The sequence below is a fragment of the Bacillus cereus group sp. Bc061 genome, from assembly GCF_027715825.1.
Taxonomy (GTDB): domain Bacteria; phylum Bacillota; class Bacilli; order Bacillales; family Bacillaceae_G; genus Bacillus_A; species Bacillus_A paranthracis.
On record NZ_JAQFTZ010000002.1, the window covers coordinates 807,402 to 922,744 of the forward strand.

Sequence of the window (115,343 nt, forward strand, 5' to 3'; positions counted from 1 at the left end):
AGTAACTTGAAACCGTTAATGCAACAATACCTCGCGGCGCAATCCAGCCAACTAGCGCCCGTTCTGCTTTTGTTAACTCTGTGCCGATTGTCGATATCCAAATCGATAAAGGGCGTACAACAAATAGCATCATAAGTACGAAGCTTATAATAGGCCAGCTGAAAATCTCCATAATCGTTGTTCTTGGAAGGGATGCTGTTAATATGATAAAAACAGTCGACGTTAGTAGCACAGAAATATTTTCGTTAAAATGACGAATATCACCGATAGAAGAAATATATTTTTTCATCCGCGCAAGCGTAATCCCCATTACTGTCACAGCTAGCATACCTGTTTCATGCATCACTTCATCCGCAATGCCAAAACATAACAGTACCGTAACTAGCAAAATTGGGGCTTTTAAATATTCTGGTACTTTTCCCTTTAAAATCATATAGCTCATAAAAATACTAAATACATAACCGAGTACCATTGCAAATAATGAACCTGCAAAGAAGTACAGCAACGTATGTAATTGTACATTTTCTTTCGTTAAGAAATTTACAATTTGAAAGGCGAATACAGCAAGCAAAGCGCCAAATGGATCAACGATAATCCCTTCCCATTTTAAAATTGCAGCTGTTCTTGGTTTTAATCGCGCTTGGCGTAACAACGGAATAATTACCGTTGGACCTGTCACAATAAAAAGTCCTCCAATAATAAATGCAACCGCCCAATCTAATCCAGCGACGTAATGAGCTGCAAGTGAGCCAGCAATCCACGCGATAAACGCACCAAACGTAACGATACGAAATACTGGTTTTGATAGCCCCCTCAGTTCACGTACATCTAAACTTAAACTACCCTCAAACAATATAATCGCAACAGAGAGTGATACGAGTGGACTAAAAACATTCCCAAGCACCTCTTTGGGATTAATAATACCGAAAACCGGACCAATTAATAATCCAGCAACTGCCATAACAACAATCGCAGGAAGCTGGAAGCGCCATGCAGTCCATTGTGAAGCAATACCTAATGTAATAATAATAACGATACTAAGTAAAAGTGATTCAACCATAATGCCCTCCTTGTTCATAGTATTGCGACAGCAAAGTATAAACCATACTTTACTTCTATATATTTTCGATTGATTCTATTTACACAATATATAACCAAGTTAAATATATAGTCAACAGGAGGATATTATACTACATAAAGTGAAACTTTAATCAGCCCGCCCTCCACCTAACTTCTTCGCTTTCGCTAAATTTTGAGGTGGGGGTCTTACTGCCCAACAAATAGCGGGATTAGAAATATTATCATAATTTAAGATTACCATTGACAATGATAATGATTTTCATTATCATTTAATGTATATGAATTCTCGAAAATAAAGGCTACAACTTATAGGAGGAATAAACATGATTATTGTTACAAATACAGCTAAAATTACAAAGGGAAATGGACATAAATTAATTGATCGTTTTAATAAAGTAGGTCAAGTCGAAACAATGCCAGGATTTTTAGGATTAGAAGTTCTTCTAACGCAAAATACAGTTGATTATGACGAGGTAACAATTAGCACGCGCTGGAATGCAAAAGAAGATTTCCAAGGTTGGACAAAGAGCCCAGCATTTAAAGCTGCTCACTCCCATCAAGGCGGAATGCCAGATTATATTCTTGATAATAAAATCTCTTACTATGATGTAAAAGTTGTACGTATGCCAATGGCTGCAGCACAGTAAAAACTGTTTTTTTAAAGTATAGAATATGAGAAGCGTTACCACTTCTCATATTCTATACTTTTTTATTTACTGTCTTTTTACTAGTTTTGCATGTACGACTAATCTTCCTGCTTCTGGATCAAGTGCATAGTCACATGTAGAAAGTGTTATAATTTCATCATTAGCCGTCAATTTCGTATCCGTTTTGTAAAGGGATTTATCTTGAATTTGCTTTAAGAATGCTGTATACGCTGCATCGCTTTCAAAATCCGTTTCAATGTAATAAAAGTCCGTCGTTGTCGTATATACTGAAAAAACTTCAACGTCGTATCCTTCAAATAATGTATCGTAATACAATTTACGATGGGACATGAAGAAATCTTCATCCAACATCTTTTTTAAACTTCCAAACATAGAACCGTCCTTCATACGATGACCATATAAAATAGTATTTCGGTTTTGAGATTTCACATCATTACGATAATCCATAAAAATACTTCCCGCTCTCATATCCTCGCCTTTATAATTACGAAATAAATAGTAATCATTATCCTTCGCTTGAACGATTGGATAATTGATTTGTGTATCATCCATCGTAATCCATCCCACTATTTCTGGATTAATTTTTTGGAGAGCTTGAAACTGTTTACGTACTTCCCCATCTTCTGATTTTTCTTCCATTGGACTTCTCTTATAAATATGTTGCGCTTCAGCCATTACTTTACGATTTTCATAATAATCCATGAAAATCCCACCCAATTCATACATTGAATAGAAAAAGATTCCTAAAAATACAATTGTAAGTATTCGTTGAAAAAAAGAATTCTTTTTCCGTTCTTTCTTACTATTCAAATTATCACCTCAAAACGGATTATGCCCAGCCTTTAAATTCCCATTGGTACCATGTATAACCCTGTATCTTCGTCTTGTTTTACAACGACATCTACACCATATATTGCTTTAACCATTTCTTCTGTTATTACCTCATTAGGATTACCTTTCGTAACAATTTCCCCATCTTTCATAACGATAATATGATCACTATAACGAATGGCTTGATTAATATCATGTAGTACCATCACAATCGTTAATCCATACACTTCATTTAACTCTTTCACTAACTCTAATATTTCTAGCTGATAATAAATATCTAAATATGTTGTCGGTTCATCTAAGAAAAGCATTGGTGTACTTTGAGCTAATGTCATCGCGATCCAAACTCGCTGTCTCTCTCCGCCCGATAAAGCATGAATTGGCTTTTCACGCTTACTTTGCAAATTTGTACATGTTAGTGCACGCTCAATTGCTTCTCTATCTTCACCAGTTTGCGAAGAAAAAACATTTTTATATGGCATACGCCCAAAGCTTATTAGTTTTTCCACTGTAATATCTGCTGGCGCCTCATTTTGTTGATGGACAACAGCTAACTTTCTAGCAAACTCTTTCGGTTTATACTCACTAATCGTTTTTCCATCAAGTATTACTTCCCCACTATTAGGAGCATGATTTCTAGACATAACACCAAGTAATGTTGATTTTCCGCAACCATTCGGACCAATGATTGTTGTAATTTTCCCAATCTCTATTTCACTACTAACAGACTTTAAACGATTTGTTACATTATCGTATGAAAAGGTTACATTTTTAATTTCCATGAACTTTATCACTCTTTCTAAGCAAGAATATTAAGAATGGTCCACCAATAACTGCCATAATCGTCGCCGCTGGAATTTCGTTAGGTGGTACAATTAACCTTCCAATCGTATCCGCCGTCAAAATTAATAACGCTCCTGCAAGAGCAGAAAATGGAATTAATACTTTATGATCTGAACCGACTAATTGCCTTGAAATGTGCGGAACGAGTAATCCTACAAAAGCAATAACACCTGCAATCGCTGTTGATACTGCAGCTAAGAGTACTGCAATAGCAGAAATAATAAGACGAACTCTCGTCACGTGCAAACCTAAGTTTTTCGCAGTCTTATCTTGTAGCGATAATAAATTACACCAAGCTCCTACAAACAGTGCAAGAACCAAACCAATTGTTCCATACGTAACCATTATTTCTACATCGCCCCACGTCTTCATCGTTATATTAGAAGTCGTCGTTTGCTTAATACTCTTAATGAAATATCCACAAATCGTAATGAAAGATTCATTTAATCCAGTAAACATCGCATTAATAGCTATACCAACTAAAATAATACGAAGTGGACTTAACCCTGACTTCCATGAAAAGGCATAAACGAGATAACACGCAAACGCACCACCTAAAAAGGCGAATACTGGTGTCCAGAAAAAGAATTGCGGGAATAACGTAATAATAACAAGTGTCATAAAACTTGCTCCTGAAGATATACCGATTACCCCAGCATCGGCAAGTGGATTTTTCATTACAGCTTGAAAAAGAACACCAGAAACAGCAAGAGCCGCCCCAGTGAACAGTGCAATAATAATGCGCGGGAAACGTAAATCTTTAATGACTTCAACATCTTCATTTGCCCCTGTAAATATCCCTTGTACAAGGTCAACGATACCAACCTCTAAACTCCCTTTCATCGCTGACAATGACGTCATAACAATAAGCAATACAGTAACAATGAAGAAACTCCAAGTTTTTTTATTCATTTCACTCTTCCTTTATATGAAAATGCATCACGGATACATCATTTTCTTCAATTCATCTAAAGCTTCGATTGCTGCTAAATTTCCTGTCGTTCCAAATAAACGCTCTTCTAAATCGTAAACACGATTATTTTTAACTGCAGCGAAGTGTTTCCAAATATCATTTGTTTTAAATTCTTTATCAAACATTTTTACAACTTCATCAGGCATACCATGAGCTGCTCGTAAAATAATATCCGGATCAGCTTTCTTTAAATACTCTGTATTAGAAGCTAAATATTCTACTTGTTCACCTTGTACAATATTTTTACCACCTAGTTGTTTCACTAAATCACCAATATAGGAATGCTCAGTTGCTACTAAATAGCTCCCCGGTACACCTAATAAAATAAGCACTGTCGGTTCTTTCTTTCCTTTTACTTCTTTTTGAATGCTAGCAACCTTTTTATCTAACTTCGTTACAACTGCTTCAGCCTGCTTTTCGCGTCCATATTGCTTACCTAAATTACTAATGGAATTTTGCATATTTTTTAAACTAGTTAAGTCCACAAAATTTGCTTTCATACCTACACCGTCAAACACTGGCTTTAATTCATATTCAAGTGTTGTCACGGATAATACTTCTGACGGCTTTAACGACTTTACTTTTTCCATATCAGGACTCATCGGATTCCCGACTTCAGGTAAACCTTTATATCGCCTCGGTAAGGTTTTAGAACTAGTTGGAACACCAACTAAATCTACTTCTAACACATCCATAATTTCAGTAACAGCGACTGTCGTTGCAACAATTCGCTCTTTACTTTCACTCTTTACTTGCTTCGCAGTTTCTTTTTTAGGTGATGAGCACCCAGCTATACTCACTAATAAAATGATAGCCATTAGTACACTTGCAATTTTCCTCACTCTCAATCACCACTCCTTTCCAAACAATATGAAACAAGTCTTGATGCACGCGAACATGCATCAAGACTCCAAAAATTACAATCTACCTGCTCTATATTTACGAACTAGTAAAGCAAGTGAACCTAGCAGTAACATCATGTATAAACCAAGTTGTGCTGTATCTGCAGTTTTTGAGTTTTTCTCTTTTTTCGAATCATTATTTGTAGCTTCGTTTTTCTTTTTACCATCTGCATTTCGGTTAAAATCAGGAGTTCCTACTGTTTTTACATTATCTACTTTTGGTGTAGTTACTGGGTTTTTCGGTTCATTCTTTGGCTCTTCTTTTACCGTTCCTACAGCGCCAATCTTCGTCGTATCAAATTGAATTTGTACGTCGTAGAAATGATGGTAATTCATTGAATCGATATCTACTTTTACTTTTGCATTTAATTTTGCAAATAAATCATTAGCTTCAAATTCTACGACTCTTGTATTGGCAGCCTTATCTTCACTTACTACTTTTGCATCTGCAAATCCACCATTATTTTCTGTTTGGAATTTCGTAATCCAGTCACTATTTTTCAGTGTCATTGCAACATACTTCTTACCATCTTTCACTGTTAATCTTGCTGGACTTACAACATATTGATTCATCATTGAAATTTCTTCAGTCTTATCTTTTAACACTTTAAAAGCAATATCGTACTGACCATCTTTTAAATTTTTCGGATCAACTGTTGGGTTTTCATTTAGATTATTCGTTCCATCTTGGTTGTCGTTTCCGCCTTGGTTGTCGCTTCCGATTTGATTACCATTACCATCTTGGTTAGTATCTCCACCTTGGTTACCTAAAGCTTTAATACTTCCTTTATCGAATGCAAATTGAATATCATAGAAATGATGATAATTCATTGCATCGATATCTACCTTCACTTTTGCATTTAACTTTTTCGATAAATCATCTACTTCCACTTCTACTACTCTTGTATCTTTCTCTTTATTTGTACCTAATACTTGCGCATCGACGAACGCACCATTCTTTTCAAACTCAAACTTCGTAATCCATGAGCTATTTGTTAATGTGAAGGATACATATTTCTTTCCATCTTTCACTTTTAATACACCTGGATTCTTCGTATATGTGTTCATCATTGAAATTTCTTCTGTTTTATCTTTTAACACTTTAAAACCGATACTGTATTCACCGTCTTTAAGAGCGTTTGGATCAATTGCTGTGTTATCGTCTTGGTTGTTATTTCCGCCTTGGTTGTCATTTTCGCCTTGATTGTTGTTTCCACCTTGGTTGTTGTTTCCACCTTGGTTGTCATTTTCGCCTTGGTTGTTGTTTCCACCTTGGTTGTTGTTTCCACCTTGGTTGTCATTTTCGCCTTGGTTATCGTTTCCATCTTGGTCGTTACTTCCGCCTTGATTGTTGTTTCCACCTTGGTTGTCTAACGGTTGAATACTATCGTTATCAAATGCAAATTGAATATCATAGAAATGGTGATAATTCATTGAATCAATATCTACTTTCACTTTTGCATTTAGTTTCTTAGATAAATCAGCTACTTCCACTTCTACTACACGTGTATCAGCTTTCTTATCTTCACTTAATACACTTGCATCAACAAATGAATTATTCTTTTCAAATTCGAACTTTGTAATCCATGAGCTATTCGTTAATGTGAAGGATACATATTTCTTTCCATCTTTCACTTTTAATACTCCTGGACTCTTCGTGTACGTATTCATCATTGAAATTTCTTCTGTTTTATCTTTCAATACTTTAAAACCAATATTGTATTCACCATCTTTAATGGTATCTCCGTCTGGTTGTTTGTCTCCGTCTGGTTTACCTCCGTCTGGTTGTTTGTCTTCACTTTTAATAGCTTCCAATTTGTCTTGTTCAAATACAAGTTGTACGTCATGCGTTTGTTTATAATTTCTTGATGCCATCTCAATAAATACTTTTGTATTAAGTTTTTTCGATAAATCAGCTACTTCAAACTCTACTACTCTTGTATCTTTTTCTTTATCTTCACTCACTACTTTTGCATCAACAAATGCACCATCTTTTTCCGTTTGGAAATTTTTAATTAATGAGCTACTTTTTAACGTTACAACCGCTTTTTTCTTACCATTTTCTACTTTCAATACTCCTGGATTTTCCATGTAACTATTCATTTTAGATTCTTCATCTGTTTGATCTTTTAACACTTTGAAAGGAATGCTGTACGCACCATCTTCAATTGTGTTAGAATTTGGTTGTTGATCTGGGTCAGGCTTTTGGTCGGGCTTCTGACCTGGATCCGTAGTTTCATTTGGATCTGGCTTATTAGCTGGGTCCTCTTTTTCATCTGGTTTTTCTACATGAATTGGTGTAATGCTATTTTGATCAAATGCAATACGAACATCATATTCATGATGATAGTTCAGAAAATCAATATCTACTTTTACTTTCGCATTTAATATCTTCTCTACATCTTCCACATCGAATTCTACTACTCTTGTATCTTTTTCTTTATCTTCACTAATTACATTTGTCTCAACAAGTTGACCTGCTTTGTCTGTTTCAAATTTCGTAATCCATGAACTATTTTTTAATGTAAAGGACACTTTCTTTTTCCCATCCTTCACTTTTAAAGTTCCTGGACTTACAGAGTATTCATTCATCATGGATACTTCATCCGATGCGTCTTTAAGAACTTTAAAACCGATTGAGTATTCACCGTCAGCTAATTGAGTAGCTGCTTGAACTGCAAGTGGTTGTAGTGTTGATACGAATGTAAATATCATTAAAAACATAGCAACAACAATCTTAAGATACCTGTTCAATGAAATAACGCTCCTTTTTATTTATTTACTAAACTTCACGTTACGAATTAAGAAAACACCTGAAATAAGAATTAACACCGCAAATAATCCGATACGTGCTTCATCGCCTGTTTTAGGATTATCTGTTTTTTCAGCTTTACCATTTTCATTTTTTGTATCTTTATTTGTTTCTTTGTTCGCTTCTTTTGTTGTTTCTTTATTCTCCACTTTTGTTTTCTCTTCTTTAACTTGTGTACCTGTTTTCGTTTGATCATTGTTTTTTGTTGTAGTAGCCGCGCCGTTATCTCCACCTACAGCTTTTACATTTGCATCAAAAGCAAAACGAATTGTGTAGTGGTGGTCATAGTTTGCACTTGGTACGACAACATGAATTTTTACTCCTAATGGTTTTGATAAATCATCAATTTTAAATTCAACCGTTCTTTTATCAGCAGCCTCGTCCTTGCTAACTACTTTTGCATCAACAAAATCCCCGTTTTCAGGTGCTTTAAATTCTGTAATCCAAGCACTATGATTCATCGGGATTTGCACTCTCATCTCACCATTTTTCACAATTAGCTTAGCTGGTTTTTCAAAATAATCATTTGCCATTGAAGCTGAATCATTTTCCGCTTTTTGAATGACATAGTTAATATCATACGTACCGTCAGCTAGTTGTGCTGAAACTTTCCCATATGGCATGATAAGAAAAGCTAGCATACATACGAACGTTATAATAAAAGCGGGTAATACAGAAATCTTTCTCATTTGGTTTACTTCCTCCTTGTTTATCTTTCATCCATACTTTTTTGAAAATGATAATTATTCTCATTATATTAGAAAAAAATAATAATCTTCTATCCTTATTTAATTGTAATTTGTTTATGTAATACAGATATAATTGATTATCATTCTCAATTCATGTTAAAAATAATATCCCTCTCTATTCTTTATAAAGAGCGATTCTTATTTTAACATAAGTCTCTATTTATTTTGTTGATTATCATTCTCAATGAATCTCAAAAAAAATAAAACTATCCATCTTCCTACTTGATCACCTCTATCTACAAAAATAATATTGTTATAGAAAACCTTATACCTTTCACTCCTCACTTTCCTTCCAATATTTCCACAACTAAGTCAATCTTAGCCTACTCATAATTTTTTTGTCAACTATATTACGTATAAAACTTTAAATATCTGAATTTCCTTATATGTGGCTTTTCCTACAAAAAAAGAGGCCTTCTTTCATAGAAAGCCTCTTTTCTCTATTTTTCTACAGCAACTTCTTGCTTTTGAAACAATGAAATGACATATCCAATTACAATACCTACTAGAGCAGGAACGAACCAACCAATCCCAACACTATATAATGGAATTTTATTTAAAATTGGTGTTAATGCTGCAATCTCAAGATTTGCATTGTGTAATCCATCAAAGAAGCTAATCATGAATGCTCCTACGATACCACCTACATACATGACTAAAGGAAGACGAATATAGTTTTCAACAAGTGATAATATAATTAGCACGATACCAATTGGGTAAATTGCGATTAAGATTGGTAATGCTAATGCATTTAACTGAGTTAAACCAAGATTCGCTACCATAAATGCTAATACACAGAAAATGAAAACAACTTTTTGATAAGAAAGCTTCGGTAATAAAGAGGAGAAATATTCTCCGCAAGCTGCGACAATCCCTACTGAAGTTGTTAAACATGCTGCTGAAATTGCGATTCCTAATAATAAAGTTCCGTAACTACCGAATAAATGATTTACAACGTTTGTTAAAATAATTCCTCCGTTTGCTCCCATTCCAAGAGAGACACTAGAAGCTCCAAGATAAGCAAGCGCTAAGTAAACGAGTAGTAAACCAATTGCTGCAATAAATCCTGCAAAAATTGTTACTTTTGCAATGCTATTTTTATTTGTAATACCTTTTCCTTTTAAAGCATGAATAACAACATTTCCGAAAACAAGTGCTGCAAGTCCATCTAAAGTTAAATATCCGTCAATAAAACCTTTAAAGAGCGGAGCACTATATGCTTCTGTCGGTGCACCAAATTCTCCAATCGGTGTAATAAGTGCTTTCACTACAATAATTGCAATAACAGCTAATAAAATCGGAGTTAATACTTTACCGATGCGGCCCACTAATTTTGATGGGTTTAAAGCTAAATAAAAAGTTACAGCAAAGAAAATAAATGTAAAGATAACAAGCGGGTACGATTGACCAGCTATCTCACTTGGTAAGAACGGTGCAACACTCATTTCATAGGCAACTGTTCCTGTACGCGGCACGCTTACGAATACACCTAAGCATAAATAAATTGCAGTAATAAAAACTAGTGCGAATATAGGGTGTACACGCCCTGCTAACTCATTAATATCTCCCTTAAGAGCTATAACGATAACTCCTAATAAAGGCAATCCAACTCCTGTTACGATAAAGCCAAACAACGCAATCCATACATCTGTTCCAGCGCCTTGTCCTAATGCTGGTGGAAAAATCATATTACCTGCACCGAAAAATAGTGCAAATAACATTAAACTTATTGCAAACATCTCAGAAAACTTTAAAGATGATTTCATTTCTACTAACCTCCTAAAAAAATTAACAAAATATTCTGAATCGAAATCCGTCACATATCCTCTTTCAAGCATACTTCCCCGTAAAAGAACGCAAAAAACACCCGTCCCTAACAAAGGGACGAGTGTTGAAATCGTGGTTCCACCCTTATTCTAATAAAATGAATTTATAACGAAATAAGCTCATTTTATAGCTCGTGTAAATTGATAACGGTTTTATCCGCCAAGAATTACAATGCATCATGCAGTTCACTCTTGAAGTTTAGAGGTGGTAAGTCTGTTTTTTCGTATTAGGAAGCTCACAGCCTAAGGCTTCCCTCTCTGAGAATCGTAGAAAACAACTCATGTCCTCATCATTACTTTTATAAAATATCTTGTCGAAACTTGTTGTTTTTTATTATATGGTCTATTTTTTAAAAAATCAATAGTTTTATTTTTTCTGACAAAAAATATAGGGAGAAAATTTTTCCTCCCTATAACTGCCCTATTAATATTTCTAATTCCTCAGCTGTAACGCTCCGCCATTTTCCCACTTCTAGATCATCTAGCTCTATATTCATAATGCGAACTCGCTTTAGCTTTATTACAGTAAACCCGAAAGCACGGCTCATTCTACGAATTTGTCTGTTCATTCCTTGCGTTAAAACGATGCGAAATGTAGATTGATCCACTCTCGTCACTTTACATGGCTTCGTCATTCCATCTTTAATCTTTACACCGCTGGACATCTCATCAATAAACCAATCTGTAAAAGGTTTATCAACCGTAACGATATATTCTTTCTCATGCTCATGATCACCATGTAAAATTTGATTCGCAATCGCACCGTCATTCGTTAATAAAATAAGTCCTTCTGATGCTTTATCTAATCGTCCAACAGGAAAGATACGCTCTGGATAATTAATATAATCAATAATATTATCTTCAATATGATCGGCTGCTGTACAAGTAATGCCAACTGGTTTATGAAAGGCTATATACACCTTTTCTTTCTCTTCCTTTACAATAACCTGTCCATCAATCGTTACTACATCATCATCACTTACAATTGCACCGTGCGTACATATTTCGCCGTTAATAGCCACGCGTCCAGCTTTAATAAGGCGGTCTGTTTCACGTCTTGAGCATGATTTTGCTTCGCTTATGTATTGGTTGATTTTCATGATATATCACCCTATTCCATACTCTATCAATTTTAAAAAGATCATACTCTTAATACATTATTGATTTGCAATAATGTACAAATTCTTTCTAGCCTCAATTGCTTCCTCATAGTCTGGATTAATTTCAATTGCTTTTATATAATCTTTTTCTGCTTTTGGATCATCCTTTAATTTTTCAAATGCATAACCGCGATTATAATATACCACTTCAATTTTATCTGGGTTTAACTCAATCGCTTTATTACAATCCTCAACTGCCTCTTCATACTTCTCTAACTGGTTATATGCATAACTACGATTACTGTAGGCATTTCCTTTTATACGTTTGCTATGAACATTTACTTTACTTTCAACTAATTCAATCGCTTTACTACAATCTTCAATTGCCTCTTCATATTTTCCTAGCTGATTATATGCATAACCACGATTATTATAGAAACTCGCCTTATTTCTATCTAATTCAATCGCTTTATTACAATCCTCAATTGCCTCTTCATATTTCCCTAACTGATTATATGCATAACTACGACTACTATAGGCAACTGCCTTATTTCCATCTAATTCAATCGCTTTATTACAATCCTCAATTGCTTCTTTATATTTTCCTAACTTATTATAAATATACGCGGCACGATGATTATAGAAAGTCGCCTTATTTCCATCTAATTCAATCGCCTTATTACAATCCTCAATCGCCTCCTCATACTTTTCTAATTTACTATATACGTATGCGCGATTAACATAGAAAACAGCCTTACTTCCAGCTAAATCAATCGCTTTATTGCAATCCTCAATCGCCTCTTCATATTTCCCTAACTGACTATATGCATGACCACGATGATTATAGAAAGTCGCCTTATTTTCATCTAATTCAATCGCTTTGGTATAATCCAATATCGCGTTTTCATATTCTTCTTGCCGCCTATTTATATGTCCTCGATTAATATAAGCACTCACATAATTACTATCCAGCTCAACGGCTTTAGTATACATTTCAATAGCTTTTTTAAAGTTATTATTATCAATCTTGTCATATATATATCCTTCAAAAAAATATATCCTTGCAGTTCTATTAGCTATTTGAATTTGTTGTATTAACTCTAAAGCTTGTTTAAATTTCTTTTTATTAATCAATTCCATCAACTGGTTAACTAGATTATTTATCTTCTCTTCCATCTCTTCAAAATCTGGTATTATATCTACCATTCCATCTTCAGATATAACTATAATTACACAATTATCTTTTAAATCCTCTTTATTTGCATACCTAATTGCAGAATTATAGCGAGCTCCTCTCGATGAATCCCCTTGATTTTTTTTAGTAATGCCATCTAAAATAACACCTATTGCGTAGCAATTACCCTTTATATCAAAATAGACTGCACCGTCTATACAAGTAATTCTTTCGATTATATTTTTTAACTCAGACTCATTTTTATTTAATAAATTAGTCTTATTTATCCTAATAGCCTCACTTTCTAATTTATCTATCTCTTTTTCAGCAACCTCAGAAGTTGTTAATACAACTGTAGTACCACTTTTTTGCTTCACCGCATATTTTACAATATCAACTAGTCTATCCTTTTCTTTTTCCTCTATTTCATTTTCAAATACTTTTTCAAGCTTATTTTTTAATTTAATATCAGAAAACTCATTTTCTTTAAGGTTAGGTGTTCCATATCTAATAAATAAAATTGGATGCTCATTTAAACACCATTTAACATTCTCAACATTTCCATTTTCTACATTAGTAATCACATTACGACTCATTGATATAATGCTAATTTTATATTCAAATTTCCCTATAAAGTCAATTACAAATATGGTTTTATCCTTTAGAAATTCATAATCTCTCAGCGTACCTAATCCGTAAATTTTTTCATGATCTCCAATTAAGAAAGTTTTTTTATCAGATGTCTCTAATAATTTCCTTATCCTTCTATGCTGATTAAAGCTAATCGGCTCCTCTAATCTAATATAAAAATTCACATGTTTATCTATTTCATTTTTACTAACCATTAATAATTTAGCTGAAACAGTTCCTCCCTCATAATTTAAAGTTGAAATGTAATTGAATTCATCAAATAAATCATTACGATAGACTCCTTTCATTGATGTAGGTACTGCTAATCCTGAGACATAATTCAGCAGATTCCTCATGTATTCTCTACCTTTAGATGCTATATAGTCCCCTCTATTATTTTCTTGTAATTGTTCATACTTCCCATCTCTTAAGCACTCGAATATTTTGTTCATCATAAACCTTAAAAATGAATATTTGAGAGTTTCTTTTATAAATGGATGTGCATTTTCCTTAAACAAAGATACGACACTTCGCTCAAAACCACTAAATCTTATAAAACATAAATGCTCCCCTTTACTCAGAAAATTAAAATAGTTCAATAGGTTCTCTTCATCAAAACTTTCATTATCACTTTCATCACCATGCTTTTCACTAGTAAATTCCTTATTTAATATCCTATTAATGTTATCAATATCTATCTCTTCGTATTTATCAGAAAAATCAAACTTATTGATGTGATTTTCTAAAACCTCTTGTACTCTAGGGTCTAATTCATCACTCCCCTTCATACTTGAGTCATATATTTCAACATGCGTAGATACAGTTAAATTTAATTCCTTAATATAATCGCTAATTAATGATTCTAACTGTTTTTTAAGCTCAACTACATTATTTACTGCTAATTCTGCCATGTCTCTTCTCCTAAATATTAATTTTAAATTTTTACACATATAAAACAGCAGCAACCTTAAAGATCGCTGCTGCCACTTACTTCGCAAAAACAACTAAATAAATAACCCCAATCACCAAAAATATTCCGCAACAAGCTAACAATACTTTTGCAAGTTTGTCCATAAACATATAATGGTTTCCCCTTTGTTTCGTTGTTTTCTATTTTAATTCGACAACTGTTACGCCTAGGCCTCCCTCGCCCATGTCACCGTAACGGAATGTTTTCACACCACGATGCTTCTTCAAGTAATCTTGAACACCTTGGCGAAGTGCTCCTGTTCCTTTACCGTGAATGATTGATACACGAGGATAGCTTGCAAGCTGGGCATCGTCTAAATATTTCTCGACGCGCGCCATTGCATTTTCAAATCGTTCACCACGAAGGTCAAGTTCTAATGAAACGTGATAATCTCTACCTTTTACTGTTGCAACTGCTTTTTTCTCTGTTTGTTTCGGTGTATTAATGTATTCCATATTAGATTCTTTTACTTTCATCTTCAGAATACCAATTTGTACGCTCCACTCTGTATCGCTTACTTTTTCAAGCAATTGACCTTTTTGACCGAACGTTAATACTTTTACTTCATCACCTGCGCGTAACTGTTGTTTCGGCGCAGTATTTTTCACGTTTACTTTTTGTTTCTTCACAAGCTCTGGTGCTGCGCCTTCTAGACGGCTCTTCGCTTCAATTAACTCGTGATCTTTCACGTTTGCAAGCTGTGCTTTACGCAATTGACGAAGTTCTTGAATAATGCCTTCTGCTTCTTTCTTTGCAGCTTCGACTTTTTCTTCCCCTTCTTTTTGCGCTTTTAATAATCGTTCATCACGCTCTTCGTTAAATTCAATAATTTGACGTTGTAATTCACGATGCAGTTTTTCAGATTGCTTACGAAGTGCTTCTGCTTCGTTCCAGTCACGCTCTGCATTCTTTTGACTTTCTTCTAACTTCGCAATCATATTTTCAATTTTGTTTGTATCTGTACTAATGTGATTGCGTGCTTGCTCAATGACGCGATCAGATAATCCAAGGCGTTTCGAAATTTCAAAGGCATTACTACGTCCTGGTACACCGATTAATAATTTATACGTTGGACTTAATGTATTTACATCAAACTCAACGCTCGCATTGATAACTTGCTCACGATTATATCCGTATGCTTTTAATTCTGGGTAATGCGTCGTAGCAACAACACGAGCACCGCGATTACATACTTCATCTAAAATTGAAATGGCAAGTGCAGCCCCTTCTTGCGGGTCTGTTCCAGCACCTAATTCATCGAATAAAACTAAGCTTTCAAAATCAGCTTTTTCTAAAATATCAACAATGTTCACCATATGTGAGGAGAACGTACTTAAACTTTGTTCAATCGATTGCTCATCACCGATATCAGCAAATATATTTTTAAACACACAAATCTCTGACTCATCCATTACTGGAATGTGAAGACCAGATTGTGCCATTAATACGCAAATACCAACTGTTTTCAGCGTAACTGTTTTACCACCTGTATTCGGTCCTGTAATAACAATTGTCGTAAAATCTTTCCCTAACATAATGTTATTTGGCACAATAACTTCTGGATCGATAAGCGGATGACGTGCTTGTTTTAAATCCATGTAACGCTCGTTATTTACGATTGGTTTCGTTGCTTTAATTCGCTTCGCATAGAAAGCTTTCGCAAAAATGAAGTCAAGATTTGCAACTACTTCTACGTTTGATAAAACGATATCGGCTTCTACTGCCACTTCTTCTGTTAACATTAATAAGATGCGTTCGATTTCTTGTTTTTCTTTCACACGTGCTTCTTGGAGCGCGTTATTTAACTCTACAATGACTTGCGGTTCAATAAATAACGTTTGTCCCGAAGCTGATTGATCATGAACAATACCGCCATATACGCCGCGGTATTCTTGTTTTACTGGGATTACGTAACGTTCATTACGAATCGTTACAATTGAGTCAGACAGCATCTTTTGCGCGTTTGAAGAACGCGTCATATTTTCTAACTTTTCACGAATACGGCTTTCCGCAGTACGAATTTGAGTACGAATACCACGCAGTTTATCACTTGCGCTATCGACTACTTCACCGCCATCACCGATACAATTTGTAATTTTCTTTTCTAAATCATATAAAGATACAATTTGAGCGACATGAGTTTCTAAAATCGGAAGCTCGACACCATTATCAACCATATCTTCAATGAAACGTTTCATATTGCGACTACCATACATCGTATTTGCAATATCAAGTAATTCATTTGGACTTAACATACTTCCAATTTTTGCACGCTTCACATTGGAGCGAATATCCGTAATACCACCTAATGGTGCACTGCCTTTTAAACGAATGACTTTCGCTGCTTCATCCGTTGTATCTTGCATCTCTACAATTTCTTCAAAATCAGTGCTCGGCACTAAGTTCTTCACTTTGTCACGACCAAGTGAAGATGCTGTATGTTCAAGTAATTGTTCTTTTACTTTATTATATTCTAATACACGCAACGTTCTTTCTAACATGTTGCAGGTCCCCCTTGTGTTACTTATTACGTTTAATATAGTCTAATAAACGTTCAATATCCCACGTGTTAATCACGTTATCTTTTTGAATCCAACCTTTACGTGCTGCCGCTACACCTGTTTCCATATCTTCTAACATTTCAAGTGTATGAGCATCCGTGTTAATCGCTACTTTTACACCGGCATCTTGTGCTTGTTTTAATAATTTCGCGCTTAAATCTAGACGGTTTGGATTCGCATTTAATTCTAAAACTGTATTTGTTTCTTTTGCGAGTTCGATTAATAAGTCTGTATCTACATCATAACCTTCACGGCGTCCAAGGAGACGTCCTGTCGGATGGGCAATCATTGTGACATGCTTATTCTCTAGTGCAGCACGAAGACGTTTCATAATCGTTTCACGGTCTTGTGAGAAGCTAGAGTGAATTGCTCCAATGACATAATCTAGTTCTGCTAATACTTCATCATCAAAATCAAGCGAGGCATCCGGTAAAATGTCCATTTCAATTCCGCGTAAAATTGTAATGTCTGGATACTTTTCGTTCATACGTTCAATTTCTTTCGCTTGTTCACGAAGGCGCTCTTTCGTTAAACCGTTCGCTACTTTCAAGTATTGTGAGTGATCAGTAATTGCCATAAACTTATATCCACGAGCACGGCACGCTTGTACCATCTCTTCAATAGAAAAAGCACCGTCACTCCATGTTGTATGCATATGTAAATCACCTTGTATGTCAGAGAACTGAATTAAGTTTGGATACTCTTTAATTAATTCAATTTCTTTTCCATCTTCACGAACTTCTGGCGGGATAAATGGAAGACCGAAATGAGCAAAGAATTCTTCTTCAGTCTCAAATGTTTTCACTTCCCCTGTTTCCAAGTTCTCTACACCGTACTCACTAATTTTCTCGCCTTTATCTTTTGCGATTTGACGCATTTTTACGTTATGGTCTTTGGATCCTGTGAAATGGTGAAGAGTTGTAATAAACTCTTCTGGTTTCACTAAGCGAAAATCAATTGAAATATCATATTCATATTGAAGACGAACAGAAACTTTCGTATCCCCGCTCGCAATTACTTCAATCATATTATCAAATTGTAGTAAATGCTCACGTACTGCAGCTGGTTCTGTCGTTGCAATAATAAAGTCTAAATCTTTTACTGTTTCACGAACACGGCGCAAACTACCAGCGCGAGAGAAACGAATTACCTCAGCAATATTCGACAATTTCTCCTCTATTTCCCCGGCAATAGGCAATACCATCGCGATTGGTAAACGCTCTGGACGAGATCCTACTTGATCGATTGCTTCTAATATTTTCTCTTCTGTTTTTTTGCCGAAACCAGCTAAAGCTTGTACTTTATTTTCCTCACAAACCGCTTTTAGCGATTCCATATCAACAACACCAAGTTCTTTATATAACTTAGCTACCTTTTTACCACCAAGGCCTGGCAATTTTAATAACGGTAATAAGCTACTTGGCACTTCTTGTTCAAGCTCTTGTAATACTTCAGATGTTCCCGACTCTATATATTCTTGAATAACTGCCGCTGTTCCTTTTCCAATGCCCGGAATCTTCGTGAAATCTTCAATCTCAGAAAGACTACGATCATCACTTTCTAATGCTGCTGCCGCTTTACGAAATGCAGATATTTTAAATGGATTCGCACCCTTTAGTTCCATAAAAAGCCCGATTGTCTCTAATAATTTGATAACTTGTTTTTTATTTACTTTCATCATTACCCCGCCTTTCTTTCATAGAAAAAAACTTCTCTTTCCGAAAAAAGAGAAGTTATACTCTGCTACCTGTCTGCCATAGTTCCTTCACCTTTTCAGAGAGAATCGGTGTATCGTCTACAATTATTTTGCTAATTGATGATTGTTGTAATGGTGTTTGTAATTGTTCAATCGGAAGAATGTTTCCAATGATAATTAAGACAAACAAAATAATATATACTTCTAAAAATCCGAGGAGTGCCCCCGCAAACGCATTTACTTGCTTTAAAACCGGTATTTCTGCAAACATATTTAACAAATTACCAAGTAATGAAAGTGCAATTTTTGTGATAATAAACAATATGATAAACGCAAGCGCTTGATAAAATACTGTCTCAATATTATTTGCATCAATCCATTCTGGAACAGATACATTTTTATCAAATGGATACGGAATAAATTTCGCAAGTGCTGGCGCTAAATCTTTACAGTACCAGTATGCAACAAGGTATGCGATAATAAAGCTTGTTAACTTTACAAGTTGCAGAATAAACCCTCTGCGTAAGCCGAGGAAAAATCCCATAACAAGCAGTAAAATGATAATAATATCAATCATGTTATTCCATTCCTTTTTTTGTCATACTTTCTTTCAATTTCTCATGTTCTTCTTTTAATTTTATGTAATCGTGTATGACGTTTACCGCCGTCAATACCGCTAGTCTACTCGTGTCAAGCGAAGGATTCTTGGCATTGAGTTCGCGCATTTTATCATCCACAATCGCTGCTACCATGCGGATATGACTTGTACTTTCATCGCCAACAACTGAATATTGCTGACCATAGATTTCTACATTAATTCGACTTTTCTTTCCCTTTTGTTGTGACAACTCACCGGCCTCCAATCACGTACAGAATCCTAAAGTTTATCATACCATGAACCTTCATAATATGGAAACAGAAAGAACAATCCGATATGATAAAAATAACAATATAAAAAAAGGGGTGACCATTATGTCAAATTCTATCGTAATTCAAACAAATTCTACAGTAATTGAAGACATGAAACAACAATATAAACATTCGCTTAGCCCGAAAACTCCACAAGGCGGAATCTTCATGGCAAAAGTGCCATCTTGCACAATCACAGCGTATAAATCTGGAAAAGTAATGTTCCAAGGTGGACGTGCTGAAGCAGAAGCTTCTCGTTGGCAAACTGTCTCTCAAACACCGAAAACAGCTGTAAAAAGATCTGTTGATTCACACCGTTATGCACCGCCTGCTTCCATCGGTACAATGTCGATCGTAGGGTCAGATGAAGTGGGGACTGGTGATTTCTTCGGACCGATGACAGTCGTTGCTGTATATGTGGATGCGAAGCAAATTCCACTACTAAAAGAACTTGGTGTAAAAGACTCTAAAAACTTAAATGACGAACAAATTACTGCCATTGCAAAACAACTTCTACACGTTGTTCCTTACAGCTCTCTCGTTCTTCATAACGAAAAATATAACGAGCTATTTGATAAAGGAAACAACCAAGGTAAACTAAAAGCTTTGCTACATAATAAAGCTATTACAAACTTATTAGCTAAAATGGCACCTATAAAACCTGAAGGCGTCTTAATCGACCAATTCACACAGCCTGATACATACTACAAATATTTAGCAAAACAAAAACAGGTACAACGTGAAAATGTTTACTTCGCAACGAAAGGCGAAAGCGTCCATTTAGCAGTAGCCGCCGCCTCCATTTTAGCTCGTTACTCATTCGTAAAACAATTTAACGAACTAAGCAAAAAAGCTGGTATGCCCCTTCCAAAAGGTGCTGGTAAACAAGTTGATATCGCCGCCGCTAAATTAATTCAAAAGCTTGGTAAAGAACGATTACCTGAGTTTGTGAAACTGCATTTTGCTAATACGGAAAAGGCGTTTCGCTTATTGAAAAAATAACTACTTTTTAGTATCGACATGATTTTCATGAACTAAACAAGGCGAAAAGAATTGGATTCTTTTCGCCTTGTTTCCTCTTAAATAAGTACAAATTAATTCTATTTCCCTTTCAAAAATAATACATAAATTACTACACCAAAACTATCTATTCCTTATATTCTTAAAAAGACATCTGTATTTAGAAATGCATGTAAATACAACTCTACAAATTGTTATTCTAACGTTTAAAGAAGAGCTAAAAAATCACTCTTCTGCCCATTTTTCTAACTTTCTTGTATTATCTCTTCAATAATTTCAAATATAGGTTGAAAATTATCAAAATTCACTGTATCGAACGGTTTAACCCCCTGTAATATATTCTCCGCAAATTGATTCTTGGATAATGCTATATTCTCATCCTCTTTCTCACCTACAAATACATCACAATCTCTATCTATAATACTAATTGAACTGCCACCAACTTTATTTTTAGCCTGGCAAAACTTATCTTTTTCTAAAATATGTTGCCCAGATTTACGACTAAATTCATTTCCCAAATACATTCTTTTTCCCGTTTCATCCATAAGTGTTATCTCGCTATCAAAATAATAATGTTCGATGCATATACCTGGCGTTTCTTCCCTATGCTTAGGAACCGGTAATAACAATGAATATACATTATTCCCCCATGATTTATAATCCGCTCCCTGCGAAGCAACTTCTCTATTAACATTGGATACATCTCTATCAAAAATGCAAACGATTTTATACTCATTTTGAATCTTGCTAACTTGTTTACAAAGAGCTAACAATTCCCCATGTCCCATTTGCGTTCCTTCGTAGTCTAAAAATTCAAAATCAACATCAACAAATAATTCATTTTCTTGTAGTTTTAATAAAGCTCTTTTCAGATGCTTCCAATCAGTTTTGCCCTCCGTAATAATTAGATTTTTCCTTTTCTCTCTAACTTCATCGATAGTGCTATTTATATTAAATGCTTCTTTTACTACTTGTTCTGACGTCCAAGAGAAGAACTTCCCTTCAGCGGGTAGGTATACATCTCCATTTTCATCTTTTTTTAAAATGACAATTTTATCGTCTATTCTATCATTATTATGAATAATAAAAGGAGAATGTGTTACAAAAAAGAGTTGAGAAGTCTGTTCTCCATCTTCATTTATAAAAAGCCTCTTGAAATAGTTAACTATTTTCATTTGCCAATCAGGATGTAAACTAAGCTCTGGTTCATCTATTAAAGCGATAATGCCTTGGCTACTTTTTTGATCCTTTAATAAAAAACTACCTCTAAAGACAATTTGTTTCTCACCAGAACTTAGTTTCTCAATCGGCATTTCTTTATCATATTCCTTAAAGTAAACTTTCTTATTCCCATTTTCGTTCCTAACACCAGAATATCTCTTTGCAGGAAAAATATAATTAAAAGCATTCATAAATCTTTTCATTCTAACTTGCTTTACTTCGTCTATCGGTACTGCATTGGGGTGCTCAACCACCCAATCACTCAGTTCAGAATCATCTAAAGTCTTGATATCAACTAGTAACTGGGTTATTTCAGTAGCAATATTACTAGTCGATTTTATACTCCCTTTAGCCTCCAAATCAATATCCCCTGCTGTAACTGCATTAATACTCTCTGGGGTATAATTCACCTCAGTTGTTGAATATATACCTTTAAGAACCTGTCCCAACTCATCATTTCGATAGTAATAACTGCCCCTTAACGATTGTTCTGAAGCATCATCCTCTTCATCCTTATAGAACCAGAATTCATTGTTATTAAAATTATAATAATCTATAGTAATCCTAACTTCGTTATTTTTTATACCATTCTGCAGTGATGATTCGTATAGAGGTACACTCTGCAAAAAAGCAACCTCTGCATCTGTCAACTCTATAGTAAATTGACGAATTTCCTTATTATGATCTATTTCTAAAGCGCAAAAATCATAAATAATTTCTAGCAAAGTTGTTTTCCCTGTACCATTTTCTCCAGCGATAATAACATTATTAATTATTCTCCCTGATTCATCAGTAAATTCCAGTTCAATATCCCCCAGAATTGGGTTATTTTCCAATTTTATTTTCTTAATTTTCATATTTCCCCCACCTTTTATCCAATATGTGCCTTATATATACACGATCTACTCAAGCAAAAAATAAACTCTTAAAATATAAAAACAGAACCTGCGAATATACTAAATATCAAAGGTATATCATATCGAAATCACTTTATAAAAATCCAATAATATATTTTTATAAAAAAGCGAGAGCAGTTGCTCTCGCTTTTTTCATATTTTAGAATTCAGAAGAACCTGGAGTTCTTGGGAATGGAATTACGTCACGGATGTTAGCCATGCCAGTGATGTACATTAGGAAGCGCTCGAAACCTAGACCGAATCCAGCGTGTTTTGTACCGCCGTATTTTCTAAGTTCTAAGTACCACCAGTAGTCCTCTTCTTTCATGCCTAATTCTTTAATTCTGTCTACTAAAACGTCCATTCTTTCTTCACGTTGACTTCCGCCGATTAATTCACCGATGCCAGGAACTAGAAGGTCAGTAGCAGCTACTGTTTTACCGTCATCATTTAAGCGCATGTAGAATGCTTTAATGTCTTTCGGATAGTCAGTTACGAATACAGGGCGTTTGAAGATTTCTTCTGATAAGTATCTTTCATGCTCTGTTTGTAAGTCAATACCCCATTCTACTGGGTATTTGAAGTCAGCACCTGATTCTTGAAGTACTTTAATTGCTTCTGTATAAGTGATGCGACCGAAGTCAGAGTTAATTACGTTGTTCATACGCTCTAGAACTGTTTTATCAACGAAGCTGTTGAAGAATTCCATTTCTTCTGGTGCATGCTCTAATACGTATTTCATTGCATATTTCAGCATATCTTCTGTAAGGTTCATTACGTCACCTAGTTCAGCGAATGCAATCTCAGGCTCAACCATCCAGAACTCAGCAGCGTGGCGAGTTGTGTTTGAGTTTTCTGCACGGAATGTAGGTCCGAATGTGTATACATCACGGAATGCTAATGCATAAGCTTCAGCGTTCAGCTGTCCACTTACTGTTAAGTTTGTTTCTTTGCCGAAGAAGTCTTTTGATTCATCAACTTGTCCGTCTTCGCCTTTTGGTACGTTGTTTAAATCTTGCGTTGTTACGCGGAACATTTCGCCCGCACCTTCTGTATCACTACCAGTAATGATTGGTGTGTGAACATGTACGAATCCACGCTCTTGGAAGAATTGGTGAATCGCAAATGCTGCGATAGAACGTACGCGGAACGTTGCAGAGAATGCATTTGTTCTTGGACGTAAGTGAGCAATTGTACGTAAGTATTCAAACGTATGACGTTTCTTTTGAAGTGGGTAATCAGAATCTGATAAGCCCTCAATATCAATTTTTTCTGCTTTAATTTCAAATGGTTGTTTCGCTCCAGGCGTTACAATTACTTTACCTTCTACTTTAACTGAAGAGCTAAGTGGAAGCTTTGCAATTTCTTTGAAGTTATCTAATTCTGTATCGAAAACGATTTGAACGCTTTTGAAAAAGCTACCGTCGTTTAATTCGATGAAACCAAATGCTTTTGAATCACGTAAGTTACGAATCCACCCTGATACTTGTACTGTTTGACCTGCGTATTTATCTGTGTCTCTATACAGACTTTTTACTAATGTGTTTTCCATAGTGAAATTCTCCTTTGCTGATATATTTAAATACAAAAAAACCTTTCATCCATAAAGGGACGAAAGGTTAAACTTCGCGGTACCACCCAATTTGTCATAAAGACCAACTTTAACTCGTATGTAATACATACTTCCCGGTTTGTAACAGGCCGGATTCCCGTCTAAGTCTACTCTTGAATACAAGATTCAATTTCGGTTAGCAACTCCAAGGTGTTCTTCACATATACCGCCTCATCAGGCTCTCACCGTCCCTGACTCGCTTTGGATTATAGTATATACTACTTTTCCTTATCATCGTCTTTCATTTTGTTAAACTAAAATTAATGTACTACATTCGAGAGAAAGATGCAAGATGTCGGAAAATATATCAGCGATTTTTGTAATATATCGATCGTAACTCCAAATATATCAGCGATTTTTATAATATATCGATCGTAACTCCAAATATATCGGCGATTTTTGTAATATATCGACCGTAACTCCAAATATATCGGCGATTTTTGTAATATATCGACTTACCGACATTTTCCGACAACCAATCCACTAAAAAAATTGCCGGAATAAATCCGGCAATTTCTTATTATTTACGTAACTCCGCACCAAATTTCTCTTCTACCGCTGTTAACACGCGGTTATGTGCTTCTGTTACTTCTTCGTCTGTTAACGTACGCTCTGCATCGAAGTAGTTCATAGAGAATGCAAGTGATTTCTTGCCTTCTTCCATTTTTTCACCTTCGTATAAGTCAAATAGTGTTACGTCTTTCAGAAGTTCTCCACCAGCTTCAGCAATAACTTGCTTCATTTCGCCAGCTTTTGTTTCTTTCGTTACGACAACAGCCATGTCACGTGTCATAGATGGGAAACGTGGAATTGCTGAGTAGTAAGTTTCTTCAGTGTCTGCACCGAATACTTTTACAAGAGATAGTTCGAATACGAATGTATTTTTCACATCTAATTGTTTTTCTGCTTCTGGGTGCAATTGACCGATGAAACCAATTACTTCGCCTTCTAATACGATGTCAGCTGTACGACCTGGGTGCATACCTTCACGTTTTGCTGGTGCATATGTGATTTGGTTTGAAACGCCAAGTACGTCAAATAGACCTTCTAGTACACCTTTCACAACGAAGAAGTCTACTACTTTTTTCTCACCTTGCCATGCATGGTGAAGAGCAAGCCCTGTCATAACACCTGCAAGATGTTGTTCTTCTTTCGGAAGTTCTCCTTCTTCTGTCGGTAAGAAGATAGAACCTACTTCGTATAAAGCAACGCTATCGTTTTTACGAGCGACATTGTATGAAACTGCTTCTAACAATTGTGGCACTAAGCTTAAACGAAGTTGGCTACGTTCTTCACTCATTGGAAGCGCAAGAGCTACAGGCGCTTTTTCGTTTGGCTCCACCATATATTGTTTCGCTTTGTCAGCGCTTGTTAATGAATACGTAATTGCTTCATATAAACCAGCACCTTCTAAGAAGCGACGTACTTTACGACGTTTCGTTTGCGCTGCTGTTAATTTACCACGAGTCATTGTTCCAGAAGGTAATGTAACTGGAATGTGGTCATAACCGTATAGACGGCCCACTTCTTCTACTAAGTCTTCTGAAATTGTAATATCAGGACGACGTGCTGGTACATTCACGTGGAATGTTCCTTCTACTTCTGTGAATGGGAATTTCAAGTTTGTGAATATTGTACCCATTTCACTCGCAGAAATATTTGTGCCTAATACTCGGTTTACTTTTTCAGCAGTAACAGATACTGTACGCTCCTGTACTTGTAAGTTGTCAGCTTCTACTACTCCTTCAAGTGCTTCACCGCCAGCGTATTTTGCCATTAAAGCAGCTGCATGTTGAATTGCTTCAAATGTACGTGTTGGGTCGATTCCTTTTTCGAAACGTGCACTTGATTCACTGCGAAGACCTAAGTCTTTTGATGTACGGCGCACTGTTTGACCTGCAAAGTATGCAGACTCAATTAGAACGTTTACTGTTTCATTTGTAACTTCTGAATCCGCTCCGCCCATTACACCAGCAACTGCTAACGCTTTTGTGCCGTTTGTAATAACAAGGTGGTGGCTTTGTAACGTACGTTCTTGATCATCTAACGTTTCAATTTTTTCGCCTTCTTTTGCAAGACGAACAACGATTTCTTTTGAACCTAATTTATCGTAATCGAATGCATGTAACGGTTGACCGTATTCCATTAGAATGTAGTTTGTAATATCAACTACGTTGCTAATCGGACGAATGCCAGCTGCCATAAGGCGAGTTTGCATCCACATTGGTGATGGACCAATTTTTACGTTCTTCACCATTTTTGCAATGTATAATGGATTTTCTTCTTTCGCTTCTACACTTACAGAAATGTAATCGGCAGTTTTTTCTGCTGTTTCTTGTAAGTCGATAGCTGGAAGTTTTACTTCACGGCCGTAAATAGCAGCTACTTCATATGCAACACCTAACATGTTTAAGCAATCTGCACGGTTTGGTGTTAAACCAAGCTCAAGTACTTCATCATGTAAGTTTAAAATTTCAAGTGCATCTGCACCAACTTCAGCGTCACTTGGGAAGATGAAGATACCATCTGCGTATTCTTTTGAAACTAACTTTCCATCAATGCCAAGCTCTTGAAGAGCACAAACCATACCGTGAGAAGCTTCACCACGTAGTTTTGCTTTTTTAATTTTGAAATTACCAGGAAGTACAGCGCCAACTTTTGCAACTGGTACTTTTAAACCTTTTGCAATGTTAGCAGCACCACAAATAATTTGAACTGGTTCTTCTTCGCCGATGTCAATTAAGCATTTGCTTAACTTATCAGCTTCTGGGTGTTTTTCACATTCTAATACGTGACCAACTACAACACCTTTTACACCTTTATTTAATACTTCAACACCTTCTACTTCAATACCACTTTTCGTGATTTTGTCTGCTAGTTCTTGTGCCGTTACATCTTTAATATCTACATACTCTTGTAACCAACGATATGATACGAACATACTTATCCTCTCCTTCCCTTACGCTCGTTTGAATTGTTGTAAGAAACGTACATCATTTGTATAGAAATGACGAATGTCATCTACGCCGTATTTCAACATTGCGATACGCTCTGCGCCCATACCGAATGCGAAACCTTGATATTCTTTTGAATCATAACCAGCCATTTCAAGTACGTTCGGGTGAACCATACCTGCGCCTAAAATTTCAATCCAACCAGTTCCTTTACAAGTGCCGCAACCTTTGCCATGACACATCATACAAGAAATGTCCATCTCTACAGATGGCTCTGTGAATGGGAAGAAACTTGGACGAAGACGGATTTCACGATCTTCACCGAACATCTTTTTCACGAATACTTGCAGTGTACCTTTTAAGTCACTCATACGAATATTTTTATCAATTACAAGACCTTCAATTTGCATGAACTGGTGTGAATGCGTCGCATCATCGTCATCACGGCGATACACTTTACCAGGACAAATAATTTTAATTGGGCCTTTTTCTTTATTATTTTCCATCGTACGTGCTTGCACAGAAGATGTATGTGTACGTAGTAACGTTTCTTCTGTAATGTAGAATGTATCTTGCATATCACGCGCTGGGTGATCTTTCGGTAAGTTTAATGCTTCGAAGTTGTAGTAGTCTTTTTCTACTTCTGTTCCTTCCGCTACTTCATAACCCATACCGATGAATACATCTTCAATTTGTTCAACAACAGCTGTTAACGGATGGTGACAACCTGTTTCAACAGGACGACCTGGCAATGTAACATCAATTGTTTCAGTTGCTAATTTCGCTTCAATTACTGCTTTTTCTAAGTTGCTGATTTTGTCGTCTAGACGCGTTTGAATCGCTTCACGTACTTCATTTACTAATGCTCCCATACGTGGACGCTCTTCTGCTGATAATTTTCCCATGCCGCGTAATACTTCTGTAATTGGACCTTTTTTTCCTAAATACGCTACGCGTACGTCGTTTAAGCCTTTTAGCTCTTTCGCTTCTTCAATAAGCTCTAACGCTTTTTGCTTTAGCTCTTTTAAACGTGCTTCCATTTGGAACCCTCCTAATTTTAAAAATAAAAAAACCTCGCTCCCAAAAAGGGACGAGGTAAATTCGCGGTACCACCCTAAATTGACAGAACATGTCTGCCCACTCATTAGTTATAACGATCAATTCTGACCGGAACGCCTTTACATATACATGGTCCTGGCGTCAACTCCAGAGGTGAATTCACTTCCGTCTACCATAAGAATGCTTTCAGTCTACGGCATTCTCTCCCTATATGGCGATTTTGTAAGCTACTCTTCTCTATCAACGTTTTTCGTTATTTAACTTTTAATATAATGTACTTCAACTTATTATAAGAAGTTTTTTATTTGTTCGCAACCGGGCTTTGCAAATAATACGTTAAAATTCCTGCTGCAACTGCAACATTTAATGATTCTGCCCCGCCGTAAATCGGAATATACAAGTTTCGATCCGTTTTTGCAAGAATTTCTTGGCGTACGCCGTTTCCTTCATTTCCTACAATTAATGCAAAGCTACCAGCTGGTGTTACTTCCCCGTACGGAACTCCATTTTCAAGAGCTGTTCCATATACAGGAACGTTATTTTCTTTTAGCTTGTCTACCCATTCTTCTAAGTTCCCTTTTACAATTGGTAAGTGAAAAATAGAACCTTGTGTAGAACGGAGTACTTTACTATTATAAACATCAACACAACCTTCTCCAAGCACAACGGCATGAATACCAGCTGCATCAGCTGTACGAATAATTGTCCCTAAGTTACCTGGGTCTTGCAGGCCATCTAATAAAAGAAACTTCCCATCAGCAAGAGCTACTTCCTTCTCATGCTTTTCACAAACAGCAAATACACCTTGCGTCGTTTCTGTTTCACGAAGTACTTTTACGATTGCTTCCGGTACGATATACATTTCTACATCATTAACTGTCCAATCTTTCGGAAGGTCTGTCTGATCTGAAACGATAAGTTCTGTTACAACTCCTGCTTTTAAAGCTTCCTCCACTAAATGGAATCCTTCTACAAAAAATAAACCTTTTTTATCGCGCTCTTTCTTCGTTTGCAGCTTTTTCCACTGCTTCACACGCGGATTTTGTACTGAATCAATGTTTTTCATAATATGTATTTCCCTCTCTTCTTGTCTTATCATTATAGCCTATTTTTCATACATATTTACATAAAAAAGAACAAAAACTAACGTCAGTTTCAATTCTGAAGAAGAGGTGAAAACAATGAGTTTTAATTTACGCGGTGCTGTATTAGCAAATGTATCTGGTAATACACAAGATCAATTACAAGAAACAATTGTCGATGCAATTCAAAGCGGTGAAGAGAAAATGCTCCCAGGTCTTGGTGTCTTATTCGAAGTCATTTGGAAAAACGCTGATGAAAATGAAAAGCATGAAATGTTAGAAACACTAGAGCAAGGATTAAAAAAATAAGCAATTTAAAAATCACCTTTGCATAAGCTAAGGTGATTTTTTTGCGGAATTTTTTTTCTTCTCCTAAACATTTCTACTTTACTAACCAACTATGATGGAGTACAATGTTCAAAATACATTTAAACCGATCGATTTTCTTTATAGACACCATTAGATAAAGTGAAACTTTAATTAGTGGGGAGCGGTGTTCATCCCCACTAATTATTAGTTGAACCAATCGGGCTTTTACGGGCAGTTGATTCCCCACCTAACTTCCTCGTATTCGCCGAATTTTGAAGTAGGAATCTTACTGCCCGTTAAAGCGGGATAAAAGGAGTGAATGTTTTATGCACCGTATTACGCTTGAACAAATTTTTAAACACCACATTACACAAAAATACGTAAATCGTTCTGGGATGGTCCACGCGATCGCTGTCGCTTACCATGCGTTTCACTTAGCTAAAAAGCATCACGCCTCAGTCGATGCTGCGACAAAAGCCGGTTTCCTTCATGATATCGGACATCATACGTGGTACACAGGCGGCGAATGGGACTATGATTTATATAAAAAGAATGATATACACGCAATTAAAGGAGCAGAAAGAGCTCATAAATTGCTTATTAGATTAGGAGAACACCCTAAACTAGCAAAAGAAATTTCCATCGCCATTCTTCTTCATACAGATTCTTTCTTAGTGGAACAAGAAATTGAAAGAACGTCTCTTCAAAATATTATTAAATGGGCAGACGAAGCAGATGAAGAACCGGGCGGAGCGCATCATTATCGAACAATTTCTTATGAAAAAGCACTAAAAGCAATTCAACAGTTAGATCGATTGGTAGAGCGTGAATTACAAATAGAGCAATCGAAATCAAACAACAAAACAGAACATAGTTATCAATGAGAAAGAGGCATCACTATAGGGTGATACCTCTTTTATTATTTTATGGAAAATACACCTTTATATGTAATATTTAAATGTTACATTCAAAAAACAAATACTTTATAATTAAATATACAAATATAAAGAGGTGGTTTAAACATATGCAACTTACTACACAACTTCCGCACGAACAAAAACAATCCATGTCATGGGGACAATTTATCCCCTCTACTCTATTTGCATTTTGGGGCACTGGTTTTATAACTACATTCCTTATACTCCCACTAATAATGTATAAAAGTATATTTGCAGATAAAACACAAATCGCCTTATACGAATCTATTATAGATACGACAGGTACTGCACTACAACTAATTATTCTATTGTTTTTCATATTTAAATACGAGCCTGCCAAAACATTATTATTACCATCATTTGACTTTAGTGTATTAAAAAAATATCGTACATACGCATACTTGTTCATTATCTTTTCATTAAGTATCCTTTTCAATTCATTCGTATTACAACACGTATTTCCAGATGCATCAGAAGAACAATCGTCTGCGTTAAACTTACATATTTTAAGCCAATATCAAATATTGTTACTTATCGGGTCCGCAATACTTACACCCATTTTTGAAGAACTCATTTTCAGAGGTTTTATGCTTCGCTTCTTCTCAGAACGGTTCCCATTCTGGATTGCTGCAATTTTGACAAGTTTATTTTTCGGAGTCGCCCATACATACTCACTGGGGATAATGGTGAGTGCGTTCTTCGCAGGGCTAATGATGGCTTTTTTATACAGGAAAACAAATTCCATCATTCCAACCATACTATTTCATATTATAAATAATATAGTAGCACTTTTAAGTTAAAGAGAGATATCATCACGATTTCTCTCTTTATTCTTTTATAACAACTTCAAATTCCTCTTTCTTTAACATTTTTCAATAATTTGGATCGTTATTTCTCATTTATTTATTAATACTATCCAAAATAAAAAGCAGGGAAATTAATTCCCTGCTTTTCTATTTGGTTTATTGCCTGATGGTAAGAAGAACGATAACACCCAAGCAATCCCTGCAAGTATCGTTGCAATTAAGAAGGCATCGTTAATACCGTTAATTGCAGATAACTTTGAAATTTGTCCGAATAATAGTTGCGTGCTCATCGCATCTCCTGCTTGTGCTGATCCAGCAATCGCTGCTAAGCTTTGCCCCATGCCGTGTACTTTATCAACTAAAATTGGGTTTGACGTTGTTAACATATTTCCATAATCTGCTACGTGCGCAGTCGTTTGTTGCGTCATAAGTGTAATTAAAATCGCTGTTCCGATTGAACCCGCTACTTGTCTTGACGTATTTTGCGTTGCTGTACCGTGAGAAATTAATTTCATCGGTAGCGCGTTCATACCAGCTGTCATAATTGGCATCATAATGAATGACATACCAATTGAGCGTATAATATAATCCGTCATAATAACGCTATACGGTGTATCCATCGATAATTTTGTAAATTCATATGTCGCATACGTCGTAATTGCCAATCCAATTATCGCTAATGGACGAATGCCATATTTATCGAATAATTTACCCGCTACTGGTCCCATGATCCCCATAATTAATGATCCTGGAAGAAGTAGTAAACCAGATTCAATTGGCGTAAAGCCACGAATGTTTTGCAGATATACAGGAAGTAATAACATACCTCCGAATAATGCCATCGTAACGATTGCGTTAATTACTAAAGTAAAAGTAAATACTGGATATTTAAATACTTGTAAATCAAGCATTTTATTATCCGTTGTTAACTCTCTCCAAATAAATAACGCTAAACCAATTACACCGATAATAAGTGAAATAACAACTTCGGCACTAGTCCAACTATTGTTTCCAGCTTCACTAAATCCGTACAATAAGCTTCCTAGTCCAATACTTGAACTAACAACACCAAATATATCTAATTTTGTTTTAGACACTGGCTGCGCTAGTGTAAAGAATTTTAAAGATAGGAACGTAATAATTAAACCGATAATAAACATCGCATAGAACATTAAGTTCCAGCTGTAATTTTCAATTACCCAACCTGTTACAGTTGGTCCGATAGCTGGTGCTAAAATCATTGCTACACCTAGTAATCCCATTGCAGCTCCGCGCTTATGAGGCGGGAATAATGTCATGAAGATATTCATACCAACCGGCATTAAAATACCCGCACCAACCGCTTGAATAACGCGGCCCGTCATCATCATTGTAAAGTTTCCTGAAGTAGCACAAATGATAGATCCTACCGTAAAGAATAACATTGCTGCTACGAATAATTTACGATACGTAAATCGTGAAACTAAAAAGGCACTAATCGGTACTAAAATACCATTTACAAGCATGAAGCCTGTAATTAACCATTGTGCTGTTGAAGTTGATACGTTAAATTCATTCATTAACGGAGGCAATGCAACGTTAATGATTGTTTGGTTTAAAATAGAAACGAACATGCCGAGAATTAATACAGCTACCACTGCTTTTACGTTCACATTCTCTACAGGCATAGACATTTGTTTTTTCGGCACTTCTTTTTCTTGTTTTACTTCTTCTTGCTTTCCTGTTTCCAACTCAACTACATTAGAAATTTCCGGTTCTTGCTTTCGTTCAATGTCTTTCTCTTCTGTTTCAACTTTACTTACTTCTATTTTACTTACGGCTGGGACTTGTTCTTCTCCCATTTTCGTTTTTTTCTTTCGTAAAAGACGATTTACAAGGAAGAAGACGATTATACAAAATAGTGCATATCCTGCAATTACAATTGAGGACATCTCATCTCCCCCTTACTTATGAATACGAACTGTCACATTCATGCCAGGAACAATATTTACTGATTTGCTATGATCTAAAGAAATTTTAACTGGTACTACTTGTGTTACTTTCGTATAGTTCGCTGTTGCGTTGCTTGATGGTAACATAGAGAATGTGTTCGCTGTTGTTAAGCCAACTTGTTCTACTTTTCCTGTTAACGTTGTATCTGGGTATGCATCTACATACACATCTACATCTTGACCTTTTTGAACATCATCAACATCTGTTTCTTCAATATTTGCTGTTACCCATAAATTGTTCATATCAAATGCATAAGCGATTGGGCTACCTGCTCCAACGAAAGCATTTGTTGTTGCGTTTGATTGTACAACTGTTGCATTTTGTGGAATTGTTACATCTACTGTTTGTTCTCCATTCGCTGCCGCTACAGTGACAGCACCTAATTTATCATTCTCGTTGTAGTTCTTACCTACTTCAGCTTTCCAGTCAGTTAATTTCCCTGCTACTGGTGATGCAATCGGAATTACCTTTCCATCAATTTTTGCATTGTCTGTTTTTAAGTAATTTTCCGCTTGATTGTAATAGTAATAACCGCCAATACCGCCACCAACTAGTACAATTAATGTGATAATGTTGATAATCACCATTCTTCGAAACTGATTCATTGCATTCCTCTCCTTATATCGCATATAATTTTTTTCTAGACTATTTACGTCCTTATTGTTTAGATTGTTTAATTGTTAATTATATTAACTTTTAAACAAAAAAATCACACCATCTGCGGTGTAAATCGAAATTTATCTACCTGCAAGCGGTGCTGATTTCTGAAGGACTATCGTTTATAATTATAAATAATTATTTCAAATCTACAACCGACAATTTACGTATGAAATGTCGCTTAAACAACAATATAATACCAATATGTTGTTTAAATACAGAAAATTAAACGAGGGGAAATAAAAATGTCTATTAAAAATACAAATGATCCACGTGTAAAACGGACGAGACAACTCATACAGGATGCTTTTGTCGCTTTAGTAGGCGAAAAAGGGTTTGAAAATGTAACTGTTCAACATATTGCAGAACGTGCTCCTGTAAATCGCGCTACGTTTTATAGCCATTACCACGATAAATATGACTTACTAGACAAAAGCATTGAAGAAATGTTAGAGAAGCTAACAGAAGTTATTAAACCGAAAAATAGAAATAAAGAAGATTTTCAACTTACATTTGATTCACCACATCCAAATTTCTTGTCTTTATTTGAACATATCGCAGAAAATGCGAACTTCTATAACGTCATGCTTGGTGATAAAGCTGCCGGAAACTTTACGTATAAAATGATGAAAGCCATTCAAACACATTTAACATTAAGCCTCTCTATTGCACAGCCTAACGATGAAAAACTAATGGTTCCACGTGACATTCTCCTTAGTTATGTTACTGGTGCCCATCTCGGCATGATTATGTCATGGCTAAAAAAAGGGATGATATATACCCCGCATTTTATGGCCATGCAATTAACTCGTTTAATCATTTTAGGGGCTCATACTGCCGCAGGATTAGAACGACCTTTTTAAAACACAAAAAAGCGAAGGAGAGGCTCCTTCGCTTTTTCTATTAATTAAATGTAATGTTATGTACAGCCTCTTTATCAAGACGTTTAATAACTTCTACAATTAACTTCACTGCATTTTCATAATCATCACGGTGTAACATTGCCGCATGAGAATGAATGTAACGGGTTGCAATCGTAATTGCCATAGACGGAATACCATTTACAGCAATATGAATTGCACCTGCATCCGTTCCACCGCCCGCTACTGAATCATATTGGTATGGAATTTGTAATTCATCAGCAACATCAACTACAAAGTCACGTAAACCTGTATGGCCAATAACAGAAGCATCATATAAAATGATCTGTGGTCCATCACCCATTTTACTTTGCGCTTCTTTTGACGTTACACCCGGTGTGTCACCAGCAATACCAACATCTACCGCGAACGCGATATCTGGTTTAATATAGTTTGCAGATGTTTTTGCACCACGAAGACCGACTTCTTCTTGTACAGTCCCTACGCCATATACAACGTTTGGATGCTTTTCATCTTTTAATTGTTTTAATACGTCAATTGCAATTGCACAACCAATTCGGTTATCCCATGCTTTTGCAAGTAACATTTTTTCATTCTTCATTACTTGGAATTCAAAATAAGGTACAACTTGATCTCCTGGTCGTACGCCCCACTCCATTGCCTCTTCTTGACTAGAAGCACCAATATCGATGAACATGTCTTTAATGTCAACTGGCTTTTTACGCGCTTCTGGAGGTAAGATATGAGGTGGTTTTGAACCGATAACACCTGTTACATCTCCTGTACGCGTTACAATTGTTACCCGCTGTGCAAGCATAACTTGTGACCACCAGCCACCAACCGTTTGGAAACGAAGGAAACCTTTGTCATCAATTTGCGTAATCATAAAACCAACTTCATCTAAATGACCTGCAACCATAATTTTTGGACCGTTCTCTTCCCCTACTTTTTTCGCAACTAAACTTCCTAAATTATCAGTAGAAAGTTCGTCCGCAAACGGCTCAATATATTTCTTCATTACTTCACGTGGTTCACGCTCGTTACCCGCAATACCACGCGCATCTGTTAATTCTTTTAGCATTGTCAATGTCTCGTCTAATTTTGTCATTGCCAACACCCTCCTTTTTCTTCAGTCACTTCATTATACAAAAGGAAATTGAAATATTCAAAAATTAACTTAGTATCCTTGTGTTTGACGCTGATGATTTACTTCGTTTTTATCTAAATATGCCTTTTCAATCTCTTCTTGTTCAAACTCAAGTGCTTGTCCAAGTCGAAGGTAGCTTGTAAATAATTCAATATAGTTCGTAATAGATGGTTGATCCGTAAAACGAATCACCTTCGCATATGTGTCTAAGAAAATTTCCACTTGTGTTTTATTCGTCTGTGCACACTTATAGAATAAGAAGTTTTTATCAATACCTAAATCAATTCCGATTGATAAAATAAAATGCAAACCATCTACGTATTCTTCTAATATTACTTCACGTTCTGATGCTGGTTTGTTGCTCCAATATTTAAAACAACGTGTTTCATTTGCAAGTTCTCCAATTTCTACAAGAAGAGCTAACATTTTTTCTTTTAACAACTTTTTCGGTTGTAAGTCATGTTCTTTCGCAATACGGTCATCTAATTCTTTTTGTAATTTAAATAGTTGTAGTAAGTCCACTCTATTGTCCTCCTCCAACATCGCATTTTACGCAACAATGTTGTTTCATCTCAAAGTTCATTATTATTTTTCGTTTCTTATTAATAAGTTAGCTATTTACCTCTTTACAAAATAGCTTGTCCTTAATTTACAAATACGTTTCAATCATCACGATTAGATTGTTCACTCCAATTGGTGATAGTTAATCATTATCCGTGTATTGTCCACTAATAAAAATGTTATTTTATCTGATGAAAGTTCCATATCATCTTTCCATTATAGCAGTGTCGTTTCACCTAGGAAAGATACTCTTCTTTCCAAAGGGGCATAATAAAAAAAAGCCAGAAGGATTCTCCTGACTTCATATGTATATTCTTCTATATTGCTATAGATTTTATATGGGTTTTGTCATATCGATAACGACATCGCGCTCTTTGTATACAAACAAAAAACCTTAGAAGAAAATTCTTCTAAGGTTTCAACTAATTAATTAGTTAATGTTGTTTTTTGCAACTGTTGCTAATTCAGCGAAAGCTTTTTCGTCATGAACAGCTAAGTCAGCAAGCATCTTGCGGTTAACTTCGATGCCAGCATTTTTAAGACCGTGCATTAAGCGGCTGTAAGAAAGACCATTCATACGAGCTGCTGCGTTGATACGTGTAATCCATAATTTACGGAAGTCACGTTTCTTTTGACGGCGGTCACGGAATGCATACATTAGAGATTTCATAACCTGTTGGTTAGCAACCTTGAATAATGTATTTTTTGAACCGTAGTAACCTTTTGCTAATTTAATTACTTTTTTACGACGTTGACGAGTAACTGTACCACCTTTTACTCTTGGCATAATATTACCTCCTAATTGTTCTATATATCAGCCGAACTTATTTTAAGTTGTCAAGCATTTGACGAATGCGTTTGAAGTCACCAGCGCTTACTACACCAGCTTTACGTAGTTTACGTTTAGCTTTTGTAGATTTGTTAGCGAATAAATGGCTTGTGTAAGCGTGAGAACGTTTCAGTTTACCTGATCCAGTCTTTTTGAAACGCTTTGCAGCGCCGCGATGAGTTTTTTGTTTAGGCATAGGTATTTCCTCCTCTATCTATTACTTATCGTTTTTCGGTGCTAAAACTAAGAACATACTGCGTCCTTCCATTTTAGGCTTAGATTCGATTGTACTAACTTCAGCACAAGCTTCTGAGAAGCGATCTAAAACACGTTGACCGATTTCTTTATGAGTAATGGCACGTCCTTTAAAGCGAATTGACGCTTTAACCTTGTCGCCTTTCTCTAAAAACTTGATAGCATTACGAAGTTTTGTGTTAAAGTCATGTTCATCAATTGTTGGACTTAAACGAACTTCTTTCATGCTAATTACTTTTTGATTTTTGCGCTGTTCTTTTTCTTTCTTCTGTTGCTCAAAGCGGAATTTACCGTAGTCCATAATGCGGCATACTGGCGGTTTCGCATTTGGAGCAACTAATACTAAATCAAGATTAAGATTTGCAGCTAAGTCTAAAGCGTCATTACGAGACTTGATTCCAAGTTGATCGCCATTTGCGCCAACTAAACGTACTTCACGTGCACGAATTTGCTCGTTAATCATCATATCCTTGCTAATAGTAAGCCACCTCCAAGGTTTTCTCAGAACATAGTTTGTAGTCATAGAACCCGACAAAAAAAGTGCGGGCATACGACACCCACACTTGTAAAATCTTAAGTAAGAAATACATTTACCTGTAAACTGCGAATGCGTCCATCAGGTGAGAAGCGGGTGCTTCTACTTGTTCCACAAAACAATATTCTATTATCCTTGATGAGTTTATCATAGGACATGACGTCTGTCAAGAAGACGCGATGTGTTTTACTAACAACAAGAAATATTGTAACAAACAACTAACATACTTGCAATACTTTTTTACGATAAGTGTTACATGGTTTTTTTTTCTAATTTCCCTTACTCATATTACATAGAAAAGCCGCGGTATACCGCGGCTTTTTCTTATCGTTTTCCTTCTACTTTAATCATATCAACAAAAGCATCTAATGAGATTGTTTCTGATTTTTGTTCACCGTATTTACGTACGTTTACGCCGTTTTCAGTTACTTCATTGTCACCTACTACAAGCATGTACGGAATTTTTTGCATTTGTGCTTCACGGATTTTGTAACCAATTTTCTCTTCACGAGTATCTAATTCAACACGGATACCAGCACGGCGTAATTCGTCTTGTACTTTCTTCGCATAGTCTAAATGTACTTGCGGAGAAACTGGAATTACTTGTACTTGAACTGGAGCTAACCAAGTTGGGAATGCACCTTTGTATTCTTCAATTAAGAAGGCTACGAAACGTTCCATAGTAGATACAACACCACGGTGAATTACAACTGGACGGTGTTGTTTACCGTCTTCACCAACATAAGATAGTTCAAAGCGTTCTGGAAGTAAGAAGTCTAATTGTACAGTTGAAAGTGTTTCGTCTTTTCCAAGAGCAGTACGAACTTGAACGTCAAGTTTTGGACCGTAGAATGCCGCTTCACCTTCAGCTTCATAGTAATCAAGACCCATTTCATCCATAGCTTCTTTTAACATACCTTGTGCTTTTTCCCACATCTCATCATCAGCATAGTACTTTTTAGTATCTGCTGGGTCGCGATAAGATAGACGGAATGAGTAGTTCTCTAAACCGAAATCTTTGTACACTTCTAGAGTTAAGTTTACAACACGTTTTAATTCTTCTTTAATTTGATCTGGGCGTACGAAAATGTGCGCATCGTTTAAAGTCATTCCGCGTACACGTTGTAATCCAGATAACGCACCTGACATTTCGTAGCGGTGCATTGTTCCAAGTTCCGCAATACGGATTGGTAATTCACGGTAGCTGTGAATATCGTTTTTATAAACCATCATGTGGTGAGGGCAGTTCATCGGACGAAGAACTAACTCTTCATTATCCATTTCCATTGATGGGAACATACCATCACGGTAGTGGTTCCAGTGACCAGAAGTTTCATAAAGCTCTCTGCTTCCTAGTACTGGAGTGTATACGTGATCATAGCCTAAGCTTGCTTCTTTATCAACGATGTAACGCTCGATAATGCGGCGGATTGTTGCACCCTTTGGTAACCAAAGTGGTAAACCTTGTCCTACTTTTTGGCTATTAGTAAATAGTTTTAATTCTTTACCTAATTTACGGTGATCGCGCTCTTTCGCTTCTTCAAGCATACGTAAATGCTCATCTAATTCTGCTTTCTTAACGAATGCAGTACCGTAAATACGTTGTAACATTTTATTATTGCTATCGCCGCGCCAGTAAGCACCCGCAACGCTTAATAATTTAAATACTTTAATTTTCCCTGTAGATGGAAGGTGGACACCACGGCAAAGGTCGAAGAATTCGCCTTGCTCATAGATTGAAATAACTGCATCTTCTGGAAGATCGTTAATTAAATCTAATTTTAACTCATCGCCGATTTCTTCAAAACGACGAATTGCTTCTGCACGTGGTACTTCATGACGAACGATTTCTAAGTTCTCGTTCACAATTTTTTGCATTTCTTTTTCGATTTTCTTGAAGTCTTCAACTGTAATTGCTTCTTCCATATCAATATCGTAGTAGAAGCCATTTTCAATTACTGGACCAATGCCAAGCTCAACCTTAACATCTTTATATAAACGTTTTAACGCTTGCGCTAAAAGGTGAGCTGTTGAGTGGCGTAAAATATATAAGCCATCTTCAGAATCTAATGTAATGATAGAAACTGCACCATCTTCTTCGATTGGTGTAACAAGATCAATCATCTCATCATTTAATTTTCCAGCCACAGCTTTTTTCTTTAAGCCTGGGCTAATAGAAGCTGCGATTTCTTCAGTTGTTACGCCTTTTGGAAACTCCTTCACAGCTCCATCAGGGAAAGTAATTTTAACTACATCTGCCATCACTGGTCACTCCTCTTTTTCTCAAAATAAAAAACACTCATCCCGTAAAAAGGGACGAGTGTTGAATTCGTGGTTCCACCCTTGTTCCAATTAACATAATTGTTAATTGCTCAAGTTCAACATAACGGTGTTGTCCGTTAGCAATTACTAGAAAAACCGTTCACTGCTAAAGTTTAGAGGTGGTAAGTAATAATCCCGTACTAGGAAGCTCACACCCTAAGGCTTCCCTCTCTGAAAATCGTAGAAAACTACTCATGTCCTCATCATGACATTTCAATATATTTCATTTATGTAGGTAATTATATGCTCAAAAACTTAGAAAATCAAGGGCGTTACCTTTATTTTTTAAATTTTTCACATTGCGCTCAAACTCATGTAATCCATGTAATTGTACCCGTTCTTGAAATACATTTCGCAAAGTAATAATCATATTATGGTCTTGTTCTTTCGTATACAAATAAATTTTTTTCGGCGAAATAGAAAGAAGTGGTGCAATTACTTTCGTATCAATATATACATCCTTTTGTTTTAATAAGTCTTCATCTATATATTGAACCAATTTCTCTTGTTTTAAACGTCTACCTTTATCATCATAGAAAATAAAACTTTCATCAAAAATAAGATGTACACATGACAAACGTGATTTCCGGCTACGGACTTGTTGCCGGAGCGTCTCAATAAACATTTGATATTCTTGTTCTAACTTATACTCATCAATTGCCACTTCAGCAAGCTTAGCTACCATTTCCCTATATGTACGAAGACGAAAACGAACATATGATGAAAACGAGAATGAAAGCGGATCACAAAGCCAGTTATTTAAAGAGGATTTAATATATGATTCAAATGTGTGACGTGTTAATTCACGAGCAATTCCTTTTCTTCTTCCTTTTAAAATCTCTTGTGCCATATGCAATATTTGATGGCACTCTTCCTCTTCTTCATAAAAAAACTTCTCTTTTAAGATTGTATATATCCACTCATTTTGTTTCACATTCACAATGAAATATACCATTACTGGCAATAAAATCTTTTCAATATAATTTGATTCACATACTGGTATGTGAATCACCACTTTTTGTTCCTGTAAATACACACTCGTTTCCTTATATAACAGTTCCGCTCTTTTCAATAGTTGTCTATATACGTGCATAGCATCATTTTTTTCTTCGAAGCAAATTTCAATCACTTTTGTCCCCCCTTTTATCCCTGCTCTAAAGGACTGTATCTATACGTTACAAATCCTATAAGAGTCCGTCCCGCGTGAAAGTTCACTCTTAGTAGAATTACATTTCTTATCGTTAGAAAATCCACTCGATATGGCTTGCTAATTTTATATATATTAAGGGAGGGAGAAAAAAATGATACAAGCTACTAGGAATTTTCAATAAGAACTTTTCATTTTATCATTCGGCTACTTTAAAAAGCGTTTAACTACAAAAGAAAAGCAAGCTTCTCAGCTTGCTCTTTACTTATGACGACGGTTTTTCCCGCCAATCGGAATTGGTTTCGCCAAATATTTAATTCGCTCCATAATACGAGCTGCTTTCATTTCTTCCGCTTCACCGCGCTGCGTATATGTTAAATGATGTTCTAGTTGTTTAAAATCAAAGTTAGACGTAAAGAACGTCGGTAAGTTTTCTAACATACGGAATTGCAAAATTGCACCGAGTACATCATCACGCACAAAGCTTGACATCGCTTCTGCTCCAATATCATCTAACATTAAAACTTGTACGCGTTTCACCGCATCAATCTTTTCCCCAATCGAATTATCTTGAATTGAACTTTTAATTTCACGTAAAAATTCAGGGAAATATACGAGCATTGAACTTATTTTCTTTCGAGCAAGCTCATTCGCAATTGCTCCTAATAAATACGTTTTCCCTACACCAAATTTACCGTACAAATATAAACCTTGTACTTTTTTACCAGGTTCATATGTACTTAAAAATTCATTAGCTGCACCAATTGCATCAATACGCGCATCTAAATCTGAAGGGTCTAAGTTTTCCATCGTTGCTTGTAAAATATCAGTTGGCATATATACACTTTGAACGAGCTTTTCATATTTCTTCCTCTCGTCATATGCTACTTTTCTAACGCAACGATCATATTGAATATCAATCATCTTCCCTTGGATAACGAGCTTTGGCTCATATCCTTGCAGCATGTTTTTACACGAACCTAGATCCGGACAATCCGCGCAACCTACACTTTGTCCAATATATTCGTATAATTTCACAAGACTGCGTTCAATCATAGACGTTGTTACTTCCCCTTTATGTTCGTCTATAAATTCTTTCACACGCGGATGTGCCATTACTTCCGCCTTTAATACTTCATATCTATTTTTAAAATTTTCATTTTCCATTAACTTTGCAAATGAATTTTGAATATGCTCCATTTTCTCACCTCAAAGAGCGTTCATTCTCTTCTATTAATCACGCTTATATTTTTTTAACACTTCTTCTAATCGTTTTCGTTCGTCCTCTAACGTACTCGCACCTTTTTCAGCACTTACATCTTTTTTCACAGTTTCTTTCTCTTGTTCTTTCGGCTCTTCTTTCAACCAATCTGGTACCATTTCTTTTCGTACCGTTTTCTTCGACGTACGGCCTTTCTTCTTCGTCTCAGCCCATTCTTGATATTGACGGTTTTCTTCTTTCGCTAACGCCATTGCTTCAGCTACTGTGCCGACCTTTTTACGTGCCCAATGTCCAGCAATCTTCTCCACATACGTTTTCGCAAGTTTCATATCTGAGCGTAGCATAACGTAATAAATAAGTACATTCACAACACCTGGTGTTAACTTTTGATTCATCATTACATCTTCAACGATTTGCAAGTCAGCCTTCGTTGCCTCTGCACCGCCAGAAATTTCTTTCAATAGTTGTTTTGGTGAGATTTCCTCTAACTGTTTGATTAACATCTCTTCTTGCGTAGAAGGCTCTTTTTCTTTCATCATACGTGCAGCGTGAGGCTGTACTCTTTCACTTAATACAGGTAACGCTTGGCCGTTTTCGAACTGATACCAATCACGCGCTCCTTTTCTAAGCCTTTCGATATCAATTGTCTGCAGCTCTGTCACCGCACCAAGAACGATATTTTGCATCGATAACACATCTACATCATACACGTAAGCAAGTGTAATGACACATTCTCGCACTTGATCTGTAATCGCCTTTTTAGGAACAAGAGCGGACAAGCCATCTACAAATAAGGAGAAATCAAAGAAATCATTCCAAACTTTTGGAGCGTCTCCCTTTTCATTACTTGGCATAGCTGTCGTTTTTGGAATACGAAGGTCTTCTTGCGCATGCTCAAGCTGCCCTGGATTAAACGAACCAAACACATCATTAAAAGAACGCGTAACATTTTCATAAGATGCAAAATCAAATTCTTCTTCTAAGAAATAATGCTTTACTTGATTATATTTTGTCCGACTCAATCGATTGTATAAAAAGATACTTAAAACAATATCATCAAAAAACTGCTTCGGAGATAAAGGTGGTTGCAGCTCATATATAAACATTCGAATATCTTTTTCTTTCTTAATATATACTTTCAAAAGTCCAATTGCCTCTAACTTTACTCGTTCCTCATATACTTCGGGAAGTTGCATTTGCATGGTCACCATAAGGGAATGATGCGTATTCTCTTTTCCAAATACACGATCTTGTTCTAACTCTCCCCATAGCGTCATGTACAAGCTAAAAGCTCTACTACCTATTAACGGCTGATATAACATCGTTAACACTTTTCGGTCGTAATTATGCAATAATCCTTTCGCACTTACTTTATAACGATCAATCGGCAATAGCTCCATCCATGACTGTTTTTCCATTCTTGCTTTCCTTTCTCTCATCCAATCTTCACTATATAATTTATTAGCGAAAAAGAGCTATTAGCTTTCGCTTCTAGCTCTCTTATCTCATTACTTACGGTATGTAAAGAGAATACGATACAGATTCTACTCTCTTTCTTTTTGCAGTATATCTTTTAATTCTTCAATAAATACATTTAAATCTTTAAATTGGCGATATACAGAAGCAAAACGCACGTAAGCAACATCATCGATATCACGTAGTTCTTCCATAACAATTTCACCAATCATATCACTTTTCACTTCTGATATACCTAAATTACGAAGTTCACGTTCCACACTTTGAGTTACTTCTTCTAATTGTCTTAAAGATACTGGTCTTTTTTCACACGCTTTAATTAAGCCACGTAAAATCTTTTCTTTATTAAACTCTTCTCGTGTTCCTTCTTTTTTTACAACAATAAGAGGTGACTCTTCCACTCTTTCAAATGTCGTAAAGCGGCTTAAACAGCTTTCACACTCTCTCCTTCTTCGAATAGAGCGCCCCTCGTCTACCGGACGCGAATCTAACACTCTTGTACCATTATGAGAACAGGATGGACAACGCAATATATTCACTCCTTTACACTATACTCTTTATTTTTTCTCTACTTACTTCATCTGACAATATATATACATTATTATATAACTCATTTTAACTCTCTTACCACTTTAAGTTTAAGTGCATTATGTTATCATCTCGTTTTCAAAAAAATAAGATGGTAGATAGGGCGTTAACTTATTCGTAAGAGCTCCATTTATTTAACTAACGAGTACGTCATATTTTCCCTTTTTTATAAACTAAAAAAGAGGTGCATTATACACCTCTTTACATTTTAAATCAATTATGTTCTTTTTTAAAGAGCTTTTGTTTCTCTCTGCTTAATTTCGAAGCTACCAGTGCCTCGAGGAAGCTCGATGCTCTCACGCGTTTTCGCGTTTAAACCTTCTGCAATATATTCTGCAGCAACATTTGGATCAATACGATCCCCACAAGTATAAACATCAATACTTGCGTAACCGTGCTCCGGAAAGCTATGAATTGTTAAATGTGATTCCGAGATAATTACTACTCCACTTACACCTTGTGGTGCAAATTTATGGAAAGCAACCTCACGCACTTCAGCACCAGCTCTTAGTGCTGCATCCACAAATAATTGTTCAATATACGGCATGTCATTAAGCTTGTCGAAATCGCAATCCCAAAGTTCAGCGATCACGTGACGACCCATCGTATCCATAGTATCCATTCTACAGTTCCCCCTTGTAAATTTATTCTAACTGTTCGAATTGAAAACTAATTTGCAATTTGGCTTGCTCCACTACCACGGGGGAAAGTTAGTCCAGAGAGGTCCTAACCCTTTAAGTAGTGACTACGTACCTCAGCTCTTAAGTTTACGAGTGTTAGTATACTTTGTTTATTTTCATTTTGCAACAACAGTTTTTTCGATTTTCTGTCATATTTTCCTCTTTACTTTTCCCTAAAAAAAATAAATGATTCACAAATACAGTAACCCCAACGTTTCGTGGTATGTCCACTTTCAAAAATATACTCCTATAATTTTTTTCCTTTTCAGAAAAAAATAAAAAAAAGAGGGCAAATCTTCCACTTGCCCTCTCCCTTATTCACTTAAATATGTTGCACATTTTCTTGCTTCGCTAATTCGTCAACAACTAACGTTACAAGATCTACAACACGACGAGAGTAGCCCCACTCGTTATCATACCAAGCCAGCACTTTCACTTTACGATCACCCATTACCATTGTAGATAAACCATCGATGATAGCTGAGTGTGTATTTGTATTAAAGTCAATAGATACTAAAGGCTCTTCGCTGAATTCTACAATGCCTTTTAACGCACCGTTTGCAACAGTTTTGAATGCATCGTTAATAGCTTCAACTGTCACATCACGTTTTACATCTACTACTAAGTCAACAAGAGACACGTTTGGTGTTGGTACACGAAGTGCCATACCGTGAAGTTTTCCATTTAAATGCGGAAGAACTTTTGCTAGCGCTTTCGCAGCACCTGTCGTTGTCGGAATAATTGATTGTCCGCAAGCACGTGCTCTTCTTAAATCTTTATGTGGGTTATCAATATTTTTTTGGTCATTTGTATAAGCGTGAACTGTCGTCATTAAACCGTTTTCAATTCCAAACTGCTCATCTAACACCTTCACAACAGGTGCTAAACAGTTTGTTGTACAAGATGCATTTGAAATAACAGTATGTTTTGTAATATCTAATTGGTCTTCGTTCACACCTACTACAATTGTTACATCTTCATTTTTACCAGGCGCTGTTAAAATAACTTTTTTCGCTCCAGCTTCAACGTGAAGAATTGCTTTTTCTTTTGAATTAAATTTACCAGTTGCTTCAATTACAACTTCAACACCTAAATCTGTCCAAGGCAATTCCTTTGGATCGCGGTTGTTTAAAAGGCGAATCATTTTCCCATCAACTAATAAGTGATCTTCAAATGCTTCTACTGTTCCGTCAAACTTGCCGTGAACTGTATCATATTTAATTAAATGTGCTAACGTTTCAGATGGATAGCTTGCATTGATTGCTACAATTTCGAATGCGCTTTCTTTTATTGCCTGACGAAATACCATTCTCCCAATACGTCCAAATCCATTAATTGCCACACGAGTCATAATATGTTATCCCCCTTGAATGCGTTATACTATTTATCTCCAATCCCAATAATAGTATAACACAAAAAGGGGATATGTCACTAAGCATTTTCATTAATTTCACAATTTTTTAGTCAATAATGTTCCATTTCTTTAAAATCCCCTGTAATTGTGTTTTCGTTCCCATAATTGTGCCATCATTATTTATCACTTCATCTGCATGTTTCACTTTTTCTTCTAACGGCATTTGAGATTGAATACGAGCTGTTGCTTCTTCTTCTGAAAAATTATTTCGCTTCATTAAACGTTCTAATTGCGTATGTGGCTTAACTGCTACAACTAAAACGCGGTCAACGAGATTTGTTAATTTACTTTCAAATAAGAGAGGAATATCTAACACAACCGCTTGCATACCTTCTTTTATGTACATTTCCTTTTGCCTATTCATTTCCTCACGCACTGCAGGATGAACAATTTTGTTTAACTGCAATCGTTTCTCTTCATTATAGAAAACGACACTTCCTAGTTTTGGACGATCTAGTTCTCCATCTTCTTGTAATACTTCTGTTCCAAACACTTCTACAATTTTGTTATATGCTGGCTTTCCTCGTTCTACAACTTCTCGCGCAATAATATCTGCATCAATAACTGGTATATTTAGCTCGCGAAACATTTGAGATACTGTACTTTTTCCGCTTGCAATACCTCCCGTTAATCCAATTACTACTGTCATCATATAATCCTCCTCATAATAAAAGGCGCGAAACTAATGTTCCACGCCCGTACTTACATTTTCCAAATTCCAATAATAATGAGTAATACCCCAGGCAGGAATGTAAATTTTTGCAACCATTTCATATTTGATAAAACCGTTCCAAGTTTCATTCCAATAAATAAAAACAAAGAACTCATCACTGCAACTAATATCGCCATCATAGCAGGTGCATACCCTAATAAAGATGCACCAATTCCAGCACCAAATGAATCTACAGAAAGAGCGATACCAAGAAGTAACGCTTCTCCTGCAGAAATGGTGCCTGATTTATCGAAATCTGCTACAGTCGGTTTCCGTAAAATTTGAATGACTAACCCAAGCGAGGCAATCTCTAATTTCCATACCTTCTCCTCTTGCTTCGGTTCTTCTTTTTTCTCACTTCGAAAAAATTGGTATAATACCCAAATCCCTATTCCAATAAGAACAAGCCCACCGATACGCGTTGCGATAACAGGTGAAAATACTTTCGCGATCATATGTCCAATTCCCATTGAAACAAGCATAACAGCCGCTGAACACATCCCGATAATTACAATTGATCTTAGTGGAATTCTTACGCTTCTTAAACCATATGTTAGCCCTACACTACAGCTATCTAAGCTTAATGTAAAAGCTAATAAAATAAGAGATAAATAAAGGTACATCGGTAAGCTCCTCCCTTATACATAGCTCTGCTGTATGTATATGACAAATGCCTATCCGATGTTATCTCTTTTCTATATTCTTGGCTGACAAATCGGGCAATAATGCGTTCCTCTTCCGCCAACAACTGTTTTTTCTAATATCGTACCGCAAGTCACACACGGTTCTCCTTTTTTTCCATATACATTTAGCAGTTCTTGGAACGAACCAATTTGCCCTTGTGAGTTGATATACGTTCGAATTGTACTTCCGCCACGCTTCACTGCTTCACCTAACGTTGTAACAGTCGCCTCATAAATTCGCTCAATTTCTTCTACTGTTAAAGACGACGCTTCTCGTTCTGGATGAATTTGAGAACGGAATAAAACTTCATCTACATATATATTTCCAAGTCCTACCAAAAGGCGCTGGTCTAATAATACAACTTTTATTTTACGATTTGTCTTTTGCAATCTCTCTTGTAAATACTGTGGTGTCAATTCAGCATCAAATGGCTCCGGACCTAAGTCAGCAAGAGGCATTTGATTCATTTCCTCACCTTTTTTAAAGAGATGCATCGTACCAAACTTTCTCACATCTTTATAATGTAATTCAGTTCCATCTGTAAATAAGAAACGGACGTGCGTATGCTTATCAATTGGCTCATCCTCTTGATGCAGTAAAAACTTACCTTCCATACGCAAATGTGAAACAATGACATAATTTGTTACATATAAAAGCAAAAACTTTCCTCTTCGCTTTATATTTTCAATCGTCTCGCCTTTTAGCATTTCTTTAAAGATTTCTGCATCATCCGGTCGTTTTACGATTTTCGGATAAGTAACAATAACATCTTCAATCGTTTTTCCTGTTACAAGATTTTCAAGTGTCCGTCTGACGTTTTCAACCTCTGGTAATTCAGGCATTTCATCACTTCCTTATTTTGCGTCGTACCAAGTTGGACCGTAAGAATAATCAACTTTCAACGGAACTGCGAGTTCAATTGCATGCTCCATTACTTCTGGTACAAGCTTCTCTAATTTTTCAATTTCTTCTTTTGGTGCTTCAAATATTAATTCATCGTGTACTTGCAATAGAAGACGCGCTTGTAATCCTTCTTCTTCTAAACGATCTGCCATAATAATCATCGCTTTTTTAATAATATCTGCTGCAGTACCTTGAATTGGTGTATTCATAGCTGTACGCTCAGCAAAGCTACGCAAGTTAAAATTACGACTCGTAATTTCCGGAATGTAACGGCGGCGATTTAATAATGTAGCTACATATCCTTTTTGTTTCGCATCTTTTACGATGTCATCCATGTATTCTTGTACACCAGGGAAACTTTCTAAATACTTTTCAATAAATTCCGCTGCTGCTTTTCTTGTAATTCCTAAGTTTTGTGAAAGACCATAATCACTAATACCATACACAATTCCGAAGTTAACAGCTTTCGCTTGTCGTCTCATATTTGAAGTTACTTCATCTTTTTCAACGCCAAATACATCCATAGCTGTTTTCGTATGAATATCCATGTCATGTTGGAACGCGTCGACTAGCCCTTTATCATTTGCAATATGAGCTAATACACGAAGTTCAATTTGTGAATAATCCGCTGCGTACATAATCCATCCTTCTTCTGATGGAACGAATGCCTGACGAATCTTTCTTCCTTCTTCTAATCGAATCGGGATATTTTGTAAGTTTGGATCCGTTGAACTTAATCGGCCCGTTTGCGTTAATACTTGATTGAAACGAGTATGGATTTTAGATGAATCTTCATGTACAACTTTTAATAAACCTTCAATATAAGTTGAATTTAGTTTCCCTAATTGACGGTAATGTAAAATGTTTGGAATAATTTCATGGTGATCCATCAGCTTGTCTAGTACATCAGCTGACGTAGAATATCCTGTTTTCGTCTTCTTAATAACCGGTAAGTTTAAATTCTCAAACAGAATAACACCAAGCTGCTTCGGTGAATTAATATTAAATTCTGTTCCCGCCAGCTTATAAATTTCCTGTTCCATTTCCTTTAATCTACCTGCAAGTTCTTCTCCCATATTACGAAGACGTTCTGTATCAACTTTTACACCTTTTACTTCCATATCAGCTAATACACGTGCAAGTGGTAATTCTAACTCTGTAAACAGTTCATATTGCTCATTCTTTTCTAACTCTTCAACGAATGTTTGCTTCACATCATATAATACATGCACTTTACGAGCTACATGCTCCGCTACTATCTCTAGCTCTGGAACAGCACGCTTCGCACCTTTTCCGTAAACTTCTTCATCAGATTTCACAGCATGCGTTTCTTTCATTTTCGCTACAGTACGGAAATCTTTATCTGTATCAGCTGGGTCAAGTAAGTAAGCAGCAATTAATAGATCAAAGTCAATCCCTTGCATATCTATACCGTTCCATTTCAGTGCAACGATCGCACGCTTCGCATCAAATGTATACTTTCTCATTTCTCCATCTGCAAGCCACTCTTTAAAAGCATCTGACTTAAGTGCAATGTCTGTCTGAATAAAGTAACATCCGTTTTCATTTTGAATACCGAAACCTTGAATATCTGCTTTATGATAATTATCTTCTTGTACTTCAACGATAAGCGCACTATCTTGCTGAAGCATTTCTTCTGTAACTTCTTCTACAATATCAAATGTAATATCATCTAATTCAGCTGGAGCCGTTTCTTCTGGCGTAACACCTAATTTATTTAAAAGAGATGTGAATCCTAAATTCTCGAACATTGGAATGACATCACTTGGCTCATATCCTTTATACTCCATATCATCCACATGCACAGTAATCGGTGCGTCTGTAATAATGGTTGCAAGATCTTTACTCATAAGAGCTTGGTCTTTATTTGCTTCCAGCTTTTCTTTTAATTTCTTCCCGCTTACTTGATCTATATTTTCATACACTTCTTCAACCGTTCCAAACTGTGTTAACAATTTAATCGCAGTTTTTTCACCAACTCCTGGTACACCTGGAATATTATCTGATTGGTCTCCCATTAAACCTTTCATATCGATAATTTGCTTCGGTGATAAACTGTATTTCTCAAATAAAGCTTCTTTCGTATATTCATCTACTTCCGTAATCCCTTTTCTAGGAATGCATACAAGCGTGTTATCAGAAACAAGTTGAAGTAAATCTTTATCTCCTGAAATAACTTTTACACTAGCTCCTTGTTCACTCGCTTCTTTCGCTAGCGTTCCCATAATGTCATCCGCTTCATAATTTTCTAATTCATAACGCGGTACATTGAATGCATCAAGCATCTCACGAATAAATGGGAATTGCTCTGATAACTCAGGCGGAGTCTTTTGACGTCCTCCTTTATACTCACTATATGTTTTATGACGGAATGTCGTTTTCCCAGCATCAAATGCTACTAACATATGCGTCGGTTTTTCTTCCTCTAATATTCTCATTAACATCATTGTAAAACCGTAAATTGCGTTCGTATGTATACCTTTGTCGTTATTTAAAAGCGGTAGTGCAAAGAAAGCACGATACGCGATATTATTACCATCTACTAATACGACCTTTTTTTCCAAATCAGAAACCTCCCCATACAAATTTGAAATGATTTTTTTCACAGAAAAAAACCGTTTCTTTCCTCTCTCTATATTAACATGACTAATAGAGAGAAGAAAAATAACGGTTATTTTCTTTCATATATAAAACAGACTGATATTGGCATAAAGGGAAGTGACGAGAACAGCTTAACTATTCTCGTCCAAAATTACTCCTTGGATGAAGGGGTTTTCATGTATTATATTAACAGAGCTTTATTAATATTTAATTAAGCCATTGTTAATATATTGTAAACATCCTTCATCCTATTTTTCAGTTGCTGATTTTGGTAAAACAACTGTAAAGGTTGTCCCTTCTCCTACTTCACTATCCACTGTAATCGTACCGTGATGGGCCTCAACTAAATGCTTTACAATCGATAACCCAAGGCCTGTACCACCAGTATTTCTACTTCTCGCTTTATCCACTCGGTAAAAGCGTTCAAAAATACGCGGAATTTCATCTTTACTAATACCAATTCCAGTATCCGACACTTTTATATAAGCATTATATTTATCTTCTGCTAATTCTACAGAAACAACGCCTCCAGCCGGTGTATATACGATTGCGTTATTCATTAAATTAATAAAGATTTGCTGCAAACGACTTGGATCTCCAATGACAGAGACACGTTTTAATGCATTTACTTGTAAAGAGATTTCTTTTTCTCCCGCTTTATTATCAAGCACCATATGAATATCTTCAAGAAGTCCCTTCATATCAACGGTACCCATATTCAATTTAAATCCTTGTTGCTCAATCTTTGATAAATCTAATAAATCTTCAATTAATCCTTGCATACGTTCACTTTCTTTTAAAATAATATGCAAGAAATGCTCGCAGAATTTTTTATTATCCATAGCACCGTCTAAAAGTGTTTCTGAAAAACCTTTAATAGAAGTAATCGGCGTTTTTAGTTCATGAGAAACATTCGCTAAAAAGTCTTTTCTCATTTGTTCTAACTTTTTCAGCTCAGTAATGTCATGGAATACAAGGACAATCCCTTTCCATTCATGGTTCGTCCCGATAATCGGTGCTCCATATACCTCGAAATGCTTTCGCTCAATTCCAAGTGGCAATAACATTTGTTTGCGCACTTTCACTTCTGTCATAAAGATTTCTTCCACAAGCTCTATAATTTCCGGATGATGAAACGACTCATAATATAAACGATCTAAATATTCTTCATCTGTGACGTGGAAAGTTTCCTTATACGAACGGTTTACAAGGTTGATATAACCGCGGCTATCAATTAAAATCATTCCGCTTCCCATATTTTCAATTAACGTATGCAGACGATCTTGTTGCATTTCTTGCTCAAGTGTCATCTCTTGTAAATTACGAGCTAAAATATTAATCGCTTTACTTAACATTCCCGTTTCATCCGAATGACTTTCATAAGCGCGTGCTTTATAATTACCCTTCGCTAATTCGATGGCAACTTTCGTAACGGACTCAATCGGCCTAATATATTGCCCTGTAATTTTCATACCTAAAAATACGACTACAAGACACGCAATAACAAATCCGATAATTAATAATCCCCACGTTTTTTGATGAACGTCTTTCAAAGGCTCAATTGTGCTCTTCACAAAAATGTATCCTTGTTTCCCTGCTACATCTTGCACGAACACCGCATGGTAAAATTCATTATTTTGATCTGTTTCTTTCGTAATGACTTTATTTCTTTGTTTCGTTGTTTCAGAGGAAAGTTCTTTTATTATCCCTTGGCTAAAAGCAGACGGTTCTCCCCCGCTATATTGAACTTTCTTTTTCTCATCTACAAAGGCAATAGAAGCCTGAATTTTTTCTTCTAGCTTTTTAAATATATATGGATTTTTAAAAACATCATCAAAACCTTGTTCTTCTGCTAATACCGCAACATACTCTGTCTCTTTTACCATTCTCTCTTTCGCATGATCTATATAATAGTTTTCAAACACGGTTTCCAGCAATAAACCGAGTCCGACTAAAATAAAAACAATAAGAGAAACAAATGTAAAAAGAAGCCTGGAACGAAATTTATTCATCCCCTTTTGGCTCCTCTAATTTATATCCTAAACCACGTATCGTTTTAATGTACGTCGGTTTTTTCGTATTTTGTTCAATTTTATCGCGCAAATGGCTAATATGAACGTCAACAATTCGTGTATCACCAGCGAAATCATAATTCCATACAGCACTTAATAATTGATCACGCGTTAATACGCGACTTTTATTTTTCGCAAGATAAACAAGTAGTTCAAATTCTTTTGGTGTTAATTCAAGCTTTCTTCCTTGGAAATAAGCCTCATAAAACTCCGGTAAAATTTTAAGTTCAGCAATTGTAATGCTCTCTTCATCTGACGATTCTGTAACTTGCTCTTCTTGTTGTAATTTCGTGCGGCGTAAAATTGCCTTCACACGCGCAACAACTTCCCTTGGGCTAAATGGCTTCGTCATATAATCATCCGCCCCAAGTTCAAGACCTAGCACCTTATCGAACTCATCATCTTTTGCTGTTAACATTAAAATTGGCGTCATAACGCGCTGCAATCGTAATTCTTTACATACTTCCATACCATCCATTTTTGGAAGCATTAAATCTAATATAATTAAATCTGGACGTTCTGTTGTCGCTTTTTGAAGCGCCATTTCTCCATCCATCGCTGTTATCACTTCAAAACCAGCTTGTTGTAAATTAAATTCGATTAAAGTTAAGATAAACTCCTCATCATCAACTACTAAAATACGATTGTTCATTCTTTTCCTCCAAGTTATAGACTTGAAACCTTCTTCATCCTAGTATTTTCCCCGTTATTCTCATCATACTAGAAAACAAGGTCCCTCTCAATATAATTGTCTATTCATGGATTCGGATTGCGCAATTAACTTGTAGTGATCCATACTTTATACACTTCTATATCTTTATTCAATTCAATACTCGTATGGATATGATATTCTCGACTTTGCGCTAAGAAAAAGATACAGCGTACGCTATTTTATAATCTAGCGTTTCATATCCATCAAATAGTCTTCCATACATTTCATTCGCAACCCCGTCCGCCCATACTTCAGCTTCTCTTATCGTTTCAAAGATAACGTCTTCTCTCTTCCACTTCATCTTAAAAAAACCCTTTAATTGACTTTAATTACCAATTAATATATTATTAATTTTAATATATTAATAAATGCAATAAAGGAGCTATTATGCGAATATTACTATCTATTTTAACTTTATTAGTAACATGTTTCCTTACTTTTAACGTACCGAGCTGGGATACGATTAAAACGGGGTGTTCAGATTTTGCTGAAGGGTTCAAAGAGGGATTCTTCAACTAAAAATAGCGCTAGCCCCCTTATGAAAGGCATGCTAGCGCTATTCACATTTTCATGTTTTAAAAATTATCTAATGCTTTTTCCATAATAGAGACTGATTTGTAAGGTGGTGTTACTGTTAATGAGCCTTTCACAACAGTATCCCCTTTTTCATCATGAGCAGATACAAGCATATCAATTGTATGTTCCTCCTCAGAAACAGCCACAACTTCAAAGTGGATTTGTAACGTTTCATAATGGTGAACATGCTTCACGAACGTAAGGTCCTTTCTCGTAATATGACTACCTGGACCTGGTAAATATTTCGTAACTGCCGTTGTAATCATTCCAGTTAGCATAATGCTTGGTACAATCGGCTTTTCATACGGAGTTTGGGATGCGTAATCATGCTGAATATATAATGGATTGGCATCATTCGTTAACCCTAAGTACAATAACAAATCTTTATCCTCAATTTTTTCAGTGATAGATAATTTCTCTCCTACTGTAATTTCATCCATTTTACGACCAATTTGAACTTTTTTCTTTAACATGTTACAACCCCCTCCGATTTTTTCACCTTATTATCCTACTAAAAGCGATACTTGATCCGACATTTACTATGATGAGGGCAATGTATAGTATAAATCTACAGTTTCATTATAGGATATTACAAATGATAGCGTTTTCATGTTATTTCAAAAAAACATTTGTATAAATAGTAGAAAAAGATTCGGGGCCCCGAATCTTTTTCTACTTATATTTAATGATTAAACAAGAACCTTCATAACATTACGTACAGATTCTACAGAGCGATCTAACGCTTCTTTTTCATCTGCAAGAAGTTCTAATTCAATAATTTTTTCAATTCCGTTACCACCTAGAATTACTGGTACCCCTAAGTAAAGGTCACTATAACCGTATTCACCTTCAAGGTACGCAATAGCCGGTAATACACGGCGTTGATCTTTTAAGATTGCTTCTGTCATTTCAACTAAAGAAGCAGCTGGTGCGTAATATGCACTACCGTTTCCTAATAAGCCTACAATCTCGCCGCCACCTTTACGGGTACGTTCTACGATTGCTTCTAAACGCTCTTTCGGAATTAACGTTTCTAACGGAATGCCACCTGCATAAGAATAACGTACAAGAGGTACCATATCGTCACCGTGTCCACCAAGAACAAATCCTGTAATGTCTTTCACAGAAAGATTTAATTCTTGTGCGATGAATGTACGGAAACGAGCTGTATCTAATACGCCCGATTGACCGATAACACGCTCTTTCGGGAATCCAGCTTCTTTAAATACAGAATATGTCATTGCATCAACTGGATTTGTTAACACAACAATAATTGCATTTGGTGAATGTTTTGCAATGTCGCGCGTAATACTTTTCATAATTTTGGAGTTTGTTGCTACTAAATCATCACGGCTCATACCAGGCTTACGCGCAATACCTGCTGTAATCACAACAACGTCAGAATCAGCAGTATCTGCGTAATCAGATGTTCCAATAATGTTAGCATCAAAACCTTGTACTGGGCTCGCTTCTAACATATCTAACGCTTTCCCTTTTGTTGGATTTTCCAGCTGTGGAATGTCCACTAATACAACATCTGCAAGTTCTTTTTGTGCTAATAAGAATGCTGTTGTTGCTCCTGTAAATCCTGCACCGATGACTGAAACTTTCTTGCGTTTGATTGTCATAATTTACCCCCCACTTTAATTATGCGTTTTTGATTATCGCTACATCCATGTTTTTAATAAGTTCATTAGCGAACTCAGAACATTTCACTTCTGTTGCACCTTCCATTAAGCGTGCGAAATCATAAGTTACTACTTTTGAAGCAATTGTTTTCTCAACTGAAGCAGTTACTAATTTCGCAGCTTCGTTCCATCCTAAGTGTTCTAATAATAATACACCAGAAAGAAGAACTGAAGATGGGTTTACTTTATCTAAACCTGCATATTTTGGAGCTGTACCGTGCGTAGCTTCAAAGATAGCATGTCCAGTTACATAGTTAATGTTTGCACCAGGTGCAATACCAATTCCACCTACTTGTGCAGCAAGTGCATCAGAGATGTAGTCTCCGTTTAAGTTCATTGTTGCAACAACATCGAACTCACGTGGACGAGTTAAAATTTGTTGTAAGAAGATGTCTGCAATAGAATCTTTTACGATGATTTTTCCAGCCACTTCAGCGTCTGCCATCGCTTTATTCGCTGCATCTTTACCATCTTTCTCAACGATACGATCATATTCAGCCCAAGTAAATACTTTGTCGCCGAATTCTTGTTCCGCTACTTCATAACCCCAGTTTTTGAAAGCACCTTCTGTAAATTTCATAATGTTTCCTTTATGAACTAATGTAACAGAAGAGCGTTTTTCGTTAATTGCATATTGAATTGCAGCACGAACAAGACGCTTTGTCCCTTCTTCTGAGATTGGTTTAATACCAATACCAGATGTTTCTGGGAAGCGGATTTTATTAACACCCATTGCTTCTTTTAAGAAAGCAAGAACTTTTTCTGCTTCTGGAGATCCTTGCGCATATTCAATTCCAGCATAAATGTCTTCTGTATTTTCACGGAAAATAACCATATCAGTATCTTCCGGACGTTTTACAGGTGAAGGAACACCTTCAAAATAACGAACTGGACGTAGACATACATATAAATCTAATTCTTGACGAAGTGCTACGTTTAGAGAACGAATACCACCGCCAACTGGAGTTGTAAGTGGACCTTTAATCGCGATTAAATATTCACGAATTAAATTTAAAGTTTCTTCTGGTAACCACTCGCCTGTTTGGTTGAATGCTTTTTCCCCTGCAAGCACTTCTTTCCAAACGATTTTCTTCTCACCATCATAAGCTTTTTCAACTGCTGCTTCTAGTACACGAGATGCAGCTGCCCAAATATCAGGACCAATTCCATCTCCTTCGATAAATGGAATAATCGGATTGTTTGGTACATTCATAACACCATTAGTTACAGTAATTTTTTCACCTGTCGTCAATGTGATAACCCCCATGTTTGAAATTTCATATGTATGAAACTGAGGGAATAACCCCTCAGTTCAAACCGTTAGTCAAATTAAAATATTCTAATCATTACATCTTTCCGAAAAAATCAGACTTTTGAAAGCGTATTTTCACTATCAAAATAGTGTTATTCGCTTATCGTTGTGCAATTGGAACATACACTTGATGTGTTGGTCCATTATAATCAGCACGCGGACGGATTAAACGGTTATTTTCATATTGTTCTAGAATATGAGCTAACCAGCCTGACATACGGCTAATTGCAAAAATAGGTGTAAATAAGTCATGGTCAATTCCTAAACAATGGTATACAGAAGCTGAATAGAAATCAACATTTGGTGGAAGACCTTTTTCTTTTGTTACAATGTCTTCAATTTTGATAGACATATTATACCATTTCTCTTCTCCTAAAAGCACGCATAATCTCTTAGACATTTCGCGTAAATGTTTTGCACGCGGATCACCCTGCTCATATACACGGTGGCCAAAGCCCATGATTTTCACTTTATTTTGAAGAGCATTATGAATATATGATTCTACATTTTCTTCTTCGCCAATTTCAGTTAACATCTTCATTACATTTTCATTTGCCCCACCGTGAAGAGGACCTTTTAACGCACCGATTGCTGCTGTAATGCCAGAATATACATCTGAAAGTGTAGCTACACAAACGCGTGCAGTAAATGTAGAAGCGTTTAACTCATGATCTGCGTGAAGTACAAGCGCCTTATCAAAAGCTTCAATTTCAACTTCATTTGGCTCGCGATCATTTAACATGTACAAGAAGTTTGCAGCTAATGATAAATCATTTCTAGGCTCAACAACATCTAAACCTTTACGGATTCTTGCGTAAGCAGCAACTAAAGTACCCACTTGAGCCTGTAATTTAACCGCTTTCAAATAATTGGACTTTTCATCCATAATTTCAGCGCTCTCATCGTATAATGATAGCATGGAAATTGCAGTTCGTAAAACAGACATCGGATGTGCGATTTTTAAATCTACTTGTTTCAAATATGCTAAAATCTCACCTGGAACTTTATAGTATTCCGATACAATCTCATTAAATTTCGCTAGTTCTTGCTCGTTAGGAAGCTTGCGATGCCATAATAAGTACACTACTTCTTCAAATGTAGCATTCTCAGCTAAATCATCAATATTATACCCAACATAAGTTAATGTATCATCAATAATAGAGCTCACAGATGATGTTGTTGCTACTACCCCTTCTAAACCTCGAATAACAGTCATGACATTCTCTCCTTTTCCTGAAAATTCTCCCAACCTTGCTTCTTATATCTATTTGCTCCCCTTTTGAATTATGAACGCCCGTTCACTCTTTAGGCAAGCAAAATGCACGATCATGCAAATTTGTTGCGATGTTCCCCTCTTATTGTCCATTGTCTACATGGAAAGCATGAGCGTGAATGTCTCCCCGAATCCTCACGCTCAAAACAACAAGTTAGTGAGGAAAATGAATTCCGAAGAGTTTTATGATAAAAACAACATAAAACAATATCATTATAAAATTGTTTTATGTTGTTTTTATTTTATCTGGTGTAAAGTCTCTGCTGTTATGTAACTTTTCAAAGTTTCTAATCCTATTATAAACAATTATCTGACTTTTGTGAACAGAAAGAATTCAAAAATTTTATATTACTATAAAATTCCTTATTTAAACATCTGTATAATACTCATTACTGCATAGGCAATTCCAGCCCCAATTAATGGACCTACAGCGACCCCATTAAATAAAGCAACTGCTATAATTGTCCCGAAAACGAGCGCAGTTGTAATATGAGGATCTGTCGTTAATAATTGTACGCCACCTTTTGCTAACAGAGCAACTGCTACCCCTGAAGCTAAAGCAATCCATGCATAATACGATTTCGCTGCTTCTCCAAGTTGCTTAAATCCTATTTCCCCCGTCGCAATCGGTACGAGTACTGCTATTGTAATAACCGTAACACCGAGGTTAATCCCTTTCGTTTGTAGATAAGGAAAGACTTTATCCCCTAGAAATGTAAATTTTAATAGAAATAACACACCAATAGCTACAGTAAGCGATTGGTTTTTCGCAATAAGTCCTATAATAAGTAGTATGAATAAAAATAACGTTGACTGACTAATCATGTTTGCACTTCCTTTCTGAAAATAATGAACTCATTTCCAAACAAAAATACCTTTAAACCTATCGTTATACATGCTATATCGATGCCTATTCAACATGAATCACTTCATTTTTTTACGCATTTTAAAATGACAAACTGAGACTTTCACCATCCAAATGTAAGCATGTATACATTTTAAAAAACGGGCGTCTCTCCTTTCTTTTCTAATTAGAAACAGGTAAAATAAAAAGAAGAGAAAATGAAGTTTTTACCATATAGTAGAAGCATCAACACCAAGCTTTCACAGTCACTCACGTACTGAAAAAGCAGGAAAATCCATCATTCCACTATAACATAAAGTGAAACTTTAATCAGTGGGGCACACTCGTTACAAGTTGAACGAAATAGGATAATCCAAATTGGAATGGGAGGTATACATCTTTGAATCGAAACTTACTATATATGATATTGCGACTCGTACTTGTCATTATAGCGACGGTAGCCGGGTTCTATGCATTACTATATATGTCAGGGCTTATCTACCCTTTTATTATCGCTTTCGCATTTGCTTATTTGATTAATCCTGTCGTCAATTTCCTTAATCAAAAACTACAATTTCCTCGCGCACTCGCAGTACTCGTTAGCTTAATTCTCGTATTTGGAGCTATCGTCGGACTCGTTACATATCTTGTAACAGAAGCAATATCTGCCACAACATACTTACTACAACTTGTTACAGTAAAATTTCCGGATATCGTTGCATTCGCTCAGCAGTTTGCACTTAATCATATTATGCCTCTCTATGATGATTTAATCTCTAAATTTAATCATCTTGGGGAACCACAGCGCTATACGATTACACAAAACATCCAAAACTTAGGAACCGAAGCAACGACACAAATGAAAGAACTTTTAACCGCCATTATAAGCGGGTTAACAAATTTCATTAGTGCACTACCAACCACTTTAACTGTACTTGTATTCGTTTTATTAGCCACTTTCTTTATTAGTTACGATTGGCATCGTCTTGCTCAGAAAGTAAGAAAGTTTTTACCCAACCGTGTTCATGGCTATGGAAAAACTATTTTTGTGGATTTAAGAAAAGCTTTATTCGGTTTTGTTAAAGCGCAACTTACACTCGTATCTATGACAACTGTTATTGTACTAATCGGACTTTTAATATTACGCGTACCATACGCCATTACTATCGCGATTATTACAGGGGTTGTAGATTTACTCCCGTATTTAGGAACAGGGGCTGTCTTCGTTCCTTGGGTTATATACGTATTTTTCACTGGCGACACTGCTTTCGCCATCGGTCTTCTCATTTTATACATCGTCGTGATTGTCCAAAGACAAATTATGGAGCCAAAGGTACTTTCATCTAATATCGGCCTCGATCCATTAGCAACACTGATTGCTCTATTTGTCGGCTTTAAGCTCTTTGGCTTCTTAGGATTAATCATCGGTCCAGTCACCTTAGTACTACTTAATACATTGCACAAAGCTCGTGTATTCCATGATTTGTGGAAATATATTAAAGGCTCACCTTCAAAATAATAGTTTCTAATTCATACACAACAAAAAACTTACATGTAATCAGTGGGAAATTCCCACTGATTATTCCTTGTACTTATTTTTCATACTCATTACATAAAACAAGAGAATTGCACTCAAAAAAGATAATTCTCTTGTTTTTTTGCATAAAAAACGCATATTTCGTGGTGATTTTACATATTTATTCTATTAATTTTATAATTATTACTTACATTTATTACTTTTTATGTAAATGAATAAATATACAAAATAGCACAGAATGAGACTTAAACTGACCATTTCCCTGCTCTTATTTAACTTTTTTCGTTCCAATTCATTCTTTTACATACAAAAACAATCTTAAGTTCAGATTCCCACTTTAAACACACTGATTAAGAGCTAATAACTCCTCAAATCGAAAAAAATACACAACAAATACAATAAGGTAAAACTTTAATCTACAAGGATCCTATCCCCATCGATTATTAACCGTCACGTTCGCCGCATGTTAAAACACATCTTTCGTTAACTGAACTTTAACCACCCTCTCATCCTGTTGCAGATAAAAAAAATAGTACTTAGATCGCTATGATCTAAGTACTATTTCTGCACAATAATAGTAGAGTTCTTTCTAAACTTCCATTCCATCCACTTCATAACAAACGGTTTCAACAAAGCCCTCGTCACAGGAATAACAAAGATAAAACCCATTATATCCGTTACATATCCAGGAAGCACTAAAAGAATACCCCCTACAAAGATAAAAATACCATCTAAAACCGCTGCTCCTGGCATTTCTCCTCTATTCAACTTAGATTGAATCTCTCCAAGTACTTTAAACCCTTGTCTTTTCGCCAAATACACACCTACAACGCCTGTAAATACGATCATAGCGAACGTAGACCACAAACCTATTACATGACTCGATCCAATTAAGACTGTAATCTCAATAGCCGGTATTAATATAAACAAGAATAGTAACCACTTCATAGTTCTACACTCCTTTCATATACCATCACTTTTAACGCCCTCAAAACGCTCATATACACCACATGAAATCCGAATGCACTTTCCTATCAAATTTCATAATAAATAGCTTTTAAAAGCAATTTCAGACGCCTCAAGCTAGTTTTATCTCATTTTTTGTGTAAAAAAAAAGAGAAGGACTCCGATCCTTCTCTCCGTATTACTTATAGCACTTCCGCATGTCCATTATAAACAATTCCGCGTGCTGCATCAACTGTTACTTCTTGGCCATTTTTTAAAGTTGCTGTTACGCCGTTTACACCAACGATAACAGGAATACCGATTGATACACCTACAACAGCCGCATGGCTTGTTAGGCCGCCTTCTTCTACAACTAGAGCAGCAGCTTTTTCAATTGCAGGAATCATATCTTTATCAGTGCTTGTTGTAACAAGGATATCACCTTCGTTTACGTTTGCTACAGCTTCAGCAGCTGTTTTCGCTACAACTACTTTACCTTTTGCAGCTTTACGACCGATTCCTTGTCCTTTAGCAACCTCTTCACCAACAACGTGGATTTTCATTAAGTTTGTTGTACCAGTTTCAGCAACTGGAACACCAGCAGTGATTACTACAGTGTCTCCAAGTCCGATTAGACCTGCATCCATACCTGTTTGAATCGCTGTATCTAACATTTCGTCAGTAGAAGCTGCACGCTTCTCAGCCATAAATGCTTGTACACCCCAAACAAGTGCAAGACGACGTCCTACTTGCTCGTCAGATGTTACAGCTACGATTGGAGATTTTGGACGGTATTTAGAGATCATTTTCGCAGTATATCCACTTTCTGTTGGAGCTACGATTGCAGCTACATCAAGAGCAAGTGCTGTATGCGCAACAGATTGGCTAATTGCATCTGTAATTGTTGGAGTGAACTCTTTAATACGTTTTTTGAACATATCTTCATATTGTAATGATTTTTCAACACGTACTGCAATGTTAGCCATCATTGTTACTGCTTCTACTGGGTATTGTCCAGCAGCTGTTTCACCTGAAAGCATGATTGCGTCTGTACCATCGAAGATTGCGTTAGCTACGTCACTTGCTTCCGCACGAGTTGGACGTGGGTTACGTTGCATAGAATCTAACATTTGTGTTGCAGTAATAACTGGTTTACCTAACACGTTACATTTTTTGATTAGACGTTTTTGTACTAATGGTACTTCTTCTGGTGGAATTTCTACACCCATATCACCACGAGCTACCATTAAACCGTCAGAAACCTCTAAGATTGAATCGATGTTGTCGATACCCTCTTGGTTTTCGATTTTTGGTACGATTTGGATGTATTGAGCGTTATGCTCTTCTAGTAATTCACGGATTTCTAATACGTCAGCTGCTTTACGTACGAATGAAGCTGCGATGAAATCAACTTTTTGCTCGATACCGAAGATGATATCTTTTACGTCTTTTTCAGTGATACCAGGAAGCTTAATGCTTACGTTTGGTACGTTAACACCTTTTTTATTTTTTACAGTTCCGCTGTTAAGAACTTTTGTACGGATGTTTCCGTCAGCTTTTTCGATTACTTCTAGCTCGATAAGACCGTCATCGATTAGAATACGAGAACCTGGGTTTACATCGTCATAAAGACCAGCATAAGATACAGAGAACTTCTCTGCAGTACCTAATACTTGCTCAGTAGAAATAACTACTTCTGCACCTGTTACAAGCTCAGCTTGTCCGTCTACGAAGTCGTGAGTACGGATTTCTGGACCTTTTGTATCAAGTAAGATACCAACTGTTTTACCAGTTTTCTTTGAAGCTTCACGAATGTTTTTAATACGAGCGCCGTGCTCTTCATGGCTACCATGAGAGAAGTTTAAACGAGCAACGTTCATACCTGCTTCGATTAATTGCTCTAATTTTTCAATACTTTCACTAGCAGGACCTATAGTACATACAATTTTAGTTTTACGCATATTGCACCTCCGAAAATTATGAAACCGTTCCCAAATATCCGACATTACGCCGATTAGATGGATAATTCTTTAGATAATTGACACATATCTTTATCGATTGTATGTTTTTGAGCTAACGCTTCGATAATGTCATGATCAACAAGTTTATTATTTTGAATACCTACACAACGTCCACCTTTACCAGCAATTAACAATTCAACTGCTCTTGCACCAAGACGACTTGCTAATACACGGTCTTGTGCACTTGGTGATCCACCACGTTGTACGTGACCTAATACAGTTACACGAGTATCAAAGTTTGTTGCTTCTTCAATGTGCTTACCGAAGTCAATTGCACTTCCAACACCTTCAGCTACAACGATAATACTGTGTTTTTTACCACGTTCACTACCGCGTTTCAGACGAGCGATAACCTCATCCATGTCATACTCTTCTTCTGGAATTAAGATTGTCTCCGCACCATCAGCTAAACCAGCCCATAATGCGATATCACCAGCGTGACGTCCCATTACTTCGATAACATATGTACGTTCATGAGATGTAGCTGTGTCACGAATTTTATCAATTGCATCAATAACAGTATTTAAAGCTGTATCGAAACCAATTGTAAAGTCTGTTCCAGGGATATCATTGTCGATTGTACCTGGTACACCAACACATGGGAATCCTTGTTCAGTTAATTTTTTAGCGCCTTGGTAAGAACCATCTCCACCAATAACAACAAGTCCTTCGATACCGTGTTTCTTTAATTGCTCGATACCTTTTAGTCGTACTTCTGGGTCTTTAAACTCAGGACATCTTGCTGTATATAATTTCGTACCACCGCGGTGGATAATATCGCCAACAGAACCTAGTTCTAATTTTTCAATGTGACCAGAAATTAATCCAGCGTATCCATGGTAAATACCATATACTTCAATATCATGGAAAATCGCTTTACGAACAACTGCACGAATGGCAGCATTCATACCAGGTGAATCTCCACCACTTGTTAATACACCAATACGTTTCATTTGTACTCACCTCATAAAGATTATTTGCCTTATAATAAAATAACACGAAAAAATATAAAAATACAATGGAGAAGATGTGTCTTTTCATAATAAAAACGTGCATTCGCGAAGTGGAACGCACGCTTTTCTTATTTTATCCAAATGGAAGCGTTTGAAAACGAAACTTGCCCAATTTTCATATATTTTTCATAACGTTTTTCGAGTAATTCATCTTTCGAAATTCCGTTTAATTGTTCAAAAGTTTTTCTAATCATTAAATCTATATTTTCTGACTGTTTCAAAATATTACGGTGTGCTCCACCTTTTGTCTCTGGAATAATTTCGTCAATTACACCTAATTCTTTCAAATCTGCTGCTGTAATTCTCATCGCCTCTGCAGCTTCCTTTGCTTTTCCTGCATCTTTCCAAAGAATTGCCGCTGCACCCTCTGGTGTAATAACAGAATAAGTGGAATTTTCTAGCATATGAATGTAATCTCCTACTCCAAGACCTAGTGCACCACCGCTACCACCTTCGCCGATAACGATACAAATAACAGGCACCGTTAAGCCTGCCATTTCAAATAAATTGCGGGCGATCGCTTCACTTTGACCACGTTCTTCAGCAGCTTTACCAGGATAAGCTCCTTTCGTATCAATAAAACAAATAATTGGACGATTGAACTTTTCCGCCTGCTTCATTAAACGCAATGCTTTTCGATATCCTTCTGGGTGAGGCATCCCAAAATTACGGCGAATATTTTCTTTCGTATCTTTTCCGCGTTGATGCCCGATTACAGTTACAGGCATCCCTTTATACTTCGCAATGCCGCCGACAATCGCTGCATCATCGCCAAATAGACGATCTCCATGACATTCAAAAAAATCAGTAAATAAGTGCTCAATATAATCGAGCGTTGTCGGTCGTTCTGCATGACGAGCAATTTGAACACGGTCCCATACTTTCATATTGCCGTATATATCTTCCTCTAAATTTTCTAGCTTGTCTTCCAAAATACGAATCTCCTCACTGAAGTCCATCTGGCTGTTTTTCGTATAGTCTTTCAGTTCACGAATCTTATTTCTTAGCTCAACAACTGGTTTCTCAAATTCTAGCTCTGCCATACAGCCATTTCCCCTCCTTGATGAACTTCTAAAATCTTACGAAGCGATTCTCTCATATCATCACGATGTACCACCGCATCTAATTGACCATGTTCTAGTAAGAATTCTGCCGTTTGGAAATCTTCCGGTAGTTTCTCACGCACCGTTTGTTCAATTACACGTCTACCAGCAAATCCGATCAGCGCCCCTGGTTCTGCAAGATTATAATCACCAAGTGAAGCGAAACTCGCTGAAACCCCGCCCGTCGTTGGGTGAGTCATAACAGAAATAAATAATCCTCCTGCATTACTATGCTTTTTCAAAGCTACGCTTGTTTTTGCCATTTGCATTAAACTTAATATCCCTTCTTGCATACGGGCACCACCCGAAGCAGTAAAGATAATAAATGGAACTTGTAAGTCGTATGCCTTTTCAACCGCACGGGCAATTTTTTCTCCTACAACAGAGCCCATGCTCCCCATTCGAAAACGAGAATCCATTACTGCAACAACAACAAGCATGTCATCAATTGTTCCTTCACCAGTTACAACCGCTTCGTTCAAGTCAGTCTTCTTACGATCGCTCTCTAGTTTCTCTTCATAATCTGGAAACTCGAGTGGATTTAATGAAACCATTTCTTTGTCATACTCACGGAATGACCCTTCGTCCAATATACTATCAAGACGTTCCCATGCATTCATAGGATGATGATATCCACAATTCACACATACTTTTAAATTTTTTAGAAGCTCTTTCGTATACATGATTTTTTTACATTTCGGACATTTTGTCATAACGCCGTCTGGTACATCTTTTCGTACTTGTTCTGAAGGTATTGCAGCGTACTTTTTCTTTTTCACGAATAAATCTCTTAGCACAATTTGACCCCCTTCGTTGAGAGCTAAGGTTAGCGTAAGAAGAAAATTGGGCTAACACCAAAGTTTGATGTTAGCCTTATCTTCTCAATCTGTCTAATAACCTCACTCTTTACGTTTAACTTTAACCGCTACGCGATAGAATGTTTGTCATAACGTGTCATGGTCATTTCGACAAATTTTATACATTACGAGTGAAACTGTATATTCTCTACTAATTCATCGTAAATTTTTAGTGCATCATTTTCTTGTTTTTCTTCCAAAATAGCGTAAAGCTTTCTATACATATCGATAGAATCTCCTGAAACTTTACAAGAAAGCGTTGATACGTAATCATTTACGATCATCCAAATGCGATATAGTAAATAATTATCGACTTGTTCAATAAGTGTTTTAAAGAACGTTTGGTGAAGCATTGGAACTGAGTTTTCATTTCCCTCAAGCACTTGATGTAATTTACTTAGCACTTTAGAAAACATTTCTTTCGGTAAATTACATACAATTCGAATCATATCTTTCTCAAGCAATCGTTTTGTTTGTAATAAATCACGAATTGTTTTCTCATCTTGCAGCAAGAACGGAGCAATCAATTGTACAAGACCGTTATCGTAAAAGTTTCGAATAAACGTCCCTTCACCACGTCTCGTTTCAATTAATCCTACAAGTTCTAAAGCACGCAACGCTTCTCTTACAGAGGAACGTCCTACGTTTAAACGTGAACTTAACTCACGCTCAGACGGCAAACGATCCCCTGCTACCAATCCATCCTCTTCCATAATGGAACGGATTTTTTTTACAATTTCGAGATATACTTTTGTATTTGATGATGTCAATGGAAATTCCTCGCTTATTCTTTACCAATCAGCGCTAATTGTTTTGTTTTCTCAGCAACTTCATTTGGATCTACTTGACGGCGAGCTACTCCTGTCTCCATTGCAGCTTTTGCAACGTAAGCTGCTACTTGAGGCGCTACACGCGCGTCAAACGGTGCTGGAATGATATAGTCTGCATTTAACTCATCTTCTGCTACAAGCTCAGCAATAGCCTGTACAGCTGCCATCTTCATTTCTTCGTTAATTTGTGTCGCATGTACGTCAAGTGCACCGCGGAAAATACCAGGGAACGCTAGTACATTATTTACTTGGTTTGCGAAGTCAGAACGACCCGTTCCAACAACAGCTGCGCCCGCTGCTTTTGCCAATTCTGGCATAATTTCTGGAACTGGATTCGCCATTGCAAAAATAATTGCATCGTCATTCATTGTACGAACCATCTCTTCTGTTAATGCACCTTCTGCAGATACACCAATGAATACGTCCGCACCTTGTACAACATCAGCTAAAGAACCTTCGATACGATTCTTATTTGTATATTTTGCCACTTCATCCTTCACCGGATTCATACCTGTAGGACGACCATCATAGATTGCCCCTTTACGGTCACACATAATAATGTCGCGTACGCCATAGCGATATAAAAGTTTAATAATTGCAATACCTGCTGCACCTGCGCCATTTGCGACAACTTTAATGTCAGACATTTTCTTTCCAACTAGTTTTAGCGCGTTCACAAGACCCGCTACTGTTACGATAGCTGTTCCGTGTTGATCATCATGGAAGATAGGAATATTTGTTTCTTTTTTCAAACGTTCTTCAATAATGAAGCAGTTTGGTGCTGCGATATCCTCTAAGTTAACGCCGCCAAAAGTTGGCTCCATTAATTTTACAGTTTCAACAATTTTATCTACATCGTTTGTATTTAAGGCAATTGGGAATGCATCTACACCAGCAAAGCTCTTGAATAATACAGCTTTACCTTCCATTACTGGAAGAGATGCTTCAGGTCCGATGTTACCAAGACCAAGTACAGCCGTTCCATCTGTCACAACTGCTACCATATTTCCCTTCATTGTATATTCATATACCTTACTTTTATCGTCATAAATTTCTTTACAAGGTTCTGCAACCCCTGGAGAATATGCAAGACTTAAATCTTTTGCATTTTCTACTTTTACTTTTGATACAGTTTCTAATTTTCCTTGATGCACTTTATGCATGTGAAGTGCTTCTTCACGAAGTGTTGACAAACTATCCACTCTCCTCAAATTATTCTTGCTGATATCAATTTCTCCAAGTGGTCTGACCACGAACACTACTACTATAATAATCGAAGTGTAGGGAAATTGTCCATTATATTTTCACAACCACATTTTCTTCCCCGACAATTTCACGAAGTGCTCCTAAACATTCTTCACTTGGATGAATCGATAAACTTCGTGATAATTGTACCATTTTATGTTCCTTTTCATAATAAATTAGTACTTTCGCAAAACCCGAATAGTCAAACAATATTTTAGTAACCTGATTTAAAAGCTTTTTCTCATATTGAGATGGCAATTTCACGTAAACAGACGCATCTTTCTTTTCTTCATACACATCCATTTCTTCTAACGGATATAGTCCATTTACAATCCATTGCAGCTTATGATTTCTAAGCTCAATCATGCCGTCAACTAAAACAATTGCTCCTTCTTGTAACTTATCTGAGAAATGTATATACGTTTCGGGGAAAAGAACTGCTTCCATTTCATCATTTTGATCACAAAATGTAATAAATGCCATCTTTTGCAACTTTTTCGTACGAATCACTCTCACGCTTGTTATGTACACGATAGCTCTTTGTACTTTTTTCTTATGTCGCATCGCCTGAGCGAGAGTTGGAATTTCTAATTCTTTCGCTAACTTCACATACTGCGCTGTCGGATAGCTTGATAAATAAAAACCTAGTACTTCCTTCTCTTTATTTAACTGTTCAATAAAAGAGAGCTCTTCTCCTTGTACGTATTTTGATTTCGGAACAGCATCTCCTAAATCACGTGCAAGATTGGCATACTCTAACGCTCCTTTAAGACTTTTCCATAAATTCGTTCTCGAAACACCGAAATCGTCAAAACACCCAGACCAGACGAACGCCTCTAAATTTCGCTCTGTTACAAACTTTGATGGCATGCGCAGACAAAATTCAAATAAATCTTCAAACATTTTTTTCTCTCGTTCTTCGATTAATGCTGTCACTGTAGCCATTCCGATGTTTCGAATGGAAAGTAAGCTGTAACGTATTGCATTTCCTTCTATTTGGAAATTGTAACCACTTCTCTGAAGAGACGGCGGCAAAACATGAAAACCTTTTCGCTTCGTTTCGCGTATATACTGCACAATCTTATCTTCATTTCCAATTGCACTCGATAATAGTGCCGTCATAAATTCCAGCGTATAATTCGCTTTTAAGTAAGCAAGCTGATATCCAATCATACTGTAGGCTACAGCGTGACTTCGGTTAAAGCCGTAATTTGCAAATCTTACAATTAAATCATAAATTTTCTCTGCAGATGTCTCGTCATAACCATTTTGTAAACACCCTTGCACAAAATGCTTACGTTCCTGATCTAAAATATCACGATTTTTTTTACTCACTGCACGGCGTAATAAATCGGCTTCTCCGAGCGAGAAGCCCGCCAACTTCGACGCGATTTGCATAATTTGTTCTTGGTATACAATTACACCGTATGTTCTTTCTAAAATCGGCTTTAAGTCCGGATGTAAATATTCAATTTGTCTTTTTCCGTGTTTTGATTCAATAAAGGTTGGAATTTGTTCCATCGGTCCTGGTCTATATAACGAGTTAACAGCAACAATATCTTCAAATTCATTCGGCTTTAACCCGCGAAGCACATTTCGCATACCACCTGATTCAAGCTGGAATACACCTGTTGTATCCCCTCTACCTAACAATTGGAATGTCTTTTCATCTTGAAGTGGTAAATTTCTTATATCGATTTCTTTTCCTGTTTTTTGCACGATAAACTTTATAATATTTTCAAGTAACGTTAAATTACGTAATCCTAAAAAGTCCATCTTGAGCAACCCAAGTTCTTCTAATGCATCAGCTGGGTATTGCGTAACATACACATCGTTATGCCCTTCTTGAATTGCAACACTTCCGGTTAATGGCTCTTGGCTCATAATAACGCCAGCTGCATGAATAGACGTATGACGCGGTAAGCCTTCTACACGTTTTGCAATTTCAAACACACGTTCATGCAGAAGATTCCCTTGTATAAATTCACGGAGTGATTGCGATTCCTCATATGCATCTTTTAACGTTATACCAAGCTTTGATGGGATAAGTTTTGAGAATATGTCGATATCTCGCGGCGGAAGACCCATTACACGCGCAATATCTCTAATTGCCGCTTTCGCTGCAAGCGTCCCAAACGTTACAATTTGCGCAACACGAAGCTGACCATATTTATCCTTCACATATCGAATCATCTCATCACGTCTTATATCCGGAAAATCAATATCAATATCTGGAAGTGTCACACGCTCTGGGTTTAAAAACCTTTCAAATAATAGATCGTATTCAATTGGATCAATATCTGTAATTTCTAATACGTAAGAAACGAGTGAGCCAGCCGCTGATCCACGACCTGGTCCTGTTAAAATATGATTTTCATGCGCGTACTTCATAAAATCCCAGACAATGAGGAAATAATCACTAAACCCCATGCTAGAAATCACGTTTAATTCATGATTCAAACGCTTTATATGTACTTCTTTCGGCGTACCATAACGTTTTTGTAATCCTTCTTCACAAACGCGGCGCAAATACATATCATTCGTCTCGTTAGATGGAACAGGGAATTTCGGTAATTGATTTACATGAAACGGTATTTCTACTCTACAACGTTCTGCAATTTCTACTGTGTTATAAATCGCTTCTTCTACGTGAGAAAATAGGGCTTCCATTTCATCTGATGATTTTAAATAATATTGATCTGTTTTCAGCCTCGGCCTATCAGGATCCGTCATTTTCGTTCCACTTTCAACAGATAATAAACATTCATGAACAAGTGCGTCACTTTGATTGATGTAGCGTACATCGTTCGTCGCTACAACCGGAATATTTATCCTATTCATAAATGCAGGTAATTTTTCTTGCAGAAGCAGTTCATCTTGAATCGCATGATGCTGTAAACTCATATAAAAACTGCCGAACATATTTTGATACATACGAGCTACTTCTTCAGCTTGACTCTCTTTGTCTTCTAATAATAATTGTTCGATTTCCCCATCTTTACCTGGTGAAATAGCAATTAATCCTTTCGCATAATGTGCAAGCCATTTCTTAGGAATACCTTCTTTTGACTTCGTCATAATGCTACTAGAAATCTTTAATAAATTTTGATAACCTATTTCATTTTCAGCAAGTAAGACAAGCGGATAAGACTTTTCTTCTTCTTCACTAAAAATAGAAGCTGTTAAGCCGATGATAGGCTGTATACCATGTTTCTTACATGCTTTATAAAACGGAATAACGCCATACATAACATTTTCATCCGTAATAGCTAGCGATGAATAACCGAGCTCTTTCGCCCTAACTACAAGTTCATCAATTTTACAAGCACTTTTTAATAAACTAAAAACGGTTTGACATTGTAAATGCACAAACTTCACTGTTGTACCCTCTCTTTACCTATTTGACTACTTTTATTATAGGTGAAGAGGAAAGAGGAAATCAAAACATACTTCTTATACTTTGTCCATATATATGAAGAAGAAAGGGGAATGACGATGGATGTAAGAGAACACACTTTTTTCTCTCTGCTTATTATTAGTTATTTTATTGCCTTTGGGGTTATACTTGGTGGTTCATTAATTGGTGGATTTGGTGCATTTCTTATCGGAAAACCAACTCTCACTTACATTAATCAATTCGCCCAAAATTTAAGAATTTGGGCACTCGTTGCAGCGATCGGCGGAACATTTGATACTTTTTATAGTTTTGAAAGAAGTTTCTTTGGCGGGGATATGAAAGATATCGTAAAACAAATTCTCCTTATTTTTTTCGCAACAGGTGGTATGCAAACTGGTCTTATTATTATTAAATGGCTAACGCAGGAGCATGTATGAGAGTACCAAGTGCCAATACAGCAAAAAGATGGTATTTAGTTTTAGCTGGGGCTGCTGTTGGAGGTGTATTGAGCTGGTTTATTTTTTTGTACATATACGGTGTTTTTCAAGAAGAACAAGCTAGTAAAATAGCAGAACAAAGAGAAATTATAGAAAAACAAGAAGCAAAACTCCACGTTCTTCTCGAAGATCAAGAAAAATTAAATACTGAAAATAAACGGCTCTTAACCATTCAAGAGATTAAAATAAAACTTATAAATCGAGAAAAATACGATTTAGACAACCTTACAATTGAAAACATGACTACTTCTATCCATAATGACCTCCAGCATCTTTTAACGAAAAACATACAAAGTATCGCAAAAAATAAAGACCTACTCAAAAAGGTAATCGAAAACAAAACGTACAAACATTACGATCGGCTATACCGGTTTAAAGTCGATACAATATCCTTTGATACCGTGCTTGAAATTAGCATTACGATAGAGAAAGAAAAATAAAGAAGGAGGGCTTTAGCACCACTCCTTCTTTTCGTTCTAACATATAATTTCTTATTTACAAATCTCACGTAAATCAGCAAATAGACGATCCGCTTCTTCCCAAGAAGATGCTTTTGCACCAGAAGCCATCGGATGTCCTCCGCCGTTATATTGCATTGCTAATTTATTTATAACTGGTCCTTTTGAACGAAGGCGAACACGAATCACATCGTCTTCCTCTAAAAATAGAACCCATGCCTTTAATCCATCAATATTACCAAGTGCTCCAACAACGCCGGATGCCTCAGAAGGAAGTACATCAAATTCTTCTAATACTTCTTTCGTTAATTTAATGTAAGCTGCTCCTTCTTCTACCATCGTAAAGTTTTGTAAAATATAACCGTTTAAACGAGCGATTTTTTCTTTTGTCTTATACATTTCATTGTATAAATCTGTGAATTTCACACCCATGTCAACAAGCTCACTTACGTAACGAAGTGTTTTTGCTGTTGTATTCGGGAATAAGAAACGACCTGTATCCCCAACAATACCCGCTAAAATAAGACGAGCTGCTTCTTTTGTTATTTTTAATCCTTTATCTTTTCCATAATTATAAAACTCATAAATCATTTCACTTGTAGAACTTGCTGTCGTATCTACCCACGTAATGTCTCCGTATGGATCTTCATTTGGATGATGATCAATTTTGATTAACATCTTCCCTTTTGTATAGCGTTGATCGTCAACACGTTCTTGGTTTGCTGTATCACAAACGATAACGAGCGCATTTTCGTATACACTATCTTCAATATCATCCATTACTCGTAAATATGCTAATGACGGTTCATTGTACCCAACCGTATAAATATTTTTCTCTGGAAACGATTCTTGTAGAATTGTACTAAGACCGCCCTGTGAACCTAACGCATCTGGATCCGGACGCACATGACGATGAATAATAATTGTATCAAACTCTTTAATTGCTCCTAAAATTTGCTCATGCATATGTATAATCTCCTTTTTATTCAACTTCTTCACTTTAACGTGCAGTAAAAGCCCAATGAATGTGGGCTAATCATTAGCACGGACACATCCCCACACTAATGAAAGTATCACTTTATCCTCCATTATAACGGAAAGTATTTCATACATGCGAACAATTGCTTTATAATAAAAATTAGAAAGTTTAGATATTTCTTTTTTCTCTACTATTTTTTCATAAAGCGATGGGAGTGTGCATGATGCCAGTATTAGTCTTCTGTATTATCGTCTCATTTATGTTGTACCTCTTCTACAAAACAAAATACTTTCGTACAAACCGCCCAATGGAGAAAGGTTGGCTCTCAGGAAAATCCGCAATGGCACTCGGTTCATTCGTCTTATTCTTCGGGATAAACCAATTCTTTTTAGAACTTTCAACCGCTCGTATTATCGTTGGTATCTTATTCGTTCTATTTGGCAGTGCAAGTGTATTTAATGGATTTCGCCAATACAAACATTTCTTACCATTAGCAGTTGAAGAAGCCGAAGTCTATGAAGCAACGTAAAAAAGCATCAACATTGTGATGCTTTTTTACGTCCTCTAACTTTCAAAATCATATATGCGACAAACGCAGAAGGAATATTGAATGGATTGCCTTGCACATGGAGATGTAACTGTTCTTCCCCAAAAGACATTTTTTCATATAGCTCTCGCTGAGATAATCCTGTTTTTTTCTTTTTTTCATGTAAACCTTGTAAGTATAAATATTGAATCGGTATCATCACAAGGAAGTAAAATAGTGCGATACTACCAAAAAAGAGTACTGTCGATGACATCATGCATACCACCTTTCAGAAATCCATTTTCTTACAATTAAATTATAACATAGTCTAGAATCCAAATGAATTAATATTCTGTTTTTTTATCAGACAATTGTCTTACTGTATAACTCCTCTTCCGCATACTGAATATATCGGCGAATGAAATAATCAGGATTCTTTTTAATAGGTTCAATATCAAGTCTTAATGGTATTTTCCCTGCCATATAAAAGATTCTTAAAGCAGTTCCAAGTCGAATGGCTGCTTCCGAAATATTTCCCCCATATCCCATCATGAAGTTCCCCCATGCCTCTTCTAACTGTCCAGAAGCAATTAAATGCAATCTAGGAACACCAATATCAAACTCTTTATACCCAAATCCACATTCATCAAAATCGAGTAAATACCAATCCTCTTTGTCTACAAGAATATTTCCAAAATGCATATCTCCGTGAACAAATTGTTTTTCTCCCAATTGAATTGAGTTTGTAAGTTCTTGTATTCTTTCTGCAATTCTCAAGCATTTATTTTTATCCTCATAAGATAAAAAAGAAGCATGTAATAAACATTGTAAAGGCTCATGAATCATCTTTTTCTCGCTATATATAGGTCTTTCATAACCCCTCCAAGTTTGCGGCACACTTTTAAGTACTCCATTTGCTTTTTCATGAAACATTCGCATGAGTGATCCAAGTTTTTCATAATCTTTATCCTTTGGTTCTATAATTTCACTTCCATTTATAAACCTAAAGACAACAAAATACTGGATACTTCCCTCATCTTTCATAACAGGTGTGATCCAGTCACCATCTTTATTTACAACTACTTCTGGTACTAACATTTGTTTTTGTATCGCTATTAACCAATGTATTTCAGCTTCTATTTGCTCGGCTGTATAACGTCCTTCTCTATACTGCCTAACTACAAATTTATTTTTGTCCGATTCGAACATATATGTTTGATTTTCTCCCCCATGCAACAATGAAACTTTCATAAGACTATTTAAATTATATTGCTTACATAACTGCTCTTTAATGTGAAAATCCATTCTTCTCCCCCCTAGTACATATAGTGCAGCATAGTTTTCCTTTAATAATTAGTAGTGTAAGCTTTTCTATCGACTAACAACCAATTCTCTAACCTGATATAGATTAGCTAAAGTCTCCAACATATACTGCTATTTTTGCACTTCACTACCCAAACTCTTACGCAGCTTAAATAACAGCTTCAAAATCCAATAAAACAAAATAAAGTTAAAGAAAAAGCCTAATGGATTAAAAGATATTTCCCATCCACCATAATAAACAAATGTTTCAGCTGGTACACCAAAGTATAGAAAATCGCCCTTATTTTCTCCAGCTGTAGAGATAAAGGAACAAACAATAGCGAAAATCAAACTTACTACATACAATTTCTTTTTCTTTATATCCATTCTTCGATGTGTTAACACATGAAAAGTTATTGCAAATACTACCCCTAAAAAGAGAATTATTACTCCCATTCGACACCTCCACAATTATTGTTCAAGCATCTTCAAATGATTGCACGCTTCTATTTATAAATATGAAACAGAACGTAATTTACCTTTTTCTTTTGCAATTCAAAACATAATAGATTCAGTTGATAACTAAATTTTAAAAAGCTCTACTATACCTTCTTAAAAAAAATGGAACAAACCAAAGCGGCTTGCTCCATCTTTTTATTTATCGATCAATTGCACCATAAGTAATGCTTTCCCAACAACATTACCTTCATGGTGTACTTCTACATCAACCTTACCAAATTTACGTCCTATTTCTAATACTTTCGGATGAACCGATACAACATTGTCAATTTGAACTGGTTTTACGAAATAAATTGTTAAGTTCTCAACAATTAAATCGCTCTTCTTTTGCGCACGAATAACGCGATTCGTTGCTTCTGTCACAATCGTTGCGAATACACCGTAAGATAGCGTTCCGATTGAATTCGTCATTTGCGGTGTCACTGAAAATTGATATAGATGCTCATTTTTCGCTTCTTTCGGCGTCATAAATTGATTCGTTACAATATCATCGATTGTTTCACCGACTTGCGGTTGACGCTGAATCATTTGCAACGCCTGAAGTACATCTTGACGGCTAATAATACCTTGCAACTTATTTCCTTCATCAACAACTGGAAGTAACTCAATACCTTCCCACACCATCATACGCGCCGCAGCTGCGACAGACATTTTTCCATTTACCGTAATCGGATGCTTTGTCATCACTTTATCAATTGGTGTTTCTTTCGCTACACCGATCATATCTTTTGAAGTTACAATACCTAACACCTTTTTATTTTCATCAACAATCGGATATCTTCCGTGCATCGTCTCTTCGTTATACGCATGCCATTGCTGCACTGTATCATCTGGCTTTAAATATAACGTTTCTTCAATTGGCGTTAAAATATCTTCAACGAGTACAATTTCTTTCTTAATAAGCTGATCGTAAATCGCACGGTTAATTAACGTTGCAACTGTAAATGTATCGTAACTACTTGAAATAATCGGCAGTTTTAATTCATCTGCTAATTTCTTCACATGATCTTCCGTATCAAATCCGCCCGTAATTAACACCGCAGCTCCGGTTTCTAACGCTAATTGATGTGCGTTCGTACGATTACCGACAATAAGTAAGTTTCCAGCTTCTGTATAGCGCATCATCGCTTCTAATTTCATTGCTCCGATTACGAATTTATTTAACGTTTTATGTAGTCCTTCTCTGCCTCCAAGTACTTGACCATCGACAATGTTAACGACTTCTGCATATGTCAGCTTTTCAATATTTTCTTTCTTCTTTTGTTCAATTCGAATTGTTCCGACACGTTCAATCGTACTAACATACCCTTTATTTTCTGCATCTTTAATTGCACGATAAGCTGTACCTTCACTTACACTCAAATCTTTTGCAATTTGCCTTACAGAAATTTTATGCCCTACTGGCAGGCTATTAATATGTTCTAAAATTTGGTTATGCTTGGTAGCCAAATGGTTTCACCATACTTTCTTTTCCCTAAATTCTTCATGTGTTGTATTTTCAGTATACTATATTTTCAAAACTGTTACACTCTCTCTTTGTATATCTGTACTATTTTTTTTATAACAAAATACACCTTACATTACACCACTTCTTCTATTACAACAATGTAATGGTATTGTCATCTCGTTCGATAGTTTGTCCAGCCACTTCCATATACAATGAAGACAAGAAATGAAACAAAGGAGCGGATACATGATGAAAAAATTATTAGAAGTTGTAGGTGCTGTATTGTTAGCTTTCGTAGACGGGAAAAAAGTTGCAATGGAATTGAATGAAACACCTGAACAGCCACTTCCAAAAACAAAAGAATCATCAAAACAAGTACAACCTTTACAAGCTGTCCTACACACGTAAAAAACCCTTCACTTGTCTTTTCAAATGAAGGGTTTCTTTTCTATAGTGTAATACTTTCTCCAGCTTCTAATACTTTCCCTGTACAATTTTGTAGCTTTTCTACAAATTGATATGGATCTTGTTCAATAACCGGGAACGTATTGTAATGCATCGGTACAACAGTTTTCGCCTGAACCCATTTTGCTGCTAAAACAGCATCTTCTGGTCCCATTGTGAAATTATCACCAATTGGTAAAAATGCTACATCAATGTTATTTAATTCCCCAATTAATTTCATATCAGAGAATAGAGCAGTATCCCCTGCATGGTACAAAGTCTTCTCTTCTGCTGTAAATAAAATACCCGCTGGCATACCTGTATATGTAATCGTCTTATTTTCTTCATCAATATAACTAGAGCCGTGGAATGCTTGTGTAAACTTCACTTTTCCGAAGTCAAATTCATGTGAACCACCAATATGCATCGGATGTGTTTTTACACCTTGCCAACTTAAAAATGTCGCTAGTTCAAACGGTGCCACTACAACTGCATTATTTTTCTTCGCAAGTTCTACTGTATCTCCAACATGATCACCATGACCGTGTGATAAAAGAATCGCATCTACTTTTACATCTTCAGCCTTTAAATCTGTTTTTGGATTTCCTGTTAAAAACGGATCAATTAAAATTACTTTTCCATTCGTTTCAATCTTTACAACTGAATGCCCGTGATAAGATACTTTCATTATTACATTCCTCCCCTTATTACATTCTCACTTTTTATTCTACATGATTTTTCAATTCCCTGTCTTTTCTAACATCGATTTACTTGTCATAACGCTTTCTTCCGAGTTAAAGTTATATTTGTAATTAAATATCTCGGGGGTGCCAATCGATGAATGCTAGATTAGAAAATTTAATGCAATGGCTAAAAGAAAAAAACGTTGAAGCTGCGTTCTTAACTTCTACACCGAACGTCTTCTACATGACAAACTTCCACTGTGAACCACACGAAAGACTTCTTGGTATGTTTGTATTCCAAGAAAAAGAACCTATTTTAATTTGCCCTAAAATGGAAGAAGGCCAAGCACGTAACGCTGGCTGGGCACATGAAATTATCGGATTTACTGATACTGACAGACCATGGGATATGATTGCAAAAGCAATTAAAGACCGCGGTATCAATGCAAATGCAGTTGCAATTGAAAAAGAACATTTAAACGTAGAGCGCTACGAAGAATTAACAAAATTATTCCCAAATGCAGCTTTCACGTCAGCTGAGGAAAAAGTTCGTGAACTTCGTTTAATTAAAGACGAAAAAGAACTTTCTATTTTACGCGAAGCAGCTAAAATGGCAGACTATGCTGTTGAGGTTGGTGTAAATGCAATTAAAGAAGATCGTAGCGAACTAGAAGTATTAGCAATTATTGAACACGAATTAAAAACAAAAGGCATACATAAAATGTCATTTGATACGATGGTATTAGCAGGTGCAAACTCTGCTCTTCCACACGGTATTCCAGGTGCAAACAAAATGAAACGCGGCGATTTCGTACTATTTGATTTAGGCGTAATCATTGACGGCTATTGCTCTGACATTACACGTACAGTGGCATTTGGCGACATTTCTGAAGAACAAACTCGTATTTACAACACTGTACTTGCTGGACAACTACAAGCAGTTGAAGCATGTAAACCAGGTGTTACACTTGGTGCAATCGACAACGCTGCTCGTTCTGTTATCGCAGATGCAGGTTACGGCGACTTCTTCCCGCACCGCCTTGGTCACGGACTAGGAATTAGCGTACACGAATATCCAGATGTAAAAGCTGGTAACGAATCTCCATTAAAAGAAGGTATGGTCTTCACAATCGAGCCAGGTATTTACGTACCAAACGTAGGTGGCGTTCGTATTGAAGATGATATTTATATCACAAAAGACGGATCAGAAATTTTAACGAAATTCCCGAAAGAATTACAATTTGTAAAATAATAAAAAAGGCAGCGTGAGTGCTGCCTTTTTCTATTTCCGCTTTAACACCATCTTCTCTTCATACTTATCATCCCATTTAATCACAATCTCTATCGGTTCATCTTTAGATAGAGGCGCACAACTTACACAAGAAGACTTCATTTCAATCTTTGCTCCTTTATGATTTTCTGACGTTTGTGTCATTGTGCTAAAGGCTCCATTAATAGCAATCTCTAAATTTTTAAATTCTGTATTTCCATCTCCGCCCTTATACTGAAATGTAAACATTCCATCTTCACTGTCATCCTTAATATGGCCTTTATATTGTCCCGTCCAACTTTTGCTCTCGCTAGAAAAAGTAACATACCAAATCGAGCAGCTTCCTAAAAAGAAAATACTAATGAAAAAGAATAATGCTCTCTTCATCATGCCCCTCCATTCAAATGCACTTATTTATTGTCTATTTCTTCCTTCTATTATACTATTAAAATACAGAATTTTCTAAAATAGGAGGTTTATATGTTACAACAACAGTTAGAAGAAATTCGTAATAATAATTACATGCTGGATAACAAAGTTAACATTGATTCTTTAAGTTCCAATATGCTTGAACATATCGGTGTTACTGATAGCTATTTAAGAGACAAACTTATTTACTCTACTTTTTATCATCTCATCAAAAAGGAATACCTTTCACACACGCAATTACAGAAACTACTATTAGAAAGCATCAGTGAAAAATATTTATTGTATAAGATTCATTCGGCTGATGAAGATGCGGTATTTACGCGAGCATTTACAACATTATTAATTGCCCTCATTATTGATGCTGATACAAATCATAATTTCTTATCACGGACTGATATTTCAAATGTAAAAGATCAACTAATTCTATATATGAACAACGAACATGATTTCCGGGGATATGTGCAAGACCACGGCTGGGCACATAGTATCGCTCATGCTTCCGATACATTTGAAGCGCTTGTTCGTAGTCCTAAACTGGAAACTTTATATTACGAAGAAATATTACAAACTTTATTAAACAAAGTCTGTGTCCATTCTATTTACTACAAATATGAAGAAGACGAGCGTCTCGTTTATCCGATTGTGGCAATGCTACAAAATGGTCTAAAGGAAGAAGTACTCCTATTAGCCCTTCATGACTTAGTAGCTCAATTACCCGTCAAAAAACAAACATTACATATTGAATCGTACGAGTACTTATACGGAAATGTAAAATCTTTCTTACGTAGTTTGTTTTTCCGACTACGCACACTGTCTATATGTGAAGAAACCGAATGCAAAATTGAAAAATTGCTACAAGAACTTCCAAAATATTATTAAAAAAAGAAGGCCACTTAAAAAGTGCCTTCTTCTATTTCACTAATATTTAATTGAAATTTCACGATCCAAACTGAGAAAAGGTGGACAAGAAGCGCAAACGCCATACATGCTCCGCTTAAAAAAGTTAGTATAGGATGCGAATACACGTGCCCTAATCCATAAGATATCGCCACGAAAAACATTGTTATGTAAATATAAATTGCTCCATGTATTTGCCTCATATAAACCTCCTTTTCATATAGTATAACATAAATTTTCTGATTATTCACATTAATAGACTGTAATTAATATTTCTCAACTGTTACACCTCTAACAGCCGCTTTAATATATGGCGCTCCTTGTAAACTTTGTAAATCCTCTGTTTTACCTGTTACAACTACACCTTATATTGGTAGGTCTTTTGGTTTTCTGTTTTTTATTTCTTTATAGTCTGTCCTAAAAGATTCTTAATATCCCACTTTTATTTTCACTTAAAGATATCCAAATACAGCTTTTCTACATTTTTATCATAATAAAAAGCACATCTATTTTGATGCGCCCTTCACATATATTTTATTAACATATAAATCACTTTTTTGAAATAAAGACTCTCACTCATCTCTCTCCATACTATCGTTATGACTTAGTTTCCATAATAATTGAACGAGGATAAAACCCCAGCTTTTCATAAAACGATACAGCTTCATTTCCGTACACTACTGTTAATTCAATTTCATCTATCTTCTTCGCTTTAAACCATTCCACTGCACTCTTCATTAATTTCAAACCAAATCCGTTTCCTCGGTGTTTTTCATCAACGAATAAAACTTCAATCTTTCCGTTTACACTTTTGCTATATGCTATACAACATCCTAATATATTATCTGTTTCCGTCTCAACTAATAATTCAATTCTATACTCTCCGTACTTTGAATTTTGTTTATAATTTTCAATACGTTCCTCAAATGACATTCTTGGATAGTCACCAGAAAAATGTTTTGATGTATTATTATGATATTCATGCAATTTATTTAAAGGTTCTCTTATTACTTCTATTTCATCGAGAGTGATATATTTATTACTAATTCTCATCCTACAGCATCTCCAATAATGTATATTCAACCAAAAAGATGACCATTTTACGGTTACAAAATACCAATCTATTATTTCATCGCATCCTTCACAACATCTTGAATCATAACGACTTCTGTTTTCATATCAACAGAGGAGACTTCCTCATCAATACATTCATACCAAAATTCCAAATGCTTTTTATCAATTTCATGATGAGAATTTTCGACAAGAGCCCCGCCTTCTCCTTGCACAGAATACCAATATAAGTACTCTTCTCCATCTCTTATTTCCCGGAAAATTGTCTCAACGTACATCTTTTCGTCGTTTAATGTCAAAAGCACTTCTTTCATATTGTCATTCAGAAGCTGCATCCATTCATCTACACGATGACTTTTACCAGGCTTCACTTTAAATCTCGTTAATTCCACATTCATTTTTATTCCCCCGTTTTCTTCCGTACAAATAATCTATATTCTATTGGATTATGAAAACTTAATTTGCTAGCTAATTTTCGCGAAGAAGTATTGTCTACATAACAATCCCAGCACGGTGTAATATCATTTTGCATGCAATATTCAATAAACCTTGCTGCAACAGCTTGAGCTAATCCTTTCCCTTGATATGCTTTATGCGTCACAATATCAATTTCAGCAAATCCGTTTCCACTAAATATTGAAACACATTCCGCTACAATCATTCCCTCTAGTTCTATACAAAATCCAAAACCATCGTTTAAAAATGTTTCTTTTGATCCCCAATATTCTTTGTAGTACTCCTCAGTAAATTCACTGCTTCGTTCTATATATCTTCTATCAATACGCTTCACTTCATATGTATTTTTGTTACAATCTCGTTTTCTCTCTTCAAAGATTACGCTTTGAAACTTCATTCGCGGGATGTTTCGAAGTACATGACTAAAACGTTCTTCTATCATCATTTCCCACTCGTCACTCGAAGAGAACAATGTAAATCTCTTCTCTGTTTTTTCAATAGCCTTTTTTATAAAAGAAAATAAATCTTCGTTGTAATTTTGATCATCAGTATGACCAAATAAATAATAAATGCCATTCGCTGTACGAATTAGTCCTGCTGTTAACTTCTCGTTTACAAAAACATCACCATCTATCACTTGATCACATACCGCATAAGCAAACGTCGTCGTTTTTGTATGGCTTTCTAAAATTGGAAGGATTTTTCTATACTCAGCTACAGATAATTTTTTCATAATTGCTCCACTTTAATCGTATCCGCCTCTATATGTTCAAAACAAAGATTTACCGTTCTCTTTAATGCTCTCGTTCTATGAATCGTACATGCTGGAATTAAAATAGAATCATTCGGCTTTAATACCGCTGTTTCTCCATCTTCAAAATCAATAAGTAATTCTCCCTCTAACACAATAAATAATTCATCCGAATTAGAATGATAGTGCCAATCATATTCACCAGTAAATACAGCGATTCGTAAGCAATGACTATTCACATTTGAAACAACGAAGTTTTTATGTTGATCTTGAATGTCTTTTGTTAATTCTATTAAGTTCACAGTTTCCATCTTTCGTCTCATCCTTTCATTAGTCGTTCTTCTGAAAAATCAACTTAGTCTCCACCACCTCCGCAATCTCCTCCACCATCACTTGAGCTGCTACAATCACTGCTACTGTAGTCACCGAATCCACTTGATGAACTTGAAGCGTATGAAGATTTTTTGCTCATTTTTCTTTGCTTATCTTTCTTACTTTCATGACTAGGCCATACTGTATCAAATAATATAAAAAATAAGACTAATTCTATTGCAACAAGGAGAAATTCTAAAATACTCTCAATAATATTAGGAGTTATCTCAAAACTGTAAAACACTCCAAATGAATACATACACAAAATTACATACAGAACCATACAAATATACCGAAATGTTTTTTCTATCATAAGGACTACTTTTTTTGAAATAGGTATGTGTATGTTCTGTTCTTGTTTTTTCTTTATATACTTTTGTCTCTTAGCCTGCTTTTTCTTCCTCTTTTTACTCCCCACCTAATCCCCTCTTTTGACTTTCATTTTTCATTTAATTCCAAATTATCACAAAAAATAACATTATAACAAGCTATATTCCACGTAAAGTTTTGTTTACTTTTTGTAAAGCTTCATTTACTTATTACCTAAAAATGGATATAATAAATGTAACAAATTTATAAAAAGGAGACTTTGTATATTTGATTAAAAATAGGGTAAAACAATTCCGCGTCGTTAGAGACATCACCCAAGAACAATTAGCTTCCTCTGTTCAAATCACTAGACAATCCCTCATCGCTATCGAAAAAAACAAATACAACCCAAGTTTAGAATTAGCATTGAAATTATGTGAGTTTTTCAACTGTAAAGTAGAAGATTTATTTCAATTAGATAAAACTGGGGAGGAAAAAGAATGAAAAATACTTCTAATCAAAAGTTCATTTCACATCTTACTCTTTTATTGTTAGGATCATCATTACTTTATTTCAATAGTAACGACGAAGAAAAGATTAGTTCTGTCCTTCTATTCGTTGGTGTATACATACTCTTAGATTTAATACTATTAGTAGTGAAAAAAATATTCTTTAAGAAAAAAAAGAGCGTTTCTGAGAAATATCCATTACCTGAGATGGATGAAAGAATCGAGAAGATGAGTTTAAAGCTTATGGCACAAATTTTCGGTCTCTCTCATTTAGTCGGCTCTGTGATACTATTTATTTTATATATCACTGACAAAAACTCGATGATACGAGTTGAGTATGCCTTATATTACTTGTTCGGCATTCTTTTCTTTACAATGATGTTCGGATTGAAAATTGTAAAGAAACTAGATAATTAACTCAAATAAAAAGCCCCTCCTTACGAAAGGAGGGGCTTACATGTATTTCTATTATGATAAAGCAGGAGCTTTTTCAAGAAGCTCTTTCGCATCAGCGTATTGTAAACCGTGAGCTTCTGCAACTGCTTCGAATGTTACGTATCCATCTAATGTGTTAATACCTTTTAGTAATGCAGTGTTGCCTAAGCAAGCATCTTTGTAGCCTTTGTTCGCAATTTGTACTGCATATGGTACTGTTACATTTGTTAATGCAAGAGTTGATGTACGTGGAACCGCACCTGGCATATTAGCAACTGCATAATGAACAACGCCATGTTTTTCGTAAGTTGGGTTGTCATGAGTTGTAATACGGTCAGTTGTTTCGAAAATACCACCTTGGTCAATCGCGATATCTACAACGACAGAACCTGGTTCCATTAATTGAATCATTTCTTCTGTTACAAGTTTTGGCGCTTTTGCACCTGGAATTAATACTGCACCAATAACAAGATCAGATTCTTTTACAGCTTCTGCGATGTTGTATGGATTAGACATTAACGTTTTTACTTGGTTACCGAAAATGTCATCTAGTTGACGAAGACGTTCTGCACTTAAGTCGATGATTGTTACATCTGCACCTAAACCTACTGCAATCTTCGCTGCGTTTGTACCAGCTTGACCACCGCCGATAATTGTTACTTTGCCGCGTTTTACCCCTGGAACGCCTGCAAGTAAAATACCTTTACCACCCTTGTTTTTCTCAAGGAATTGTGCACCGATTTGTGCAGACATACGACCTGCTACTTCACTCATAGGTGCAAGTAATGGTAATGAACGATTGTCTAATTGTACTGTTTCGTATGCAATTGATACAACTTTGTTATCAATTAATGCTTTTGTTAATTCTGGTTCTGGAGCTAAGTGTAAGTATGTGAATAAAATTAAACCTTCACGGAAATAACCGTATTCACTTGCTACTGGCTCTTTTACCTTCATAACCATATCTTGATTCCATGCTTCTTCAGCAGTTTCAACAAGTTTCGCACCAGCTTGTACGTATTCTTCATCCGTAAAGCCAGATCCTAAACCTGCTCCTTTTTGAACAAAAACTTCATGACCATTTTGTACTAAATGTACTGCTCCCGCTGGCGTCATTGCCACGCGGTTTTCATTGTTTTTAATTTCTGTTGGAATACCGATACGCATTATTAGTTCCCCCTTGAGTTATGAAATGACCCCTGAATCATTTTTTAAAGCGCTTTCTACGCTCTTATATTTTAACATAATATCTCAATATTTGACAAAAAATAATACAAGTTTTCCGATAGATTTAATTTTATATTAAAGGACAGTATTATCCGCACCTCTTTGCATAAAGGATAAACTGTCCAATTATTCGAAACTTCTCTTTATTTTTCTCTATCGATGTCTATGAATAACATCAACTGCACCAGTCACTTCAATAATTGTACCGGTAATCATATCGGAATCGTCCTCACATAAAAACGCAATCGTTCTTGCAATATCTTCACCTGTTCCAGATCTACCAACTGGTGTGTTACGTTCTTTCAACTGACGTGCTTCTTGAATCGTCGCTTCTTTCATTTCACCAATAATATCACCAGGACATACCATGTTTGCAGTAATACCATATTCAGCTTCTTCGTAAGCCACTGTTTTCGTTAATGAAACAAGTCCTACTTTCGCTGCGGCAAAAGCTGAACGATAAATCCATCCCGGTGCGCTATCCGCCCCTTGAAATCCGTAATTAATAATACGGCCAAAGTTCTGTTTTCTCATAATCGGAACGACAAGTTTCAACAAATGAAACACCGCTGTTAAATTACCCTGAATCATTTCATTCCATTCATCTTCTTCATAATCGACTAACTTTTTTCGTTCAAATACATATGGACCAGCATTATTAATTAAGAAATCGATTTTGCCAAAACGGCTTATCGCTTCTTCTACTATTTTATGTAAATCTTCCTTTTTCGTGACATCCGCTTGCACGAATTGTAGACGCTCTTCCATATTTTTATATGTTTCTTTCATCTTTTCCATAGCCGTGATATCGCTATGATATGTTACTGTTACTGAATAGCCTTTAGCCAATAATTTTTCTGTTACTTGCTTTCCTAAACCTTTCGTACCGGCTGTAATGAGCGCGTGTCTCACAAAACGGCCCCCTTTTAAATTGCTATAGTTCATATGTAACAAGTTCTCGCACCAATTACAACTAAAATGAATCAAAACAGAGTTTTCGAAATTCTGTAACGTTTCTGGCAAGCGCATTACCAAAATTTGTTTTATAATAAAGTTGTAAACGGTAATAAAAATGATTGGGAGGAATTTACTATGAATAATACATATACAAATATTTTAATCGCGGTGGATGGTTCTAAAGAAGCAGAAAAAGCCTTTAAAAAAGCAATTCAAGTCGCAAAACGCAACAATGCAACATTAACTATTGCTCATATCGTTGATGTAAAAGCATACTCAGCAGTAGAAGCTTATAGCCGTGCAATTGCTGAACGTGCAAATCTATTTGCAGAAGACTTATTAGAAGACTACAAAAAAACTGCGCTTGAAGCTGGCCTTGAAAAAATTGAAACTGTATTAGAATTTGGTAATCCTAAATCAAAAATTTCAAAAGAAATCGCTCCAAATCATAAAGTAGATTTAATTATGTGTGGTGCAACTGGTTTAAATGCTGTTGAGCGTTTCCTAATTGGTAGCGTCTCTGAACATATTATTCGCTATGCGAAATGCGATGTCCTTGTTGTTCGTGGTGATGAGGAGCAAGGTGAGCTTTAATTTATAAAAATAAATAGGGTAGATAAGAGGCTTCTCTTATTTACCCTATTTTCATTTATACTTTTGGAATTCTGTAATCTGGATTATGCTGTTCCCAGCCACCTTGTGTATGTACACTCGTATCGCCATCACCATCTACCCATATTGTTCTCCCGTCAGGTAAAACTCTTTCATGGGGTGTTACATGATGCGTATTCGGGTTTTCCTCCGCTGTATATTCTGCATCCATTACTTCTGGAGCTGATGCTTGTGCTACACTATCACCTTCTACTCCGTCGGCGATTCCATCCACACCATCAACTATATCAATAACTCCAACTGAGAAGACGCCTACAGCTGCAACTTTAGCTAATTCTTTCCCTGCTTCTATTGCTTTATCAGTATCTCCTTCTCTTATTGCTTGTACAGTTTCAACTCCCTTTTCCGAAACATGTACAATCCCTTTTCCAATTGTCGTTGCTGTATCTTGAACTGTTCCAAGTATTTCTTCGTATCCTCGCTTCGCTTGCTGTTTATCATCTGTAATAAGACCACCTATAGCATCATACGTCCCATCAGCAAGATTCCCAACGATTTCCCCAGTTTTCACAGTAGCTTTATTAACACCTTTTCCAACATCCTTTATGAAATTACTGTTCGTAACTTCTCCTACTGCTTCTATCGCACCGCCCACTACTTCGGCTGTAACTTTAGCGGCTGCTTTAGTTACTAATTTAATTAAACTCATACCGCATCTCCTTTTTAATATCATTATATAAAACTATTGCGATTATAATTATATAGCTGTAGTCTATATAACTACAACTTATTTCACATACTTTACTATAAACACAAAACAAACCACAACAACAATAACGATCGCCAACACATAAGGCGGAAGAAACTTCAAAGACCATAATGCCATCATAATCGTAGCTACTGTTAAATAAGATTGCCTTGCATCTTCTGTCATTTTTTTACGAAGGCAGAATACATACAAATAACCGATTGGCGGCGTAATAAAGCAAAGAACATATATAATTTTAGATTTCAAATACCATTTTTGTTCCCCAAGTTTCTGTATATCTTCTTCTATTCTCTTATGCTCTTGTTCTCTCGCTTCTTCTACAAGCGGATCTTCCTCTTCTCCTCGCTTTTCTTTCATATAAGGAAGAAAATGCATGAAAAAATAGTATGCAAATACGAACGCTCCAAATCCAATATTTACTCTTTCTAATGGAATATGTTCACTAAAACAAGCAGCGGCAATCACTAAAGAAAAACAATACGTCGTTATCCAAAATGAACGTTTTCTCTTTTTTCGTTCCATTTCTTTTTTATCTTGTACATGTTTTCTTTTCGAAAGCCATATCGAAATACAGCAGTCTACTACAAATAGAATAAAGATAAATATCCCGATATGTACTGTTTCTACATCCTCAAATGAAAAGATATTTGGGAATGCAACGTGCAATACAATTAGCGTATACAAAATTAACCCTATAAAATAAATACGTCTCATTTTCCATCCCTTTCTTATTTCCTAACATTAGGTTAACATACATTTTTTAGAAATAGATGGACAAAATATATATGTTTAAAAAAGGAGGGTGCCACATGGATGATTCTGAACGTATTATTTTAGATGTGAATGGGAAAGAAATCGAAATGTTAGATACAATTCGCGCACATTTTAGAGAAACGCATGGAATTGAGCTAAGTAATGGTGCATTACTGCGAGATTTAATGGATATTGAGTATATTCGAATTACGGAAGATCGACATAAGTATGATTAAAAGAAAACGACTGCAGGCGAATGCCATCAGTCGTTTTTCTTTCTTTATTTAAGCTCTTGATGCTTCCCGCCCATACCACCTGGCTCATTGCTATCTTGGTGTACAGTTACTTTATTGGTTTTCGCATCTTTCAAAACTCTATATGTATATGATTCGTTTGGTTCATCTTTAAACTGTACATTCATACCGTAAGAACCGATTTTACTATAAAAGGCCGGTTTTATGTACGAAATATCACTTTCTTTATATCCTTTTTCTTGCAAGTGCCACATCGTTGCAAGAATCGCTTCCTCTCGCTTTACTTGTTCACCAACAAAGATATATTTGTCTAGGAGAAACACTTTAACATTTGCACTTAAGCTAATTAACAGTAAAACGATAAATATTATTTTTTTCATAGACTTCCCCTAAATTATTCTTTTTTACTATATCATAACTTAAATACTAGTAAAAAAGAAAGTACGCCAGACTTTAACAGACTGGCGTACTTTTTAACTCAATTCTTGATAACTTCTTTCGTTAATCCCTTCGCCTTCTCCAAAGCCTTTTCAATCTGTTCAAATCCTGTTCCACCAGCACTGTTACGACGCTTTACAGCTGCATATGGTGACAGCACTTCATACAAATCTTCTTCAAATAACGAGCTCATTTCTTTATACGTTTCAAGTGGTACATCTACTAAATAAATTCCTTTTTGTGTACAGTGCAGCACTAGCTTTCCAACAATTTCATGAGCTTGACGGAATGGTAGTCCTTTGTTTGCTAAGTAGTCAGCAATTTCTGTTGCGTTAGAGAAATCTTGCGTTACAGCTTGCCCCATTTTTTCTTTGTTGACAGTCATCGTCTCTAGCATGCCTGCCATAATATGAAGGCATCCTTCTACTGTTTTTACTGTATCAAACATTCCTTCTTTATCTTCTTGCAAGTCTTTATTGTAAGCGAGCGGCAATCCTTTCATTACTGTAAGTAAGCTAAATAAATTACCGTACACTCTGCCTGTTTTACCACGAATAAGTTCCGCCATATCTGGATTTTTCTTTTGCGGCATAATGCTGCTTCCCGTTGCGTATTGATCGCTCATTTCAATAAATTGAAACTCTTGGCTACTCCATAAAATAAGTTCTTCGCAAAAGCGTGATAAGTGCATCATAAGCATAGATGAGTTACTGAGGAACTCCAATATGAAATCGCGATCGCTTACTGCATCTAAACTATTTTCATAGATTCCATTAAATCCAAGAAGCTCCGCACTATATTCTCGGTCAATCGGGAATGTTGTCCCAGCTAACGCTCCTGCTCCTAATGGTGAAATGTTAATACGCTTTAATGAATCTTCATAACGATTCACATCGCGCTCTAACATCCAAAAATAAGCGAGAATATGATGCGCAAATGAAATTGGCTGGGCACGCTGTAAGTGCGTATAGCCAGGCATAATCGTTTCAATATTATTTTCTGCTTGATGAACAAGAACAGTTTGCAATTGTTTTGTAGCTTTTATAATATGCTCTACTTTTTCATTTAAATATAAGTGCATATCTGTCGCTACTTGATCGTTACGACTTCGGCCAGTATGAAGTTTCCCGCCTACTTCACCGATTTTTTCAATTAACATCTTTTCGATATTTAAATGAATGTCTTCCGCTTCAACGGAAAAATGCAATTTATTTTGTTTCGCTTCTTCTAATAAATATTGAAGACCTATCTTTATTTTCTCTGCTTCTTCTTTCGTAACGATGCCTTGCTTTGCTAGCATCGTTACGTGCGCAATACTCCCGTTTATATCTTGATTTACTAATTGTTGATCGAAGGAGATGGATGCTCCGAACTCTTCAACCCACGCTTCCGCTTCTTCTGTAAAACGTCCGCCCCAAAGTTTGCTCACGCTTCCACCTTCTTTTGATTCACTTGGCTGTATACTTTCGTCGGTAAACCGAATAATGAAATGAATCCAACTGCTGCATCATGATTAAATTCATCCTGAGCTGTATACGTTGCTAATTTTTCATCGTATAAAGAGTACTCAGATTTACGCCCTTCTACAATTGCATGACCTTTAAATAATTTCACACGCACCATGCCTGTTACATTCTTTTGCGTTTCTTGTAAGAAAGCATGAAGCGCTTGTTTTAAAGGCGAGAACCATAAACCGTTATAAATAAGCTCTGTTATTTTTTGCTCAATCATCGGTTTAAAATGTGCTACTTCTTTTACGAGTGTTAAATCTTCAAGTTCTTTATGCGCCGTAATTAATGTCATTGCTGCTGGGCATTCGTATACTTCACGCGATTTAATACCGACAAGACGATTTTCTACGTGATCGATACGTCCAACGCCATGTTTTCCAGCAAGTGCATTTAACGTTTTAATAAGTTCTGAAAGTGGGTATGCAGTACCATTTAAAGTCGTCGGTACGCCTGCTTCAAAGCCGATTTCTACAAACTCTGGTTTATTCGGTGTATCTTCTAATGCTAATGTCATCTCATATGCATCTTCTGGCGGTGCTGCCCATGGATCTTCTAAAATGCCACATTCATTACTGCGTCCCCATAAGTTTTGATCGATTGAAAATGGGCTGTCTAAATTAATCGGAATTGGTACATCGTTTTCTTTTGCATAGGCAATTTCTTCTTCACGTGACCATTTCCATTCACGTACAGGCGCAATCACTTCTAAGTAAGGATTTAACGCTTGAATAGAAACTTCAAAACGAACTTGATCATTCCCTTTCCCTGTACATCCGTGTGCCACTGCAGTCGCTCCTTCTTGTTCTGCAATCTCTACTAATTTCTTTGCGATAAGTGGACGAGATAACGCCGAAACGAGAGGATATTTCCCTTCATATAACGTGTGTGCTTGCATCGCCATCAATGCATATTCGTTTGCAAATTCTTCTTGAACATCAATCATATATGATTTAATTGCACCTACTGAAAGTGCCTTTTCTTTTACAAATGCTAAGTCTTTACCTTCCCCTAAGTCTAAACAAAGCGCGATAATATCATAATTCTTCTCTTGTAACCATTTAATTGCAACGGAAGTATCAAGGCCTCCAGAATATGCTAATACAACTTTTTTCTTCTCCATTTTGCATCCCCCTAAAGAATAAATATTCATTTTCTTTTATAATAATTCACACTTTAACACCTTTTACAAAATGTATCAAGAGTCATTTTCAAATTTTTTCAAACAATTTCGTCGAACTTCTTTCTGTTTTTTTGTACAATATAAGCAGGAAAACGGGGGTGAACTTATGGAAAAGTATTTCTTATACGATGAACATCTCGGAATTGAAATTCCGCATTTACAAGAAGACTGGGAAGATATCCCCGAAAAAATGCAACATGCGATTTTATTAAAATGGGAACAAGTTCGCGGAAAGATTCCTGATCGTATAAAAGAACTCGAACATTATATTAATGCAAAACAGCATCATTTAAATAACGAAGAAGACTTCGAAATTTCTTGCAAACTGAATTCAGAAATTGCCGATCTCGCTTCCATCATTAATGACCTTTGGCTTTGGTATCGACTCACTCAAAATGTATCTGAGGGGAAAGCACACCAATAAAAAAAGCATGCCCCTCAATTACTTTGGGTCATGCTTTTTTGTCGTAACACGATTTACAATATATTTCTTTTGCTGTTTTTGCCAAACATACATCAAATGGACCAACTAATATACTTCTTTCTTTCGGCAACTTTACAAAAGCAACAAGCTCTTCTTCATATTGAATCTTTTTCTGACATGAAACGCATATTAACTCTTTTCTTTTAAACATGTCTTTTAGCATATTCTCACTCTCCTCTTCATCTGTCTATATTAATATACTCTCATAATAGTTAAAACTTGTAAAAAAATGACACATTATAAAGTAAATGACTCATATACTATGTACAAAAGGAGGCCTTACACTTATGCGCGCTTTCGTTATTATCGCTTTAACTTTTTTAAGTGTGATTAGCTGGGATGCGTTTTTTAAAGATAAAAAGGATACAACTGAATAAAACCCATTTTTCTTACTTATTGGACAACCCGTTAAAAACTGTCCAATTCTGCGAAATAACTTAGGCTTTTCTACAAAAATATTTAAACATAACAATTTTTGTAGATTTCCTCCGGTTATTGTCGGTTTCCATCCGCATACATTTTTTGAAAGTATGATATAATAATATAAATCTTGAAGGAAGGGATTTTGATATCATGATCGCTCGAAGGAGCATGTGGCATCGTATTGACGAATCATACACGTAGCGTATTTTCCAGCTCAGATACTTTAGTCTAGCGAAAAAAATACGAGAGTGGGGAAATTATGATTGCCCGAAGGATAATTTGGCAAAAAAAAGACTCTTCTTACACATAGCGTTTTGTTTAGGGCTTAATTGTTACTAGCTAAACAAAACAAAGAAGAGCAGGATTGCTAAATGAAGAATCCTACTCCACGTTTTGTTTAGTCGTTTTAAGACTTAAACTAAAACGAAAGTAGGGAGAATTGATGGACGAGAGGATTATTCGTTATTTCTTCAGCGACATATAGCGTAGTTAGTTTTTTCGTAAACTAACTGAAGCTACATGTGAGCTCGTAGTTAGTTTACAACACAAAAAAGGACTACTAACTACGGAAAGAAGGAATAACGATGAGGAACATCCAAAGTCGACAAATTATTAAAGAAGTTTTTATGGTTTTAATCGGTTCATTTATTTTAGCAGCAGCGCTATATCACATTCACTTCCAAAACCACTTAACAGAAGGTGGCTTTGTAGGTATCGCACTATTCATCCAAAATTTTTATGATATTTCACCATCTATTTCAACTGTAATGATGGATATCCCAATTATTCTACTATGCGCTTCATTGTTAGGTAGAAAAATGGTTGGCTATTCATTCTTAGGTTCAATTTCATTCGGAGTATTTTATTCTCTTATGGAAAATTATTCTCCATTTACGGTCGATTTATCAAACAATTTATTTATAGCTGCAGTAGTTGGCGGTGCGTTAGCTGGTATTGGACTCGGTTTTATATTGCGATTTGGCGGTGCAACCGGTGGAGACGATATTTTAACAATTGTATTAAGTAAAAAAACACGTTTTACAATTGGGCAAATTTTCTTCGTCTTTGACGCGATTGTTCTTGCGCTTTCATTATATTATTTAAATTGGACAGAAATTGCTTTTACTATTCTTTCGATTGCCGTACAGGCAAAAACATTGGATTTAATTTATTATCCAAAAACAGAAAAAGCAGAAGAAAAGCAGCCAGTATCTATTCCAATGTCCAAAAAGCATGCAACAAATTAAAAAAGCGAAAGGCTTCGGCCTCTCGCTTTTTTTATGCTCTTTTTTCCTTCTCGACTATGTGGCGCACTTGATAAAATCTATTTGCAAATTCAGTAACGTTTCTTGTTAAACGATAATTCACTGTAGACCCGATTGCCATTCCAATTACCGGAATACCTTGGAATAATTTACGACGAAGAGCATAAATCGAAAATGTTTTCAAAATTTGTTTTAAAATAATTTCAGTCGAAGCTGGTTGTAACACCGCTTCATCTCCTTCGTAGAAGAAGGAATCTTCTTGTTCTAGCTCTTGCAGTAAATTGTACCATGCGTATTGCTGAAGTCTTCCTGGTAGTAATGACGCATGAAATACCTTTAACGCAAGCATCATTTCATAAGGCTTGTTCACATCATGCCCAAATGACGTTGCAATAAGTTGGACAGCCTTCACATTTAACGCAATCATAACCGGAAAATCAGCTGTTAATAATAATAAACCTCCAGCACCCGTTGCTCCGCCTTGTACGAATGAATATAGGCGATGGCGTGCTGTTTGCTGCTCTGCTATGTATGTTAATTGATCGATAGATAATGCTTTTAAATCCTCTAGTTGCTCAATCGATTCATCAAATAATCTCGATGTTCCTAAAATACGATTACGCGCCTCTAACTGTGATTGTGAACTTTGAATCAATGCATGCAAATGAAAAAGCCATCCATCTGCTTTCGTAAAGAAATCTTTTCGTTTTTTCTCAGGTAGTTTCGCAATTGTATTATGTACCCATTTATCAAACAGTTTTTGAAAATCAGTCGCTTCTTGCTCAACTAATTGCGATTCCCATTCTTTTATATTGTCTAAAATGGCTTGTTCTCGCTTCGATCGCATCGTAACAACCACCTCGTTCGATTTTTTTCTATTGTAACATATTTCTGCTTATTCTTTGCAAATATGCTTGTCTATCTTTATTCACATACCACTTTTAGTGACATAAAATATTAACAAAAAGGATGAGATAAATCACATGAATCTATCCGATATAAAAAAAGAATATCATGCAGTATTCAGTTTAGGACAAAACTGCTGGCCTGCTTGGGCGTTATATCAATTCAAATTATCACCATTTTTTGGCGTTATTGATTTTATGCTAAGCCCATCATTAGAAAAGGTGAATATATTATTACAAAATCGATTTGACCGTTTTTTACAGTTAGAAAATTTATCCTTCATCTCATTTTGGGATGATGATGCGAAATTAAGACTACGGGACAATCTATATGAAATCGACTCCTGCCACGACTTTAAAACAGATGTAAACACACCAACTTCTTGGCCTTCTTATACAGAAATTAAGTTAAATTATGAGCACCGAATTAATCGTTTTCTAACAACAATTGACACAGCACAATCCATATTATTTATTCGAACTGGAGGAACATACGAAGAAGCACGTTCCTTGGAACACATTTTATCTCAAATCGTTACACATACATTCTCTGTCCTATTACTCATTCCTGAAGATGTACCAACTGTTACGGAAGAAGATTGGGGATTGCAAAATATTTGCGTTATAAAATGTCCTATTATGGATGTATTTCAGTACAATGAAGCATTTTGGAATGACTTATTTAATGGCATCGTAATTCGCCCACATTCTTAAATACACGACACTTTTATTACGCAATACATTATAATCATCCTTATACAAAATAAAGTGAAACTTTAATCAGTGGGGGTTTTGTTCATCCCCACTGATTATCAGCCCTCACCAATCGGACTTTTACGGACAGCCCGACCCCCACCTAACTTCTTTGCTTCCGCTGAATTTTGAGGTGAGGGTCTTACTGCCCGTTAAAGTGGGATAAATAAGGAGTGATTGTATATGTATCCACGTGCAAAAGCTTTCGGTCTTGCTTTACATCACGAGCGGCTTCTCGTACAAGAATATCATACAGACGATGAAACATATTACCGGCCTCTTGGCGGTTCAATTGAACTTGGTGAAAAATCAGCACATACTGTTATTCGTGAATTTCAAGAAGAGCTTCATACAGAAGTGGAAATCACTGCTTATTTAGGTTGCTTAGAAAACATCTTTCATCTTGATGGAGAAATTGCTCATGAAATCATTCAGTTATATTCTTTACGCTTATTAGACACGTCACTATATGGAATGGAAGTACTGAATATACAAGATGAACAAACAGTATCGTATGCGAAGTGGATTCCCATTACAGCATTCATTCAGGAGAAAAAAGCACTATATCCAGATGGAATTTTAAACTATATCCAAAAGAAAAAAGACGAAATCCTATAGGACTTCGTCTTTCTTTTCATATATTAACCGATGTTTCCAAGACGTAGTACGTCACGAGCGATCATAACTTCTTCGTCAGTTGGAATTACAATAATTTTTACTGGAGAATGTGGGAAGTTGATGAATGCTTCCTCACCGAATACGTTATTGCGTTTTGCATCGAAGTATACGCCCATGTATTCAAGGCCTTCTAATACGCGTTCACGAATAATCGCACTGTTTTCACCTACACCAGCTGTGAAGATGATTGCATCTACACCTTTCATACGAGCAGTGTAAGAACCGATGTATTTGTGGATACGGCTTACGAATACATCAAGTGCTACTTTCGCACGGTGATCGCCTTCTTCTTCTTTCGCAATGATGTCACGTAGGTCACTAGAGTAACCAGTAAGACCTAACATACCACTCTTCTTGTTTAATACGTTAACTACTTCTTCTACTGTTTGGCCTGTTTTTTCCATGATGTATGGAATTAACGCAGGGTCAATGTTACCAGAACGTGTACCCATTGTTACACCAGCAAGTGGAGTGAAGCCCATAGAAGTATCGATAGATTTACCGCCTTCTACTGCTGCGATACTTGCACCGTTACCTAAGTGACAAGAAAGTAAGCTTAAGCTTTCAAGTGGACGACCTAATAGTTCAGCCGCACGTTCAGTTACATATTTATGAGAAGTTCCGTGGAAACCGTATTTACGGATACCGAATTTTTCATAGTACTCATATGGTAAGCTGTATAGGAATGCAGATTCCGGCATTGTTTGGTGGAATGCTGTATCGAATACTGCTACTGCTGGTACGTTTGGTAATACTTCTTGGAATGCTTTAATACCAACAACGTTTGCTGGGTTGTGAAGTGGTGCTAAATCGCTTAATTCTTCGATATCAGCTAATACTTCATCAGTAATTAGAACAGAGTCAGCAAATTTTTCGCCGCCGTGAACAACACGGTGACCGATACCGCCAATCTCATCTAGAGATTTAACGATTCCGTTTTCAGTTAATTTTTTAAGAAGCATATTAACTGCTACTGCGTGATCTGGAATGTTTGTAATTTCTTTTTGTTTTTCGCCATCTACAGTAATAGTGAAGATACTATCTTCTAAACCGATACGTTCTACTAAACCTTTTGTTAATACTGTTTCACTTGGCATTTCAAATAATTGGAATTTTAAGGAAGAGCTTCCTGCGTTAATCGCGATGATTTTTGACATCTAGTCTTTCGCCCCTTTTTCTCTTGGTAGTTGTGTGGATGTTTCCACAAACCGCTCGATTTTATCTGATCAAATTTACTAAATATGAAAACGTTTCATCATTAGTAAATTTTATACTCACGATTTTAATTTAAACATCGTACGACATATATTTCAAGTGAAAAAATTGTAACACCAAGAAAAAAAATATATTACAGATTTCAAAAAAATTCAGTTAAATCTTGTATATATTTAAAAATATGACATATCATATAAAACTGTACTACATGAATTACTAACCCTGTTACATATACCTAGCCTTATTTATGCGTTGCAAACCAAGTATTTAATTGGTCCATAATGTCCTCCATCGCCTTCATGTTGGAGAATTTAGGTAACTCCACTAATAACGCCTGTTTTGGCATCGTTACACTAGGACCTTTCTTTTGGAGAACAAATATACTTTTTGCATTTTTCTCGTTTTTAAACATGGAAACAGGTAGCTGTAATAACCCCTGAATAAAGCATGTTTCTTTAATAAATGCATGTAATTTCGGTGCTTGATCACTTTCAAAAATGAAGTTCGGTACTAGGAAGAATAAGTATCCGCCTTCTTTCGTATGCTTCACACTTTGTTCAATAAATAGGTGGTGGGCATATGACATTCCTTCATCTGCTTTTAACTTATATTCACTTGCACCGATTTCATTTGGATAGTAACCAACCGGTAAGTCTGAAACGACTGCATCAACTGGATCGATATAAAGCGGTGCTAGTCCATCTTGATGGAAGAATTCGATTGCATGCTTTTGTAAATTCGCATTTACTAAAGCAAGTTTAATTAGCACTTCGTCCACTTCTACACCAAATCCACTCATCGTAACGTTTTCTTGAGCACTATTGAAAACTGTCGTCATCAAGTTACCTGTTCCAATTGCAGGGTCTAACACAGTAATTTCATTTTGACCCTTCATAAATTTATGGAATAAGTAACTCATGAACATACCAACTGCATCAGGCGTCATTTCGTGATTCGCTTGTACGCCTTCCTTCATTCCTTTTAAGATGGCTAACTGAAATGCTTTACGAATTTCTTCACCTTTATATGTTTCTTCATTAAACGTACTATATTCACGATTCAGCCTTTCAATTGCTGATTCTGATAATTCCTCTTGTAAAATCGCTCCTTCAAACAAGTTATCCCCTGTTTCTACAAGCGCCTCTAAATATGTTACATCTAATTCTTTACGTAAAACTACCGCAGAAGAATCAAAAATAGAAAATAAAGTTTCTACTGTCTGACTCACGTACATTCCTCCTTCTCTCTTTTACACATAACTTATATCATACCATAATCTGATTTTTTCCCAAAAGAAAAAGCGACCTCTTTTTAAGAGCTCCCTTTTTAGTGATGTATGATGTAACGTCTTCTCTCGTATATCGATTCCATATAGCAATATATGAGAGAAGACGACCTCTTACAAAGAGGTCATCTTCGTTCACATTATTTTGCAGCTTTTGCTGCTTCTAATGCTGCTTCATAGTTTGGATGGCTTGTACCTTCGCTTACGTATTCTACGTAAACTACTTTGTCATTGCTATCTACTACGAATACTGCACGAGCAAGTAAACGAAGCTCTTTCATTACTAAGCCGTAAGCTTCACCGAATGAAAGGTCACGGTGGTCAGAAAGTGTAACAACATTTTCTAAACCGTTTGCTGCACACCAACGTTTTTGAGCGAATGGTAAGTCAGCGCTAATCGTTAATACTTTCGCGTTTTCAATACCTGCTGCATCTTGGTTAAAACGACGTGTTTGTGCATCACATACACCTGTGTCGATAGAAGGTACAACACTAATTAATTTCACTTCACCTTTGTATGTTTCTAAACTTACTGGAGATAAGTCATTTGCTAACACTTGGAAGTTTGGCGCTTGATCGCCAACTTTAACTTCTGTTCCAACTAAAGTCATTGGGTTACCTTTAAAAGTTACGTTTGCCACTTGAAAATCCTCCCTTATTTAAACAAAATATGTACAATGTAAATGATAGTTTGTCCCTATCGATAATGCAAATAAAATCGCTTTATTTACAAAAAAATTAAAGAAGCTAATCTATTGATCAGCTTCTTTATTCGTTAAATTTGAAATTCAGGATCGTCTTCTTTTCGTTTATCCATCATTTCTTTCACTTTATCAACAGCTTGTGGCGCTAATTCAATTATTTTATCGATGACGTGTGTTTGCTTATCTAAGTGCAACACTTTTACGCCTTCTCCATTTATAACAAGAAAAGCAACAGGATTAATAGAAACTCCTCCACCGCTTCCCCCGCCAAATGGATGGCGGCCTGAATGTTCTATTTTACCAAATTCACTTCCACCAGCCGCAAATCCGAAGCTAACTTTTGAAACGGTAAGAATTACACTTCCATCAGCAGCTTTAATTGGATCGCCGACAATTGTATTTACATCAGTCATTTGTTTTAAATGCTGCATTGCAGTTGTCATTAAACCTTGAATTGGATGGTCCATTCTATATCCCCCCTATGCTTGAACAGATTTTTCTGTCGTACCAGATCTTTGTCTTCTCATAAACACGAGTAATTTCACCGCTGTTTTTATAGTACGGAATATACGAAAAGATGCTGTTAACTCACATCTTGATGCAAATCCTTTCCCTTGAAAAACAGGAGTAATTTCAAATTCTGGTACGTCGACAATATGCATATATTGTCCTACAACTCCAGCAGCCATTCCTTTTGTCCCCCATGCATATCCGGTGACAATTCCAGTACTAGCTGCGTCGCCTGCTCCAATTTGCGTATGCCATTTCCAACCATTGATTTTCACTCGTTTGAGAAAATCTTTAACGATAGTATGAACTTCTTGCAGCTTTTTTATCAGTTCTCCCATACTATCAAGTTGTGCCATAATTTTATTGTCTAGTCCGCCGTCCTCTTCAGCTTTTTCGATTTTTTGTCCTGTTTTCTTCTGCTGTTTCTCAATTCTTTCCAACACATCAAATGTATATCGAATCATCCATATTTTCACTTGAAGCAAACATTGCTTTTCCATTTCTGAATATAAAAATGTCACTTTAAGCTTTATTTTCGACAATAGTATAAACAAAATAAAAAGGAGAAGAATTATTATTCCAATTACGAGCCACTTCATACGTATCATCCTTTCACTCCGTACCCATTATCGACAACTTTATTCATCATTAAACAGCGTTTCATAAGATTGAATATAAAAATTTTTCTAAAAATAAAAAGGTATTTTGACAATTTATATCGAAATATATTATTTGAACATATCATCAGGGAACGGACTCTAATGATATGTAGCACGAAGCATAGAAAATTTAACTGCAGTGGAGGGATACATAATGGCAGATCGTCGCAATTTATTTTTCTTTTATGGTGATGACAAAGCAAAGCTCGTTGAAAAAATGAAACCAATCTATCGTATTTTAGAAGAGAATGGATTTACCATATTAGATCATCCAAAAAATGCAAACGCTATCGTCAGTGTTGGAGATGATGCAACTTTCTTACAAGCCGTTCGTAAAACTGGTTTTAGGGAAGATTGTTTATACGCAGGGATTTCTACGAAAGATGAAATTTCATTCTACTGCGATTTCCATATTGATCACGTTGATACAGCCCTTCAAGAAATTACAAAAAATGAAATTGAAGTGCGAAAATATCCAACAATTGAGGTAGATGTAGATGGTAGCACATCTTTCCATTGTTTAAATGAGTTCTCATTACGTTCTAGCATTATTAAAACGTTCGTTGTAGATGTTCACGTTGATGATTTATATTTCGAAACTTTTAGAGGTGACGGTTTAGTTGTTTCTACCCCAACAGGAAGTACAGCTTACAATAAATCGTTACGTGGTGCAGTTGTTGATCCGCTTATCCCTTGCTTCCAAGTAAGTGAATTAGCATCTTTAAATAACAACACATATCGTACACTTGGTTCACCGTTCATTTTAAATCACGAACGTACATTAACTTTAAAACTAAGACCAGACGGTAACGATTATCCTGTTATCGGCATGGATAACGAAGCGCTTAGCATTAAACAAGTGGAAAAAGCTGTTGTACGCTTAAGCGATAAACAAATTAAAACAGTTAAATTAAAAAACAACTCTTTCTGGGAAAAAGTACAGAGAACGTTTTTATAGTATTAAAATAACCGTAGAATTATGGTGGCCCATAATTCTACGGTTATTTATTTACCCTGATTGGTGCGAGCAACAACCTCTCGCTATCCGACCGATATTCTTGTCAGTTTTTGTCGGTAAGTCGATATATTCTAATAATCGCTCATATATTTGGAGTTACGGTCGATATATTTCAATAATCGCTGATATAATTCAGGTTACGGTCGATATATTCCGATAATCGCTCATATATTTTTACGCACCTTTTCTATAGACGACTTTGCCATCTATTACGGTCATCTCTGCTTGTACTTCTTTTATTTCCTCTGCCTCTATTTCAAAAATATCGCGGTCTAATATTGTAAAGTCTGCCTCATATCCTTTTGTAATTTGCCCTCGCTTCGCTTCTTTTCCGATTGCATAGGCACTTCCTGTTGTAAATAAAGAAACAGCCTCATATACCGTTAATCTTTCTTCTGGCATATAACATAAACCGTCAATAAAACTTCTACGTGTAACAGCGCTATATATGCCTAGAAACGGATTTACTTGCTCGATCGGAGCATCAGATCCCCCGTTACAGTGTAATCCCGCTTCCAGTAACGTCTTCCAAGCATACGCATAACGAAGACGGTGCTCGCCTAGTTTTTCAATGACTGATGGAAAATCTGATGAAACAAAGACTGGTTGTATATCAATAATGGCTTGCAAGTTTTTCATTCTTTCAATCAACTCTTCACGAGCTAGCTGACAATGAATAATACGGTCGCGTAATCCTTTTGCTGGCGGATACAATTCAAGCGCATCAATGACATATTCAAGCGATAAGTCACCGATAGTATGAATCGCAACTGGCATATGTAAGTCTCGTGCTTTCTTCACTAATTCCGCAAGTTCTTCACGTGAGAAAATGGCAACTCCATTTGTTTCTCTCGCATCTTCATACGGTTCACTTAATAAAGCTGTTCTTCCGCCAAAAGAACCGTCAGAAAAAATTTTCATTGCCCCAAACTCAATATAATGCTCATTTTCATATTCTTTTCGTTCATGTGCTACTTCATGGTGAACAAGTAAATGTGCTTTAAATGGCATTTCTTTTATAACATGAGAAAACGCATTATGCGTTTTTCTAAATCCACCGTAATAATTTAAATCTTCCGTATGCCCGCCAACGAGTCCATATTGCCAGCAGTCTTTAATTGCTGTTTGCAAAGCACTTTGTAAGTAGGCTTCATCAATTTCAGGCTGGACATGTTTGATTAACTCTTGGCCTTGTTCATATAAAAGTCCTGTTAATTTATTGAATGAGTCCCGTCCAACTTTCCCGCCTTTTGGATCTTCTGCCTTTTCTGTTATGTTCGCTTCTTGCAGTATGTATGAGTTCACCCATGTAACATGGCGACAAACTCTCTTTAATAAAATGGGATGTTCTTTCGAAATTTCATCTAAATCACGCGCGTGAACATCTTTCGTATCCTTAAAATTATTTTCGTTCCAGCCCTCTCCGATAATCCAAGAACCTTTCGGCGCTTCTTCTACTCGCTTCCGAACGAGAGTCAGCACTTCTCTATAAGATGTGCAGTTTGATAAATCTAAACGAAGTAACCTCTCCCCGTGACCAATAAGATGCATATGGCTATCAACGAGACCTGGAATCATCGTTTTGCCTTTTAAATCGCGCAATTTAGCCACAGCATATCGGTTTTCTAACTCTTTTTTACTTCCAACATCAACAATCATACCGTTTTCAACGTAAATAGCGTCCACTTTTTCATTTTCTTCTCTCATTGTGTAAATGTTGCCACCATACCAAATTTCCCCCATATATTTCATCTCCTTTATTTTTTATTGTATAAAAAAAAGCACCATTTCAAAACATGGTGCTTTTCTAAACATTACTTTTGTTCAGTAGTAGACGTTGTAACTTGCCATTCAATATTAAATTTATCTTTTACTTGTCCGTATGCTGGGCTCCAGAACGTTTCTTGAAGGGGCATAATAACTTCGCCACCTTCTTGTAACTTATCGAATACTTCTTTCGCTTTTTCTGCGTTACTAATTTGAATTGCGATTGTTACTTGAGATCCAATTGCATGCCCTTGACCTGGGAATGTATCAGAAATCATAAGATCCGTATTACCAACTTTTAAAGTAGCGTGTAAAACGCGTTCTTTCGCTTCAGCTGGAACCGGGTATTCTGGATTTTCAGGCATATCACCAAAAGTTTGCATGACTTCCACTTTTGCATCTAACGCCTCTTTATAAAACTGTACAGCTTCTTGCCCACTACCATCTAAAACTAAGTACGGATTAATACCTAAAATCATACGGACACCTCTTTTTTCAATTTATAAAATCGAACTTGTGTTCGTTTTTATATTATCATTGTTTGCCATTTCATTCAACTATTTCCTTCACTGTTTTCAAATTTATTTTGACGGAATCTCCATCTCTTGTTTTCTAAGCTCAATACGGCGGATTTTTCCAGAAATCGTTTTTGGTAGTTCATCTACAAATTCAATTTTGCGAGGGTATTTATATGGTGCAGTAAGTTCTTTGACGTGTTGTTGGAGTATTGGAATTAATGTTTCTTCGTTCTTTTCTATATTCTCTCTTAATACGATAAATGCCTTCACGACACTTCCGCGAATTTCATCAGGACTTGCGACAACCGCACATTCTCTCACGTAAGGGTGCTTTACGAGCGCATCTTCTACTTCAAACGGCCCGATTGTATAACCAGAGCTAATAATAATATCATCACCGCGCCCTTCAAACCAGAAATAGCCGTCTTCATCTTTTTTCGCTTTATCACCTGTAATATAATAATCACCGCGGAATTGCATCGCTGTACGCTCATCGTCTTTGTAATATTGTTTAAAGAGTGCCGGCGTTTCAATGTGAACTGCAATATCACCAACTTCGCCTACCTGTACCGGAATACCTTCCTCATTTACAATATCAACGTGGTTACCCGGCGTCGGTTTCCCCATTGATCCTGGTCTAATATCCATTCCTTTCATTACACCAACAAGCAATGTGTTTTCCGTTTGCCCATAGCCGTCTCTTACTGTAATATGAAAGTGCTTTTGGAACGTTTCAATGACTTCTCTATTTAACGGCTCACCTGCGGATACAGCGCTATGTAACGCTTCTAAATTGTATTCACTTAAATTTTCTACTTTTGCCATTAATCTATACTCAGTCGGCGTACAACAAAGCACATTCACCTTATTATCGTCTAATAAATTTAAATACGTTTTTGGTTCAAACTTACCGTGGTATACAAATCCTGTTGCCCCCGAGCCTAGAGTTGCTAAAAACGGGCTCCAAATCCACTTTTGCCAGCCTGGACTAGCTGTTGCCCACACAACATCATTCTCTTCAATTCCGAGCCAATTTGGAGCGCTCGTACGTAAATGAGCGTATGCCCACGCATGTGTATGAACAACACCTTTTGGATTTCCCGTCGTTCCTGACGTGTAAGATAAAAAGACCATATCTTCTTTATCTGTCTTCGCCATTTCTAACATGTCACTTTCTGTTTCTAACGCTGTTTTTAAATTGATCCATCCATCTACTGGCTGCTCGCTCAGAACGAATTTTTGAAGGGATTCCATCGCTTCTATATCATCAAACTGTCCAATGTACGGCTCATAACTTACGATTGCTTTTACTTCCCCATGTCCAATGCGGTACTCGATATCCTTTTTGCGTAACATTTCCGAACTCGGAATTACGACAAATCCTGCTTTAATCGCAGCGATATACGTCATGTATGCTTCAATTAAACGCGGCATCATAATGAGGAGCTTGTCCCCCTTTTGCAGACCACTCTTTATAAAAGCGTTTCCAATTTTATTTGCACCTTTCATTAACTCCGCGTATGTAACTTCTCGGCGATTCCCTTTATCATCTTGCCAAATTAAAGCAAGCTTCTCTTTATCACCTGTATATTTCTCTATTTCAGAAACTAAATTATAAGACGGTGGTGCCAACAATTCCTCTCTCTTCATAAACATCCTCCTTTTTCTTTATGCCTCCCTTATATAATAAAGAATTTTCTGTCAATTTTGAACCCTCATCTTTTGACAAATTTTTTAGTTCTGTCGAATATATCGAACACAACTTAGAATATATTAACAAAAAATTAAATATATCAATTTACCGACAAATGGCGCCACAACATAAAAAAGAAAGAGCGGGAGAACCCGCTCTTTCTAAGCCATCATATGGGATTATTTTTGGTAACCGCCTAATTGTTGCTCAGCTAGTGAAACTAGACGTTTAGTGATTTCACCACCAACAGAACCGTTAGCGCGAGCTGTTGCATCAGCTCCAAGTTGAACACCAAACTCTTGAGCGATTTCGTATTTCATTTGGTCTAATGCTGATTCAGCACCAGGAACCGCTAATTTATTTGTGCTACGTGACATGTTATATCACCTCCTTGTGAGTATAGAGTGTGATAAATAACATGACTTCATACACGGTTTACATATGGTAATTTATGGTTTTAGAAAAGTTCTTCGAATTTTTCTTCTTCCGCTACTACTTCTACCGTTTGTAATACCATTGTTTCTTTGTTCGCTACAGCTTCATCGATTAATGGTGTGAAATCATATTTCGCTTCAAAACGATTCGCTTTTTCACGCTTCGGCTTCGTCGCTGGGCTTGCTGGTGTGAATACTGTACAGCAATCTTCGTACGGACGAATTGAAATATCATATGTGCCGATTTCTTCAGCAATTTTAATAATCTCTAATTTATCCATCGTAATAAGCGGACGAATAATTGGATAGTTTGTTACTTCGTTAATCGTATGCATACTATCTAACGTTTGACTTGCTACTTGTCCAAGACTTTCACCAGTCGTGATTGCTAGTGCGTTACGCTCCTCTGCGATACGCTCTGTAATACGCATCATCATACGGCGCATAACTGTCATTGAATAGCTAGATGGGATTTCTTTATTAATCGTTTTTTGCACTTCTGTAAATGGAACAAGGTGAAGTGTTACACGTTTACAGTATTTCGTTAACTCTTGTGCTAAATCGATTACTTTTTGTTTTGCGCGCTCACTTGTGAAAGGTGGGCTATGGAAGTGAACTGCCTCCACAGATACGCCGCGTTTCATCGTTAAGTACGCTGCTACTGGGCTATCAATACCGCCAGACAGAAGTACCATTACTTTTCCGCCAACGCCAACTGGTAAACCACCAGCTCCCATACGCTCATCACACATAATGTAGCTATAACCGCTGCGAATTTCTACGCGTACATTTACATCTGGATTATGAACATCTACAGTAATATCTTCTGTATTTTCTAGAATATGTCCACCAATCTCAGGTAATAATTCCATCGTTCTCATTGGGAAATGCTTATAAGAACGGTGTACAGTAATTTTAAATGTTTTCACATCGCCTTTTACTTGTAAGAAAGCTGCTAATGCACCTTTTTTAATGTCTTCTAATTCTGATGGTACTTTCATCGCTAAGTTAAACTTATGAATACCAAATACATCTTTCAATCTTTCAGATACCGCTTCATGATCTTCGCCATTTAATTGGATATACATACGATCATGTGTTGCATCGATTTTAATATTGGGGAATTTTTTCAGTTTGAACTTTACGTTATCTTTTAATGTGCTTACAAATTTAGAACGGTTCTTACCTTTAGTCGTCATCTCTCCATAACGAACTAAAATATATTCATATGTCATCATATTCCTTTACCTCATCACTTCATATAATTTTGGCATCGTCTCTTTCACAATACCTTCAAATTGCTTTACTTCTTCCATCGTGTTTTCTGGTGCTAAACTAATGCGAATAGCACTTGCAGCAGCGGCATGTGGTACTCCCATTGACACTAACACTCTGCTCACTTCATTTGCTTTTGAAGAACAAGCAGATTTCGTTGATACATATACACCGTGCTCTTCTAAAGCATGAACGACCACTTCTGGTTTTAAACCTACAAATGATACATTTAAAATGTGCGGTGCTGCATATGCAAGCGACGTATTAATCGTTACATCCTCCATCTCTTTAAAGAAACGAACAAGCTCTGCTTGTAAACTTTGCAAATGAGCTACCTTTTCTTTCACTTGCTCCATTGTCATGCGAAGTGCTTTCACCATCGCTACAATGCCAGGTAAGTTCTCTGTACCAGAGCGATACTTCAGCTCTTGTTGACCACCTGATAAAATTGGATCTAACCTTACGCCATCACGTACATAAAGAAGACCCGTTCCTTTTACACTATGGAATTTATGTCCAGATATTGAGCAAAGATCAATATGAGAAGCGTATAAATTAAGCGGTACTTTTCCTATCCCTTGTACATGGTCCACATGGAATCTTATTTTCGGATAATTCGATAATAACGTTCCAATTTCAGCAACAGGCTGAATTGCTCCAGTCTCGTTGTTCACGTGAATAATTGACACAAGAATCGTATCTTCACGAAGCGCTCGTTTTACATCCTCTACCGATACAACACCATGCTCATTAACCGGTAAATATGTTACATCAAAACCGAGATCTTCTAATTGTTTATATGCTTCAAACACAGACGCGTGTTCAATATTTGTTGTAATGATATGTTTACCGCGCGAACGATTCCTCATCGCTATTCCTTTAATCGCAAGGTTATTCCCTTCCGTTCCACCTGATGTGAAAATAATTTCAGAAGGCTTAACGTGAAGAAGCTGCGCTGCAATTGTTCTTGATTGTGTTAATAGACGCTCTGCCTCTCCTCCAAGCGAATGAATAGAAGAAGGATTCCCAAAATATTTCCCCGCAACCGTTACGTACGATTGAAGAGCTTCTGGATATGGCTTTGTCGTCGCACTATTATCAAAATAGATCATCGTTCTTCCCCTTTCAGCGCTGTCACATCATATAATCATATCACAAATACGTGTCATTACGCTAAGACTACTCAAAGGTTCCGTTATATTTTAAAACGAATAACCTTACTGTATTCCGCTATTCATTATAGCAACATCGCCTGCAAAATTACACAAAAAAACAAACCCTTATGAAAGGGTTTGTTCATTGTCTACATATTCAGCTATTTTTTGAACAACGCCAGGCTCAAGTTGCTCTAGTACAGAAGCCGCTTGTTCTAAAGCTGCATCGTATTGATATTCACGGAATAATTTCTCCGCATAATTTAAGCTCTCTGCAAGGTTTTCATCATGACTGCGGTAACGATTACCGTATTGAATTAATTTTTCAACTAAATACGCTTGTCCAATTAACTCTTCTGTCATTTCAGCAACACCATTAACAGTTGTGTAAGCTTCTTCTAAACTGCTATTTACAGCATTCATATTTAACGGCTTCACTTCTAATTGCTCATATACAGCTTGCATTGCCATTTGTCCTCTTTTTAAATCTTCCATAATGCTCTCTGGAAGACCTGGCAAATTCGACTTTTGCATAAAGCGTTTCGTTTCGAAAATAGTATTTCGCATTTCTTGTAACTTCTCACGCGCTTCAAATTCTTCTTTGCGCATCGTTTGCAGCATTTCTTTATATTCTGCATGAAGTACTTTTAATGTTTCACATTGCTCATAAATCTCTTCTAGTTCCTCACGAATAATAGAGAAGGCAATATCTTGTTCCGCAACCCGTAATTGCAACATTTCAAAACGTTTCATTAAAATGTGCATTTGCTTTTCAATTACTTTTTGAGACTCAATGTCCTTATCTTGTAACTGATAGCTTTGTTTCACGAGCTGTGTTTCTGCTTTTGTTTCAATCGTTTCAATGCGAATTTCTTCTAAGTCTTCATAAACAGAAAGTGTTTTTTGCTCCACATAATGTCTCGCATGTACTTCTTGTTCTAGTTGATCATAGAAGCTATCTAAACTTGTTTTTAAGTTTTCTACTTTTTCAGCCGCTTCTGTTATGTGAAGCTCCTGTATATCCATTAAACATATTTGTAGTTGTTTCTTCATATCGCGAACTTCTTTAGGAATTTCCAAATACTCTAATACATAACCTTGTCTTACCATATCATTATGTCCGTGTAATAAATCTTCCAACTGAACCGGTAACGTCGCTTGACACTCTACCAATAAATCTGGAATTTGGTGAATAATGATTTCTAAATCTGCTAAACCTTCTTCCAAACTAATAACAATTTCTCTCGCTTTTAAATAGTCGCCATTGTTTGTTGCTTCTTCAAAGGTTTTAAATTTCTCAGATTCAGCGTCTAGCATCTCTTCGATTTTCTGCTCTGCTGCTCCATACATATGTCTATGAGCAAGAACACTCTTCTTCATACTACGATATGTATCACGTAACCCTTCGATTTCCGAGCTATTTTTTTCATGGCTTTCTAACAATTGCTGTAATTCATTTAAAATGTCTGTAATACGATTATCAGCGTCATCTAAACCACTTATGGATTCATTCATCGCATGCTTTGCTTTTCGGAAGGAGAATTGCGAGGCGAATTTTCGCGCTTGCGCTAAATCTTTTTCAGCTTTCGGAATGGTTGTTGATACAATTTCATCCCATTCTTCACGCCATTTACCAAACAGTTCTTCTGTTTGACCCGTCATATTTAAATCTTTCACCCGTTTTAGCTCATCTGCCACAGGTTTATCTTTTATCTCTTGTTTCCACTGCTCAAGTGCTTCAATATCTTTATATGAACGATTTCTTATCACAAGCTCTATCATGAGCAGCACTAGAATAGAGCTTACTACAATGATAACGATCGTCAGGATAGAATCCATGCAAAAAAGCCTCCTAGTTATATCTCTTTTTTTGTCCGTTCCGTTTATGAAATGGAAGGCATTATGTATAAAAAGGGAATTCCCCTATATTTAACAACTAACAATGTACTAATCATACCATGTAATCGTTTGTTTTTGACCTAGTTTTTTTTAAAATTTCATGTTTCTTTCAATGCAATTGTAATCTTTCTCAATATTCCGTTTGGATTACCTCTCATCAGCAAATGAATGCAATACAAGGCCTTCTTCCATATGAGATGCGAAATAAATTTTGCGCAAAAGTGGCGGTTCAATAGAAATCGCATGCACATTTCCTTGCCTTACCGCTTGATCTACTGCTATTTCTGGAAGTAACGTAATGCCAAGTCCAGCACTGACCATCGCAAGCATCGGTTCTGCATAAGAAGTTTCAAATGCAATAATCGGTTTCGCACCTATCCCTTGAAACAGATTCGTAATCATTTTTCTTACATCGCAGATTTCTGGGTATACGATTAACTTTTCATTTTGCAAATCTTCCATTCGGATTACTGTTTTCTCTTTATAAAGATGATCATTTGAAACGACACACACAATTTTTTCTTCTCGTATTTCTTTTATACACGTAGCACCTTCTACTACTGAATCGATGAACATCGCTTCAATCTTCCGTTCTTTAAAGAGTCCCATCAGTACTTTCGTATGCTCAATTTTCCATTCTACTTCGAACCCGTCACCTAATACATCTTTACATTTTGATATATAATGTGCTGCTAAACTTGGCAATATGCCTATAGAAATGTTTCGCTTCTCTTGAAATTTCTTCATCTCGGCTTTCACTTCATGTATGTGTTCCAAAATCGGTAACATTCTTGTTATAAATAGCTCTCCAGCACTTGTTAATTCCACTCCTTGCGCGGAACGCTTCAGTAAAGTAACTTCTAAATCGGCCTCTAACCTTTGAATTTGTTTACTAAGCGCTGGCTGCGAAATATGTAAAATCTTACTCGCCTTTGATAAACTTCGCGTATTCTTCACTTCAATAAACGATCGTACTGCCTCCAAATCCATCGTACACACCTCTAACAAAAAGTTATAACTGTCATAAAAAATCGATATTTCCTTCTATAAACAATTACTCTTTATACTTATTTCATCAACTTACTATAACGAAATGTAAAGGGGAAAGATACTCTTGAACAAAAAACAAATGCTACTCGGATCCCTCCTATGCTTACTTGCCGTAACGGCTTGGGGATTTATGTTTCCTGTCATGGCAAACGCCTTACAGTTTATCGATCCATTCTTCTTCACAACGATTCGCTATGGATCAGCAGCTATTATTTTTCTTATTCTGTTATTAATGACCGAAGGGACAAAGTCACTCCGCTTAGAAAAGAAAACACTTTCGTTACTCTTTTACGGAACAGTCGGTTTCGCAGGATATGGTTTTCTTGTTTTCTACGGACAGCAACTTGCCGGACCGTCTGGAGCCATCCATGCCGCGATGATTCAGTCTCTTATGCCACTCATCGCTTTATTATTGCAGTGGATAACAAAAAACAAACGTCCACAAAACTACACTTTCCTTTGTATGTTCGTTGCACTTATCGGTGTTATGCTTGTCATTTCAAAAGGAAATATTCACTTATTATTTGGAGCTGCCAGTCACCTTTCAACAAATATACTTATGTTATGCGGCGTTACTTGCTGGGTCATTTATACAAACGGTGGTGCTAGTTTTCAATCTTGGTCACCACTTAGGTATACGACGTTAACTTGTTTATTTGGCTCAATTTCACTCATCACTATCGTCACTTTTTTAACTTATACAAACGTCGTTACTGTACCTTCACTATCGACAATTATGAACGTTCGTTTTGAACTCTTATATATGTCTATTATTGCAGGCGTTATCGCAGTATTTTGCTGGAACGCAGGAAATCGCTATATTTCATCCATTAATGGCATATTATTTATGAATTTAGTTCCTGTACTTGCACTTATCGGTTCCATCTTTCGAGGTTATACAGTCGACAAAATTGAAGTTGCTGGAG

General features: G+C 36.2%; 111 protein-coding genes, 2 pseudogenes and 5 other annotated features (2 of these 118 cut by a window edge). Of the genes and pseudogenes, 24 read left to right on the forward strand and 89 right to left on the reverse strand.

The window, feature by feature from the left end; all coding sequences use genetic code 11:
- A protein-coding gene (locus tag PDQ40_RS13565) for a cation:proton antiporter (protein ID WP_270691454.1) crosses the window boundary here: on the reverse strand, nt 1–1,060 show its 5' portion. The gene continues 731 nt to the left of window position 1, outside the view; only the first 1,060 of its 1,791 coding nucleotides appear in the window; it begins with the start codon at nt 1,058–1,060; its stop codon lies off the left edge, out of view.
- Between the two features lie 343 nt (nt 1,061–1,403).
- Here PDQ40_RS13565 and isdG point away from each other — a divergent pair, with 343 nt between their 5' ends.
- Entirely contained in the window at nt 1,404–1,727 is a 324-nt protein-coding gene (gene isdG, locus PDQ40_RS13570; protein WP_000587815.1) for a heme oxygenase, read from the forward strand.
- 66 nt (nt 1,728–1,793) lie between these two features.
- Here the strand turns inward: isdG and srtB are convergent, their stop codons facing one another.
- The 13 genes from srtB to zapA form a co-directional block, all read right to left on the reverse strand.
- Nucleotides 1,794–2,558: a class B sortase gene (gene srtB / locus PDQ40_RS13575; protein ID WP_001086113.1), complete on the reverse strand. Its 765-nt coding sequence runs from the start codon at nt 2,556–2,558 to the stop codon at nt 1,794–1,796.
- A 32-nt stretch (nt 2,559–2,590) separates the two neighbouring features.
- Nucleotides 2,591–3,361: an ABC transporter ATP-binding protein gene (locus tag PDQ40_RS13580; RefSeq protein WP_095843177.1), complete on the reverse strand. Its 771-nt coding sequence runs from the start codon at nt 3,359–3,361 to the stop codon at nt 2,591–2,593.
- Nucleotides 3,351–4,334 carry a FecCD family ABC transporter permease gene (locus PDQ40_RS13585; RefSeq protein ID WP_001036821.1) on the reverse strand — a complete coding sequence of 328 codons (984 nt, stop codon included), beginning with the start codon at nt 4,332–4,334 and terminating at the stop codon, nt 3,351–3,353. The genes PDQ40_RS13580 and PDQ40_RS13585 overlap by 11 nt, the downstream gene beginning before the upstream one ends.
- 27 nt (nt 4,335–4,361) lie before the next feature.
- Entirely contained in the window at nt 4,362–5,243 is an 882-nt protein-coding gene (gene isdE, locus PDQ40_RS13590; RefSeq protein ID WP_048557708.1) for a heme ABC transporter substrate-binding protein IsdE, read from the reverse strand.
- A 69-nt stretch (nt 5,244–5,312) separates the two neighbouring features.
- Nucleotides 5,313–8,021, reverse strand: coding sequence for an NEAT domain-containing protein (locus PDQ40_RS13595; protein WP_270691466.1), 2,709 nt, complete (start codon nt 8,019–8,021; stop codon nt 5,313–5,315).
- A 51-nt stretch (nt 8,022–8,072) separates the two neighbouring features.
- Nucleotides 8,073–8,798 (reverse strand): heme uptake protein IsdC, encoded by a 726-nt coding sequence (isdC, locus tag PDQ40_RS13600; protein WP_061535690.1) that lies wholly within the window; start codon nt 8,796–8,798, stop codon nt 8,073–8,075.
- Nucleotides 8,799–9,298: 500 nt separating this feature from the next.
- The gene (gene brnQ6 / locus PDQ40_RS13605; RefSeq protein WP_000842644.1) at nt 9,299–10,624 is read right to left on the reverse strand and encodes a branched-chain amino acid transport system II carrier protein BrnQ6; all 1,326 of its coding nucleotides are present in this window, start codon (nt 10,622–10,624) and stop codon (nt 9,299–9,301) included.
- 111 nt (nt 10,625–10,735) lie between these two features.
- Nucleotides 10,736–10,987: a binding site (T-box leader), on the reverse strand.
- A 107-nt stretch (nt 10,988–11,094) separates the two neighbouring features.
- Nucleotides 11,095–11,784, reverse strand: a complete 690-nt coding sequence (locus tag PDQ40_RS13610; RefSeq protein WP_000700721.1) for a 23S rRNA pseudouridine(2604) synthase RluF — start codon at nt 11,782–11,784, stop codon at nt 11,095–11,097.
- Between the two features lie 57 nt (nt 11,785–11,841).
- Nucleotides 11,842–14,499, reverse strand: coding sequence for a tetratricopeptide repeat protein (locus tag PDQ40_RS13615; RefSeq protein ID WP_270691455.1), 2,658 nt, complete (start codon nt 14,497–14,499; stop codon nt 11,842–11,844).
- Nucleotides 14,500–14,698: 199 nt separating this feature from the next.
- Complete coding sequence (locus PDQ40_RS13620) at nt 14,699–17,059, reverse strand: endonuclease MutS2 (protein ID WP_071742023.1); 2,361 nt, start codon at nt 17,057–17,059, stop codon at nt 14,699–14,701.
- A 19-nt stretch (nt 17,060–17,078) separates the two neighbouring features.
- Nucleotides 17,079–18,797, reverse strand: coding sequence for a DNA polymerase/3'-5' exonuclease PolX (polX, locus tag PDQ40_RS13625; RefSeq protein ID WP_000867555.1), 1,719 nt, complete (start codon nt 18,795–18,797; stop codon nt 17,079–17,081).
- 55 nt (nt 18,798–18,852) lie between these two features.
- Nucleotides 18,853–19,392 carry a CvpA family protein gene (locus PDQ40_RS13630; protein ID WP_000565413.1) on the reverse strand — a complete coding sequence of 180 codons (540 nt, stop codon included), beginning with the start codon at nt 19,390–19,392 and terminating at the stop codon, nt 18,853–18,855.
- A 1-nt stretch (nt 19,393) separates the two neighbouring features.
- Nucleotides 19,394–19,663 carry a cell division protein ZapA gene (zapA, locus tag PDQ40_RS13635; RefSeq protein ID WP_000082701.1) on the reverse strand — a complete coding sequence of 90 codons (270 nt, stop codon included), beginning with the start codon at nt 19,661–19,663 and terminating at the stop codon, nt 19,394–19,396.
- Between the two features lie 124 nt (nt 19,664–19,787).
- Between zapA and rnhC the strand changes: the two genes are divergently transcribed.
- Nucleotides 19,788–20,726 (forward strand): ribonuclease HIII, encoded by a 939-nt coding sequence (rnhC, locus tag PDQ40_RS13640; RefSeq protein ID WP_270691456.1) that lies wholly within the window; start codon nt 19,788–19,790, stop codon nt 20,724–20,726.
- Nucleotides 20,727–20,989: 263 nt separating this feature from the next.
- On the opposite strand, the gene PDQ40_RS13645 is transcribed toward rnhC, so the two are convergent.
- From PDQ40_RS13645 to PDQ40_RS13665, 5 genes are all read right to left on the reverse strand, one after another.
- Nucleotides 20,990–22,822 (reverse strand): AAA family ATPase, encoded by a 1,833-nt coding sequence (locus tag PDQ40_RS13645; RefSeq protein ID WP_000694259.1) that lies wholly within the window; start codon nt 22,820–22,822, stop codon nt 20,990–20,992.
- Nucleotides 22,823–23,021: 199 nt separating this feature from the next.
- Nucleotides 23,022–24,413 (reverse strand): asparagine--tRNA ligase, encoded by a 1,392-nt coding sequence (gene asnS / locus PDQ40_RS13650; protein WP_000432166.1) that lies wholly within the window; start codon nt 24,411–24,413, stop codon nt 23,022–23,024.
- A 52-nt stretch (nt 24,414–24,465) separates the two neighbouring features.
- Nucleotides 24,466–24,717: a binding site (T-box leader), on the reverse strand.
- Between the two features lie 276 nt (nt 24,718–24,993).
- Nucleotides 24,994–27,414, reverse strand: a complete 2,421-nt coding sequence (gene pheT, locus PDQ40_RS13655) for a phenylalanine--tRNA ligase subunit beta (protein WP_076875244.1) — start codon at nt 27,412–27,414, stop codon at nt 24,994–24,996.
- Between the two features lie 18 nt (nt 27,415–27,432).
- Complete coding sequence (gene pheS / locus PDQ40_RS13660; RefSeq protein WP_000388219.1) at nt 27,433–28,467, reverse strand: phenylalanine--tRNA ligase subunit alpha; 1,035 nt, start codon at nt 28,465–28,467, stop codon at nt 27,433–27,435.
- A gap of 43 nt (nt 28,468–28,510) precedes the next feature.
- Nucleotides 28,511–28,739: a binding site (T-box leader), on the reverse strand.
- Nucleotides 28,740–28,787: 48 nt separating this feature from the next.
- Complete coding sequence (locus PDQ40_RS13665) at nt 28,788–29,585, reverse strand: TrmH family RNA methyltransferase (protein WP_001993769.1); 798 nt, start codon at nt 29,583–29,585, stop codon at nt 28,788–28,790.
- Between the two features lie 82 nt (nt 29,586–29,667).
- On the opposite strand from PDQ40_RS13665, the gene sspI reads away from it, so the two are divergent.
- From sspI to PDQ40_RS13680, 3 genes are all read left to right on the forward strand, one after another.
- Nucleotides 29,668–29,877: a small acid-soluble spore protein SspI gene (gene sspI / locus PDQ40_RS13670; protein ID WP_000009513.1), complete on the forward strand. Its 210-nt coding sequence runs from the start codon at nt 29,668–29,670 to the stop codon at nt 29,875–29,877.
- Between the two features lie 326 nt (nt 29,878–30,203).
- Nucleotides 30,204–30,761 (forward strand): HD domain-containing protein, encoded by a 558-nt coding sequence (locus tag PDQ40_RS13675; RefSeq protein ID WP_000554789.1) that lies wholly within the window; start codon nt 30,204–30,206, stop codon nt 30,759–30,761.
- A gap of 140 nt (nt 30,762–30,901) precedes the next feature.
- Entirely contained in the window at nt 30,902–31,615 is a 714-nt protein-coding gene (locus PDQ40_RS13680) for a CPBP family intramembrane glutamic endopeptidase (RefSeq protein ID WP_001177663.1), read from the forward strand.
- 137 nt (nt 31,616–31,752) lie between these two features.
- Here PDQ40_RS13680 and PDQ40_RS13685 read toward each other — a convergent pair whose 3' ends face one another.
- Nucleotides 31,753–33,552 carry a DHA2 family efflux MFS transporter permease subunit gene (locus PDQ40_RS13685; RefSeq protein ID WP_000095286.1) on the reverse strand — a complete coding sequence of 600 codons (1,800 nt, stop codon included), beginning with the start codon at nt 33,550–33,552 and terminating at the stop codon, nt 31,753–31,755.
- Between the two features lie 12 nt (nt 33,553–33,564).
- Nucleotides 33,565–34,218: an HlyD family secretion protein gene (locus tag PDQ40_RS13690; protein WP_001071404.1), complete on the reverse strand. Its 654-nt coding sequence runs from the start codon at nt 34,216–34,218 to the stop codon at nt 33,565–33,567.
- A gap of 297 nt (nt 34,219–34,515) precedes the next feature.
- Between PDQ40_RS13690 and PDQ40_RS13695 the strand changes: the two genes are divergently transcribed.
- On the forward strand, nt 34,516–35,133 hold the full coding sequence (locus tag PDQ40_RS13695) for a TetR/AcrR family transcriptional regulator (protein WP_000023670.1): 618 nt from the start codon (nt 34,516–34,518) through the stop codon (nt 35,131–35,133).
- A gap of 40 nt (nt 35,134–35,173) precedes the next feature.
- Here the strand turns inward: PDQ40_RS13695 and PDQ40_RS13700 are convergent, their stop codons facing one another.
- The 19 genes and pseudogenes from PDQ40_RS13700 to PDQ40_RS13790 all read right to left on the reverse strand — a co-directional run bounded on the left by PDQ40_RS13700 (nt 35,174) and on the right by PDQ40_RS13790 (nt 55,333).
- Nucleotides 35,174–36,259 (reverse strand): M42 family metallopeptidase, encoded by a 1,086-nt coding sequence (locus PDQ40_RS13700; protein ID WP_042514634.1) that lies wholly within the window; start codon nt 36,257–36,259, stop codon nt 35,174–35,176.
- 69 nt (nt 36,260–36,328) lie between these two features.
- The gene (locus tag PDQ40_RS13705; protein ID WP_000365050.1) at nt 36,329–36,820 is read right to left on the reverse strand and encodes a dUTP diphosphatase; all 492 of its coding nucleotides are present in this window, start codon (nt 36,818–36,820) and stop codon (nt 36,329–36,331) included.
- 469 nt (nt 36,821–37,289) lie between these two features.
- On the reverse strand, nt 37,290–37,646 hold the full coding sequence (gene rplT, locus PDQ40_RS13710; RefSeq protein ID WP_001138362.1) for a 50S ribosomal protein L20: 357 nt from the start codon (nt 37,644–37,646) through the stop codon (nt 37,290–37,292).
- Between the two features lie 37 nt (nt 37,647–37,683).
- A complete protein-coding gene (gene rpmI / locus PDQ40_RS13715; protein ID WP_001125945.1) occupies nt 37,684–37,884 on the reverse strand; it encodes a 50S ribosomal protein L35 in 201 nt (66 codons plus the stop codon).
- A gap of 21 nt (nt 37,885–37,905) precedes the next feature.
- On the reverse strand, nt 37,906–38,409 hold the full coding sequence (infC, locus tag PDQ40_RS13720) for a translation initiation factor IF-3 (protein ID WP_000973214.1): 504 nt from the start codon (nt 38,407–38,409) through the stop codon (nt 37,906–37,908).
- Between the two features lie 62 nt (nt 38,410–38,471).
- Nucleotides 38,472–38,592, reverse strand: a sequence feature (ribosomal protein L20 leader region).
- A gap of 210 nt (nt 38,593–38,802) precedes the next feature.
- Complete coding sequence (gene thrS, locus PDQ40_RS13725; RefSeq protein WP_061132070.1) at nt 38,803–40,740, reverse strand: threonine--tRNA ligase; 1,938 nt, start codon at nt 40,738–40,740, stop codon at nt 38,803–38,805.
- Nucleotides 40,741–40,787: 47 nt separating this feature from the next.
- Nucleotides 40,788–41,016 (reverse strand) — a binding site (T-box leader).
- Between the two features lie 31 nt (nt 41,017–41,047).
- On the reverse strand, nt 41,048–41,929 hold the full coding sequence (gene ytxC / locus PDQ40_RS13730) for a putative sporulation protein YtxC (protein ID WP_000569618.1): 882 nt from the start codon (nt 41,927–41,929) through the stop codon (nt 41,048–41,050).
- Between the two features lie 279 nt (nt 41,930–42,208).
- The gene (dnaI, locus tag PDQ40_RS13735; protein WP_000400101.1) at nt 42,209–43,147 is read right to left on the reverse strand and encodes a primosomal protein DnaI; all 939 of its coding nucleotides are present in this window, start codon (nt 43,145–43,147) and stop codon (nt 42,209–42,211) included.
- 33 nt (nt 43,148–43,180) lie between these two features.
- Nucleotides 43,181–44,587 carry a replication initiation and membrane attachment family protein gene (locus PDQ40_RS13740; RefSeq protein ID WP_000415042.1) on the reverse strand — a complete coding sequence of 469 codons (1,407 nt, stop codon included), beginning with the start codon at nt 44,585–44,587 and terminating at the stop codon, nt 43,181–43,183.
- A gap of 126 nt (nt 44,588–44,713) precedes the next feature.
- Nucleotides 44,714–45,175, reverse strand: a complete 462-nt coding sequence (gene nrdR / locus PDQ40_RS13745; protein ID WP_001203687.1) for a transcriptional regulator NrdR — start codon at nt 45,173–45,175, stop codon at nt 44,714–44,716.
- 287 nt (nt 45,176–45,462) lie between these two features.
- Complete coding sequence (gene speD / locus PDQ40_RS13750; protein ID WP_002003660.1) at nt 45,463–45,846, reverse strand: adenosylmethionine decarboxylase; 384 nt, start codon at nt 45,844–45,846, stop codon at nt 45,463–45,465.
- A gap of 389 nt (nt 45,847–46,235) precedes the next feature.
- Nucleotides 46,236–47,264, reverse strand: a complete 1,029-nt coding sequence (locus PDQ40_RS13755) for a glyceraldehyde-3-phosphate dehydrogenase (protein WP_000198972.1) — start codon at nt 47,262–47,264, stop codon at nt 46,236–46,238.
- Nucleotides 47,265–47,373: 109 nt separating this feature from the next.
- A complete protein-coding gene (coaE, locus tag PDQ40_RS13760; protein ID WP_270691457.1) occupies nt 47,374–47,976 on the reverse strand; it encodes a dephospho-CoA kinase in 603 nt (200 codons plus the stop codon).
- 53 nt (nt 47,977–48,029) lie between these two features.
- Nucleotides 48,030–48,662, reverse strand: coding sequence for a sporulation membrane protein YtaF (ytaF, locus tag PDQ40_RS13765; RefSeq protein WP_000281751.1), 633 nt, complete (start codon nt 48,660–48,662; stop codon nt 48,030–48,032).
- 72 nt (nt 48,663–48,734) lie between these two features.
- Nucleotides 48,735–49,565: a DNA-formamidopyrimidine glycosylase gene (gene mutM, locus PDQ40_RS13770; RefSeq protein WP_001114483.1), complete on the reverse strand. Its 831-nt coding sequence runs from the start codon at nt 49,563–49,565 to the stop codon at nt 48,735–48,737.
- Between the two features lie 12 nt (nt 49,566–49,577).
- A complete protein-coding gene (polA, locus tag PDQ40_RS13775; RefSeq protein WP_000412813.1) occupies nt 49,578–52,211 on the reverse strand; it encodes a DNA polymerase I in 2,634 nt (877 codons plus the stop codon).
- A 285-nt stretch (nt 52,212–52,496) separates the two neighbouring features.
- A complete protein-coding gene (gene phoR / locus PDQ40_RS13780) occupies nt 52,497–54,260 on the reverse strand; it encodes a sensory box histidine kinase PhoR (protein ID WP_001032111.1) in 1,764 nt (587 codons plus the stop codon).
- Nucleotides 54,253–54,972 (reverse strand): two-component system response regulator PhoP, encoded by a 720-nt coding sequence (gene phoP, locus PDQ40_RS13785; RefSeq protein WP_001065225.1) that lies wholly within the window; start codon nt 54,970–54,972, stop codon nt 54,253–54,255. Before phoP ends, phoR begins: the two co-directional genes overlap by 8 nt.
- 125 nt (nt 54,973–55,097) lie before the next feature.
- Nucleotides 55,098–55,333 (reverse strand): annotated as a pseudogene (locus PDQ40_RS13790) (hypothetical protein).
- Nucleotides 55,334–55,419: 86 nt separating this feature from the next.
- Between PDQ40_RS13790 and PDQ40_RS13795 the strand changes: the two are divergent.
- On the forward strand, nt 55,420–55,551 hold the full coding sequence (locus tag PDQ40_RS13795) for a hypothetical protein (RefSeq protein ID WP_002022497.1): 132 nt from the start codon (nt 55,420–55,422) through the stop codon (nt 55,549–55,551).
- Nucleotides 55,552–55,607: 56 nt separating this feature from the next.
- On the opposite strand, the gene PDQ40_RS13800 is transcribed toward PDQ40_RS13795, so the two are convergent.
- From PDQ40_RS13800 to PDQ40_RS13820, 5 genes are all read right to left on the reverse strand, one after another.
- Entirely contained in the window at nt 55,608–56,081 is a 474-nt protein-coding gene (locus PDQ40_RS13800) for a MaoC family dehydratase (RefSeq protein WP_000914178.1), read from the reverse strand.
- Nucleotides 56,082–56,297: 216 nt separating this feature from the next.
- Nucleotides 56,298–57,236, reverse strand: coding sequence for a malate dehydrogenase (gene mdh, locus PDQ40_RS13805; RefSeq protein WP_000153232.1), 939 nt, complete (start codon nt 57,234–57,236; stop codon nt 56,298–56,300).
- 19 nt (nt 57,237–57,255) lie between these two features.
- Nucleotides 57,256–58,548, reverse strand: coding sequence for an NADP-dependent isocitrate dehydrogenase (gene icd, locus PDQ40_RS13810; protein ID WP_000206898.1), 1,293 nt, complete (start codon nt 58,546–58,548; stop codon nt 57,256–57,258).
- Nucleotides 58,549–58,708: 160 nt separating this feature from the next.
- Nucleotides 58,709–59,857 carry a citrate synthase gene (citZ, locus tag PDQ40_RS13815; RefSeq protein ID WP_000503660.1) on the reverse strand — a complete coding sequence of 383 codons (1,149 nt, stop codon included), beginning with the start codon at nt 59,855–59,857 and terminating at the stop codon, nt 58,709–58,711.
- A 387-nt stretch (nt 59,858–60,244) separates the two neighbouring features.
- A complete protein-coding gene (locus tag PDQ40_RS13820; RefSeq protein ID WP_000625507.1) occupies nt 60,245–60,706 on the reverse strand; it encodes a DUF441 domain-containing protein in 462 nt (153 codons plus the stop codon).
- Between the two features lie 419 nt (nt 60,707–61,125).
- Between PDQ40_RS13820 and ytvI the strand changes: the two genes are divergently transcribed.
- Nucleotides 61,126–62,244, forward strand: a complete 1,119-nt coding sequence (gene ytvI, locus PDQ40_RS13825) for a sporulation integral membrane protein YtvI (RefSeq protein WP_270691458.1) — start codon at nt 61,126–61,128, stop codon at nt 62,242–62,244.
- A 576-nt stretch (nt 62,245–62,820) separates the two neighbouring features.
- On the opposite strand, the gene PDQ40_RS13830 is transcribed toward ytvI, so the two are convergent.
- The 8 genes from PDQ40_RS13830 to dnaE all read right to left on the reverse strand — a co-directional run bounded on the left by PDQ40_RS13830 (nt 62,821) and on the right by dnaE (nt 73,654).
- Nucleotides 62,821–63,210: an FxsA family protein gene (locus PDQ40_RS13830; protein ID WP_000871627.1), complete on the reverse strand. Its 390-nt coding sequence runs from the start codon at nt 63,208–63,210 to the stop codon at nt 62,821–62,823.
- Nucleotides 63,211–63,410: 200 nt separating this feature from the next.
- Nucleotides 63,411–65,168, reverse strand: a complete 1,758-nt coding sequence (pyk, locus tag PDQ40_RS13835) for a pyruvate kinase (protein ID WP_001232661.1) — start codon at nt 65,166–65,168, stop codon at nt 63,411–63,413.
- A gap of 53 nt (nt 65,169–65,221) precedes the next feature.
- A complete protein-coding gene (gene pfkA / locus PDQ40_RS13840; RefSeq protein WP_000821160.1) occupies nt 65,222–66,181 on the reverse strand; it encodes a 6-phosphofructokinase in 960 nt (319 codons plus the stop codon).
- Nucleotides 66,182–66,309: 128 nt separating this feature from the next.
- Entirely contained in the window at nt 66,310–67,284 is a 975-nt protein-coding gene (accA, locus tag PDQ40_RS13845; protein WP_000818796.1) for an acetyl-CoA carboxylase carboxyl transferase subunit alpha, read from the reverse strand.
- The gene (accD, locus tag PDQ40_RS13850; protein WP_000942861.1) at nt 67,272–68,141 is read right to left on the reverse strand and encodes an acetyl-CoA carboxylase, carboxyltransferase subunit beta; all 870 of its coding nucleotides are present in this window, start codon (nt 68,139–68,141) and stop codon (nt 67,272–67,274) included. The genes accA and accD overlap by 13 nt, the downstream gene beginning before the upstream one ends.
- A 185-nt stretch (nt 68,142–68,326) precedes the next feature.
- Nucleotides 68,327–68,971, reverse strand: coding sequence for a FadR/GntR family transcriptional regulator (locus PDQ40_RS13855; RefSeq protein ID WP_000204431.1), 645 nt, complete (start codon nt 68,969–68,971; stop codon nt 68,327–68,329).
- 14 nt (nt 68,972–68,985) lie between these two features.
- A complete protein-coding gene (locus tag PDQ40_RS13860) occupies nt 68,986–70,194 on the reverse strand; it encodes an NAD(P)-dependent malic enzyme (RefSeq protein ID WP_001970845.1) in 1,209 nt (402 codons plus the stop codon).
- A 133-nt stretch (nt 70,195–70,327) separates the two neighbouring features.
- Nucleotides 70,328–73,654, reverse strand: a complete 3,327-nt coding sequence (dnaE, locus tag PDQ40_RS13865) for a DNA polymerase III subunit alpha (protein WP_000673762.1) — start codon at nt 73,652–73,654, stop codon at nt 70,328–70,330.
- A 42-nt stretch (nt 73,655–73,696) separates the two neighbouring features.
- Between dnaE and PDQ40_RS13870 the strand changes: the two genes are divergently transcribed.
- Nucleotides 73,697–74,110 (forward strand): YtrH family sporulation protein, encoded by a 414-nt coding sequence (locus PDQ40_RS13870; RefSeq protein ID WP_001998397.1) that lies wholly within the window; start codon nt 73,697–73,699, stop codon nt 74,108–74,110.
- Nucleotides 74,107–74,610, forward strand: coding sequence for a sporulation membrane protein YtrI (ytrI, locus tag PDQ40_RS13875; protein WP_001265735.1), 504 nt, complete (start codon nt 74,107–74,109; stop codon nt 74,608–74,610). Before PDQ40_RS13870 ends, ytrI begins: the two co-directional genes overlap by 4 nt.
- 51 nt (nt 74,611–74,661) lie before the next feature.
- Here the strand turns inward: ytrI and PDQ40_RS13880 are convergent, their stop codons facing one another.
- Nucleotides 74,662–75,594: a DHH family phosphoesterase gene (locus tag PDQ40_RS13880; RefSeq protein ID WP_000545147.1), complete on the reverse strand. Its 933-nt coding sequence runs from the start codon at nt 75,592–75,594 to the stop codon at nt 74,662–74,664.
- 236 nt (nt 75,595–75,830) lie between these two features.
- On the opposite strand from PDQ40_RS13880, the gene PDQ40_RS13885 reads away from it, so the two are divergent.
- On the forward strand, nt 75,831–76,136 hold the full coding sequence (locus tag PDQ40_RS13885; RefSeq protein ID WP_001144765.1) for a YtpI family protein: 306 nt from the start codon (nt 75,831–75,833) through the stop codon (nt 76,134–76,136).
- A gap of 7 nt (nt 76,137–76,143) precedes the next feature.
- Here the strand turns inward: PDQ40_RS13885 and PDQ40_RS13890 are convergent, their stop codons facing one another.
- From PDQ40_RS13890 to PDQ40_RS13905, 4 genes are all read right to left on the reverse strand, one after another.
- The gene (locus PDQ40_RS13890; RefSeq protein ID WP_000099739.1) at nt 76,144–76,407 is read right to left on the reverse strand and encodes a DUF3949 domain-containing protein; all 264 of its coding nucleotides are present in this window, start codon (nt 76,405–76,407) and stop codon (nt 76,144–76,146) included.
- Nucleotides 76,408–76,496: 89 nt separating this feature from the next.
- Nucleotides 76,497–77,438 (reverse strand): phosphotransferase enzyme family protein, encoded by a 942-nt coding sequence (locus tag PDQ40_RS13895; protein WP_000345500.1) that lies wholly within the window; start codon nt 77,436–77,438, stop codon nt 76,497–76,499.
- Nucleotides 77,439–77,567: 129 nt separating this feature from the next.
- Nucleotides 77,568–77,891, reverse strand: coding sequence for a hypothetical protein (locus PDQ40_RS13900; RefSeq protein WP_000538208.1), 324 nt, complete (start codon nt 77,889–77,891; stop codon nt 77,568–77,570).
- Between the two features lie 198 nt (nt 77,892–78,089).
- The gene (locus tag PDQ40_RS13905) at nt 78,090–79,403 is read right to left on the reverse strand and encodes a CBS domain-containing protein (RefSeq protein ID WP_000201583.1); all 1,314 of its coding nucleotides are present in this window, start codon (nt 79,401–79,403) and stop codon (nt 78,090–78,092) included.
- Between the two features lie 244 nt (nt 79,404–79,647).
- Between PDQ40_RS13905 and PDQ40_RS13910 the strand changes: the two genes are divergently transcribed.
- The gene (locus PDQ40_RS13910) at nt 79,648–79,809 is read left to right on the forward strand and encodes a hypothetical protein (RefSeq protein ID WP_242301319.1); all 162 of its coding nucleotides are present in this window, start codon (nt 79,648–79,650) and stop codon (nt 79,807–79,809) included.
- Nucleotides 79,810–79,849: 40 nt separating this feature from the next.
- Here PDQ40_RS13910 and PDQ40_RS13915 read toward each other — a convergent pair whose 3' ends face one another.
- The gene (locus PDQ40_RS13915) at nt 79,850–80,533 is read right to left on the reverse strand and encodes a metal-dependent hydrolase (protein ID WP_000868938.1); all 684 of its coding nucleotides are present in this window, start codon (nt 80,531–80,533) and stop codon (nt 79,850–79,852) included.
- 149 nt (nt 80,534–80,682) lie between these two features.
- Between PDQ40_RS13915 and pepQ the strand changes: the two genes are divergently transcribed.
- The gene (pepQ, locus tag PDQ40_RS13920; RefSeq protein ID WP_000994042.1) at nt 80,683–81,780 is read left to right on the forward strand and encodes a Xaa-Pro dipeptidase; all 1,098 of its coding nucleotides are present in this window, start codon (nt 80,683–80,685) and stop codon (nt 81,778–81,780) included.
- 30 nt (nt 81,781–81,810) lie between these two features.
- Here the strand turns inward: pepQ and PDQ40_RS13925 are convergent, their stop codons facing one another.
- Entirely contained in the window at nt 81,811–82,188 is a 378-nt protein-coding gene (locus PDQ40_RS13925) for a hypothetical protein (RefSeq protein WP_001998405.1), read from the reverse strand.
- A gap of 90 nt (nt 82,189–82,278) precedes the next feature.
- Here PDQ40_RS13925 and PDQ40_RS13930 point away from each other — a divergent pair, with 90 nt between their 5' ends.
- Entirely contained in the window at nt 82,279–83,106 is an 828-nt protein-coding gene (locus PDQ40_RS13930; protein WP_000941484.1) for a DUF2785 domain-containing protein, read from the forward strand.
- A gap of 14 nt (nt 83,107–83,120) precedes the next feature.
- Here PDQ40_RS13930 and PDQ40_RS13935 read toward each other — a convergent pair whose 3' ends face one another.
- The 7 genes and pseudogenes from PDQ40_RS13935 to PDQ40_RS13965 all read right to left on the reverse strand — a co-directional run bounded on the left by PDQ40_RS13935 (nt 83,121) and on the right by PDQ40_RS13965 (nt 86,192).
- Nucleotides 83,121–83,327, reverse strand: coding sequence for a hypothetical protein (locus tag PDQ40_RS13935; RefSeq protein WP_001248905.1), 207 nt, complete (start codon nt 83,325–83,327; stop codon nt 83,121–83,123).
- A 63-nt stretch (nt 83,328–83,390) separates the two neighbouring features.
- Nucleotides 83,391–83,583: pseudogene (locus tag PDQ40_RS13940) on the reverse strand (hypothetical protein); the annotation flags it as partial.
- 138 nt (nt 83,584–83,721) lie between these two features.
- Nucleotides 83,722–84,177: a GNAT family N-acetyltransferase gene (locus tag PDQ40_RS13945; RefSeq protein ID WP_270691459.1), complete on the reverse strand. Its 456-nt coding sequence runs from the start codon at nt 84,175–84,177 to the stop codon at nt 83,722–83,724.
- 71 nt (nt 84,178–84,248) lie between these two features.
- Entirely contained in the window at nt 84,249–84,593 is a 345-nt protein-coding gene (locus PDQ40_RS13950; protein ID WP_061132062.1) for a DUF6176 family protein, read from the reverse strand.
- Nucleotides 84,594–84,595: 2 nt separating this feature from the next.
- Nucleotides 84,596–85,384 (reverse strand): GNAT family N-acetyltransferase, encoded by a 789-nt coding sequence (locus tag PDQ40_RS13955; RefSeq protein ID WP_000736740.1) that lies wholly within the window; start codon nt 85,382–85,384, stop codon nt 84,596–84,598.
- The gene (locus PDQ40_RS13960; protein WP_071678969.1) at nt 85,381–85,713 is read right to left on the reverse strand and encodes a cupin domain-containing protein; all 333 of its coding nucleotides are present in this window, start codon (nt 85,711–85,713) and stop codon (nt 85,381–85,383) included. The genes PDQ40_RS13955 and PDQ40_RS13960 overlap by 4 nt, the downstream gene beginning before the upstream one ends.
- Before the next feature lie 44 nt (nt 85,714–85,757).
- The gene (locus PDQ40_RS13965) at nt 85,758–86,192 is read right to left on the reverse strand and encodes a hypothetical protein (protein WP_240813952.1); all 435 of its coding nucleotides are present in this window, start codon (nt 86,190–86,192) and stop codon (nt 85,758–85,760) included.
- Nucleotides 86,193–86,371: 179 nt separating this feature from the next.
- Here PDQ40_RS13965 and PDQ40_RS13970 point away from each other — a divergent pair, with 179 nt between their 5' ends.
- Nucleotides 86,372–86,587, forward strand: coding sequence for a helix-turn-helix transcriptional regulator (locus PDQ40_RS13970; RefSeq protein WP_000594782.1), 216 nt, complete (start codon nt 86,372–86,374; stop codon nt 86,585–86,587).
- A complete protein-coding gene (locus tag PDQ40_RS13975) occupies nt 86,584–87,009 on the forward strand; it encodes a hypothetical protein (RefSeq protein WP_000799452.1) in 426 nt (141 codons plus the stop codon). The genes PDQ40_RS13970 and PDQ40_RS13975 overlap by 4 nt, the downstream gene beginning before the upstream one ends.
- A gap of 51 nt (nt 87,010–87,060) precedes the next feature.
- Here PDQ40_RS13975 and ald read toward each other — a convergent pair whose 3' ends face one another.
- Together ald and PDQ40_RS13985 are read right to left on the reverse strand one after the other, a co-directional pair.
- Nucleotides 87,061–88,194, reverse strand: coding sequence for an alanine dehydrogenase (gene ald, locus PDQ40_RS13980; protein ID WP_270691460.1), 1,134 nt, complete (start codon nt 88,192–88,194; stop codon nt 87,061–87,063).
- Nucleotides 88,195–88,407: 213 nt separating this feature from the next.
- Nucleotides 88,408–89,199, reverse strand: coding sequence for an SDR family oxidoreductase (locus PDQ40_RS13985; RefSeq protein WP_002163505.1), 792 nt, complete (start codon nt 89,197–89,199; stop codon nt 88,408–88,410).
- 147 nt (nt 89,200–89,346) lie between these two features.
- Between PDQ40_RS13985 and PDQ40_RS13990 the strand changes: the two genes are divergently transcribed.
- Complete coding sequence (locus tag PDQ40_RS13990; protein ID WP_001066673.1) at nt 89,347–89,805, forward strand: universal stress protein; 459 nt, start codon at nt 89,347–89,349, stop codon at nt 89,803–89,805.
- A gap of 55 nt (nt 89,806–89,860) precedes the next feature.
- Here PDQ40_RS13990 and PDQ40_RS13995 read toward each other — a convergent pair whose 3' ends face one another.
- Nucleotides 89,861–90,532: a hypothetical protein gene (locus PDQ40_RS13995; RefSeq protein WP_000052602.1), complete on the reverse strand. Its 672-nt coding sequence runs from the start codon at nt 90,530–90,532 to the stop codon at nt 89,861–89,863.
- 78 nt (nt 90,533–90,610) lie between these two features.
- Nucleotides 90,611–91,306, reverse strand: coding sequence for a hypothetical protein (locus PDQ40_RS14000; RefSeq protein WP_073541112.1), 696 nt, complete (start codon nt 91,304–91,306; stop codon nt 90,611–90,613).
- Between the two features lie 95 nt (nt 91,307–91,401).
- On the opposite strand from PDQ40_RS14000, the gene PDQ40_RS14005 reads away from it, so the two are divergent.
- Nucleotides 91,402–91,581, forward strand: a complete 180-nt coding sequence (locus PDQ40_RS14005; RefSeq protein WP_000342755.1) for a hypothetical protein — start codon at nt 91,402–91,404, stop codon at nt 91,579–91,581.
- A gap of 44 nt (nt 91,582–91,625) precedes the next feature.
- On the opposite strand, the gene PDQ40_RS14010 is transcribed toward PDQ40_RS14005, so the two are convergent.
- From PDQ40_RS14010 to PDQ40_RS14020, 3 genes are all read right to left on the reverse strand, one after another.
- The gene (locus PDQ40_RS14010) at nt 91,626–91,979 is read right to left on the reverse strand and encodes a DUF3139 domain-containing protein (RefSeq protein WP_061132057.1); all 354 of its coding nucleotides are present in this window, start codon (nt 91,977–91,979) and stop codon (nt 91,626–91,628) included.
- 98 nt (nt 91,980–92,077) lie between these two features.
- On the reverse strand, nt 92,078–93,466 hold the full coding sequence (argH, locus tag PDQ40_RS14015) for an argininosuccinate lyase (protein ID WP_061185379.1): 1,389 nt from the start codon (nt 93,464–93,466) through the stop codon (nt 92,078–92,080).
- Entirely contained in the window at nt 93,463–94,668 is a 1,206-nt protein-coding gene (locus PDQ40_RS14020) for an argininosuccinate synthase (protein WP_000412313.1), read from the reverse strand. The genes argH and PDQ40_RS14020 overlap by 4 nt, the downstream gene beginning before the upstream one ends.
- Before the next feature lie 166 nt (nt 94,669–94,834).
- Between PDQ40_RS14020 and PDQ40_RS14025 the strand changes: the two genes are divergently transcribed.
- The gene (locus PDQ40_RS14025) at nt 94,835–95,152 is read left to right on the forward strand and encodes a hypothetical protein (RefSeq protein ID WP_000417212.1); all 318 of its coding nucleotides are present in this window, start codon (nt 94,835–94,837) and stop codon (nt 95,150–95,152) included.
- Between the two features lie 28 nt (nt 95,153–95,180).
- Here the strand turns inward: PDQ40_RS14025 and PDQ40_RS14030 are convergent, their stop codons facing one another.
- Nucleotides 95,181–95,375 carry a hypothetical protein gene (locus tag PDQ40_RS14030; protein ID WP_000910277.1) on the reverse strand — a complete coding sequence of 65 codons (195 nt, stop codon included), beginning with the start codon at nt 95,373–95,375 and terminating at the stop codon, nt 95,181–95,183.
- 844 nt (nt 95,376–96,219) lie between these two features.
- Here PDQ40_RS14030 and PDQ40_RS14035 point away from each other — a divergent pair.
- Complete coding sequence (locus tag PDQ40_RS14035) at nt 96,220–96,882, forward strand: YitT family protein (RefSeq protein WP_001244531.1); 663 nt, start codon at nt 96,220–96,222, stop codon at nt 96,880–96,882.
- A 31-nt stretch (nt 96,883–96,913) separates the two neighbouring features.
- On the opposite strand, the gene PDQ40_RS14040 is transcribed toward PDQ40_RS14035, so the two are convergent.
- Nucleotides 96,914–97,747, reverse strand: coding sequence for an EcsC family protein (locus tag PDQ40_RS14040; protein ID WP_001256869.1), 834 nt, complete (start codon nt 97,745–97,747; stop codon nt 96,914–96,916).
- Nucleotides 97,748–97,883: 136 nt separating this feature from the next.
- On the opposite strand from PDQ40_RS14040, the gene PDQ40_RS14045 reads away from it, so the two are divergent.
- Entirely contained in the window at nt 97,884–98,519 is a 636-nt protein-coding gene (locus PDQ40_RS14045; RefSeq protein WP_001053723.1) for a DUF1796 family putative cysteine peptidase, read from the forward strand.
- Between the two features lie 222 nt (nt 98,520–98,741).
- On the forward strand, nt 98,742–99,176 hold the full coding sequence (locus PDQ40_RS14050) for an NUDIX hydrolase (RefSeq protein WP_000283489.1): 435 nt from the start codon (nt 98,742–98,744) through the stop codon (nt 99,174–99,176).
- A gap of 23 nt (nt 99,177–99,199) precedes the next feature.
- Here the strand turns inward: PDQ40_RS14050 and ackA are convergent, their stop codons facing one another.
- The 5 genes from ackA to PDQ40_RS14075 all read right to left on the reverse strand — a co-directional run bounded on the left by ackA (nt 99,200) and on the right by PDQ40_RS14075 (nt 103,558).
- Nucleotides 99,200–100,393 (reverse strand): acetate kinase, encoded by a 1,194-nt coding sequence (gene ackA / locus PDQ40_RS14055; protein WP_000034576.1) that lies wholly within the window; start codon nt 100,391–100,393, stop codon nt 99,200–99,202.
- 299 nt (nt 100,394–100,692) lie between these two features.
- Nucleotides 100,693–101,679: a class I SAM-dependent methyltransferase gene (locus PDQ40_RS14060; protein ID WP_000084357.1), complete on the reverse strand. Its 987-nt coding sequence runs from the start codon at nt 101,677–101,679 to the stop codon at nt 100,693–100,695.
- Nucleotides 101,680–101,876: 197 nt separating this feature from the next.
- Nucleotides 101,877–102,377, reverse strand: coding sequence for a thiol peroxidase (gene tpx / locus PDQ40_RS14065; protein ID WP_000024528.1), 501 nt, complete (start codon nt 102,375–102,377; stop codon nt 101,877–101,879).
- 134 nt (nt 102,378–102,511) lie between these two features.
- Nucleotides 102,512–102,907, reverse strand: coding sequence for a GerW family sporulation protein (ytfJ, locus tag PDQ40_RS14070; RefSeq protein WP_000350002.1), 396 nt, complete (start codon nt 102,905–102,907; stop codon nt 102,512–102,514).
- 12 nt (nt 102,908–102,919) lie between these two features.
- On the reverse strand, nt 102,920–103,558 hold the full coding sequence (locus PDQ40_RS14075) for a DUF2953 domain-containing protein (RefSeq protein ID WP_000620650.1): 639 nt from the start codon (nt 103,556–103,558) through the stop codon (nt 102,920–102,922).
- Nucleotides 103,559–103,763: 205 nt separating this feature from the next.
- Here PDQ40_RS14075 and PDQ40_RS14080 point away from each other — a divergent pair, with 205 nt between their 5' ends.
- On the forward strand, nt 103,764–104,567 hold the full coding sequence (locus tag PDQ40_RS14080; RefSeq protein ID WP_000785168.1) for an NAD kinase: 804 nt from the start codon (nt 103,764–103,766) through the stop codon (nt 104,565–104,567).
- Nucleotides 104,568–104,801: 234 nt separating this feature from the next.
- Here PDQ40_RS14080 and PDQ40_RS14085 read toward each other — a convergent pair whose 3' ends face one another.
- From PDQ40_RS14085 to PDQ40_RS14120, 8 genes are all read right to left on the reverse strand, one after another.
- Nucleotides 104,802–106,370 carry an amidohydrolase gene (locus PDQ40_RS14085; protein WP_071742013.1) on the reverse strand — a complete coding sequence of 523 codons (1,569 nt, stop codon included), beginning with the start codon at nt 106,368–106,370 and terminating at the stop codon, nt 104,802–104,804.
- A 71-nt stretch (nt 106,371–106,441) separates the two neighbouring features.
- The gene (locus PDQ40_RS14090; RefSeq protein ID WP_000600363.1) at nt 106,442–106,873 is read right to left on the reverse strand and encodes a VOC family protein; all 432 of its coding nucleotides are present in this window, start codon (nt 106,871–106,873) and stop codon (nt 106,442–106,444) included.
- Nucleotides 106,874–106,975: 102 nt separating this feature from the next.
- Nucleotides 106,976–108,562 carry an acyl-CoA synthetase MbcS gene (gene mbcS / locus PDQ40_RS14095; RefSeq protein ID WP_000817739.1) on the reverse strand — a complete coding sequence of 529 codons (1,587 nt, stop codon included), beginning with the start codon at nt 108,560–108,562 and terminating at the stop codon, nt 106,976–106,978.
- A 222-nt stretch (nt 108,563–108,784) separates the two neighbouring features.
- A complete protein-coding gene (locus tag PDQ40_RS14100) occupies nt 108,785–108,982 on the reverse strand; it encodes an alpha/beta-type small acid-soluble spore protein (RefSeq protein WP_000091640.1) in 198 nt (65 codons plus the stop codon).
- An 80-nt stretch (nt 108,983–109,062) separates the two neighbouring features.
- Nucleotides 109,063–110,277 (reverse strand): tRNA uracil 4-sulfurtransferase ThiI, encoded by a 1,215-nt coding sequence (gene thiI, locus PDQ40_RS14105; protein ID WP_000989282.1) that lies wholly within the window; start codon nt 110,275–110,277, stop codon nt 109,063–109,065.
- A gap of 6 nt (nt 110,278–110,283) precedes the next feature.
- Nucleotides 110,284–111,426 (reverse strand): cysteine desulfurase family protein, encoded by a 1,143-nt coding sequence (locus tag PDQ40_RS14110; RefSeq protein ID WP_000638965.1) that lies wholly within the window; start codon nt 111,424–111,426, stop codon nt 110,284–110,286.
- Nucleotides 111,427–111,594: 168 nt separating this feature from the next.
- Nucleotides 111,595–113,307, reverse strand: a complete 1,713-nt coding sequence (gene ezrA, locus PDQ40_RS14115; RefSeq protein WP_000377297.1) for a septation ring formation regulator EzrA — start codon at nt 113,305–113,307, stop codon at nt 111,595–111,597.
- 207 nt (nt 113,308–113,514) lie between these two features.
- The gene (locus PDQ40_RS14120; protein WP_098947038.1) at nt 113,515–114,357 is read right to left on the reverse strand and encodes a LysR family transcriptional regulator; all 843 of its coding nucleotides are present in this window, start codon (nt 114,355–114,357) and stop codon (nt 113,515–113,517) included.
- Nucleotides 114,358–114,481: 124 nt separating this feature from the next.
- Here PDQ40_RS14120 and PDQ40_RS14125 point away from each other — a divergent pair, with 124 nt between their 5' ends.
- Nucleotides 114,482–115,343, forward strand: the 5' portion of a protein-coding gene (locus tag PDQ40_RS14125; protein WP_001036068.1) for a DMT family transporter. The gene runs 83 nt beyond the window's last position; the window shows 862 of its 945 coding nt (coding positions 1–862); its start codon is at nt 114,482–114,484; its stop codon lies beyond the right edge, outside the window.

Bases quoted from the DNA above. Each gene is read 5' to 3' on its own strand.
- isdG (WP_000587815.1), top strand. From the start codon at position 1,404: ATGATTATTGTTACAAATACAGCTAAAATTACAAAGGGAAATGGACAT.
- PDQ40_RS13580 (WP_095843177.1), bottom strand. From the start codon at position 3,361: ATGGAAATTAAAAATGTAACCTTTTCATACGATAATGTAACAAATCGT.
- PDQ40_RS13585 (WP_001036821.1), bottom strand. From the start codon at position 4,334: ATGAATAAAAAAACTTGGAGTTTCTTCATTGTTACTGTATTGCTTATT.
- PDQ40_RS13595 (WP_270691466.1), bottom strand. From the start codon at position 8,021: ATGTTTTTAATGATATTTACATTCGTATCAACACTACAACCACTTGCA.
- isdC (WP_061535690.1), bottom strand. From the start codon at position 8,798: ATGAGAAAGATTTCTGTATTACCCGCTTTTATTATAACGTTCGTATGT.
- brnQ6 (WP_000842644.1), bottom strand. From the start codon at position 10,624: ATGAAATCATCTTTAAAGTTTTCTGAGATGTTTGCAATAAGTTTAATG.
- PDQ40_RS13610 (WP_000700721.1), bottom strand. From the start codon at position 11,784: ATGAAAATCAACCAATACATAAGCGAAGCAAAATCATGCTCAAGACGT.
- PDQ40_RS13615 (WP_270691455.1), bottom strand. From the start codon at position 14,499: ATGGCAGAATTAGCAGTAAATAATGTAGTTGAGCTTAAAAAACAGTTA.
- PDQ40_RS13620 (WP_071742023.1), bottom strand. From the start codon at position 17,059: ATGTTAGAAAGAACGTTGCGTGTATTAGAATATAATAAAGTAAAAGAA.
- polX (WP_000867555.1), bottom strand. From the start codon at position 18,797: ATGAAAGTAAATAAAAAACAAGTTATCAAATTATTAGAGACAATCGGG.
- PDQ40_RS13630 (WP_000565413.1), bottom strand. From the start codon at position 19,392: ATGATTGATATTATTATCATTTTACTGCTTGTTATGGGATTTTTCCTC.
- rnhC (WP_270691456.1), top strand. From the start codon at position 19,788: ATGTCAAATTCTATCGTAATTCAAACAAATTCTACAGTAATTGAAGAC.
- PDQ40_RS13645 (WP_000694259.1), bottom strand. From the start codon at position 22,822: ATGAAAATTAAGAAAATAAAATTGGAAAATAACCCAATTCTGGGGGAT.
- asnS (WP_000432166.1), bottom strand. From the start codon at position 24,413: ATGGAAAACACATTAGTAAAAAGTCTGTATAGAGACACAGATAAATAC.
- pheT (WP_076875244.1), bottom strand. From the start codon at position 27,414: ATGTTCGTATCATATCGTTGGTTACAAGAGTATGTAGATATTAAAGAT.
- pheS (WP_000388219.1), bottom strand. From the start codon at position 28,467: ATGGAAGCACGTTTAAAAGAGCTAAAGCAAAAAGCGTTAGAGCTTATT.
- PDQ40_RS13665 (WP_001993769.1), bottom strand. From the start codon at position 29,585: ATGATAAGACAAGAAGAGAGGGAAATACATATTATGAAAAACATTGAT.
- sspI (WP_000009513.1), top strand. From the start codon at position 29,668: ATGAGTTTTAATTTACGCGGTGCTGTATTAGCAAATGTATCTGGTAAT.
- PDQ40_RS13675 (WP_000554789.1), top strand. From the start codon at position 30,204: ATGCACCGTATTACGCTTGAACAAATTTTTAAACACCACATTACACAA.
- PDQ40_RS13680 (WP_001177663.1), top strand. From the start codon at position 30,902: ATGCAACTTACTACACAACTTCCGCACGAACAAAAACAATCCATGTCA.
- PDQ40_RS13685 (WP_000095286.1), bottom strand. From the start codon at position 33,552: ATGTCCTCAATTGTAATTGCAGGATATGCACTATTTTGTATAATCGTC.
- PDQ40_RS13690 (WP_001071404.1), bottom strand. From the start codon at position 34,218: ATGAATCAGTTTCGAAGAATGGTGATTATCAACATTATCACATTAATT.
- PDQ40_RS13695 (WP_000023670.1), top strand. From the start codon at position 34,516: ATGTCTATTAAAAATACAAATGATCCACGTGTAAAACGGACGAGACAA.
- PDQ40_RS13700 (WP_042514634.1), bottom strand. From the start codon at position 36,259: ATGACAAAATTAGACGAGACATTGACAATGCTAAAAGAATTAACAGAT.
- rplT (WP_001138362.1), bottom strand. From the start codon at position 37,646: ATGCCAAGAGTAAAAGGTGGTACAGTTACTCGTCAACGTCGTAAAAAA.
- rpmI (WP_001125945.1), bottom strand. From the start codon at position 37,884: ATGCCTAAACAAAAAACTCATCGCGGCGCTGCAAAGCGTTTCAAAAAG.
- infC (WP_000973214.1), bottom strand. From the start codon at position 38,409: ATGATGATTAACGAGCAAATTCGTGCACGTGAAGTACGTTTAGTTGGC.
- thrS (WP_061132070.1), bottom strand. From the start codon at position 40,740: ATGGCAGATGTAGTTAAAATTACTTTCCCTGATGGAGCTGTGAAGGAG.
- dnaI (WP_000400101.1), bottom strand. From the start codon at position 43,147: ATGGAGCATATTCAAAATTCATTTGCAAAGTTAATGGAAAATGAAAAT.
- PDQ40_RS13740 (WP_000415042.1), bottom strand. From the start codon at position 44,587: ATGGAAAAACAGTCATGGATGGAGCTATTGCCGATTGATCGTTATAAA.
- speD (WP_002003660.1), bottom strand. From the start codon at position 45,846: ATGGATACGATGGGTCGTCACGTGATCGCTGAACTTTGGGATTGCGAT.
- PDQ40_RS13755 (WP_000198972.1), bottom strand. From the start codon at position 47,264: ATGACTCGTGTGGCAATTAATGGATTTGGACGTATTGGGAGAATGGTA.
- coaE (WP_270691457.1), bottom strand. From the start codon at position 47,976: ATGACAGTAGTAATTGGATTAACGGGAGGTATTGCAAGCGGAAAAAGT.
- ytaF (WP_000281751.1), bottom strand. From the start codon at position 48,662: ATGTACCTTTATTTATCTCTTATTTTATTAGCTTTTACATTAAGCTTA.
- mutM (WP_001114483.1), bottom strand. From the start codon at position 49,565: ATGCCTGAATTACCAGAGGTTGAAAACGTCAGACGGACACTTGAAAAT.
- phoR (WP_001032111.1), bottom strand. From the start codon at position 54,260: ATGAATAAATTTCGTTCCAGGCTTCTTTTTACATTTGTTTCTCTTATT.
- phoP (WP_001065225.1), bottom strand. From the start codon at position 54,972: ATGAACAATCGTATTTTAGTAGTTGATGATGAGGAGTTTATCTTAACT.
- PDQ40_RS13795 (WP_002022497.1), top strand. From the start codon at position 55,420: ATGCGAATATTACTATCTATTTTAACTTTATTAGTAACATGTTTCCTT.
- PDQ40_RS13800 (WP_000914178.1), bottom strand. From the start codon at position 56,081: ATGTTAAAGAAAAAAGTTCAAATTGGTCGTAAAATGGATGAAATTACA.
- mdh (WP_000153232.1), bottom strand. From the start codon at position 57,236: ATGACAATCAAACGCAAGAAAGTTTCAGTCATCGGTGCAGGATTTACA.
- PDQ40_RS13820 (WP_000625507.1), bottom strand. From the start codon at position 60,706: ATGATTAGTCAGTCAACGTTATTTTTATTCATACTACTTATTATAGGA.
- PDQ40_RS13830 (WP_000871627.1), bottom strand. From the start codon at position 63,210: ATGAAGTGGTTACTATTCTTGTTTATATTAATACCGGCTATTGAGATT.
- pyk (WP_001232661.1), bottom strand. From the start codon at position 65,168: ATGCGTAAAACTAAAATTGTATGTACTATAGGTCCTGCTAGTGAAAGT.
- pfkA (WP_000821160.1), bottom strand. From the start codon at position 66,181: ATGAAACGTATTGGTGTATTAACAAGTGGTGGAGATTCACCTGGTATG.
- accA (WP_000818796.1), bottom strand. From the start codon at position 67,284: ATGGCAGAGCTAGAATTTGAGAAACCAGTTGTTGAGCTAAGAAATAAG.
- PDQ40_RS13860 (WP_001970845.1), bottom strand. From the start codon at position 70,194: ATGCATAAAGTGCATCAAGGAAAATTAGAAACTGTATCAAAAGTAAAA.
- ytrI (WP_001265735.1), top strand. From the start codon at position 74,107: ATGAGAGTACCAAGTGCCAATACAGCAAAAAGATGGTATTTAGTTTTA.
- PDQ40_RS13880 (WP_000545147.1), bottom strand. From the start codon at position 75,594: ATGCATGAGCAAATTTTAGGAGCAATTAAAGAGTTTGATACAATTATT.
- PDQ40_RS13885 (WP_001144765.1), top strand. From the start codon at position 75,831: ATGCCAGTATTAGTCTTCTGTATTATCGTCTCATTTATGTTGTACCTC.
- PDQ40_RS13890 (WP_000099739.1), bottom strand. From the start codon at position 76,407: ATGTCATCGACAGTACTCTTTTTTGGTAGTATCGCACTATTTTACTTC.
- PDQ40_RS13895 (WP_000345500.1), bottom strand. From the start codon at position 77,438: ATGGATTTTCACATTAAAGAGCAGTTATGTAAGCAATATAATTTAAAT.
- PDQ40_RS13900 (WP_000538208.1), bottom strand. From the start codon at position 77,891: ATGGGAGTAATAATTCTCTTTTTAGGGGTAGTATTTGCAATAACTTTT.
- PDQ40_RS13910 (WP_242301319.1), top strand. From the start codon at position 79,648: ATGATGAAAAAATTATTAGAAGTTGTAGGTGCTGTATTGTTAGCTTTC.
- PDQ40_RS13915 (WP_000868938.1), bottom strand. From the start codon at position 80,533: ATGAAAGTATCTTATCACGGGCATTCAGTTGTAAAGATTGAAACGAAT.
- pepQ (WP_000994042.1), top strand. From the start codon at position 80,683: ATGAATGCTAGATTAGAAAATTTAATGCAATGGCTAAAAGAAAAAAAC.
- PDQ40_RS13925 (WP_001998405.1), bottom strand. From the start codon at position 82,188: ATGATGAAGAGAGCATTATTCTTTTTCATTAGTATTTTCTTTTTAGGA.
- PDQ40_RS13930 (WP_000941484.1), top strand. From the start codon at position 82,279: ATGTTACAACAACAGTTAGAAGAAATTCGTAATAATAATTACATGCTG.
- PDQ40_RS13935 (WP_001248905.1), bottom strand. From the start codon at position 83,327: ATGAGGCAAATACATGGAGCAATTTATATTTACATAACAATGTTTTTC.
- PDQ40_RS13945 (WP_270691459.1), bottom strand. From the start codon at position 84,177: ATGAGAATTAGTAATAAATATATCACTCTCGATGAAATAGAAGTAATA.
- PDQ40_RS13950 (WP_061132062.1), bottom strand. From the start codon at position 84,593: ATGAATGTGGAATTAACGAGATTTAAAGTGAAGCCTGGTAAAAGTCAT.
- PDQ40_RS13955 (WP_000736740.1), bottom strand. From the start codon at position 85,384: ATGAAAAAATTATCTGTAGCTGAGTATAGAAAAATCCTTCCAATTTTA.
- PDQ40_RS13960 (WP_071678969.1), bottom strand. From the start codon at position 85,713: ATGGAAACTGTGAACTTAATAGAATTAACAAAAGACATTCAAGATCAA.
- PDQ40_RS13975 (WP_000799452.1), top strand. From the start codon at position 86,584: ATGAAAAATACTTCTAATCAAAAGTTCATTTCACATCTTACTCTTTTA.
- ald (WP_270691460.1), bottom strand. From the start codon at position 88,194: ATGCGTATCGGTATTCCAACAGAAATTAAAAACAATGAAAACCGCGTG.
- PDQ40_RS13985 (WP_002163505.1), bottom strand. From the start codon at position 89,199: ATGAACTATAGCAATTTAAAAGGGGGCCGTTTTGTGAGACACGCGCTC.
- PDQ40_RS13990 (WP_001066673.1), top strand. From the start codon at position 89,347: ATGAATAATACATATACAAATATTTTAATCGCGGTGGATGGTTCTAAA.
- PDQ40_RS13995 (WP_000052602.1), bottom strand. From the start codon at position 90,532: ATGAGTTTAATTAAATTAGTAACTAAAGCAGCCGCTAAAGTTACAGCC.
- PDQ40_RS14000 (WP_073541112.1), bottom strand. From the start codon at position 91,306: ATGAGACGTATTTATTTTATAGGGTTAATTTTGTATACGCTAATTGTA.
- PDQ40_RS14005 (WP_000342755.1), top strand. From the start codon at position 91,402: ATGGATGATTCTGAACGTATTATTTTAGATGTGAATGGGAAAGAAATC.
- PDQ40_RS14010 (WP_061132057.1), bottom strand. From the start codon at position 91,979: ATGAAAAAAATAATATTTATCGTTTTACTGTTAATTAGCTTAAGTGCA.
- PDQ40_RS14020 (WP_000412313.1), bottom strand. From the start codon at position 94,668: ATGGAGAAGAAAAAAGTTGTATTAGCATATTCTGGAGGCCTTGATACT.
- PDQ40_RS14025 (WP_000417212.1), top strand. From the start codon at position 94,835: ATGGAAAAGTATTTCTTATACGATGAACATCTCGGAATTGAAATTCCG.
- PDQ40_RS14030 (WP_000910277.1), bottom strand. From the start codon at position 95,375: ATGCTAAAAGACATGTTTAAAAGAAAAGAGTTAATATGCGTTTCATGT.
- PDQ40_RS14035 (WP_001244531.1), top strand. From the start codon at position 96,220: ATGAGGAACATCCAAAGTCGACAAATTATTAAAGAAGTTTTTATGGTT.
- PDQ40_RS14040 (WP_001256869.1), bottom strand. From the start codon at position 97,747: ATGCGATCGAAGCGAGAACAAGCCATTTTAGACAATATAAAAGAATGG.
- PDQ40_RS14045 (WP_001053723.1), top strand. From the start codon at position 97,884: ATGAATCTATCCGATATAAAAAAAGAATATCATGCAGTATTCAGTTTA.
- PDQ40_RS14050 (WP_000283489.1), top strand. From the start codon at position 98,742: ATGTATCCACGTGCAAAAGCTTTCGGTCTTGCTTTACATCACGAGCGG.
- ackA (WP_000034576.1), bottom strand. From the start codon at position 100,393: ATGTCAAAAATCATCGCGATTAACGCAGGAAGCTCTTCCTTAAAATTC.
- ytfJ (WP_000350002.1), bottom strand. From the start codon at position 102,907: ATGGACCATCCAATTCAAGGTTTAATGACAACTGCAATGCAGCATTTA.
- PDQ40_RS14075 (WP_000620650.1), bottom strand. From the start codon at position 103,558: ATGATACGTATGAAGTGGCTCGTAATTGGAATAATAATTCTTCTCCTT.
- PDQ40_RS14080 (WP_000785168.1), top strand. From the start codon at position 103,764: ATGGCAGATCGTCGCAATTTATTTTTCTTTTATGGTGATGACAAAGCA.
- PDQ40_RS14085 (WP_071742013.1), bottom strand. From the start codon at position 106,370: ATGGGGGAAATTTGGTATGGTGGCAACATTTACACAATGAGAGAAGAA.
- PDQ40_RS14090 (WP_000600363.1), bottom strand. From the start codon at position 106,873: ATGATTTTAGGTATTAATCCGTACTTAGTTTTAGATGGTAGTGGGCAA.
- mbcS (WP_000817739.1), bottom strand. From the start codon at position 108,562: ATGAAGAGAGAGGAATTGTTGGCACCACCGTCTTATAATTTAGTTTCT.
- PDQ40_RS14100 (WP_000091640.1), bottom strand. From the start codon at position 108,982: ATGTCACGTAGCACAAATAAATTAGCGGTTCCTGGTGCTGAATCAGCA.
- thiI (WP_000989282.1), bottom strand. From the start codon at position 110,277: ATGATGACATATGAATATATTTTAGTTCGTTATGGAGAGATGACGACT.
- PDQ40_RS14110 (WP_000638965.1), bottom strand. From the start codon at position 111,426: ATGATCTATTTTGATAATAGTGCGACGACAAAGCCATATCCAGAAGCT.
- ezrA (WP_000377297.1), bottom strand. From the start codon at position 113,307: ATGGATTCTATCCTGACGATCGTTATCATTGTAGTAAGCTCTATTCTA.
- PDQ40_RS14120 (WP_098947038.1), bottom strand. From the start codon at position 114,357: ATGGATTTGGAGGCAGTACGATCGTTTATTGAAGTGAAGAATACGCGA.